Below are 115066 nucleotides of genomic sequence, written 5' to 3' on the forward strand. Positions count from 1 at the left end.
GGCCGGGGTGCGGGACATATCGGTGAGCCAGGGCGGCGTCAGCCCCCAACGGGCGCGGGCCAGAGTGAGCTGCTCGCCTTCCAGGCGCTGGATCAGTACCGAGTCATTCGGGGAGATATTCCACTGGGCCTGCTGGTCGGCCGGAAAGCCCGGCAAGGCAGCGAAGGCAGGATTCCAGCGAAACAGGGCATAACGTCCACACATGGGGCAACACGACTCTTGGGTAAACCGGCCGACAGCCTAACAGACCAGCACGTCGGGGAAGCTGTCGGGTTCATCGCCGGGCATCGGTTGCGCGCCGATATAGGCCGTGATCAGTTCGCGCGCCTGGAGCGCTTGGTCGTTATCCACTTCCAGTCCCAGCAGGCCGAAGATCGGCAATTCGCCGGTGCCGCCCAGTAAGTGTCGACCCACCAGGTGCGCCTCGATGCCCTCGCTGGCGAGCATCTGTTGCAGCAACTCGCCTTCCATCAGGTTTTCGGGTTCATAGATTCGCTGCATGGGCGTACCTGTTATTCGTTCTCGGCGCGGGTTTCGAGCATCCACTCTTCACCATGCACCTGCAGATTGAAACTGATCGGCCTGCAGCATACCTGGCAGTCTTCTATGTAGGTCTGGTCGCCGCCGGACAGATCCACCGACGTCTCGACCGACTCGCCACAATAAGGGCAATCGTACAGCGCAGATTCCAGCATGGCAGCCTCCAAGGTGACTTGTGCGTATAATCGCCGGTCTATTTACAGGGCTATTCTCGGCCGGACCCATTCCCCGGACCGCACCCTGGCATTTCCTTTACTTACCCTACCCGTTTCTAACAAGAGAGCATGATGGGCGAATTCGATACCATCCGACCTTACAACGACAGCGAAGTCCCGGCGGTGCTGGCGCGGCTGTTCAGTGACAAGGCCTTTCTGGACATCCTGACCCACTTCCGCTTTCCACGCTTTGCCGGCACCCTGGGCTGGCTGCTCAAGCCGATGATCGCCCGCAAACTGCGCCGTGAGTTCGCCGGCGTCACTACCGTGGCGACGCTGCAGGATAAAGTCGAGTATTACGTCGACCACACCATCGACCGGGCGACCGACGGCGTGACCTACACCGGCGTCGAGCAGCTCAAATCGGGCACCGCCTACCTGTTTCTGGCCAACCACCGCGATATTGTGATGGACCCGGCCTTCGTCAACTACGCCGTGTACCACGCCGGCCTGCCGACGCCGCGCATCGCCATCGGCGACAACCTGCTGCAAAAGCCGTTCGTCAGCGACCTGATGCGCTTGAACAAGAGCTTCATCGTGCACCGCTCCATCACCGGGCGAAAGGAAAAGATGGCGGCGTTCAACCTGCTGTCGGCTTACATCAATCATTCGATCCGCAACGACGGGCAGTCGATCTGGATTGCCCAGGCTGAAGGCCGTGCCAAGGATGGCGACGATCGCACCGAATCGGCGATCCTCAAGATGTTCCACGTCAGCCGCAAGGACGAGCCGTTCGCCGAAGTGATCCAGTCGCTGAACCTGACGCCGGTGTCCATCAGCTACGAATACGACCCCTGCGATGCGGCCAAGGCGCGCGAGTTGTATATCCGCGCCACCACCGGCACCTACTGCAAGGCGCCAGGCGAGGATGACGTGAGCATTGCGCTGGGCATCACCGGCTACAAGGGCCGGGTGCACATCAACTTCGCGCCGCCGATTACCGAGCGATTCGAAGACACCAAGGTACTGGCGGTGGAAATGGATCGGCAGATTCTCGGCGGCTATCGCCTGTTCCCGGTGCACTACCTGGCGTATTCGCAGTGGAGTGATGCCGACCCGCAGCTGGCGGTGCCGAGGGCCGAGGACCTGTTTCCTGCCGACGAACTGGCCAAGGCGAAGACCGAATGGGCGCGTCGCTTGAATGAGTGCCCCGCCGAACACCGGCCATTCCTGGTGGTGCAATATGCAACGCCGGTGCGCAATCAGTATCGGGTCAAGGCTGGGATCCCGCTCTAAACACTTACTTTGCGGTGTTCTAAAGGTGCGTGCTGATCCAGGAGGTCAGCAGTGCCAGCCCAAGGCAGGCGAGCCCGATGCGGTAGGCCTGCCGGTGCGCCCGCTCGGTGCGCACATCCAGAAACAGCATTGGCTGGTCGATTGCGCGTTCTTCGCTTTGCGCGGTCAGCTTGGCCATGGCGCGGCGCTCGCGCAGGCGGGTGACGAACAACAGCGCGGCGCCTGTGCAGGCGACAGCCAGCGCAACAGCGTTAATCAGTAGTGCGGGCAGTGCCATCGCAAACCTCGGTGAAACGTTGCCTGGGTAACCGTTTGGATACAACCTCACGCGCACCTCGCCGGCTGCGCCTGTAGGGTCGCGCCCCATGGACGGCTAATCTATCCAGTAATTCAGTGCGTCACCTGAACGTCACCTTAACAGTCCACTCTGTTGCCCTTCGAACGCTCAGGAGCTTGCCATGCTGCACGCACAAAACCAGGACCGGCTGTATCTGATCGCCCAAAGCGACGAACAGGAGGCGCTGATCGACAGCCTGGCGTTCAACGTTCAGGACCGTCATTGGCTGGTGTATTGCGCCCTCGGCGGACACCAACACGCGGACTTGCCGGAGACCGATCAGCTGACCGGCGTCAGCCTGCTGGACTTTTTTATCGACACGGCAGCCTGAAAGCGCAGGCGAAAAAAAACCGGGCCAGTTGAGCCTAATGCCAGTCAGTTAAGGAGGAACACTGTAACTGTGGTGAGCGGGCTTGCCCCGCGTTGGGCTGCGCAGCAGCCCCAATAGGAGCGTCGCAGTATGCCAGGCAGCTCCGGGACTATGTTTTGGGGCTGCTTCGCAGCCCAACGCGGGGCAAGCCCGCTCGCCACAGGTTACTGGTTGCCCGTTCCGTCTCTTAACTGACCGGCATTGGGCCAGTTGAGCCCGGTTTTTCGTGACGCGCTTATTGCGAGCTGAGCAACTGACCGATGCTTGGGTCCTTGAACAGACGAGTCAAGGCATCACTCAGGACGTCGCTGACCAGCTTGGTGTTGGTCTCCTGGTTGGGCGACATGCCAAAACGCTGGTTGAGCGAGGCCGCATAACGGCCGCTGTAGCGGCGGGTGCCGGCGTTGACGTCGGACTTGAAGGTGGCGCCGATGGAAGCCTCGGTCACATACAGGCCTTCCTTGGGCGACTGGTATTTCAACTCAGCCAGGGTAACGGTCAACTGCGGCACGCCCGGCGAGTTGGATGGGGTAAAGCCCAGCAGACGCACGGCCGCCTCGGCCTGGGCCTGCAGCTTGGGCAGCACATCCTGGGCATTGACCGAAATCAGCGCGGTCTCCGGGTACAGGCCACCACGAGAACCCAAGGTCGGCGACGGACGGCCGTCCACCACCCGCACCGACACCGGTTGGCCATGGCCCACCGGCGCCAACTGCGTGGTGAGTTTCGGTTGCGGACTGAGTTGTTGCGGGCTGTTGGCGCAGCCAACCAGGGCCAGCGTGGTCACAGTGATCAAACCGAACAACAGGCGTTGCAACATGCGCTTCTCTCCAGAAAAGTCAGGTACCGACAGGCCGCCAGTATAACGGGGGGTCATCGCAGGGAACCAGCGTCAGTTACAACCTATGACTCGCGGCATTATGCGCGGTTCGCTGTCACTCACGTGTCACAGCCGATACATCGCTCCGTCATCCCGCACCGGCATGCTTGGCCTCAATCACAGGAGGCTGATCGCCATGCAATTTCTCTGGTCGTTGTTTACCCGCAAGCCCGCGCTTCGTCAGTTTGCGCTGCTCGATCTGCAAGGTCGCTGCCAGGCGTTCAAAGAGTGCAGCCAGCCACCGGTGGGCGAAGGCTGGGTGGAAATCGAGGAAATTCGTCTGAGCTGGATGCATCGCCCCTTGCCGGCCCACGCCCGTGTCAGCCCACGCGTGGAGCGGGGGTCACGCCGGCCGGCGTTGGCCGCCTGACCAAATGTCTAATAAAAGTCATAAAACACGCCCATTTCCCTGACGTTCTTCGCTACAATCTCCCCCCGATTATAAGGACGTCTCCTGATCGGGCCTCGCAGCACCGTTAATGCCTCGGTATTAACCCCAGCAATCGCCCACAGAGAGCCGCCCACACAGATCCTGTGAAGCTGGCGCGCTTGCTGTTTGCTCTGCAAACCACCCGTCTTTACCGAATCTGCCAGAGCTGCCATTGCGCTCGGCCACTTGAGTTGTTTGCCCGTTCTGCCGCGTGTCGACGCAGAGCTGCGGGCCAGGTGCCAGGCTGGGGCAGCCCTTTTTTGAGGTTCACGTCTTCAAAAGAGCGTGAAAAAAACGGGTTTTCACAACTTCACAAGAGTGTGGCGAGCAAATGAATAGTTTGGCGTTTGTACAAGCACCATCAGCGTCTGGAACAGCCCAACCGCACAGGACCGAGTGCTCCTCGACAACCGGAGCTTGAGCCTGTCCGCTACGGATTGATTGCACGCATCGCACGCTTTGACCATAAGTCGAATTGCCACAGCCGCCCATGAATGCGTTCATAGGCAGATCAGGCCAGGCAGCAAGCGTGTGCTGACGTTGCAAAGAATTGCGAAACGGACATGGCGATCCTGGCCATGGGTAACCTGGGGCAACACGTGAACCGCCCCGTCACTCCTGGCAGCCATGCCGTCAATTTGGTGCTGCAGATTTTGGAGACGCGTTAAATGGCGCATAACGAAGCAGTCGACGTTGTATTGGTAGGGGCCGGCATCATGAGTGCCACCCTGGCCGTACTGCTCAAGGAGCTCGACCCCGGCCTCAAGCTGGAAGTCGTTGAGCTGATGGATTCGGGTGCCGCGGAAAGTTCCAACCCGTGGAACAACGCCGGTACCGGCCACGCCGGCCTGTGTGAATTGAACTACACACCCCAGGCCGCCGATGGCTCCATCGACATCAAGAAAGCCGTGCACATCAACACCCAGTTCGAGGTGTCGAAGCAGTTCTGGGCGTACCTGACCAAAAAGGGCACCTTCGGCTCATCCAAATCCTTTATCAGCCCGGTGCCGCACCTGAGCTTCGTGCAAGGCGAGAAAGGCGTCGAGTTCCTCAAGAAACGCTTTGAGACCCTGCGCCAGCACCATGCGTTTTCGGACATGCACTACACCGAAGACCGCAGCGAGATGGCCGAGTGGATGCCGCTGATGATGCCGGGCCGCCCGCTCGACGAAAAAATCGCCGCTACCCGCGTCATGAACGGCACCGACGTCAACTTCGGCGCCCTGACCAATCAGTTGCTCAACCACCTCACCAGCTCGGCCGATGCCCAGGTCAAGTACTGCAAGCGCGTCACCGGCCTCAAGCGCAACGGTGCCGGCTGGACCGTGAGCATCAAGGACGTCAACAGCGGCAACAGTCGTGAAGTGGACGCCAAGTTCGTGTTCCTCGGGGCCGGCGGTGCGGCCCTGCCGCTGCTGCAGGCCTCGGGTATCGAAGAAAGCAAAGGTTTTGGCGGTTTCCCGGTCAGTGGCCAGTGGCTGCGTTGCGACAACCCCGAAGTGGTCAAGCATCACCAGGCCAAGGTCTACAGCCAGGCCGCCGTGGGTTCGCCGCCGATGTCGGTGCCGCACCTGGACACCCGCGTGGTGGATGGCAAGAAGTCGCTGCTGTTCGGGCCTTACGCCGGGTTTACCACCAAGTTCCTCAAGCACGGTTCATTCCTCGATCTGCCGCTGTCGGTGCGCGCCGGCAACATCGGCCCGATGCTGGCCGTAGCCCGCGACAATATGGACCTGACCAAGTACCTGGTCAGCGAAGTGATGCAGTCCATGGAGCAGCGCCTGGAATCCTTGCGCCGTTTCTACCCGGAGGCGAAAGCCGAGGACTGGCGCCTGGAAGTGGCCGGCCAGCGTGTGCAAATCATCAAGAAAGACCCGAAAAAAGGCGGCGTGCTGCAATTCGGCACCGAGCTGGTCGCGGCCAAGGACGGTACGCTGGCAGCGCTGCTGGGCGCCTCCCCAGGCGCGTCGGTGACTGTGTCGATCATGCTGGAACTGATCGAGCGCTGCTTCCCGGCCAAGGCCAGCGGCGAATGGGCAGCCAAGCTGCACGAGATCTTCCCGGCGCGCGAAAAAGTGCTGGAGACCGACGCCGAGCTGTATCGCAGGATCAACGCGCAGAACAACATCAGCCTGGAACTGGTTGAGCAGAGCAACGAGGCCGAGAGCTTCGCCTAAGGCATTGCTGCAATAAAAAACGCCCCGCTCTCATGATGAGAACGGGGCGTTTTTTTTGCGCGACGCAATCAGCCGCGGGCTTTATCGATCAATTCGATGTACTCGGCGGCATTGCGCTGGTCCTTGATCAGGTCGACGAAGGTCTGGCCGTGCTCGTCTTTGCCATCCAGATCCAGGCCGGCTTCCTTGAAGAACCCCAGGAACCGCTCGAAGTCGTCGATACGCAGGCCACGGTAAGCCTTGATCAGTTTGTGCAGGGACGGTGAAGTGGCGTCGACCGGTTCGAAGTTCAGGAACAACTTGATCTGATCGTCGCCGATCTCATCACCAATCACCTGTTTCTTATCTTTACGCATTACCGACTCCAGCCTGCAGACATTTACACGGGGTTTGAAGTCTACCTGCGCAACGCAGGCTTCGAAAGCGCTGCTGGCCCCATGTGACAGGGCGGCCCGGCACTGCCGTTCAATCGAACTGGGCAAGCATCCAGCGTTGATACTCGGCGACGCCGGCATCGCCCTCCCGGGGCGCCCAGTGCGCGAGCTCACCCTCGCCGACCGGTCGATAGGGCCCGGCCTTGCATTCGAACATCACGGTGTCGGGCTGCAGCACCACCAGACCATGGAACACCCCCGGCTGCAGATCGACGCCGGCGCATTCGCTGCCGGCCTGCATCACGCGCCTGGCGATCACTTCGCCGTTGTCGTTGAACACCAGCAGGCCCAGACGGCCCTGGAGCACAAGCAGGGTTTCCGCCTTGTCCGCGCTGAGATGGCGGTGAGGTGGCACGTAGGTGCCGGGTTGCAGGCCCACCGCCATGCGATGGCAAGGCTCATCCATGTCATGGAAGTTATGATGATGCCGCCCACGGGGGCTGGCGGCCGCTTTCTCGGCCAGTTCGGTGAACAGTGTCTGATCCAGAAAGCGGGCCATGCGTTACATCCCTTTGACGGCGTAGATACCATTGGCGTTGCGCCAGTAGCCTTTGTAATCCATACCGTAACCGAAAATATAGCGGTCGATGCACGGCAGGCCGACGAAATCGGCTTTCAACTCGGGACGGGCCTTGCGGTCGTGGTCCTTGTCGATCAGTACGGCGGTGTGCACTTTACGTGCGCCGGCGTGTTTGCAGAAGTCGATAATCGCACCCAGGGTGTGACCTTCATCGAGGATATCGTCGATGATCAGCACGTCACGATCGATGAACGAGACTTCCGGCTTGGCCTTCCAGAACAGGTCGCCGCCGCTGGTTTCATTGCGATAGCGGGTAGCGTGCAGGTAAGACGCTTCCAGTGGGAAGTGCAGATGAGTCAGCAGCTTGCCGGCGAAGATCAGGCCGCCGTTCATCACACAGAACACCACCGGGTTGGTGTCGGCCATTTCGCGAGTGATGTGTGCGCCGACCTTGGCGATCGCTTCTTCGACTTGCGCTTCGGTGTACAGGCAGTCAGCCTCGCGCATGATTTGACGGATATGCTCGAGATCAGCGGACATGGCGCTCTCCAAGGGGTGCTGTGGCAAGAAAAGCGGGCGAAGGTACGCTTCTCATGCGCTGCGGGCAAGCCTTAATGGACTAACGTACTAGATGTCTATAGGACAACACCCTCGGATAGATTAATCTAGGCCGGTTTTTTTGCCCGCCGCCGGAGCCTTTCCCATGCCCACTCGCGAGATCCGCCACCCGCTGATCCGACACAAACTCGGCCTTATGCGCCGCGCCGACATCAGCACGAAGAATTTCCGTGAGCTTGCTCAGGAAGTCGGAGCGCTGCTCACTTACGAAGCCACCAAGGATTTGCCACTGGAGAGCTACGAGATCCCAGGTTGGGCCGGTCCCGTCCAGGTCGAGAAGATCGCCGGTAAGAAAATCACCGTGGTCCCGATCCTGCGCGCCGGTATCGGCATGCTTGAAGGCGTGCTCAGCCTGATTCCGGGCGCCAAGGTCAGCGCCGTGGGCGTGGCCCGCAATGAAGAGACGCTGCAGGCTCACACCTACCTGGAAAAACTCGTTCCGGAAATCAATGAGCGCCTGGCGATGATCATCGACCCGATGCTCGCCACCGGCAGTTCCATGGTCGCCACCATCGACCTGCTGAAAAAGGCCGGTTGCAAGGACATCCGCGCCATGGTGCTGGTGGCCGCGCCCGAAGGCATCGCGGCCGTCGAGAGTGCGCACCCGGACGTGCAGATCTATACCGCCTCCATCGATGAACGTTTGAACGAACACGGTTACATCATCCCCGGCCTGGGCGATGCCGGTGACAAGATCTTCGGCACCAAGCAGAAGGACGCGTGAGCATGCAGGATGAATTCAACGACCCGCTTTGGCGCCAGATCCTGTCTGGCGCACAAATGCTCTTCGTGGCATTTGGCGCGCTGGTGTTGATGCCACTGATCACAGGTCTTGATCCAAACGTCGCGCTGTTCACCGCCGGCCTGGGCACGTTGTTGTTCCAGGTGGTGACCGGGCGACAGGTGCCAGTGTTCCTGGCATCGAGTTTTGCCTTCATCACCCCGATCATCCTCGCCAAGGGCCAGTTCGGCCTCGCGGCGACCATGGGCGGCGTGATGGCGGCCGGCTTCGTGTATACGTTCCTGGGCCTGGCGGTGAAGATCAAAGGCACCGGCTTTATCGACCGGCTGCTGCCGCCGGTGGTAATCGGGCCGGTGATCATCTCCATCGGCCTGGCCATGGCGCCGATCGCCGCAAACATGGCCATGGGCAAGTCCGGCGACGGTGCCGAGCTGATTCATTACCAGACGGCGATGATGATCTCGATGCCGGCGCTGCTGACCACGCTGATCGTGGCGGTATTCGGCAAGGGCATTTTTCGCCTGGTGCCGATTATCTCCGGCGTGCTGGTGGGGTTTGCCATGTCGTTCTACTTTGGCGTGGTCGATACCGCGAAGATCGCCGCCGCACCCTGGTTCGCTCTACCCCACTTCACCGCGCCGGAATTCAACTGGCAGGCGATCCTGTTTATCGTCCCGGTGGCCCTGGCCCCGGCGATCGAACATATCGGCGGTGTGATTGCAGTAGGCAGCGTGACCGGACGCGACTACCTGAAAAAGCCTGGCCTGCATCGCACCTTGCTGGGTGACGGCATCGCAACCACGGCCGCCGGCCTGTTTGGCGGCCCGCCGAACACCACCTACGCCGAAGTGACCGGCGCGGTGATGCTGACCAAGAACTACAACCCGAAAATCATGACCTGGGCGGCTATCTTTGCCATCAGCCTGGCATTTATCGGCAAATTCGGCGCACTGCTGCAAAGCATCCCGGTGCCGGTGATGGGCGGGATTCTGTGCCTGTTGTTCGGTTCGATTGCCGCCGTGGGCATGAACACCCTGATCCGCCACAAGATCGACCTGGGTGAGGCGCGCAATCTGGTGATTGTGTCGGTAACCCTGGTGTTCGGGATTGGCGGCGTGTTGGTCGGTACCGGCACCGGCCCGGATGACTTCGGCTTGAAGGGCATTGCCCTGTGTGCCGTGGTAGCGATTGGCTTGAACCTGTTGCTGCCGGGCAATGATGGCTGGAAGAACAAGAAACCGGATGAGCCGTTGATCTAACTGCCGACGCACCCACCAATGTGGGAGGGGCTTGCCCCCCTCCCACATTTGATTTCAGTGGATGTTAGAGCTCACCCAACCCATCGATCAACGCCTGGTTCTGCTCCGGCGTACCGATGCTGATCCGCAGGAACTGGGCAATCCGCGCCTGCTTGAAGTGGCGCACGATCACCCCTTGCTCGCGCAACTTGGCTGCCAGTCCGGCTGCATCGTGGCGTGGGTGGCGGGCAAAGATGAAATTGGCCGCTGACGGCAGCACCTCAAACCCCTTAGCTTCCAGCTGCACGACCAATTGGTGGCGGCTGTCGATCACCTGCTGACAGGTTTTCTCGAAGTATTCACGATCGTCGAACGCCGCCGCCGCGCCGACAATTGCCAGGCGATCCAGCGGATAGGAATTGAAGCTGTTCTTGACCCGCTCCAGCGCTTCGATCAGGTCCGGGTGGCCCACCGCCAGGCCTACGCGCAAACCGGCGAGTGAGCGCGATTTGGACAGGGTCTGGGTCACCAACAGGTTCGGGTAGCGGTCCACCAGGCTGATGGCGGTTTCGCCGCCAAAGTCGATATAGGCTTCATCCACCACTACCACCGAATCCGGGCTGGCCTTGAGGATCTGCTCCACCGCGTCCAGAGCCATTACACAACCGGTTGGCGCATTCGGGTTGGGGAAGATGATCCCGCCATTGGGTCTGGCGTAGTCCGCCGTGCGGATCTGAAACTGCTCGTCCAATGGCACCGGCGCCGACTGGATGCCGTAGAGGCCGCAGTACACCGGATAAAAGCTGTAGCTGATGTCCGGGAACAGCAGCGGCAGCTCGTGCTGGAACAGGCCGTGGAAGATGTGCGCCAGCACTTCGTCGGAGCCGTTGCCGAGGAACACTTTGCCAGCATCGATCGCGTAATACCTGGCCACGGCCTGTTTGAGCAGGTCGCTGTTGGGGTCCGGGTACAAACGCAGGTCATCGTTCAACTCGGCCTGCATGGCGGCCAACGCCTTGGGCGATGGGCCGTACGGGTTCTCGTTGGTGTTGAGCTTGACCAACTTGGTCAGCTTCGGTTGCTCGCCGGGTACGTAAGGCACCAGATCCTTGACGAAGGGACTCCAGAATTTGCTCATGTGTTATTTCCCCTCATCCAGGATTCGATACTCGGCGCTACGGGCGTGAGCGCTCAGGGACTCACCACGGGCCAGCACCGACGCGGTCTTGCCCAGCTCGGATGCGCCTTGTGGCGAGCAGAAGATGATTGACGAGCGCTTCTGGAAGTCATAAACCCCCAGCGGCGACGAAAATCGCGCGGTGCCGGAAGTCGGCAGCACGTGATTGGGGCCGGCACAGTAGTCACCCAAGGCTTCGCTGGTATGACGCCCCATGAAGATCGCACCGGCATGACGAATCGACGGCAGCCAGGCCTGTGGGTCGGCCACCGACAATTCCAGATGCTCCGGCGCGATGCGGTTGGCCACTTCAATGGCCTGTTCCATGTCCTGCACCAGAATCAGCGCGCCACGACCATTGATTGATTTCTCGATGATTTCGGCACGTTCCATGGTCGGCAACAACTTATCGATGCTGGCGGCGACCTTGTCGAGGAACTCGGCATCCGGGCTGACCAGGATCGCCTGGGCGTCTTCGTCATGCTCGGCCTGGGAGAACAGGTCCATGGCGATCCAATCCGGGTCGGTCTGGCCATCGCACACCACCAGGATCTCCGAAGGACCGGCAATCATATCGATACCGACCTGGCCAAATACATGGCGCTTGGCAGTGGCGACGTAGATGTTGCCGGGACCAACGACCTTGTCGACCTTCGGCACACTTTCGGTGCCATAAGCCAGCGCCGCAACCGCTTGGGCACCGCCGATGGTGAATACACGGTCGACACCGGCAATACAGGCAGCGGCCAGCACCAGCTCGTTGATTTCACCGCGCGGGGTGGGCACCACCATGACGACTTCAGTCACGCCCGCCACCTTGGCAGGAATCGCATTCATCAAAACGGACGACGGGTACGACGCCTTGCCACCCGGCACGTACAGGCCGGCACGATCCAGTGGCGTGACCTTCTGGCCCAGCACCGTGCCGTCGGCTTCGGTGTAGCTCCAGGAGTCCTGTTTTTGTTGCTCGTGGTAGCTGCGCACTCGCGCCGCCGCCACTTCGAGGGCTTCGCGCTGCGGCACGGTAATGCGGGTCAGCGCCAGCTCCAGGCGTTCACGCGGCAGGATCAGGTCGGCCATGGACTGCACGTCGAGACCGTCGAACTGACGGGTGAAATCCACCAGCGCCGCGTCACCGCGCGCGCGCACCGCCTTGATGATGTCGAGCACCCGCTGGTTGACCGAGTCGTCGGACACGCTTTCCCAGCTCAGCAAATGATCCAGATGATGGGCGAAATCCGGGTCGGCAGCGTTGAGTCGGGCAATTGCAGTGGACGTGGTCATAGCGAGGGCCTCATAGGATTGGCAAAAACTCAGGCGCCCTAAACTACCGTTCGCTCCGCTTGGGCACCTGAGAATTCTGGCTATGAGGCGGATAGACGGGCGCAGCCTATGGCCGCGCGGGTGAGTCAACCGCGGTGTCGAGACTCCACTGCCTTGCGCAGGGTGTCGATCAACGCCTGGATTCGGGCGTGCTGCATCTTCATTGATGCCTTGTTGACGATCAGGCGGGAGCTGATGTCAGCGATGAAATCCTGTGGTTCGAGACCGTTGGCACGCAGGGTGTTGCCGGTATCGACCACGTCGATGATCTTGTCGGCCAGGCCGATCAGTGGCGCCAGCTCCATGGAGCCGTAGAGTTTGATGATGTCGACCTGACGGCCTTGCTCGGCGTAGTAGCGCTTGGCGACGTTGACGAACTTGGTGGCCACACGCAGGCGGCCCTTGGGTTCAACGTCACCGACGCGGCCGGCGGTCATCAACTTGCACAGGGCAATACGCAGGTCCAGCGGTTCGTACAAGCCCTGGCCACCATATTCCATCAGCACGTCCTTGCCGGCGACGCCAAGGTCGGCCGCGCCATGTTCAACATAGGTCGGCACGTCGGTGGCCCGCACGATCAACAGACGAACGTCGTCCTGGGTGGTGGGAATGATCAGCTTGCGGCTCTTGTCCGGATTCTCGGTCGGCACGATGCCCGCTTCAGCCAGAAGCGGCAAAGTGTCGTCAAGGATGCGGCCCTTGGACAGTGCGATGGTCAACATGGGAAACGTCAATCCTTCATCAGGCTATTGCTGCCTGGTCGCAAACGGCGCCAGACACAGATCGAGGCCATGACAGCCTCGATTTGGAACACATTCAGCATACCGCGAACTGACACCGTCTGTGGTGAGCGGGCTTGCGCGGTGCGGGGTTGAGTAGCGACCCCAAAGCGGGGACTGCTGCGCAGTCCAGCGCGGGGCAAGCCCGCTCACCACAGCAAGCTCGTTCACCACAGCAAGCCCGCTCACCACAGCAAGCTCGCTCACCACAGTGACGGTGTTTTCAGCTCCAGGACTAGCCCGGTACGCGGCGGATTTTCGCGCCGAGCATCTGCAGTTTTTCCTCGATGCACTCGTAACCACGGTCTATGTGGTAGATGCGATCGATCAAGGTGTCACCGTCCGCACACAACGCGGAGATCACCAGGCTGGCCGATGCGCGCAGGTCGGTGGCCATGACTGGCGCGCCCTTGAGCTTGTCGATACCGGTCACGATGGCAGTGTTGCCTTCAACCTGGATCTTCGCGCCCATGCGGTGCAGCTCGTAAACATGCATGAAACGGTTTTCGAAGATGGTCTCGATCACGGCACCGGTGCCTTCGGCAATCGCGTTCAAGGAAATGAACTGCGCCTGCATGTCGGTCGGGAACGCCGGGTACGGAGCGGTACGCACATTGACGGCTTTTGGCCGCTTGCCGTGCATGTCCAGTTCGATCCAGTCTTCGCCGCAGGTGATTTCGGCACCGGCTTCGCGGAGTTTTTCCAGGACCGCTTCCAGGATGGTCGGATCGGTATCCTTGACCTTGACGCGACCACCGGTGACGGCGGCGGCAACCAGGTAGGTGCCGGTCTCGATCCGGTCAGGCATGACCTTGTAGGTTGCGGTGTGCAGACGCTCTACGCCATCAATGGTGATGGTGTCGGTGCCGGCGCCGGAAACCTTCGCACCCATGGCGTTCAGGAAGTTGGCCAGGTCGACCACTTCCGGCTCGCGCGCGGCGTTTTGCAGGACGCTGCGACCGTTGGCCAGGGCAGCGGCCATCATGATGTTCTCGGTACCGGTCACGCTGACGGTATCGAAGAAGAAGCTCGCGCCACGCAGGCCGCCTTCCGGCGCCTTGGCCTTAATGTAGCCGCCTTCGACGTCGATGATCGCGCCCATGGCTTCCAGGCCACGAATGTGCAGGTCTACCGGACGCGAACCGATGGCGCAACCGCCAGGCAGTGCCACTTCGGCTTCGCCGAAACGGGCAACCATCGGGCCCAGTACCAGGATCGACGCACGCATGGTTTTCACCAGCTCGTACGGTGCGATCAGGGTCTTGATGGTACGCGGGTCGATTTCGACAGCGAGTTTCTCGTCGATCACCGGCTCGATGCCCATGCGACCGAACAGCTCGATCATGGTGGTGATGTCATGCAGGTGCGGCAGGTTGGCCACGGTGACCGGGCCATCGCACAGCAGGGTCGCTGCCAGGATCGGCAAGGCGGAGTTTTTCGCACCGGAAATGCGGATCTCGCCATCAAGGCGGGCACCGCCGGTAATAATCAATTTATCCATAAGAATCTCGACGCCTTGGGGGCTCAGGTGCGCTCGGCCCAGGCCGCGCGGCTGAAAAATTTCATAGTGACCGCATGGATGCTGCCATCGGTGATCCACGGGTTCAAATGGGCATAGATCTGCTGCTGACGCTTGACCGGGCTCAATGCCGCCAGTTCATCGCTAATCACGTTCAGCTGGAAATTGCAGCCTTCGCCTTCAACTGCAACCTCAGTATTCGGCAGCTTTCCTTCAAGGAAGCTCTTAACTTCTAGGGCCTGCATGCTCAACCTCTATCGGCGCCCAGTGCGCGCGGGTCGCACATCATACAAAAAAGCCCCGCGCCTGCGAACCCCGCATAGCAGGACTCTGACGGGGGGCTTGCTTGAAGACGTGTATTAAGGATGCGCCAACAGCTCGGTCAGACCGGAAACTTCGGCAATTTCGCGCATGTCTTCAGGTAACGCACGGATGCTGACGGTTTTTTGGGCCGCCTCGGCATCGCGCATGAAGCACAGCAGCAACGACAGGCCGACACTGCTGGATTTGGTCACCGCCGAACAGTCCAGTACCAGCGCGGGCGCGGTACTGGTCTTGATCAACGCCTGCCCCTGCTTGCGCAGGTCAGGCCCGGTGCGGTAATCCAGCACGCCGCTGAGGAATAACTCACCGGCGTCGCCAAGACGCACAGCCGACTCGGTCATTGTGCAGCCTTCCCGGCTTCTTTGTCGGACGTTTCCTTGGCCTTGGCGACTTCACCGGCCCAACCATTGATGGTCTTGTCCAGGTCGTTGCCATTGCGCTGCATGGCGTCGGCGAACTGATCACGGAACAGCTTGCCGATGTTGATGCCGTTGATGATCACGTTACGCAACTTCCATTCGCCCTTGACCTTCTCCAGGGTGTACTGGACAGGGTAGACGGCACCGTTGTTGCCTTTGACGCTCATGTTCACGCTGGTGCGATCACCCGACTCATCGCCGGCGGGTGCAACGGTAATGCCCTGGTTGTTGTACTCGAGCAACGCATTGCCATAGAACTGGAACAGGCCGCGCTTGAAGTTTTCCTGGAAGCGCTGCATCTGCTCAGGGGTCGCCTTGCGCGAATACTTGACCGTCATGATGCTGCGGGAAATGCCTTCGGCATCCACCACCGGTCCGACAATGCTGTTGAGCGCATCATAGAACTTACTCGGGTCTTGCTTGTACTGTTCTTTGTTGGCGGTCAGATCAGCCAACATTTTGTTGGTCGTGTCCTGCACCAGATCGTGCGCAGAACCCGCCGCGTTGGCCATCAATGGCAGCGCTGCAAGCAGTACCAGAAGGCCACGTCGCAAGGTAGAGATCATGTACAGAGTCCTCATTTGGCGTCTTTATTGACCGTATTGAGCAAAAATTTTCCGATCAGGTCTTCAAGCACCAGCGACGACTGCGTGTCGTGGATGGTCGAACCATCCTTGAGCAGGGCTGTTTCCCCGCCCACGCTGACACCGATGTATTTCTCGCCCAGCAGACCCGCAGTGAGGATAGACGCAGTGGAGTCGGTCGGCAGGTTGTCGACCTTCTTGTCCAGTTGCATCGTCACTCGACCGGTGAAACTGTCGCGATCCAGATCGATTGCCGTGACCTTGCCGATCGTCACGCCGGCCATGGTCACTTTAGCTCTGACAGTCAAACCGGCGATATTGTCGAAGTAGGCGTAAAGTTTATAAGTGTCGGCGGTGGGGCTGGCCGACAGGCCACTGACCCGCAGGGCCAGCAACAGTAAAGCCAGGATGCCAGCCAGCAAGAAAAGGCCGACACCGATTTCCACAGTGCGGTTTTGCATCAGAAATCTCCAAACATCAAGGCGGTCAAAATGAAGTCAAGGCCCAGTACCGCCAGCGAGGCGTACACAACGGTCTTGGTGGTGGCGCGACTGATCCCTTCTGAAGTGGGCTCACAGTCGTAGCCTTGGAATACGGCAATCCACGTCACGACAAAGGCAAAGACGATGCTCTTTATAATGCCGTTGAGTACATCACCGTTGAAGGTGACGCTGTTCTGCATGTTGGCCCAGTAGGAACCGTCGTAGACGCCCAGCCAGTCCACCGCCACCCAGGAACCGCCCCAGATACCGACCACGCTGAAGATCATCGCCAGCAGTGGCAGGGATATGAAGCCGGCCCACAGGCGCGGGGCAACAATGTATTTGAGCGGGTCGACGCCGATCATTTCCAGGCTGGACAACTGCTCGGTGGACTTCATATTGCCGATTTCGGCGGTCAGCGCGGAACCCGCGCGCCCGGCGAACAGCAACGCGGTGACCACCGGCCCCAGCTCGCGCAGCAGCGTCAGGGCAACCATCTGCCCCACCGCCTGCTCCGAGCCGTAGCTGGACAGGATATTGAAGCCCTGCAATGCCAGCACCATGCCGATGAACACCCCGGAGACCACAATGATCACCAGGGACATCACGCCGACGGCATGCAGTTGCTTGATCAACAGGCCAAAACCGCCGCCGATGCCGCCGCGGCCGAGCAAGGCGTGAAACAGAAAAATCGTCGAGCGGCCCAGCACTTCGACGATGTCGATGCCCGAGCGACCGAAAAGGCGAACCTTTTCGATAAGAGATGTTTTGCGCATCAGCGCTTCCCCAGAAGATCTGCGCGGTAATCCGCTGCCGGAAAGTGAAAAGGCACCGGGCCATCCGGATCGCCGGTCATGAATTGACGAATGCGCGGGTTGTCGGCATTCATCAGCTCTTCAGGCGTACCCTGCCCCAGTACCTGACCATCGCCCACGACGTAGAGGTAGTCGGCAATGCTCGCGGTTTCCGCCAGGTCGTGGGAGACCACGATACTGGTGATGCCCAGCGCATCATTGAGCAGCCGGATCAGGCGTACCAGCACGCCCATGGCGATAGGGTCCTGGCCGACAAAAGGCTCGTCGTACATGAGGATCTGCGGGTCGAGCGCAATAGCACGGGCCAGGGCGACACGACGCTTCATGCCCCCGGACAGCTCGTCGGGCATCAGGTCAATGGCGCCGCGAAGGCCCACGGCCTGCAGCTTGAGCAGCACAATGTCGCGAATCATTTCGTCCGAAAGCTGGGTGTGCACCCGCAGTGGAAATGCCACGTTCTCGAAAACATCAAGGTCAGTGAACAGTGCCCCACTCTGGAACAGCACGCCCATGTGCTTGCGCGCATCGAACAGATCACTGCGCGACAGGGTCGGCAGGTTCTGGCCATTGACCCACACTTCACCGGCACTGGGGCGCAATTGCATGCCCATCAAGCGCAGCAGGGTGGTCTTGCCGCAACCGGAAGGCCCCATGATGCCCGTGACCTTGCCGCGTGGAATGCGAATATCGACGTTATTGAAGATGCTGCGCGTCCCGCGCTTGAAGGTCAGTCCCTTCAGCTCGACCGCGTAGGCGTTATCGGCACTCATCTAAACTCCTTGGGATGCAGCTTCTCACTCAGACACCACCTCTGCGACAAACGTTTGCAACGGTTGCGCAATATATATAGCCACGTGGGCTGAGCGGACCGAACTGGCGGCGAACTATAGCACTGCTGGTACAACGCCCCCAAGGCCGGAACTGCGCCAGTTCAGATAAGAGACAGGGAAAAAACGTTGCCGGGCGTGAATCTCAGGCATCGGCAGAATAAAGCCTGACGAACTTGCGTGAGGGAATTGATCATTACCGCTATAATCGCCGACTTTTCGTCAGGCTATACGATTTCAGACATGAGCCAATCCAGCGACCTTATTCAATCCGCACAGCGCACTATTCGCCTCGAGCTTGAAGCCGTGGAAGGCTTGCTGGCCCATATCGACGCGGATTTTGTACGCGCCTGCGAGATGATTCTGGCCAGCAAGGGCCGCGTGGTGGTGGTTGGCATGGGCAAGTCGGGCCATGTCGGCAACAAGATTGCCGCCACCCTGGCCAGCACCGGCACCACCGCGTTTTTCGTGCACCCGGCCGAAGCCAGCCACGGCGACATGGGCATGATCACCAAGGATGACATCATCCTGGCGCTGTCCAACTCGGGGACCACCAACGAAATCGTCACCCTGTTGCCGCTGATCAAACGCCTGGGCATCCAGATGATCGGCATCACCGGCAACCCGGAGTCGACCCTGGCCAAGGCTGCCGAAGTGAACCTGAATGTGCATGTGGCCCACGAGGCCTGCCCGCTGAACCTGGCACCGACCTCCTCCACCACCGCCGCGCTGGTGATGGGGGATGCACTGGCCGTGGCATTGCTGGAAGCCCGCGGGTTCACCGCCGAAGATTTCGCGTTTTCCCACCCGGGCGGCGCGCTCGGCCGACGCCTGTTGCTGAAAGTCGAAAACGTCATGCATTCGGGCGATGAGTTACCCCATGTACCGCGTGGCACCCTGCTCAAGGATGCGCTGATGGAAATGACCCGCAAGGGTCTGGGCATGACCGTGATCCTCGAAACCGATGGGCGCCTGGCCGGGGTATTCACGGACGGTGACCTGCGGCGCACGCTGGACCGCACCATTGATATCCATACCGCAACCATCGACGCGGTGATGACGCCCCACGGCAGGACGGCGCGTCCCGAGATGCTGGCCGCAGAAGCCTTGAAAATCATGGAAGACCACAAGATCGGCGCACTGGTGGTGGTCGATAGCGACGACCACCCGATCGGCGCCCTGAACATGCACGACTTGCTGCGTGCGGGAGTGATGTAAATGAGCAGCGACCTGTTGCAACGCGGCAAGCACATCAAGCTGGCCATTTTTGACGTCGACGGCGTACTGACCGACGGTCGCCTGTACTTTCTCGAAGACGGCAGCGAGTTCAAGACCTTCAACACCCTCGATGGCCAGGGCATCAAGATGTTGATAGCGGCAGGGGTGCAAACCGCAATTATCAGCGGTCGAAAAACCCCGGTTGTGGAACGTCGCGCACAAAACCTGGGGATTGCTCACCTGTATCAGGGCCGCGAGGATAAACTGGTGGTTCTGGACGAGCTCCTGGGCCAACTCAATCTAAGCTATGAGCAGGTCGCTTACCTCGGTGATGACCTGCCCGACCTGCCGGTCATTCGTCGGGTCGGTCTGGGCATGGCAGTGGCCAATGCCGCGACATTCGTTCGCGAACATGCCCACGGCATAACCACGGCCCGTGGCGGCGAAGGTGCCGCACGCGAGTTCTGCGAATTGATCCTGCGCGCCCAGGGCCGCCTTGAAGCGGCTCACGCCGCCTACCTATAGAGCGTTATATGCTGAGCAAAAAGATTCGCAACTTCCTGTTATTCGGGGTGATCGCCGCGCTGTTCCTGGCGGTGGGCTACTGGAATATCAGCCCGGAGCGCTTTCTCGACCAGCCTGCCGCGCAGGTCGATGAGGGCGCTATCGACTATTACGCCACCAACGCCTACAGCGTGCAGTTCCTGCCGGACGGCAAGGTGCAGTACGAGATGACCTCGGACAAAGTCGAGCACCTGAAGGCCTCCGAAGTCACCCTGCTGACCAACCCGGACTTGAACCTGTACCGCGGCACGGAGTTTCCGTGGCATGTGACCAGCAAGCATGGCGAGGTCAACCCGGACGGTACCCAGGTCGAACTGATCGACTCGGTACGCGTCGCACGCACTGACGCCCAGAACCGCGACACGATTATTACCAGCAGTCGCATGACCGTATTCCCACAACAGCAATATGCGCAGACCGAGCAAGACGTTAGAATCGACGGCGCTGGCGGTGTATCGACTGGCAAGGGAATGAAAGCGTATTTGAAAGAAAGCAGGATACACCTGCTATCGAACGTAAGAGGACAGTATGAGGCTCGTTAAAACTCTCCCGATTTTGCTCGGTCTTGGCGCAGCACTGGGAAGCGTGAGCGCCTGGGCTCTGCCGAACGATAGCGAGCAGCCTATCCGTATCCAGGCTGACGATGCGCAGCTGGATGACAAGCAAGGCGTCGCCACCTATAAAGGTGACGTAATCATTATCCAGGGCTCGATGAAGATCACCGGTAACACGGTAACCCTGACGCGCACCCCGGCAGGCGACATCGACGTGGTGACGTCGGTGGGCAACCTTGCCTACTTCGAACAGAAGCAAAAGGCAGAAGATCCAGGCCCGATGAAGGGCTATGGCAAGACCATCCAGTATCATGCGCAGCAGAACCGCATTGTGCTGATCGATCAGGCCAAGGTGCTGAGCGCCGACGGTAACTCCACCGAAGGCGAGAAGATCGTCTACAACACCAAGACCCAGGTCGCCCAGGCGGGTCGTGCCAACGGCACCAAGGTCAGCGCGCCGCGCCCACGCATCGACATGGTTATCCAGCCGAAGAAGAAGGCCGAGTAATGGCAACCCTGAAAGCCCAGCATCTGGCCAAGGCCTATAAAAGCCGTCAGGTCGTGCGCGATGTCAGCCTGTCGATCGACAGCGGCCAAATCGTCGGTTTGCTCGGCCCCAACGGCGCCGGCAAGACGACCTGCTTCTATATGATCGTCGGCCTCGTCCAGGCCGACCAAGGGCGCGTACTGATCGACGACCTGGATGTCAGCCATCAACCGATGCACGGCCGTGCCCGTGCCGGTATCGGCTATCTTCCCCAGGAAGCTTCGATCTTCCGCAAACTCTCGGTAGCCGACAACATCATGGCGATCCTTGAGACCCGCAAGGAACTCGACCGCGACGGCCGTCGCGCAGAACTGGAAAGCCTGCTGCAGGAATTCCATATCAACCATATTCGCGACAACCTGGGCATGAGCCTGTCCGGTGGCGAGCGCCGCCGCGTGGAAATCGCTCGGGCATTGGCCACTGCGCCCAAGTTCATCCTGCTGGACGAGCCGTTTGCCGGCGTCGACCCGATTTCGGTCGGCGACATCAAGCAGATCATCCACCACCTCAAGGCCAAGGGCATTGGCGTGTTGATCACCGACCACAACGTCCGTGAAACACTCGATATCTGCGAAACGGCTTATATCGTCAACGATGGACAGCTGATTGCCGAAGGCGATTCAGCCACCATCCTGGCCAACGAGCTGGTCAAGGAAGTGTACCTGGGTCACGAATTCCGCCTGTAAACACCGTGGTGTCACGGCCGTTTGCCACGGTGCGCGGGAGTCAATGAAAACCCCGGTTTTTTATTGTTACCGCGCTCTAGGCAAAGCCCCCGATATCAGGCATATAATTTGCTTATGTTTGGCGCTCACGCGCCCTGTCGTGGATGGCGCATTGCGCCGGCGAATAAGGTGTTAAGCCCCTGCCATGAAACCATCGCTAGTCCTGAGAATGGGCCAGCAGCTGACGATGACACCGCAGCTGCAACAGGCCATCCGCCTGCTCCAATTGTCGACCTTGGATCTGCAACAGGAAATCCAGGAGGCCCTGGAGTCCAATCCGATGCTCGAACGCCAGGAAGAAGGCGACGACTTCGACAATGCAGACCCATTGGCCGACAACATCGAGCAAAAACCCAATTCCGACGTGCAGGAACCTTCCTATCAGGAAACCGCCCCCACGGTGGACAACCTGGAGGAAGGCGAATGGAACGAACGCATTCCCAACGAGCTTCCCGTGGACACCGCCTGGGAGGACGTCTATCAGACCAGCGCCAGCAGCCTGCCCAGCAGTGACGACGACGAGTGGGATTTCACCACCCGCACATCCGCCGGAGAGAGCCTGCAAAGCCATCTGTTGTGGCAGTTGAACCTGGCGCCGATGTCGGACACCGATCGCCTGATCGCCGTAACCCTGATCGACTGCATCAACAACCAGGGCTACCTGGACGAGAGTCTCGAGGAGATTCTCGAGGCGTTCGACCCGGAACTGGATATCGAGCTGGACGAAATCGAAGCCGTCCTGCACCGCATCCAGCAGTTCGAGCCTGCCGGTATTGGCGCGCGCACGCTCAGCGAATGCCTGCTGCTGCAATTGCGTCAACTGCCGGGCAAAACACCCTGGCTGGTCGAAGCCCAGCGCCTGGTCACCGACTACATCGACCTGCTGGGCAGCCGCGACTACAGCCAGTTGATGCGCCGCATGAAGCTCAAGGAAGACGAACTGCGCCAGGTCATCGAGCTGGTGCAAAGCCTCAACCCTCGTCCCGGCTCGCAGATCGAGTCGAGCGAAGCCGAATACGTGGTCCCCGATGTCATCGTGCGCAAGGACAACGAGCGCTGGTTGGTGGAGCTGAACCAGGAATCGGTGCCGCGTCTGCGGGTCAACCCGCAATATGCCGGGTTCGTGCGCCGCGCCGACACCAGCGCCGACAACACCTTCATGCGCAACCAGTTGCAGGAAGCGCGCTGGTTCATCAAGAGCCTGCAGAGCCGCAACGAAACCCTGATGAAAGTCGCGACCCAGATCGTCGAACATCAGCGCGGCTTCCTGGAGTATGGCGACGAAGCGATGAAGCCGCTGGTACTGCATGACATCGCCGAGGCGGTAGGCATGCACGAGTCAACGATTTCCCGGGTGACCACGCAGAAATTCATGCATACCCCACGGGGTATCTACGAGCTGAAATACTTTTTCTCCAGCCACGTGAGTACCTCTGAAGGCGGCGAATGCTCGTCCACGGCGATCCGCGCGATCATCAAAAAACTGGTTGCCGCGGAAAATCAGAAAAAGCCGTTGAGTGACAGCAAGATCGCTGGTTTACTGGAGGCACAAGGCATTCAGGTCGCCCGTCGAACCGTCGCCAAGTACCGCGAGTCCCTTGGGATCGCGCCTTCCAGCGAGCGTAAGCGTTTGATGTGACGGGCGGGCCATAGCGTTCCAGTGACGGGTATTTTTGCCCGTCGCTTTATGCACTGGCAACGAAGGAGAAGCTGTATGCAAGTCAATATCAGTGGACACCATGTAGAAGTCACCCCGCCACTGCGCGACTACGTCGAGCAGAAGCTGAGGAAGCTTGAAGGACATTTCGACAAGATCACCAACGTGCAGGTCATCATGAAGGTCGACAAGCTTCAGCAGAAAATCGAAGCGACCCTCCAGATACCCGGTGGCGAAGTGGTTGCCAACGCAGAGCATGAAGACATGTACGCCTCGATAGACTTGCTCACCGACAAGCTGGACCGCCAACTTAAAAAGCATAAGGAAAAGAATCTGAGCCTGCTCCAAGGCACAGGTCGCTAACTCTCCCCCCATGATCCGACTTGAATCCATCCTGACCCCCGGCCGTTCCCTTGTGAACGCGCCGGGCGGCAGCAAGAAAAAAGCCCTCGAACAAATTGCCAACCTGATCGCTCGCGAAGTGCCGGGCCTCGAAATGCAAGATGTCTTCGAGGCTCTCATCGCTCGTGAAAAGCTCGGTTCCACCGGCTTTGGTAACGGCATCGCGATACCCCACTGTCGCCTCAAAGGGTGCACGGATCCCATCAGTGCCCTGCTGCACCTGGAAGCCCCCATCGATTTCGACGCCATCGACGGCGCCCCGGTCGACCTGCTGTTTGTGCTGCTGGTCCCGGAAGCCGCTACCGATGCGCACCTGGAACTGCTTCGGCAGATCGCCAGCATGCTCGATCGCAAGGAAGTGCGTAACAAACTCCGCAGCGCCAGCAGCAATGACGCGCTGTATCAGGTTGTCCTGGATGAGCAAAACGGGCAGTAATCATGCGTTTGATCATCGTCAGCGGCCGCTCCGGCTCGGGTAAGAGCACCGCCCTCAATGTGCTTGAGGACAGCGGTTTCTACTGCATTGATAACCTGCCTGCGGGCCTGCTGCCCGAATTGGCGGAGCGCGCGCTGATTCACACCGAGCTGGCGCAGCCGCTGGTGGCCGTATCGATTGATGCCCGCAATCTGCCCAGCCACCTTTCACGGTTCCCGGAACTGTTGGAAGAAGTGCGGGCCAAGCATATACATTGCGATGTGCTGTATCTGGATGCGGATGAGGAAACCCTGCTCAAGCGTTTCTCCGAAACCCGCCGTCGCCACCCGCTCAGCAGCCCGCATCGTTCCCTGGCCGAGGCCATTGAGGACGAAACGAAGCTGTTGGGGCCGATCATCGATCTGGCCGACCTCAAGATCAATACCACCAGCCTCAACCTGTACCAGCTACGCGACGCTATCAAGCTGCGCCTGCTGAACCAGCCTGAGCCCGGCACGGCGTTTCTCGTCGAGTCCTTTGGATTCAAGCGTGGCATGCCGGTAGACGCCGACCTGGTGTTCGATGTGCGTTGCCTGCCCAATCCTTATTGGAAGCCTGAACTGCGTGACCAATCAGGCCTGGATCAGCCGGTGATCGATTATCTGGCGGCGCAGCCGGATGTGCAGGATATGTTTCAGGACATCTCCAGCTACCTGCTCAAGTGGCTGCCGCGCTTCGCTGCAAGCAACCGCGCCTATGTCACCATCGCCATCGGCTGCACCGGAGGCCATCACCGTTCCGTCTACCTGACCGAACGCCTGGGCCAGGTGCTGCAACAAACCCTCAAGAATGTCCAGGTACGCCACCGCGACCTCAGCTGAAAGGAACACCCCCGCGATGCCCGCACGTGAAATTGAAATCATCAACAAATTGGGCCTTCACGCCCGGGCCTCGGCCAAGTTCGTCGGTGTGGCCGGACAATTCCCTTGCAAGATCCGCGCAGGGCGTACCCGCGAGTCCATGGTCGACGGTAAAAGCATCATGGCCATGATGATGCTGGCAGCCGGCAAGGGCACCAAGATTCACCTTGAGACCGAAGGCGAGCAGGAAGAAGAGGCAATGAAGGCCTTGGAGGCGTTGATCAACAACTTCTTCGACGAAGGGGAATAATTCGCTGACGCTTCATCCCAACGCCGTATCCATCACCATCATCAAGCAAAACCCGATACACAGCCCCAGGCTCGCGAGCTTTTCGTGGCCATTGCGGCGCGACTCCGGGATAACTTCGTGAGTCACCACCAGCAGCATGGCCCCAGCCGCCAAGGCCAGGCCCAAGGGCAGCAGCACCTCGGCCAGGCTTACCAGCCAGGCGCAGAGCACGGCGAACACTGGCTCGACCAAGCCTGAGGCGGCACCCACCATGAACGCCTTGACCCGCGACATCCCGGCGCCGGCCAGCACCAACGCTATCACCAGGCCTTCGGGTACATCCTGCAAGGCGATGCCCATGGCCAGACTGTCGGCATCCGGCATGCCGCCCCCGGCGGAAACGCCCACGGCCATGCCCTCCGGAATGTTATGGGCAATGATCGCGAACACGAACAGCCAGATGCGCGGCGGGATCACCGGTTGCTCCGGCGTACCCACCAGCATTTCCGGGCTGGCGCTTGAGACCTTTCGGTCAACCAGATAAAGGCCGAAGGCGCCCAGGATGATGCCAGAACTGACCAGGCCACTGGCGGCCCAGGGGGACAGCCCCAGCCCTTCAGCTGCCGCAATCCCCGGCACGATCAACGAAAACGCAGTGGCTGCCAGCATCACGCCAGCGCCAAAGCCCAGCAAGGTATCGCTCAAGGCCATCGGCATGCGCCGAATCACTAATACCGGCACCGCGCCCAGCGCCGTGCCCAATGCGCAAATGGAACCACCCTGTAAGGCACGCAGGATGCGCGGCTCAAGATCGAGCCAAGCCAGCCCGTGGGCCACCAGCAAGGCAGTGCCTGCCAACAGCAGCAGCGAGCCAAACGCATAGCGAAACAATCGCACGCTGCCAATCGCCAGTGTTTCAGTGCCCATAATCGGCCTTAGTGCTTGTTATGAAGAAGGGTGTCAGGCCAGAGCAGCCTGATAGCGGGCGGCGACTTCCGGCCAGTTGATAACGCTGTAGAAAGCATTGATGTATTCCGGGCGGCGGTTCTGATAACGCAGGTAATAGGCATGCTCCCAGACATCCAGGCCAAGGATCGGGGTGTTACCGCTCATCAACGGGCTGTCCTGGTTGCCGCTGCTTTCCACCACCAGGGTCTTTTGCGCAGTGACGCTCAGCCAGGCCCAGCCGCTGCCGAAACGCGTCAGCGCAGCTTTGGTGAACGCCTCCTTGAAGTTGTCGAAGCCGCCCAGCTGCTCATCAATCGCTTTGCTCAGTGCGCCCTCGGGCTTGCCACCACCTTGAGGCGACATTACCGCCCAGAACAATGAGTGGTTGGCGTGGCCGCCGCCTTGGTTGATCACCGCCGCGCGCATTTTTTCCGGCAATTGCTGCACACTCGACACCAGTTTCTCTATTGGCCAAGCGGCGAACTCCGTGCCCTCTACCGCCGCGTTCAAGTTATTGATGTAGGTCTGGTGATGCTTGGTGTAGTGAATCTCCATGGTTTGCGCATCGATATGCGGTTCCAGGGCATCGTAGGCATAGGGCAAGGCAGGCAAGGTGTAGGTCATATCAATGTGCTCCGTATTGAGAAGGCGTGGGGTGCGCTGCAGTACCTCCCAGCAAGCGATGGGTACGCGGGTACTCGCCGTGGTCGCTGATGAAGTTCAACAGCTCAACGTAGGTTTTACTGCTCTGGCGCAGCGCCGCTTCACGCAGCTGCGGCGTAAGACGCGAGTCCTGCATGGCCTGCAGCAGGCGCTGGTGGATGGCGCACAAGTATTCCGCGCTTTCCTCCGGCTGGTTGAGGCGCAGGTGCAGGTCCGCCAGGTTGTGATGTGAAATAACGCAGGCCGCGACGGCCTCTTCGGCATCGGCCCAGCGCTCGAACAGCACTAAGGCCAGGGCCAGGGCTTGCAGATAGGCCTCGCGCGCGTCCACCCAATCACCCTGCACAAAGCAGCGGTTGGCCCGTTCGATCGTGCGTTTCCAGTGCTCCATGGTGAGTCTCCAAAGCAGGTTGGCGATTACACGCCGCCGGCGGTGAGTTTTTCCGGATCCAACAGGACTTCCAATTGGCTGCGCGGCAGGTCGGTGTGCTCAACAGCCACGTCAATCACCGGACGCCCCTGCTGATAAGCCTTTTTGGCAATTTCAGCCGCCTTCTGGTAGCCGATGATGGGGTTGAGCGCCGTCACCAGGATCGGATTGCGCGACAGCGCCTCTTTGAGTTTGTCCTCGTTCACCTTGAAGCTGGCGATGGCCTTGTCAGCCAGCAGGCGGCTGGAATTGGCCAGCAATTCCAGGCTGCTGAGCAGGTTCTGAGCGATGATCGGCAGCATCACGTTCAGCTCGAAATTGCCTGACTGCCCAGCGACGGTGATCACCGTGTCATTGCCGATCACCTGCGCAGCCACCATCGCTGTCGCCTCAGGGATCACCGGATTGACCTTGCCCGGCATGATCGACGAGCCCGGCTGCAACCCCTCCAATTCAATCTCGCCCAGGCCTGCCAGCGGGCCGGAGTTCATCCAACGCAGGTCGTTGGCGATTTTCATCAGCGACACTGCAGTGGCTTTCAACTGGCCGGACACGGCGACGGCGGTGTCCTGGGAACCGATCAACGCGAACAGATGTTTGCCGGGCGTGAACTGGACGCCGGTCAGGCTGCTGAGCTGCTGGCTGAAGCGCGCCGCGAATTGCGGGTGCGCGTTGATGCCCGTGCCCACCGCAGTCCCCCCTTGGGCCAAGGCTTGGAGACTCGGCAGCAAGTCCTGCAAGTGGCCGATATTGGCCTTGAGTTGTTGCGCCCAGCCAGTGAGCACCTGACTCATGCGTACCGGCATGGCGTCCATCAGGTGGGTACGGCCGGTCTTGATGAACGGATGAACCTGCTCGGCCTTGCGCTCGATCACTTGCACCAGATGCAGCAGGGCCGGCAGCGTTTGCTCATGCAGAACAAGCGCCGCACTCACGTGGATCGTGGTAGGAATGACGTCGTTGCTGCTCTGGCCGCAGTTCACATGGTCATTGGGGTTGACCACTTCCCCCAGCAAACGGCTGGCCAGCGTGGCGATCACTTCATTGGCATTCATGTTGGAGCTGGTGCCGGAGCCCGTCTGGAAGATATCCACCGGGAAGTGGCGCATGTATTCGCCTTCCAACAAGCCTTGAGCGGCATCGACGATGGCTTTGCCCTGCCCCTCGCCGATTTGCTTGAGGTCTACGTTGACCTTGGCGGCCGCGGCCTTGACCAGGATCAGCGCGCGAATGAACTGGGCGGGCATGGGACGGTGGCTGATCGGGAAGTTGTTCACCGCGCGCTGGGTTTGCGCACCATACAGGGCATCGGCGGGCACATGCAGTTCGCCCATGCTGTCGCGTTCGATACGGGTGTTACTCATCGGAGGATCCTTGCGCCAGGTCAGAAACGGGTATGGACGGCAGCAACTGGCAAGTCGCCAACTGCCAGGCAAAGGCCTGCCAGCGCTTGAGGCGGCAGGCACAATGAGAAAGCTTTTCCAGGTCGCGCAGTGGGCGCCAGGCCTGATCAAGGCACTGGGAACGCCAATGCCAGGGCAAGGCAATATCGTTGGCGGTGTCGATCAGCAGACGAAATGAAGTTTCGGCGACCGTCCACGGGTGGGTCGCGGTGCAGCACGCCAGGTACCGCCCTTCGCTCAGGTAATGCTCGATCAGGCGCGGCTCATCAGGGTCCAGCCCGCAGCGAATCTGGCGACTCATCCAACGCCAGCTCTCCAGATAAGGATCTTCATGCAGGACAGAACTCATGATCTCACTCGCTCGGTAATGAGATTTATTATTAGATGATATTGAGAATCAAAACAAGCACTGCACCGGAATCGACTTTTCAAACGCCAAAAAAAAGCGCGCCATCACTGGGATGGCGCGCCTTTCCATAAATCGCTCGGAGCGTCAGCTACCCGCGACAGTCATCCGCTCGATCAAGACCGAACCGGTGCGAATGTTGCTGCGCAGTTCCAAGTCATTCCCTACCGCGACGATCTGCTTGAACATATCGCGCATATTGCCGGCGATGGTGACCTCCTGGACGGCAAACTGAATTTCGCCGTTTTCCACCCAGAAACCCGCCGCGCCACGGGAGTAATCACCGGTAACCATGTTCAGGCCATGGCCCATCAATTCGGTTACCAGCAGGCCGCGCCCCATCCGCCGCAACAGCGCCGCCTGGTCTTCGTCGCCGTGGGTCACGAACAGGTTGTGTACGCCGCCCGCATTGGCGGTGCTGGGCAAGCCGAGTTTGCGCCCGGCATACGTGCCCAGCACATAGGACACCAACTCGCCTTTCTCGACAAAGGGCTTGGCATAGGTCGCCAGGCCATCACCGTCGAAGGAAGTACTGCCCATGGCACGCATCAAGTGTGGGCGTTCATCGATGGTCAGCCATTCTGGAAACAACGTCTGGCCGATCGCCCCTTCCAGGAACGAGGATTTTCGATACAAATTGCCACCGGAAATCGCCCCGAGAAAACTGCCGAACAAACCGCCGGCCAGCTCCGCCGAAAACAGCACCGGCACTTCACAGGTCGGCACCGGACGCGCGCCCAGGCGGCTCGCGGCACGCTGCGCGGCTTTCTGCCCAATGCTGGCTGGATCGGCGAGCAAATCGCCCTGACGGTTCACGTCATACCAGTAATCACGCTGCATCTGGCCATTGGCTTCGGCGATCATCACGCAGCTCAAACTATGGCGAGTGGACGCGTAACCACCGATAAAACCATGGCTGTTCCCATACACGCGGCACCCCTGGTGGGTGTTCAAGGTGGTGCCATCGGCATTTTTGATCCTGGGGTCGGCGTCAAAGGCCGCGGCCTCGCAGACCAGCGCCTGTTCGATGGCCTGCTCCGGGGTGATATCCCAGGCATGGAACAGATCGAAGTCCTTCACGTCCTTGGCCATCAGCGCCTGGTCGGCCAAGCCCGAACTTTCATCCTCGGAGGTATGCTTGGCGATTGCCAACGCTGCGGCAACCGTTTCGCGAATCGCCTCCGTACCACTGGCGGATGTACTGGCCGACCCCTTGCGCTGCCCCACGTACAGCGTGATGCCAAACCCCTGGTCGCGATTGAACTCAACGGTTTCCACTTCCCGCTGACGCACCGACGTCGACAGCCCCTGCTCCAGCGAAACGGCTACTTCACAGGCGCTGGCCCCCTGGCGCCTGGCCTCGGCAAGAATCTGCTCGACTTGTTCCTGCAGTGCCGGTAACGCTTGCGGACCGACGCTTTGGGCTGCACTCATGGTTTTCTCCACTCAAATTCTGCTTTCGGTTAAGGCCATCGAGCGACCGGGCCGGACAAGCGGCCCCCGACTGGTTATCATGGCGGCGTTTCTTTGCGGACTGCCACCATGGTTGATTCTTACGACGACTCCCTCGATGGGGAGAAAAGCAAAACCCAGGTCAAACGTGAGCTGCATGCTCTGGTTGACCTTGGCGAGCGCCTTACGACGCTCAAAAAAGACTTGATTGCCAAACTGCCACTGACCGACGAAATGCGTCGGGCGCTTGCGGATGCGCCCAAGCACACCGCGAACATCGCGCGTAAGCGGCACATTTCGTTTATCGGCAAGCTGATGCGCGATCAGGACATTGACGCCATTCTGGCCTTGCTCGATCAAACCGATGCCTCCACTCGCCAGTACAACGAACGCTTCCATAACCTGGAGCGCTGGCGTGACCGCCTGATCTCGGGCGATGACGCGGTGCTGGAGAAATTCGTGCTGGACTACCCGGATGCGGACCGCCAACAACTGCGCTCCCTGATCCGTCAGGCCCAGCACGAACTGGCGCATACCAAGGCGCCGGCCACCAGCCGTAAAATTTTCAAGTACATCCGTGAGCTGGACGAGACTCAACGCGGCCTGCGCTGATCCTCTTCCCCGGGTGGCGGCCTTCGCCACCCGAAGCTCCCTGCTTACGACCCCGTGCCACCCACGGTAATCGCATCAATCTTCAGCGTTGGCTGGCCGACACCCACCGGCACCGACTGCCCATCTTTTCCGCACGTACCCACGCCGCTGTCCAGGGACAGATCGTTACCCACCATGGACACCTTGCTCATGGCTTCCGGCCCGTTGCCGATCAATGTTGCGCCTTTGACCGGCGCGGTGATCTTGCCGTCCTCGATCAAGTACGCTTCGCTGGTAGAGAACACGAACTTGCCGCTGGTGATATCCACCTGGCCGCCGCCAAGGTTGGCGCAGTAGATACCGCGCTTGACCGAGGCGATGATTTCCGCCGGGTCGCTTTCACCGGCAAGCATGTAGGTATTGGTCATGCGCGGCATCGGCAGGTGCGCGTAGGATTCGCGACGACCGTTGCCGGTGCGCGCCACGCCCATCAGCCGCGCATTGAGTTTGTCCTGCATGTAGCCCTTGAGTACCCCGTTTTCGATCAGGGTGGTGCATTCGGTCGGGGTGCCTTCATCGTCCACGCTCAGCGACCCACGCCGGCCGGCCAGTGTGCCGTCATCAACGATGGTGCACAGCTTGGAGGCGACGCTCTCGCCCATGCGCCCGCTGTAGGCGGAACTGCCCTTGCGGTTGAAGTCGCCTTCCAGGCCATGGCCCACCGCTTCGTGGAGCAACACTCCGGACCAGCCCGAACCCAGCACCACCGGCAAGGTGCCCGCCGGCGCCGGAATGGCTTCCAGGTTCACCAGTGCCTGACGCAGCGCTTCCCGGGCATAGCCCATGGCGCGATCCTCGCTGAGGAAATAACGGTAGTCGGTTCGCCCGCCGCCGCCATGGCCGCCGCGCTCGCGACGGCCGTTCTGCTCGACGATCACACTGACATTGAAGCGCACCAGCGGCCGCACATCCGCCGCCAGGCTGCCATCGGTGGACGCTACCAGGATGCGCTCCCATACACCGGCGAGGCTGACGCTGACCTGCTGGATACGCGGGTCCAGGGCGCGGGTGGCGGCGTCGACACGCTTGAGCAGCTCGACCTTCTCGGCGCGGCTGATCACTTCCAGGGGGTTATCCGGAGCGTACAACTGGGCCACGTCCTGGCTGCTGAACGCCTGAACCGTGCCATGCTGGCCCGCACGGGAGATCGAGCGCGCCGCGCGAGCCGCCAGGCCCAGGGCCTCCAGCGTGATGGCATTGCTGTAGGCAAACCCGGTTTTTTCACCGGACTGCGCACGCACGCCCACGCCTTGGTCAAGGTTGAAACTGCCTTCCTTGACGATGCCGTCTTCGAGGGACCAGGACTCGGAAATCTGCCCCTGGAAATACAGGTCGGCCGCGTCGATGCCCGGCCCGGCCAGATCGCCCAACACCGTTTGCAAGTTTTCGATGGTCACGCCACCGGGTGCCAGGAGGTGTTCACTGACTGAGGACAACAACTCGCTCATAGATTTGGCCTTAAATTCATCGTTCCGAAGCAGGCCGCTGCGCGCCCTGCGAGAAAAAGCGCCGATGGCAGACCACCGGCATGCGCGCCCGTATCGACGCTTGTTCACTGCTGTCGCGCGCGGCCAACAGCACCGCCTCGCCCTTATCCTGTTGCGCCAGCACCTGCCCCCATGGGTCGACAATCGCTGCGTGACCGTAGGTTTCCCGTGGTCCCGGGTGCACGCCGCCCTGCGCCGCTGCGAGCAGGTAGCACTGGGTCTCGATGGCCCGCGCGCGAATCAGTACATCCCAATGCGCGGCGCCGGTCACCGCCGTAAACGCCGACGGCGCGGTAATCAGTTCGGCCCCTGCGGCGCGCAGCTCGCTGTACAGCTCCGGGAAGCGCAGGTCGTAACATACGGTGAGTCCCAGACGCCCAACCGGGGTATCCGCCACCACCACGTGGTTGCCGAAAGCATAGTCGTCAGACTCGCGATAGCGACCTCGCGCATCGGCGACGTCGACATCGAACAAATGCAGCTTGTCGTAGCGGGCGACGATTTCGCCGCGATCATCGATCAACAACGAGCAAGCGTTGGGCTTGGCATACGGTTGACCTTCAGGCGGCAACGGCAACGTGCCTGCCACTATCCATAAGGTGAGGTCGCGGGCGGTCTGTTTCAACCATGGCAGGATCGGGCCTTCGCCCAGCGCCTCGGCGCGGCCGATATCCGCCACGTCGCGCCGCCCCATCGCAGAGAAGTTTTCCGGCAATACCGCCAACTTGGCTCCGCCCGCAGCGGCGCGTTCCAGCAAGCGTCGGGCCTGGGCCAAGTTGGCCGGCACGTCGCTCTGGCTGACCATCTGAATTACCGCAAAGGACATGGGGCGACACTCCGTAATGGGCATGCACCAAACATAGAGGACACCATGCTACTGCACGCTCACTCAGTTTGGCTTTTCAAATGGCTTGTCAAAGGTGATCTTCGGATCTTTCCAAGGCCCTTCGACCTTGTATTGCACGCTGGCGAAACGCGAGACACGATCGCCAATCAGCTTGTCGATCAGGAACAACGCACCACCGACCGCCGGCGCCCCCACGATCAACGCAGCAATCGGCAGGTTGTTGGTCACCGGCAGCGTCACCAGTAACTTGGCGTCAACGCGATCGGCCACCAGGTCGAGCGTACCGTTGAGCTCCAGGTTACTCGAAGGTCCGGTCATGGTAATCGGCTCACGGGTCACGAACACGCCGTTACTCGCCGCCAGCAGGCCTTTGACCCGGTCATAGCTCAACCCTTTACCGAGCAGGTCCGAGAAATCCAGGCGCAGTCGACGCCCGATGGAGTTGAAGTTGAGCAGGCCAAATACCCGCAGGGCCTGGGCCCCGCCCTCGACTTCGACGAACTGGCCCTTGCGGAACGCTGCATCCAGGCTGCCGGAGAAACGCTTCGGCCCGACCCAGGCCGGCGAGCCCGGCCAACGCCCATCCACATCGAGATGGAAATCCTCGCTGGTCACAGTGGGCGCAAAGCCCCAGCCCTTGAGCACATCGGCGATATTCCTGCCGTCCAGCCGGCCCTTGTACCAACTGCTACTGTCGCCCGGTGCTCCCTCCCAACCCCCGGCGCCCTTGAGCTGCATGCCCTTCAGGCCCAGGTCCAGACTGTTGAAGGCCAGGCCCTTGGCGGTAGGCCGGATCTTCAATGACCAGGCCCCGATCAGGTCCGGCCCCTGGAACAGCTGATCAATGGCGATATCCAGCGCGGGTATATCCTTGGGGTCAATACTGGCCAATGGGTCCGGTGCGTTCTCGTCAGCCTGTACGGTCGGGTCCACCGCCGGCAGCTTGACGTATTGCAGGTTGATCGCAATCGGCGCGCCCTTGGCGTCCGGAAGGCTGACGCTGCCCTTGGCCTGCCGGCTATCGAGCTGCACGGCCCACGCGGCGGGTTTGCGGTCCAACTGCAGGCTGACCTGATCGAACTGAGTGCCCAGCCCCGTAAGCTTGCCGATTTTGAAATCGGCACTGCTGAGCAGTTGCTTGGCGCTGCCGCCGGGATCGTTGCCGGCGTATTGATTCAGCAGCTTTTTCCAAGGGTCGATATCCAGCTCCGAGAGCACACCCCGAATGCGCAAGCCTTTACCGCCGGGCAACACCGCGTCGCCATCACCGAGGAACAACTCACCGCGGCCCTCATTGAACTTGTCCGGGGGGGCGGCAAAGGTGAAGTTCGCCAACTCACCGTAGTCGAACCAGTAGCGCCGCTCGGCGCCTTGCAGGGTCATGCGAAACGTACTGTCGCGGCCCTGGCTGGCCGGCATGCCGAACGGTGCCGGCAGGTCCACCGCTACGCCTTTGAGATTGGAACTGACCATCAACTGACTGTCGGCCCCGTCCAGATCGAGCTGCAACTGGTAGGGAATATCACCGGACACCGGCAACGGCTGGGTAATTTTCAACCAGTCTGTCAGTCGCTTGACCGTGACCTGGCCTTTGGCGACGACCCGGGTACTGATATTGCCCGGCTTGCCATCGGCGAAGATCTGCGCGGTGATCGGCCGTTCAAACGCTTGGGCGGATATGTTCTGGCCACTGAGGCCCTTGGCGCTGTCGAAACGGAATTCACCCTTGAGCTGCGTCAGATCCAGGGTCGGCTCGGCCAGTTGCAGGCGTGCCTTGTCGGTCTGGAAGTCCACCACGATCTTGGGTTCGGTGCCCTTGGCCAGGGGGATATCCAGGTCCAGCCTGCCTTGCAGGTCGCCTTCACCTTTCCAGCCGGCGAAGGTCGACGCCGTGCCGATCGGCGCTTCCTGCAAGATCTTCAGGCCATCGCCCAGGCCGCCGGCGAAACCACCGGTAAGCAGCAAATGACTGTCCTTGCCCGCCGGAGCATGGGGAATATTGACGTAGATATCCTTGACCTGGGTATCGAGCAATTGGCCCTTGCTCGCCAGGATGCGCACGCCACTCTCCTCGACAAACACCTCGCCATCGACGTTGCTCACGTGGGGCCAGCCCGGTTGGAACGCCAGCTCGGCGTCATGCACCTTGAAAAACAGGCTGATATTACGCGCCGCGCGCACCGCATCATGGTTCAGCGAGCCCTGATACTGGAAGAAGCCTTCGTCCACCGCGCCCTTGACGATCGCCGTGCGCAGCCATTCATCCAGGGCCGGGCTCAGCACCGCCGGCAGGTACTTGGGCGTGAAGCGCCCGTCGCCGTCGACCAGGCCGACACGCAGGTCCATGTAGTCTTCCTGGCTGTGGTCGAAATGCAGGCGGATCAGGAAATCGGCGGCGATCTTGCCCTCCTCTCCCAGCACCTTGATATACGGTGCGATCAGGGTGAACCCTTGTTTGTCCAGGGTCCAGGTGAGGCGCGCGTTGGCCTGAATGTACTGCCAGGGCTTGGCGAAGATGGGGTCCAGGTGCAGGGAAAAATCCTTGCTGTCCATGCGCAGCTCGCCATGCCCCAGGTCGCCGCTGATGCTGCCGGATACGTTACGCGCGGCCGGCGCGCCGAAATAGGCATCAAAGCCCACACGTTCGAGGTTGGCGGCAAAACTGACTTTCTGATCGGAGCTGTCCTGGGGACGGAAATCCACCAGAACATTGCGCAGCAGCCCCGTGGCCTTGATGTGTTCAACCGCCTTGGCAAAGCCTTCCGGCAACGGAGCCAGTGCGTTGAGCAGCGGTGTGATGGGCGTCAAGTCCAGCCGGTCGGCCTGCAACTTCCAGACTTCAAGCGCCTTTTCGGTAGCCAGCGTCTGCTGCAACTGCATGCGCGATTCCCAGCGGGTTTCCCCCAGGCTCATCGCCAGCGAATCGACCAGGACGTTAAGGCCGGTATCACTGCGTTGCAGATAAGCGGTGAGAGCGAGGTTCTCGATATGTACCGGCTTGCGCTCGGCATAGCTGCCTTTGGCCTGAGGCGAGTTGAGACGCACCGCCGCGCTTTGCACGGCGCCATTGCCCCAATTCAACCACAGCTCGCCACCGGCCTTGAATTGCGTGAGCTTCCATTGCCCGGTCAGCCGAGCCGGAATCCATTTGGCCCAGTCGCTCTGAGGCAGGCTCGCATAGGCCTGGATCTCGGCGTCCTTCCATTGGCTGGCGCGGATGCGGCTGCGCAGGCTCAAGGCCAGCGGCTGGCCATCGGGCAGGGTCAGGCGCGCATCCAGGCGCTGGCGGGTCATGCCGGTGTGCAGGCTCAAGCCGACGTAGGTGAGGGTCGACGGCGGCTGGTCAAACGGCTGCAGGGTCACTTGGCTGTCGAGCAGCGATACACGCTTGACCTGCTGCATGCGTGTCAGCACCTGCTGCGGGTCCAGCGGCTGGTCGTCCTGCACCGGCAGGCCCTGCAAAGCCCAATGGCCGTCCTTGTCTTCCTTGACGCTCAACTGCAGGCCGCTGAGTTGCAGGTGAGCGATGCGCACTTCGCGCGCGGTCAGGCTGGCCCAGATATCCGGCACCACTTCGACCTGGTCCAGGCGCAGGGCGCTGCTGCCCTCGCCCACCATCACGTCATGCGCACGCAGCACGGGCGCAAAGCCACTCCAGCGCCCTTCAAGGCTCCCGATATGCATGGGCATGCCCAGCGCAGCCTCGGCCTTGGCTTCGACTTCAGCCCGGTACTCGGCCACCAGCGGGGTCAACTGGCGCCCCAGGCTCACATACACGGCCGCCAACACCAGCAGCAAAGCGCACAGGCCGAGGCCCCAACGGGTCAAAGCGGCAAAAAAGCGTATCAGACGCTCCATGTCGGGCGACCCTCAAGGCAGTAGTCGGACGGCGGCACAAAGGCCGCCGCTCGCGTAAAAGGAAAGCGAATGGGGATCAGAGCAGCACCACGTCGTATTGTTCCTGGGAATACATGGTTTCGACCTGGAAGCGAATCGTACGGCCGATAAACACCTCCAGCTCGGCGACGTTACCGGACTCTTCATCCAGCAATCGGTCAACCACTTTCTGGTTGGCAAGCACTCTATATCCTTCGGCCTGATACGCCCGCGCCTCTCGTAAGATTTCCCGGAAAATCTCATAGCAAACCGTTTCCGGAGTTTTCAATTTCCCCCGGCCCTGACAGCTGCTGCACGGCTCGCACAGCACTTGCTCCAGGCTTTCACGGGTACGCTTGCGGGTCATCTGCACCAGCCCCAGCTCGGTGATGCCGATGATATTGGTCTTGGCGTGATCGCGTTCCAGCTGCTTTTCGAGCGTGCGCAAGACCTGACGCTGATGCTCTTCATCTTCCATGTCGATGAAATCAATGATGATGATCCCGCCAAGGTTGCGCAGGCGCAGCTGGCGGGCAATCGCCGTGGCCGCTTCGAGGTTGGTCTTGAAGATGGTTTCCTCAAGGTTGCGATGGCCGACGAACGCTCCGGTGTTGACATCGATGGTGGTCATGGCTTCCGCCGGGTCCACCACCAGGTAGCCACCGGACTTGAGCGGCACTTTGCGCTCCAAGGCTTTCTGAATTTCGTCCTCGACGCCGTACAAGTCGAAGATCGGCCGCTCGCCGGGGTAGTGTTCCAGGCGGTCGGCAATTTCCGGCATCAACTCGGCGACAAACTGCGTGGTGCGCTGGAACGTTTCCCGCGAGTCGATGCGAATTTTCTCTATCTTGGGGCTGACCAGATCGCGCAGGGTACGCAGCGCCAGGCCCAGGTCTTCATAGATCACGCTGGGGGCGCCGATGGTCTTGATCTGTGCGCCGATCTGGTCCCATAAACGCCGCAGGTAGCGGATGTCCATAAGGATCTCATCGGCGCCGGCACCTTCGGCGGCAGTGCGCAGGATGAACCCGCCCGCCTCCTTGATACCTTCGGCGGCCACACAATCGCTGACCACTTTCTTAAGACGATCGCGCTCGGCTTCGTCTTCGATCTTCAGGGAAATGCCGACATGGGCCGTACGCGGCATATACACAAGGTAACGCGACGGAATCGACAGTTGAGTGGTCAGGCGTGCGCCCTTTGAGCCGATGGGGTCCTTGGTGACTTGCACCACCAGGCTCTGCCCTTCGTGCACCAGTGCGCTGATGCTCTCGACGGCCGGACCTTCACGCAGGGAAATCTCCGACGCATGGATGAACGCCGCGCGGTCCAGGCCGATGTCGACGAACGCCGCCTGCATGCCCGGCAATACCCGCACCACTTTGCCTTTGTAGATATTGCCTACGATCCCGCGTTTCTGGGTTCGCTCGACGTGCACTTCCTGCAGAACACCGTTCTCTACCACCGCCACGCGCGATTCCATCGGCGTGATATTGATCAGAATCTCTTCACTCATGGCTGGGTCTCGTTCAGGCGTTTTCACAATAGTGACCGATCGCTTAAGGCTGGGCGCTGGAGTAACGCATTCAGCGCACGGTAAGGTTTTGCCAACAGGGTATGTCGAATCGAGCGAGCAGTTGCGCGGTTTCGCACACCGGCAGGCCGACCACCGCGGAATAGCTGCCGTTGAGCCCTGTCACAAACACCGACCCCAGCCCTTGAATAGCATAGCCGCCGGCCTTATCCCGCGGTTCGCCGCTGCGCCAGTAGGCTGTCGCCTCCTCCAACGAGATGGCGCGAAAACGTACAAGGCTGCTGACACATAGGGCTTCACAACGCGTGCCATCCGTCAGGGCGACGGCAGTCAGGACTTCGTGTTCGCGCCCCGCCAACGCCATCAACATAGCCAGGGCATCGGCCTGATCCACGGGCTTGCCGAGGATCTTTGCGTCCACCACCACGGCCGTATCGGCGCCCAGCACACAACCGCCCAAGCTTTGCCCAAGCGCGGCAAAACCAGCCGCCGCCTTGCCGCGCGCCAGACGCTCGACATAGGCAACAGCGGATTCATTTGCGAGGGGAGTTTCATCAATTGCGGCGCTGACCACGGTGAAGGGCACACCGATCTGGGTCAGCAGTTCACGCCGCCGGGGGGAGCCGGAGGCCAGATACAACGTATTCATTGCAGACTCTCCCTGTAGGGTTCGATAACCAGGCAGAGCCTCGCAATCCATTCAATTGATCTTATAGCGGCGACGTAACCCGCGCAGGCCGAAACTGATCCACGGCCATAACAAAGCACTGACCAGTGCCGGCAATACCAGCGCCAGGGTCGGTTGACGATTGCCGGTCAGCGCACTGAGCCACAACTGTACCAACTGCGCCAGGCCGAAGATCACCAGGATCACCAGGCACTGCTGCCACATCGGAAACATGCGCAGACGCTGCTGCAACGACAACACCAGGAACGTAATCAGGGTCAGAATCAGGGCGTTCTGGCCCAGCAAGGTGCCATAGAGTACGTCTTGCGCCAAGCCCAGGAACATGGCGGTGACCATGCCGACTTTATGCGGCAGGTTCAACGACCAGAAGGCCAGCAGCAGCGCCAGCCACAGCGGGCGCAGGATTTCCATGAACTGGGGCAGTGGCGACACGCTGAGCAATAAACCGATGGCAAACGTCAGCCAGACGATCCAGCCATTTCGCGAATGGGTACTGGCCATTATTCCTCCCTCTGCCGCGTAGCCGCCGGGGCCGCAGCCGCGGGCGGCTTGGTGGCTGGCGCGGTGGCTGCAGGCGGCTTAGTGGCGGCGGGCTTGACCGGATGGGCGCCATGAGCCGCAGGCTTGGCCGGCGTGGCCACAGGCGCGGTCGCTGCCGGCGCTGTTGCCGGCGCCGCAGGAGTTGCCGGCGCGGGCTTGGGCACCGTCGCGGGGATGATCGGTGAGGTGCCGTTCTTTTTGTCTTCCGCTTCCTGAGCCTGCGCGGCTTCGTTGGCGCGCTCTTCTGGGGTGCGGTTGTCGCTGAATACCAGCAGCAGGTAACGGCTGCGGTTCAAGGCAGCAGTGGGCACGGCGCGCACAATAGCGAACGGCTGGCCGGAATCGTGGATCACTTCCTTGACCGTCGCCACCGGGTAACCGGCGGGGAAACGCTGCCCCAACCCGGAACTGACCAGCAGGTCGCCTTCCTTGATGTCGGCGGTATCGGCCACGTGGCGCAGCTCCAGACGCTCGGGATTGCCGGTACCGCTGGCAATCGCACGCAGCCCGTTACGGTTGACCTGCACAGGGATGCTGTGGGTGGTATCCGTCAGCAACAGTACCCGCGAGGTGTAGGGCATCAGCTCGACCACCTGGCCCATCAGGCCACGCGCATCCAGCACCGGCTGGCCCAGGACTACGCCGTCGCGCTCACCCTTGTTGATGATGATGCGATGGGTAAAGGGGTTGGGGTCCATGCCGATCAACTCGGCCACTTCGACCTTTTCGTTGACCAGTGCAGACGAATTGAGCAACTCGCGCAGCCGAACGTTCTGCTCGGTCAGGGCCGCGAGCTTTTGCATGCGCCCCTGCAGCAGCAGGTTTTCAGTCTTGAGTTTTTCGTTCTCGGCGACCAGCTCAGTGCGGCTGCCGAATTGGCTGGCCACGCCCTGATAGAGACGTTGCGGCAGGTCGGTGATCCAGTAAGTCTGCATCAACACCAGCGACATCTGGCTGCGCACCGGCTTGAGCAGTGCGAAGCGCGCGTCGACCACCATCAACGCGACCGAAAGCACGACCAGCACCAATAAGCGCACGCCCAATGAGGGGCCTTTGGCGAAAAGCGGTTTAATAGGCCGCTCCTCCCAGGCAAATGTTCTCTTTATTCATACGGCATCAAACCGGCCTGGATGCAGATTGAAGAAGATAAACGCCCACAGGCAGCACTGCAAAGTGCTGCCTGTGGGCGACGCATGGGCAAACCAGCAATGTCTTATTCGCTGGAGAGCAGGTCCATGGTGTGCTTATCCATCATTTCCAGTGCACGACCACCGCCACGGGCAACACAGGTCAACGGGTCTTCGGCGACGATCACCGGCAGGCCGGTTTCCTGGGCCAGCAACTTGTCGAGGTCGCGCAGCAAGGCGCCACCACCGGTCAGGACCAGGCCGCGCTCGGCGATGTCGGACGCCAATTCCGGCGGCGATTGCTCCAGGGCGCTTTTCACCGCCTGAACGATAGTGGCCAGCGACTCTTGCAGAGCTTCCAGCACTTCATTGGAGTTCAGGGTGAAGGCACGAGGGACGCCTTCGGCCAGGTTGCGACCGCGAACATCGACTTCGCGTACTTCGCCGCCCGGATAGGCCGTACCGATTTCCTGCTTGATGCGCTCGGCGGTGGATTCGCCGATCAGGCTGCCGTAGTTACGGCGCACGTAGGTAATGATCGCTTCGTCGAAACGGTCGCCGCCTACGCGGACGGATTCGGCATACACCACACCATTCAGGGAAATCAGGGCGATTTCGGTAGTACCACCACCGATATCCACCACCATCGAACCGCGCGCTTCCTCAACCGGCAGGCCGGCACCGATGGCGGCAGCCATTGGCTCTTCGATCAGGAACACTTCGCGAGCACCGGCGCCGAGGGCCGATTCACGGATGGCGCGACGCTCCACCTGGGTGGACTTGCAGGGAACGCAGATCAGCACACGAGGGCTGGGCTGCAGGAAACTGTTTTCGTGAACCTTGTTGATGAAATACTGCAGCATCTTTTCGCAGACGCTGAAGTCGGCGATCACGCCGTCCTTCATCGGACGAATGGCAGCAATATTGCCGGGTGTTCGGCCGAGCATGCGCTTGGCCTCGGTGCCGACGGCAACGACACTTTTCTGATTACCATGGGTCCGAATGGCCACAACCGATGGCTCATTCAGAACGATACCGCGCTCGCGCACGTAAATAAGGGTGTTGGCAGTGCCCAGGTCAATGGAAAGATCGCTGGAAAACATGCCACGCAGTTTCTTGAACATGGGAAAGGGACCCTAGGCAACGCGTGGGTAAAAAAGTGCGGCAAACTCTAACAACGACAGGGATTTTGGGCAAGGCGCCAATGTGCTAAATTGGCCGACTTTCTGTGCACCAACCCCCACAATCGCGGCCGTAAGACCGTAGAAATGCGGTAGTGTTCCGACAATCTAACACACGGACAGCCTCCGTTCTGTTTTCCACTGGAGATTCCCATGGCGCTTGAACGCTCCGACGTGGAAAAAATCGCGCATCTGGCCTCGCTTGGCCTTAATGATGCCGATCTTCCACAGACCACCGCAGCCCTGAACAGCATTCTCGGGCTGGTTGACCAAATGCAGGCCGTAGACACCGACGGCATCGAGCCCCTGGCTCACCCGCTGGAAGCCAGCCAGCGCCTGCGCGCAGACGTGGTGACCGAACGCAATAATCGCGAGGCCTACCAGTCCATCGCGCCAGCGGTCGAAAACGGCCTGTACCTGGTTCCGAAAGTCATCGACTAAAGGGAAAGAGCCTTTCATGCATCACATGACTCTGGCCGAGATCGCCCGCGGTCTCGCCGATAAAAAGTTTTCCTCCGAAGAGCTGACCAAAACCCTGCTGGCGCGCATCGCCGAGCTGGACCCCAAGGTCAACAGCTTCATCAGCCTCACCGAAGAACTGGCCCTGAGCCAGGCCAAGGCCGCCGACGCCCGTCGCGCCAACGGTGAGAACGGCGCACTGCTGGGCGCCCCGATCGCCCACAAAGACCTGTTCTGCACCCAGGGCATTCGCACCAGTTGCGGCTCGAAGATGCTCGACAACTTCAAGGCACCCTACGACGCCACCGTGGTGTCCAAGCTCGCGACGGCGGGGGCCGTGACTCTGGGCAAGACCAACATGGACGAATTCGCCATGGGTTCGGCCAACGAGTCGAGCTACTACGGCGCGGTAAAAAACCCATGGAACCTGGAACACGTGCCGGGTGGTTCGTCCGGGGGTTCGGCAGCCGCCGTTGCCGCGCGTTTCCTGCCGGCGGCCACCGCCACCGACACCGGCGGTTCGATCCGCCAGCCGGCGGCGTTCACTAACCTCACCGGTTTGAAGCCGACCTACGGTCGCGTCTCCCGTTGGGGCATGATCGCCTACGCCTCCAGCCTCGATCAGGGCGGCCCGCTGGCCCGCAGCGCCGAAGACTGCGCGCTGCTGCTGCAGGGCATGGCCGGCTTCGACCCGCAGGATTCCACCAGCATTGATGAACCGGTGCCGGACTACAGCGCCAGCCTCAACGCCTCGATCAAGGGCCTGCGCATCGGCGTGCCGAAGGAATACTTCAGCGCCGGCCTCGACCCGCGCATCGCCGAGTTGGTGCATAACAGCATCAAAGAGCTGGAAAAGCTCGGCGCCGTCATCAAGGAAATCAGCCTGCCGAACAACCAGCACGCGATTCCTGCCTACTACGTGATCGCGCCAGCGGAAGCCTCCTCCAACCTGTCGCGTTTCGACGGCGTGCGCTTCGGCTACCGCTGCGAGAACCCGAAGGACCTCACCGACCTGTACAAGCGCTCCCGTGGCGAAGGCTTCGGTGCCGAAGTGCAGCGCCGCATCATGGTCGGTGCGTATGCCCTGTCGGCCGGCTATTACGACGCTTACTACCTCAAGGCGCAGAAAATCCGACGCCTGATCAAGAACGACTTCATGGCCGCCTTCGAAGAAGTCGACGTGATCCTCGGCCCGACCACGCCGAACCCGGCCTGGAAGATCGGCGCCAAGACCGGCGACCCGATCGCCGAGTACCTGGAAGACCTCTACACCATCACCGCCAACCTCGCGGGCTTGCCAGGCTTGTCCATGCCGGCCGGTTTCGTCGATGGCCTGCCGGTGGGCGTGCAATTGCTGGCCCCGTATTTCCAGGAAGGCCGCCTGCTCAATGTGGCGCACCAGTACCAGTTGCACACTGACTGGCACACCCGCACCCCTACCGGCTTCTGAGGAGAACACTATGCAATGGGAAGTCGTGATCGGGCTGGAGATTCATACCCAGCTCGCCACCCAATCGAAGATTTTCTCCGGTAGCGCCACCACGTTCGGCTCCGAGCCCAACACCCAGGCCAGCCTGGTCGACCTGGGCATGCCCGGCGTACTGCCGGTGCTGAACCAGGAAGCGGTACGCATGGCGGTGATGTTCGGCCTGGCGATTGACGCCGAGATCGGCCAGCACAACGTGTTTGCACGCAAGAACTACTTTTACCCGGATCTGCCCAAGGGCTATCAGATCAGCCAGATGGAACTGCCGATCGTCGGCAAGGGCCACCTGGACATCCCGCTGGAAGACGGCACGATCAAACGTGTCGGCGTGACCCGCGCCCACCTGGAAGAGGATGCCGGTAAAAGCCTGCACGAAGAATTCCCGGGCGCTACCGGTATCGACCTGAACCGCGCCGGCACGCCACTGCTGGAGATCGTCTCCGAGCCGGACATGCGCAGCGCCAAGGAAGCCGTGGCCTATGTCAAGACCATCCACGCGCTGGTGCGCTACCTGGGTATCTGCGACGGCAACATGGCCGAAGGCTCGCTGCGTTGCGACTGCAACGTATCGATCCGTCCAAAGGGCCAGGTCGAATTCGGCACCCGCTGCGAGATCAAGAACGTCAACTCGTTCCGCTTTATCGAGAAAGCGATCAACAGCGAAGTGCGCCGCCAGATCGAACTGATCGAAGATGGCGGCAAGGTTATCCAGCAAACGCGCCTGTACGACCCGAACAAGGACGAAACCCGCGCCATGCGCAGCAAAGAGGAAGCCAACGACTACCGTTACTTCCCCGATCCGGACCTGTTGCCGGTGGTGCTGGAGGATTCGTTCCTCAATGACATCCGCGCCACCCTGCCGGAATTGCCACAGCAGAAACGCGAGCGCTTCCAGGCGCAGTTCGGCCTGTCGGTCTACGATGCCAGCGTTTTGGCCTCCAGCCGCGAACAAGCCAACTACTTCGAAAAAGTCGTGAGCATTGCCGGTGACGCCAAACTGGCGGCCAACTGGGTGATGGTCGAACTGGGCAGCCTGTTGAACAAACAGGGCCTGGAAATCGACGAAGCACCGGTCACCGCCGAGCAACTGGGCGGCATGCTGCTGCGCATCAAGGACAACACCATCTCCGGCAAGATCGCCAAGACCGTGTTCGAAGCCATGGCCAGCGGCGAAGGCAGTGCCGACGAGATCATCGAAAAGCGCGGCCTCAAGCAAGTCACCGACAGTGGCGCGATTTCGGCCGTACTCGATGAAATGCTCGCGGCCAACGCCGAGCAGGTCGAGCAGTATCGTGCGGCAGACGAGGCCAAGCGCGGCAAGATGTTCGGCTTCTTTGTGGGCCAGGCCATGAAAGCCTCCAAGGGCAAGGCCAACCCGCAACAGGTGAACGAGCTGCTCAAAAGCAAGCTTGAAGGCTGACAGCGATGAATGGTCCGAGTGAGACTTCACGCTTAACTCGGACTCCCTGTGCGAGGGGGCTTGCCCCCGATAGCGGTGATTCAGTCAACCCAGTGGCGGCTGACACTGCTATCGGGGCAAGCCCCTTCCCACATTTGTAACGGGGTAACCTTGGAATGAAGCGTCTACTTGGCCTCCTGGCCCTGTTCTCTCTTTTAGGCGGTTGCGCCAGCGGCATCATCGACCCCAATGGCTACGACGAAACCGGCACCGCTTCCTATTACGGCGCCAGACACCATGGCAAGAAGACTGCCAGCGGTGAACCCTTCAACCAGAACGCCCTGACCGCCGCCCATCGGCGCCTGCCCTTCGGCACTCAGGTCAGGGTCACCAACCTGAACAACGATCGAGCCGTGGTGGTGCGCATCAACGATCGCGGCCCACATGCCCGTGGGCGCTTGATTGATCTTTCCCGCAAGGCGGCCGAGCAACTGGGTATGCTCGGCAGCGGCACCGCCCGCGTTCGCGTGCAAGCCCTGAGCAACTGAACCACAGCGCAAAGGAGCCCTGGCCATTTTCGGATTAACCGCCCTCTCCCCCTGGAGCCTGCTCGAACTGACCAGCGGCCTGGTGTTGCTGATCCTTGGCGCCGAAATCCTGGTGCGCGCCGCCGTGCGCCTGGCGGCGAGCCTCAAGGTACGGCCATTGATCATCGGCTTGACCATCGTGGCCTTCGGCAGCAGCGCGCCGCAGATGACGGTCAGCCTGCAGGCCACCCTGGCCGGCAATACCGACATTGCCGTGGGCAGTGTGATCGGCAGCAGCATCTTCAACATCCTGGTGACCCTGGGCCTTTCTGCGCTGATCATCCCCCTGCGGGTGTCGCGCCAACTGGTACGCCTGGATATTCCGGTGATGATCCTCGCCGGGCTGCTGGTGTTCACCCTGGCCGCCAATGAAGAACTCACGCCGCTCGATGGCGTGTTGCTGCTGGTGGCCCTGAGCGCCTATCTCGGCGTGCTGCATTATCAGACCCGACACTCACGGCGCCCGCGCACGCTCGACACCGTGGCACGGGCGCCGTGGCTGAGCAGTGTGCTGCTGATGTTCGGCGGGCTGCTGATCCTGGTACTGGCCGGCCACCTGCTGCTGGGTGCGGCAGTGGATGTGGCGGGCGACCTGGGCCTGTCGGAACGCATTATCGGCCTGACACTGATCGGCGTCGGCACCTCGCTGCCGTGCATGGCCACCTCCCTGATCGCCGCCCTGCGCGGCCAGCGGGAAATTGCCGTAGGCAACGTGATCGGCAGCAACCTGTTCAACCTGCTGGGCGTGCTGGGCCTTACCGCCGTGCTCGCGCCGTCGCCGCTGTCGGTGTCGCCCAATGCGCTGGATTTTGATTTGCCGGTGATGCTGGGCGTGGTGGTGCTGTGCCTGCCGGTGTTCTATACCGGCTACCGCGTGACCCGTGCCGAAGGTTTGGTGCTGCTGGGCTTGTACCTGGCGTATGGGCTGCATGTGATGTCGTTCACCACCGGCATGCCCCTGGCCAACAAACTTGAACACTTGATGGTGTATTACATCCTGCCAGTGCTGGTGGCTTTCCTGTTGTTCAGCACGCTGCGAGCCTGGCGCCGCCAACACAAGAGGGAATCGTCATGACCGAGCAGAAAACACCCGGGGTTGAGATGCGTCGCCAGGTGATGGGCGACGCGTTTGTCGACCGCGCACTGGGCAATGCCACGGACTTCACCCAGCCGCTGCAGGACTTCGTCAACGAGCACGCCTGGGGCAGTGTGTGGAACCGCGACGGGCTGCCGCTCAAGACCCGCAGCCTGATCACTCTCGCCGCCCTGACCGCGCTCAAGTGCCCGCAGGAACTCAAGGGCCATGTGCGCGGCGCGCTGAACAATGGCTGTACCGTGGAAGAGATTCGCGAGGCGCTGCTGCATTGTGCGGTGTACGCCGGGGTACCGGCCGCCATCGATGCGTTTCGGGCAGCGCAGGAAGTGATCGACAGCTACCAGCAGGACGCCTAGATCCAGCCCCCGGCCTGCAACACAAAGATCCCGATATTCGTGGTCACCGCCGCCATCAGCGTGGTGATCACAATAATCGCCGCCGCCAGTTCATGATTGCCCTCGGCCGCGCGAGCCATCACAAAACTGGCAGCCGCCGTCGGCGCACCGAAGTACAAGAACAAAATCCCCAGTTCCGCCCCGCGAAAGCCCAGCAGCCAAGCGCCCAGGGTGGCGAGCAGCGGCAGCCAGATCATCTTCATCAGGCTCGCACTCAAGGCCATGCTGCCGCTTTTGCGCAGCGCCGCCAGGGACAAGGTACCGCCGATGCAGATCAGCGCCAGCGGCAAGGTCGTGTCGGCCAGATACTGGGCGGATTTTTCCAGCCAGCCCGGCAGACCGATCTGAAAGTACGCGAACGGCGCGGCGGCAATCACGCTGATGATCAGCGGGTTGGCGATCACGCTTTTGAAGATGCTCCACGGGTCGGACTTGATCACCGGGCTGTACACCGCCAGCACGATGGTCGACAGGGTGTTGTAGAACAGGATCACCAGCGCCGCGAGGATCGCACCGAGGGAGATGCCGTAGTCGCCATACATGCTGGCGGCCAACGCCAGACCGATCACCCCGTTATTACCGCGAAACGCGCCTTGGGTATAGATGCCACGGTCTTCTTTGCGGCAACGAAAGATGGCCCAGGCCCAGGCCAGCGCAAAGCTCACCAGCGTGGCCACGGAAAAGTAGATCAGCAGGCCCGGCTTGAGCGCCGAATGCAGGTCGGCGTGCAGGATGCCGAGGAACAGCAACGCCGGCATGGTGACGTTGAACACCAGGGACGATGCGGTGTGGATAAAGTTGTCGTTGATCCAGTTGATGCGCTTGAGCAGCACACCCAGAAACAGCATGGCAAACACCGGCGCGGTGATCGTGAGGGTAGTGAGAAAGATAGCCAGCATGCCGGGGAGAACCTTGGTGAGCGTCGTTAGGTGGCTAATGATAAGCCATGCAGCTCAGCGGTGCCTGTTAGACCGCAATCGGGGGCAAGCCCCCTCCCACAGTTTGAATTGTGAATACCTTCAAGTGTGGGAGGGGGCTTGCCCCGATGCAGACGCCTCGATCTCAGGTGATCGGCGCCGGGTTGAACAAGGTAATGTCGTTGTGCAGCTTGTGATGCTCCGCCCACGTTTTCTTCTTGCCGCTGGCCACGTCCAGGTAGAAGTGAAACAACTCCCAGCCCAACTCCTCGATACTCGCGCGCCCGGTGGCGATGCGCCCGGCGTCGATGTCGATGAGGTCCGGCCAGCGTTGCGCCAGTTCCGTACGGGTCGAGACCTTCACCACCGGCGCCATCGCCAGCCCATAAGGCGTGCCACGACCGGTGGTAAATACATGCAGGTTCATCCCCGCCGCCAGTTGCAACGTACCGCACACAAAATCGCTGGCCGGGGTGGCGCAGAAAATCAGGCCCTTGCCCTTGAAGCGCTCGCCAGGGCCCAGCACGCCGTTGATCGCGCTGCTGCCGGACTTGACGATGGAGCCCAACGACTTCTCGACAATGTTCGACAACCCGCCCTTCTTGTTGCCCGGCGTGGTGTTGGCACTGCGGTCCGCTTCGCCCTTGGCGAGGTAACGGTCGTACCAGTCCATTTCTCTGACCAACTCTTCGGCCACTTCCTTCGTCTGTGCGCGAGAGGTCAGCAGGTAGATGGCATCGCGCACTTCGGTGACTTCGGAAAACATTACCGTCGCGCCCGCCCGCAGCAGCAAATCCGAGGCGTAGCCCAGTGCCGGGTTGGCGGTGATGCCGGAAAACGCATCGCTGCCGCCGCATTGCATGCCCAGGATCAGCTCGGACGCCGGCACGGTTTCCCGGCGGCGCTGGTCGAGCTTCTTCAAGCGCACTTCGGCCAGTTCCATGATCTGCTCGATCATCTCGGTGAAGCCGTGGCTGGAGTCCTGCAGCCGATACAGCCACGGCTCGCTCAAATCGACGGAACTGTCGTTGTCGTGCATCACCTGGCCGGCCTGCAGTTTCTCGCAGCCCAGGCTGATCACCAGGGCTTCGCCCCCCAGGTTAGGGTTGCGCGCCAGGTTGCGCACGGTACGGATCGGAATGTAGGCATCCGTCGCGGTGATCGCCACCCCGCAGCCATAACTGTGAGTCAGCGCCACCACGTCATCGACGTTGGGGTACTTGGGCAGCAACTCCTCCTTGATGCGCTTGACCGCGTGGTCCAGCACCCCGGTTACACACTGCACCGTGGTGGTGATGCCCAGGATATTGCGCGTGCCGACAGTGCCGTCGGCATTGCGGTAGCCCTCGAACGTGTAGCCCTCCAGCGGCGCCTGGCCCTCGGGCACCTCGGTGGACAGCGGCAAGCTGTCCAGCGGTGGCGCGGTAGGCATGCGCAGTTGATCTTCCTGGACCCAACTGCCACGCGGAATCGGCGCCAGGGCGTAACCGATGGTCTGTCCGTAGCGAATAATCTGACCGCCTTCGGGGATATCCTCCAGGGTCACTTTATGGCTCTGGGGGATGAAATCCACGGTCACCAGGCCGTCCGGGAACTCGGTCCCGGCCGGTACACCCTGGTCGTTGACCACGATCACTACGTTGTCGCGCTCGTGCAGGCGAATGGAGCGCGGCGAGTCGGCATGTTCAATCAACTGCATCACAGGGCCTCTCAGGAATGCGCTTCGGTTAGGTTGGTCAACTCAGGCCCTTTGCTTGGCGGCTCTTTGAGTACGACACGCTTGATCGGGCCGACGATCACCAGGTAGCTGAACACCGCCACCAGCGCGTTAGCGCCGACAAACACCAGGGCCCACTTGAACGAACCGGTGGTACTGATGATGTAGCCGATGACAATCGGTGTGGTGATCGACGCCAGGTTACCGAAGGTGTTGAACAGGCCGCCACTGAGACCGGCGATTTGTTTCGGCGAGGTGTCAGACACCACCGCCCAGCCCAGTGCGCCAACACCCTTGCCGAAGAAGGCCAAGGCCATGAAGCCCACCACCATCCATTCAACGTCAACATAGTTGCACGCGATGATGCTGCTGGAGACCAGCAGGCCGGCAATGATCGGCGCCTTGCGGGCGAAGGTCAGCGAGTGGCCTTTGCGCAGCAGGTAATCGGAAATCACCCCGCCGAGCACGCCGCCGATAAAGCCGCAGATCGCCGGCAACGAGGCGATGAAACCGGCCTTGAGGATGGTCATGCCACGGTCCTGCACCAGGTACACGGGGAACCAGGTCAGGAAGAAGTAGGTGATGCCATTGATGCAGTACTGGCCGAGGTACACGCCAAGCATCATGCGGTTGGTGAGCAACTGACGGATGTAATCCCACTTCGGCCCGTCGGTTTTCTTACCCTTGGCTTTGTCCTGGTCCATATCGACCATCGCGCCATTGGCGGCGATGTGATTGAGCTCGGCCTCATTGATCATCGGGTGCTGACGCGGGCTGTGGATCACTTTCAGCCAGATCAGCGAGAACACGATACCGATCGCGCCCATTACGATGAACACGTGCTGCCAGCCGAAGCGGTAGACGATCCATCCCATCAGCGGCGCGAACAGCACCGTGGCGAAGTACTGCGCCGAGTTGAAGATCGCCGAAGCCGTGCCGCGCTCTGCGGTCGGGAACCAGGCGGCCACGATCCGCGCGTTCCCCGGAAAGGACGGCGCTTCGGCCAGGCCTACCAGGAAGCGCAGCATAAACAGCGCGACCACGGCGGTGGAGACACCGAACTCACCGACATAGCCTTGCAGCACGGTGAACAGAGACCAGGTGAAGATGCTCAGGGCATAGACTTTTTTCGAGCCGAACCGGTCCAGCAGCCAGCCACCGGGGATTTGCCCGGCCACATAGGCCCAACCGAATGCAGAGAAGATATAACCGAGGGTGACCGCGTCGATGCCGAGGTCTTTTTGCAGGCTGGAGCCCGCGATGGCGATGGTGGCCCGGTCGGCGTAGTTGATCGTGGTCACCACAAACAGCATGAGCAGGATCAAATAGCGGACGTGGGTCGGCTTGGTCGCATGCATGTAGAAGTACTCCCACTAATTATTTTTTTTGCGGGTAATGGTTTTCTGTTTTTGTCGTGGGGTCCGGCACGCATCCGGCACCCACTGGGTGTTGCGTATTACGAACCGATGTAGCTGGTTTTCACCACGGTGTAGAACTCTTGCGCATAGCGACCCTGCTCACGCGAACCATAGGATGAGCCCTTACGGCCACCGAACGGCACGTGGTAATCCACGCCGGCGGTCGGCAGATTGACCATCACCATCCCGGCCTGGGAGTGACGCTTGAAGTGGTTGGCATACTTGAGCGACGTGGTGGCGATACCGGCCGACAAGCCGAACTCGGTGTCGTTGGCCATGGCCAGCGCCGCCTCGTAGTCGGCTACGCGCACCACGTTGGCCACCGGGCCGAAGATTTCTTCGCGGCTGATGCGCATGGACGCTTCGCTGTCGGCAAACAACGTCGGCGCCAGGAAGTAGCCCTCGGTGTCGCACGTCACCAGGGCGCCACCGCTGACCAGCCGCGCGCCTTCGCTCTGGCCGATATCGATGTACTTCATGTCCTGGTCCAGTTGGGCCTGGGACACGACGGGGCCGATATCGGTGCCGCTCTTGAGGGCGTGGCCGACCTTGATCGACTTCATGCGCTCGGCCATGGCCGCGACAAACTGGTCGTGGATGCCGGCGGTCACGATCAAACGGCTGGACGCCGTGCAACGCTGGCCCGTGGAATAGAACGCGCTCTGCACCGCCAGCTCCACCGCTTGCTTGAGGTCGGCGTCGTCGAGAATGATCTGCGGGTTCTTGCCGCCCATTTCCAGCTGCACTTTGGCCTGGCGCGACACACAGCTGACCGCGATCTGGCGACCCACACCGACGGAACCGGTGAAGCTGATACCGTCGACTTTCGGGCTGTTGACCAGCACATCACCGACCACACGGCCGCTGCCCATCACCAGGTTGAACACACCGTCCGGGAAACCGGCGCGAGAGATGATTTCCGCCAATGCCCAGGCACAACCCGGCACCAGCTCGGCGGGCTTGATCACCACGCAATTGCCGTAGGCCAGGGCCGGCGCGATTTTCCACGCAGGAATGGCAATCGGGAAGTTCCACGGCGTAATCAGGCCAACCACACCGAGGGCTTCGCGGGTGACTTCGACGTTGACGCCCGGACGCACCGACGGCACGTAGTCGCCGGACAAGCGCAGGCATTCGCCAGCGAAAAACTTGAAGATATTACCGGCGCGGGTCACTTCACCGATGGCTTCGGGCAAGGTCTTGCCTTCTTCACGGGCCAGCAACGTGCCGAGCTCTTCACGGCGAGCGAGGATTTCGCTGCCGACTTTATCCAGTGCATCGTGACGTGCCTGGATACCCGAGGTGGACCAGGCCGGGAACGCGGCGCGGGCGGCGTCGATAGCGGCGTTGACTTGAGCGACATCAGCCTTGGCGTATTCGCCGATGACATCGGACAACTCCGACGGGTTGATGTTGGTGCAGTAGTCAGCACCGGCCACCCACTGACCATTGATGTAGTTTTCAAAACGCTTGGATTGGGACACGAATCTTCTCCTGACGCAAAAGGCCGCTGATTGCTCAGCGGCCTTGTAAATGTCTTATTGCGGGCCTTGCTTATCGATCAGCGCGGCCAGGGCTTCGTATTCTTCCGGCAACAGATCGGTCAGCGGCGTGCGCACCGGGCCTGCGTCGTAACCGGCGATTTTTGCACCGGCCTTGACGATGCTCACGGCATAACCGGCTTTGCGGTTACGAATGTCCAGGTAAGGCAGGAAGAAGTTGTCGATGATCTTGCCGACGGTGGCGTGATCATCCCTGGCAATCGCGTGGTAGAAGTCCATCGCGGTTTTCGGGATGAAGTTGAACACCGCCGAGGAGTACACCGGCACGCCCAGGGCCTTGTAGGCCGCGGCGTAGACTTCTGCAGTCGGCAGGCCGCCAAGGTAGCTGAAACGATCACCGAGGCGGCGACGGATCGACACCATCAGCTCGATGTCGCCCAGACCGTCCTTGTAGCCAATGAGGTTCGGGCAGCGCTCAGCCAGGCGTTCCAGCAGCGGCGCCGTCAGGCGGCAGACGTTGCGGTTATAGACCACCACGCCGATCTTGACCGATTTGCACACCGCTTCAACGTGGGCGGCAACCCCGTCCTGGCTGGCTTCGGTGAGGTAGTGCGGCAGCAGCAGCAGGCCTTTGGCGCCCAGACGTTCGGCTTCCTGCGCATATTCGATAGCCTGGCGCGTCGAACCGCCGACACCCGCGAGGATCGGCACGCTGGTGGCGCAGGTATCAACGGCAGTCTTGATCACTTGAGAATATTCGCTGGCGGCCAGGGAGAAAAACTCACCGGTGCCGCCTGCGGCGAACAAGGCTGTAGCGCCGTAAGGGGCCAGCCATTCCAGGCGTTTGATGTAACCCGCCTGGTGGAAATCGCCCTGGGCGTTGAAATCGGTCACGGGGAAAGACAGCAGACCGTGAGAGAGGATGGACTTCAGTTCTTGTGGATTCATTATTCGAACACCCTGGGTAAAGACTTTCTGTCGAAAGATTGTTGTTGGTTTTGATGATGTCGTACGTCATCGTACAACTATAAAAGTATTCGTCAACTGCAATTCATCGACCGTTGCGTTGCGCCATGTTTATACGAGGCTCCTTGACGTAGGACATTTATCCTCTAAGCTCGCATTTGCTGTATATGCATACAGCATAAAGGGAAGATTCCTACGACATAGCAAGGAGCTAACATGTCCGGTTCTACACTCGCGGCACCCGAAAAAAAATCACCCCTGCTGCGCTTCGAAGGTGGGGAACACACCGCCATCGGCGATGACACACTGTTGCGCTTCGCCAAAGACGCGGCGGCAATTCCCGCACGCCAAGTCCTGCTGCACCTGCCCAACGGGCTCGCCCTGACCTACGGCCAAGTGATCGCCCTGGGTGGCGATTTCTATGGCATCCCCGGCCATCCCATCAGCGATGGCGCCTCCCCCGCCGAACGGGTGCAACGATTTACGGCCGCCTTCAATTCCCTGGCAGTGCTGCCGGCCTCACGGGAAGAAGCCGGCAAGATCCTCGCGGTGATGCAAAAGGAGATCAACGCGGTCAACCAGGCCATCAAGGACGGCAAACAGCCCCATGACGCGTATGACGCCCTGGGGGATAGCTTGTCCGAGGAATGGAACCGCATCACCGGTGGCGGCAGCGCGGTGTCGGCGCTGATTCCGCTGGGTCGCTACCTCAAGCTGGCGGCGGACAATGCCGACCATTTCGGCGAATGGGCACTGTCGGCCTACCTCGCCGGGCATACCGCAGCGCTGCAACAAGCCGTGGTGGCCCATCAAACCGGCACCGATCAGGCGCTGGAACTGGCCTACGCCATGAACAGTTTTGCCGATCACTTTTTGACCGATCTGTTTTCCGCCGGCCACCTGCGCGTCCCGCGCAAGCAACTGGCCGCCGTGGTCACACCTGGCGATCTCGGTTCGCTGATCAGCCGTTTCATGCATGACGAAGACAGTAAATTCGGACTCAAGGTGCGCAACGCCATGGGCGACGAATGGCACGCCTACGGGGACAAACGCTACTTCGATGACATCGACGCGGCCAATCGGGTCCAGGTCAAGCGCGCGGTGCAAGCCTCGGCGGACGAGATCTTCGAGACGTTTATCAGCGGCACCGCGCCCTCCCCGGCCACTTTCAAGGCGCCGCTGTACGTGCCGGACCTGAACGCCGCGCAGAATCCGGCGAACAACTTTTCACCGTTGTTCAAGATGGAAGGCGACAAGGTGGCGAGGCGCAAGGACGTGAATGACCTGAACGACAAGCATTGGACGAATGACTGGTGGGGATGGAGTACGTATTTGTTGCTCAAGGACTACACGCCGAATGCTCCGGCTTGAAGAATGCCGTTTGTCGAAACTGTGATTTTTAACAGTTACGTGGGATCAAGACGAGGGGGATAACACGCCTCAAGGGCAGTGCAAGCAGCTCTTGAGGCAAATTTTTACAACCACCCCGATACCAAGGAGAACCCAACATGACTCTAGCCCCTCCTATCCTCAAGCCACAAGCCGACAAAGGTAGAATCAGGCTGGCAGAGCTTCCAGAGGCATTGAGCCTGAGCATCACTGATAAGTTAGCGCTTAATTCGCAGGTTTACGCGTTCATCCTGACCGACCCAATACAAGACCCTGAATTTCCAACGTGGTCCGGTTATGACATGCGTCGGCTCAACACCAGTGAATGGCGCGTTTCGCCCGATGATCCGGAAGATGGGGACTTCTTCCCTCTCAGCGATCTTAAAGTAACCATTCCCAAGGAGACACTCGCGAACTACCTTGGCAAAACCATTCACGTGGGTTACTCGACCCGAGGTGAATCCGGCGTAGAGAGCTCATCGACTATTCCACTGACTATCACATCGCGCAGGACCGGAATGCGCACGATATGTCACATCAACTCCATGACTAAGCTGCCGGGCAATGTCGACAATCCCCAGTATTTTGAGCTCGAAGCAGCCGCGAATGTCGGAGATTTCATTTATTTCAGCCTGGCAAACCTATGGGTTCTCGTCAAAGGCAGGTATTTTTTCATGGGAGAGGACATCGACGACCAGACGCTGATACTAGAGACCTTGGTCACCGAGCCCCCCACTGATATTCGGCCACCGGCGTGATCAGACAGCCCTTTCAGCCTCTTCATGAGCATGGCGCAGCCGCTCGCGACTGTTGGTCAGGTGCAAACGCATGGCCGCTCGTGCCGCGTCCGAATCCTGGCGGGCAATCGCCTCGTAGATTTCTTCGTGTTCGCGGCTCAGGCGGTCCATGTAGTGTTGCTGATCATCATGGGCCAGGCGCGCGGAGTTCAGGCGGGTACGCGGAATGATGCTGGTGCCCAGGTGGGTCATGATGTCGGTGAAGTAGCGGTTGCCGGTGGACAAGGCAATTTCCAGGTGAAAAGCAAAGTCCGATGCAACCGCATCGCCCGCGTGCGCGGCGCTCTCGTTCAGCGCATCGAGTGCCGCGCGCATGGCCGCCAGTTGCTCATCGTTGCGACGTAACGCGGCGAGGCCGGCGGATTCCACTTCCAGGCTGATACGCAACTCCAGAATGGCCAGTACATCGCGCAACGTCACCACGGTGGCAGGATCAATGCGAAAACCACTGGGGCTGGGCGTATCGAGTACAAAGGTGCCGATGCCATGGCGCGTCTCGACCTGCCCTGCCGCCTGCAGGCGCGAGATGGCTTCGCGCACCACCGTGCGGCTGACCCCATGGGCTTCCATGATGGCCGACTCGGTAGGCAGTTTATCGCCACGCTTGAGTTGGCCATCGCGGATTTGCTCGGACAACACCGTGACCAATTCCTGGGCAAGGCTGCGGCGCTTGCGGGGAAGACGAGGGGCGGTGTTGGCGTTTTCCATGATGGATCATCTTTCTCGGCGAACTTGAGCACGCATCATAGCCCATGGCGGTTGTACGATCACCGTCCAGTCACGACTTTCATCCCTATCCAGCGCGCAAAAAAATGCCCCGACACAGATCGAGGCATTTTCTTCAGACACGTCCCGGGACGTAACGGCTTACTTGACCACCTTCAGGCTTGGCCGGCCGCTGGGACGCGGTGGCTCGGTACCCGGCGGTGGCAGATCATCACCGTCTTCACTGTCGATCGTTTCGTCATCCTCGAAAGGCGACTCCAGATCGAACACCATGCCTTGCCCATTCTCACGGGCATAGATCCCGAGAATGGCGCCAATCGGCACATAGAGCGTGTGCGGCACACCACCGAAACGCCCTTCGAAACTAACGGCTTCGTTGTCCATATGCAGATGACGCACCGCACTGGGCGACACGTTCAGTACAATCTGTCCGTCACTGGCAAAACCCTGCGGTACCTGAACCGCAGGAAATTCGGAATTGACCAGCATGTGCGGGGTGCAATCGTTGTCCACAATCCACTCATAGAGCGCGCGGACCAGGTAGGGTCGACTGGAGTTCATCAGCGGCTCCTTAAGCCTTAGCGCATATCGCGTTCGACACCAGACAGACTCGCCTGGAAAGCCTCACGCGCAAACTGGCGCTCCATGTAATCAAGCAACGGCTTGGCCGGCCGTGGCAGTTCAATGCCCAGAATCGGCAAGCGCCAGAGTATGGGTAATAGGCAGCAATCGACCAGGCTTTGTTCCTCGCTGAGGAAAAAAGGCTTGTCGGCGAACAGTGGCGAAACGCCGGTCAGGCTTTCGCGCAATTCCTTGCGCGCCACAACACGGGCCGCCTCTTTGCTGCGCGAATCCAGGATCACATCCACCAGCCCGCACCAGTCACGTTGGATCCGATGGATCAGCAGGCGGCTGTTGGCACGCGCCACCGGGTACACCGGCAACAAAGGCGGATGAGGGTAACGCTCATCCAGATATTCCATCACCACGGTTGACTCCCACAACGCCAGGTCACGATCGACCAGGGTGGGCAAGCTGCCGTAAGGGTTCACTTCGATCAGTTTCGGTGGATGGCGTCCTGCCTCCACACTGATGATCTCGGCGCTGACACCCTTCTCTGCGAGCACGATGCGTACTCGGTGGGAATAGTGGTCGGCGGGGTCGGAGTAACAGGCCAACCGATTGGTCACGCCCATGGCGGTCCTCCTCGCTTGTTGAAATTATCGAAAGCTCAAAAACGAGCGCGCCCAGAGAGCCTCTCTGCAGGACCTGATGACAGATCGCTACGGTTCAGAGAGGCCGCTGGGCGCGCAAGATTAACAGCAATTGCTTACGGTTGGATCAATGCACATCCTTCCAGTATTCGCGTTTGAGCAGATAGGCGAATACAAAGAAGAAAGCCAGGTACAACAATACATAGGTACCGATGCGCTGATGCTGCAGTTTAACCGGGTTGGCCGAGTAAGCCAGGAAGGTCACGAGGTTCTTGACCTTCTCGTCAAACTGCTCCTCGTTAAGCGCGCCGGTCTTCGGCACGATGGTCAGTTGATCGCAGGCCTCATGGGTCAGAGGCGTTCCGGTCAACGGATCATATTGCTTCTTGCCGTTCTCAACGACCTGAACCTGCTTGCATCCTACCACTTGGCGACCCTGCAGGCCGACCAGAACGTTAGGCATGCCCACGTTCGGGAAGACTTTGTTGTTCACACCCCAGGGGCGCGTCGGATCTTCGTAGAATGATTTGAGGTAGCCGTAGAGCCAATCGGTACCGCGCACACGAGCGACCAGTGTCAGGTCGGGCGGTGCGGCGCCGAACCAGGCCTTGGCATCGGCGGGTTTCATCCCGATATTCATGTGGTCGCCGATCTTGGCCCCTGTGAACACCAATTTCTCCAGCATCATCTCGTGAGGGATGCCCAGGTCATCGGCGACTCGCTCATAGCGCTGGAACTTGGCGCTGTGGCAGCCCATGCAGTAGTTGGCGAACGTCCGCGCACCGTCCTGCATGGCGGCTTTGTCGGACACGTCAATGTCGACCTTTTCCAGTTCCGGGCCGCCATGTTCGGCAGCGAAGGACAGCAGCGGCAGTGCCGCAAGCATTAATGCAACGAATAATTTTTTCATCAGCCAGTCACCCTTTCCGGAACCGGTTTGGTCTTCTCGAGCCGGGTATAGAACGGCATCAGAATGAAGTAGGCGAAGTACAGGAAGGTGCAGACCTGCGACAGCAACGTCCGTTCAGGCGTTGGCGCCAGCACACCCAGGACACCCAGGATCACGAAGGCGATACAGAACACCCACAGCCAGATCTTGCTCAGCCAACCCTTGTAGCGCATGGACTTGACCGGGCTTCGGTCGAGCCAGGGCAGCACGAACAGCACCGCGATGGCCGCACCCATGGCGATTACGCCCATGAGTTTGTCGGGGATCGCCCGCAGGATCGCGTAGAACGGCGTGAAGTACCAGACAGGCGCGATATGCTCAGGTGTCTTGAAGGCGTTCGCCTGTTCGAAGTTAGGCTTCTCCAGGAAATAACCGCCCATCTCCGGGAAAAAGAACACGATCGAGCAGAATACGAACAGGAACACGACCACGCCGACAATGTCTTTGACGGTGTAGTAAGGGTGGAACGGAATGCCATCCAGCGGGATGCCGTTCTCGTCCTTGTGCTTCTTGATATCCACGCCATCGGGGTTGTTGGACCCCACTTCGTGCAGCGCCAGGATGTGCAGCACCACCAGGCCCAGGATCACAATCGGCAGGGCCACTACGTGCAAGGCGAAGAAGCGGTTCAGGGTGATGCCGGAGATCAGGTAGTCACCGCGGATCCACTGGGTCAGGTCGTTGCCGATCACAGGGATCGCGCCAAACAGCGAGATAATCACCTGAGCGCCCCAGTACGACATCTGGCCCCACGGCAGCAGATACCCCATGAAGGCTTCGGCCATCAGCGCCAGGTAAATCAGCATGCCGAAGACCCATACCAGCTCGCGGGGCTTCTGGTAGGAACCGTAGAGCAGGCCACGGAACATGTGCAGGTAGACCACGATGAAAAACGCCGAAGCGCCGGTGGAGTGCAACAGACGCAGGATCGAGCCGTACTCGACGTCGCGCATGATGTATTCGACCGAGGCAAACGCCTCTTCCGCCGACGGGTTATAGCTCATCGTCAACCACACGCCGGTGACGATCTGGTTGACCAGCACCAGCAGCGCCAGGGACCCGAAGAAGTAGAAGAAATTGAAGTTTTTTGGGGCGTAGTATTTGCTGAGATGGTCTTCCCACATTTTAGTGGCGGGGAAACGCGCATCCACCCAATCCATGAACTTGCTCATCACGCGTTCTCCTTATCGAGGCCAATGACAATAAGGTCGTCAGTTTCGTAGGTGTGCGGTGGCACGGGCAGGTTCAATGGAGCAGGCTGAGACTTGTAGACACGACCGGCAAGGTCATAGTGAGAACCGTGGCACGGGCAGAAATACCCGCCGACCCAGTCCTTGCCCAGATCGACAGGGGCTACTTCCGGGCGGAAAGTAGGCGAGCAACCCAAGTGGGTACACAGTCCGACCAGCAGCAGAATCTCTGGCTTGATCGAACGGGCTTCGTTTTTGGCGTAGGCGGGTTGGTCGGATTTCTCGGATTTCGGGTCAGACAGCTGGCCTTCGATCTTTTTCAGATTTCCCAGGATTTCCTCGGTACGACGAACAATGAATACCGGCTGGCCGCGCCATTCAGCAATCATCTGCTGGCCTGGCTCGATCTTGCTGACATTCACTTTCACCGGTGCACCTGCGGCTTTCGCCTTGGCACTGGGAAACCATGACCCCACGAACGGGACCGCAGCCCCCACCGCTCCTGCAGCACCCACCACGGATGTGGCTGCTACCAAGAAGCGACGCCGGCCTGCATTCACGCCGTCATTGCTCATTCAGTCCTCTCCCATCAGCTTTTTGGCCTGTTAAATCAGGCGTCTACTAAGTATTAAATCTGAACTTATAAAAATTTTGCCGAATGGTAATGAAAAGCCCCACCTCTGACAAGGGAATTACCCGGAGCTCCGGCTCCAGGCCTTGTAGTATAGGGGGTCTACGGATGTGGCAAGTTGTCACGGCGATTTTTATGCACAAATCGCGGGCAATAAAAAACGCCCAGCTCCGTAAGGAGGCTGGGCGTTCTTGTGGAACGTAAAGCGAATTAACGCTTCGAGTACTGCGGACGCTTACGCGCTTTACGCAGACCGACTTTCTTACGTTCTACTTCACGGGCATCACGAGTCACGAAGCCAGCTTTGCGCAGAGCGCCACGCAGGGTTTCGTCGTACTGCATCAGAGCGCGAGTGATACCGTGGCGGATTGCGCCAGCTTGACCACTTACACCGCCACCGATAACGGTGACGTAGATGTCGAACTTTTCAACGGTCTCGGTCAGTTCCAGCGGCTGACGAACTACCATGCGGGCAGTTTCGCGGCCGAAGAAGTTGTCCAGGGAGCGGTTGTTGATCGAGATGTTACCAGTGCCCGGACGCAGGAAAACGCGTGCGGTTGCGGTTTTGCGACGGCCAGTGCCGTAATTTTGAGTCGCCGACATAATGAACTATTCCGTTAAAACTTCAGTTCTTGGGGCTGCTGAGCAGCATGAGGGTGGACAGCGCCCGCATAGACTTTCAGCTTGCGAAACATATCGCGACCCAGTGGGCCCTTCGGCAGCATGCCTTTGACCGCGATTTCGATCGGGGCTTCAGGCTTCTTGGAAATCAGGCCTTCAAAGTTGGAAGACTTGATACCGCCTGGGAAACCGGAGTGACGGTAGTACATTTTGTCTTGCGCTTTGTTGCCGGTAACACGTACCTGCTCAGCGTTGATGATCACGATGTAGTCACCGGTGTCAACGTGAGGGGTGTACTCAGGCTTGTGCTTGCCACGCAGACGGCTGGCGACTTCAGTGGCCAGACGACCCAGGGTCTGACCAGCGGCGTCGACGACAAACCAGTCGCGCTGAACTGTTTCCGGTTTTGCAGTAAAAGTTGTCATTCTTTAATAGCCTCAGGGGCCGCCCTGTAAATTAGACGGCGGATCTTACTGAATAGTGCGTACTTTGACAAGTCAAAGGCAGCCGGATACAGACGCTATCGGGGGCTCGGGTCAGCGCGTCCGTTCAACGGCAAGATTCTTCGGCAGGCGGCGCATCACTTCCACTGCAGAAAGAGGTGGGCAATTATGCAGATTGCGAAAAAAAATTCAACCTGCTTTTATGATTGTTTTCCCCGACAGGAGTACCCGATGGATTATCGACAGCTGGGCCGTACGGATCTGAACGTGAGCGCGATAGCCTTGGGCACCATGACCTGGGGCGAGCAGAACAGCGAGGCAGAGGCCTTCGCGCAGATTGAGCGAGCCAAGGCCGCGGGGATCAACTTCCTCGACACCGCGGAAATGTACCCGGTGCCTCCCAAGGCCGATACCTATGCCACCACCGAACGCTACATCGGTCGTTACTTCAAGAGCCGTGGCGACCGCGCCGACTGGATCCTGGCCAGCAAGATCGCCGGCCCCGGCAACACCATCGACTACATCCGCGACGGCTACCTGCGCCATAACCGCAAACACATCGTCGACGCACTGGACGCCAGCCTCAAACGCCTGCAGACCGACTGGATCGACCTGTACCAGTTGCACTGGCCGGAGCGCAGCACCAACTTCTTCGGCCAATTGAGCTACAAGCACAAGGACGAAGACGACCTCACGCCGCTTGAGGAAACCCTCGAAGCGCTGGACGAACAGGTCAAGGCCGGCAAGATCCGTCACATCGGTCTGTCCAATGAAACCCCGTGGGGCACCATGAAATTCCTGGCCCTGGCCGAAGCCCGGGGCTGGACGCGCGCGGTGTCGATCCAGAACCCGTACAACCTGCTCAACCGCAGCTTTGAAGTGGGCCTGGCGGAAGTCGCGATTCGCGAACAATGCGGCCTGCTGGCCTACTCGCCCCTGGCGTTCGGCATGCTCAGCGGCAAATATGAAAACGGTGCCCGCCCGGCTAAGGCCCGCCTGACCGAATACAGCCGTTTCAGCCGCTACTTCAACCCGCAGTCGGAGGCGGCGTGCAGCCGTTATGTGGCACTGGCGCGTGAGCATGGCCTGGACCCGGCGCAGATGGCATTGGCATTTGTGACCCAGCAACCGTTCGTGACCAGCAACATTATTGGCGCAACGTCGCTGGAGCAACTGGACAGCAACATCGCCAGTGCAGATCTGAAGCTGTCGAAGGAAGTACTGGAAGGGATTGAGGCAATTCAGAAGGATCATCCGAATCCGGCGCCTTGATCGATCTGTAGACCGCTATCGGGGGCAAGTCGAATCGTCGCACCGCCCCTCCCACACTTGGAATGCATTCCAATGTGGGAGGGGGCTTGCCCCCGATGACGCATTCAAGACCAGCAAAAATCAAAGCGACCGCGCAATGATCTCCTTCATGATCTCGTTGGTCCCCGCATAAATCCGCTGCACCCGCGCATCCGCCCAGGCGCGGGCAATCGGGTACTCCCACATGAACCCGTAGCCGCCGTGCAACTGCACGCACTCGTCGAGCACCTTGCATTGCAGGTCCGTGGCCCAGTACTTGGCCATCGCCGCCGTAGGCACATCCAGCTTGCCTTCCAGGTGTAACGCCATGCACTGGTCGACGAATACACGGCCGATCTGAATCTCCGTAGCCATTTCGGCCAGTTTGAAACGGGTGTTCTGGAAGTCGGCGATCGCCTTGCCGAATGCCTTGCGCTCACGGGTGTATTGCAGGGTCCACGCCAACGCCGCCTCGGCGGACGACAACGCGCCAATCGCCACGGTCAGGCGCTCCTGGGGCAATTCCTGCATCAGGTAGGCGAAGCCCATGCCGGCCTGGCCCAACAGGTTTTCCTTGGGCACCCGCACATCCTGGAAAAACAGCTCCGAGGTGTCCTGGGCCTTCATGCCCACCTTCTCCAGGCGCTTGCCCTTGGCGAAGCCCGGCGTATCGGCCTCTACCAGAAACAGGCTGGTGCCCTTGGCGCCGGCCTTGGGGTCGGTCTTGGCCACCACGATCACCAGGTCGGCGAGATAGCCGTTGGTAATAAACGTCTTGGAGCCGTTGATCACATACTCATCGCCATCAAGCACGGCGCTGGTCTTGACCCCTTGCAGGTCGGACCCGGCGCCGGGTTCGGTCATCGCAATGGCGGTGACCATCTCGCCGCTGATCAATTTGGGCAGGTATTTATGCTTCAGCGCCTCACTGCCGTAATGCAGGATGTACGGCGCAACAATGTCCGAATGCAGGGAGAACCCGATCCCGGTCAGGCCCAGCCGGCCGATCTCCTCGATCACCACGGCGCTGTAGAGAAAGTCAGCGTCGAGGCCGCCGTAGGCTTGCGGCAGATGAGAGCACAGCAAGCCCGCCTCACCCGCCTTTCTCCACAGGCTGCGGTCGATATAGCCCTGCTTTTCCCATTGGCCATGGAAAGGCACGGCGTCTTTTTCGAGAAAAGTGCGCACGCTCTCGCGAAACAGTTCGTGGTCTGGACTGAACAAGGTTCTCGGGATCATGGGGCACCTGTGTGGATTGTCGGACAAGAACGAACCCACAGAGCCTATGCCGCCCAAGCGTCACGGGACACTGGACACATGCGACAAAAAATAAGACGATCCAGCCGTCTGGTGACCACTTTCCCCTATAAGAATAAATGAAATTATGTCTAATCAAATCTCCACGCCGTTGCGGCGCGTCAGCATTCTGGCCATTGATCGGGTATTCGCGTCCACCCTCATGCAAGCCAAGGATTTCTTTCACCTGGCCAGCCTGCGCTATGGCAAGCAGCAAGGCCTGGGTCTGACCCCGGCGTTCGAAACGCGTCTTGTCAGCCCCGATGCAAAATCGGTGTGCAGCTTCAGTGATGTGATCATGCCGGTGGATGGCGGCCTGGAAGACGCCGACATCATCGTTCTACCGGCCTTCTGGGATGACTTCGACGCCCTGTGCGCCCGCTACCCCCAAGTGTTGCCCTGGCTGCGCGAACAACACGCACGCGGTGCCGTGTTGTGCGGCGAAGCCACCGGGGTGTTCTGGCTCGCCGAAGCCGGCCTGCTCGATGGCAAGGAGGCGACCACCTACTGGCGCTTCTTCAACGCCTTCAGCGAACGCTTCCCCAAGGTCCAGCTCAATCAGGACAAACATCTCACCGACGCCGACAACCTCTACTGCGCCGGCGGCACAACCTCGGCCTGCGATCTCTATATTTATCTGATCGAACGCTTCTGCGGCGCCAATATCGCCCAGGCCGTGGCACGCGACATTCTCTACGAAGTGCAGCGCAGCTATTCACCTGGCCGCATTGGCTTTGGCGGGCAGAAACTGCACCAGGATGTGATCATCCTGCAGATCCAGCACTGGCTGGAAGAGCACTTCGCCGACAAATTCCGCTTCGAAGATGTCGCCCGGGAACACGGTATGAGCATCCGCAACTTCATGCGTCGCTTCCAGACCGCCACCGGGGACAAGCCGCTGCATTACCTGCAGCGTCTGCGCATCGAAACGGCCAAGGGCCTGCTCTCGGGCAGTCGCAAGAGCATCAAGACCATCAGCTATGAGGTGGGTTACGACGATGCGAGTTTCTTTGCGCGGTTGTTTCGCCAACACACCGAGCTATCGCCGAACCAATACCGCCAGCAATTCCAGCAGGCTGCGTAAGCCAATGTGGGAGGGGCTTGCCCCCTCTCACACTTAGGGTTTGTGCCCGCGCGAGAGGAACTCGTGGGACTGCATCTCCAGCAAACGGCTGAGGGTGCGCTGGAATTCGAAGTTCAAGCGACCGCCGGTGTAGAGGTCCTTGAGTTCCACTTCCGCCGAGATGATCAGCTTGACGTTGCGGTCGTAGAACTCGTCGACCATGTTGATAAACCGGCGCGCGATGTCGTCGGTGGTGACGCTCATCTGCTCCACGCCGCTGAGGATCACCGCGTGGAAGATCTTGCCCAGTTCGATGTAGTCGTTCTGGCTGCGCGGGCCGTCGCAGAGTTGGCGGAACTCGAACCAGGCCACGTCATCGCAGGTGCGCAGGGCGATGATTTCGCGATTTTCGATCACCAACTTATCGTTTTCCACCGCCTGGGTGCATTCCGGCGTCAGGGCACGGAAGCTCTTTCGCAAGCTTTCGTGAGCCGCTTCGTTCAGCGGAAAATGGTACAGCTCCGCCTGCTCGAGGTGACGCAGGCGATAGTCGACGCCGCTGTCCACATTGACGATTTCAGTGTGCTGCTTGATCAGCGCGATTGCCGGCAGGAAGCGCGCGCGCTGCAGACCATCCTTGTACAGACCGTCAGGCACGATGTTCGAGGTGGCGACCAGGGTCACGCCATTCTTGAACAGCTCTTCCATCAAGGTGCCAAGAATCATGGCATCGGTGATGTCGGAGACGAAGAACTCATCGAAACAGATCACCCGGGCTTCCTGGGCAAAGCGCTTGGCGATGATAGTCAGCGGGTTTTTCTCGCCCGGCAGCGTCTTCATCTCTTCGTGCACGCGTTTCATGAAGCGGTGGAAGTGGGTGCGGACTTTTTCCTTGAACGGCAGCGCTTCAAAGAAGGTGTCGACCAGATAAGTCTTGCCACGGCCCACGCCGCCCCAGAAATACAGGCCTTTGACCGGCGTATGGTCTTTCTTGCCGAACAGCTTGCTGAGCATCCCGGGCTTGCTTTGCGAAGCTGCAAGCAGGTCCTCGTACAGGCGCTGCAAATGACGCACCGCATTTTCCTGAGCCGCGTCGTGGAAGAACTCAGGGCGTTTCAGATCAGCTTGATATCGTTCTAGGGGCGTCATAATTTCGTTAGCAAGGCAACAAAAACGGGCCGTCACTGTAACGACGGCCCTGGATAATGGCAATCAACCCTTGGTCGGGTTAATCCTCGAGGGGGGCCAACGCGATGCGCAGGGCCTCAATGGCCGCGTCAAGCGACGTAGGGTCGGCAAACTCGGCACTGTCGGCTACCGCGGCGCCGTCCAGCCATACGCTGAAGCGCAGGCCATCGGTGCGCACGTCAAGGGCGTCACCGCTTTGCAGTTGTTTGGTCACCGCACCTGCCGCCTTGCCGTCGGCAAAATGGCGCGACAACAGCAGTTGTTCGCCATCGGCGGCCAGCAGGCGGAAACGGAAACTGCCGTCATCTTCGCGAAAGCTCACGAAACGCGCGGTCTTGGTGGTTTTCTTTTTGGCGCTGACCGGCGCCGCAGCCTGGTTCACGAACGAACGCAGGCCCACCGCCTCACGCAGCTCGGCAAGAAACGGTGCCGCGACGGCGCGGGCTTTCTTCGCCCCGACCAGCAACAGATCTTCCATGTCCGACGGGCGCGACATCAGTTGGTGATAGCGCTCGCGGGCCTCGCCCAACTGGCCGTCCAGCAATTGGAACAGACGGTTCTTCGCCTCGCCCCAACCCAGGCCTTGCAGCAGTTCGTCACGGAACGCCTGCTCCTGGGCCTGCGTGGCAAAGGCCTGGTACAGGGTGAACAGGTGCGAATTGTCCGGATCCTTGGCTTCGCCCGGCGCGCGGGAGTCGGTGACGATGCGCGAGATCGCGTCCTTCATATCCTTGGCGCTGGTGAACAACGGGATGGTGTTATCGTAGCTCTTGGACATCTTGCGGCCATCCAGGCCCGGCAAAGTGGCAACGCTTTCTTCGATCAACGCCTCGGGCATCGTGAAGAATTCCTTACCGTTGCCAAACAGGTGGTTGAAACGCTGGCCGATGTCGCGGGCCATCTCCACATGTTGGATCTGGTCGCGGCCCACCGGCACCTTGTGCGCGTTGAACATCAGGATGTCCGCCGCCATCAGCACCGGGTAGCTGTACAGGCCCATGGTGATACCCGCATCCGGGTCCTCGCCGGTCTCCACGTTCTTATCCACCGAGGCCTTGTAGGCATGGGCGCGGTTGAGCAGGCCCTTGGCGGCGACGCAGGTCAGCAGCCAGGTCAGCTCGGGGATTTCCGGGATGTCAGACTGGCGATAGAAGGTCACCCGGTTCACATCCAGGCCACCGGCCAGCCAGGTCGCGGCGATTTCCATGCGCGAGCGCTGGATGCGCTGCGGGTCATCGCATTTGATCAGGGCGTGGTAGTCGGCCAGGAAGTAAAAGGAATCGGCATTGGCGTCCTGGCTGGCAAGGATGGCCGGGCGAATCGCACCGGCGTAGTTGCCCAGGTGCGGCGTGCCGGTGGTGGTGATGCCGGTGAGGATACGGGTACGAGTCGTCATGGGTAATCGCTTATCAGACTGCTATCAATTCGAGAGACGCGGCAGCACCAGATCTTTGAGATCGGTGAGCTTGCCGTGAAAAAAGTGCCCGCATTCTGCCACTTTCAGCAGCTCATGGGGGCGTTTCAAGGCGGCGGACCAGTCGTAGACCAACTGCGGGTCGACCACTTCGTCGGTTTCCGGTTGGATCAAGGTCAACGGGCAGTCCTGGGGCAGCACATCGTTATCGCTCAGGCGCATCACAGCAGCGGCGACCATGAACAGGTGCGCGAGTTTTTCGCCTTTGGCCTCCAGGCGCCCGCCCAGGCTCGCCGCCACGTAGCCGCCAAAGGAAAACCCGAGCAAGGTGATCGGCAGGCCAGGATGCTTTTCCCGCAGCCAGGTGACGGCCGCTTCGGCATCGTCCACTTCGCCGCTGCTCATGTCGTGGCTGCCGGCACTGGCGCCGACGCCGCGGTAATTGAAACGCAGCGTGATCAAACCGGCATCGCGCGCGGTGCGTTGCAGGGTCGACACGACTTTATTGAGCATGGTCCCGCCCTGCACCGGGTTAGGGTGGCAGATCAGCGCGAGGCCACGTGGTTCGGGCTGATCCAGGTACAGGGCTTCCAATTGGCCTACCGGGCCATCGATCAAAACGGGGGTTTCGCGCATGAGCAAGGAATGAACTCCGTGACCTCTCAATGGGTCGACTCGTCTAGCTAAAAATCTGTGCATGACATCATTGCGAGCTTAATCGCGGTATACAGCGCAGGTCCGAGCCGTTAACGTAAAGCAAAGCCGTTTATAGAGGAAGGACTCGTGGAACACTCGCTCTTAGTTTGGTTGTTGCCGACTCTTGCCCTGGTTGCCGGTGTCGCCATTGGATTCCTGGTTGCTCGCCTGCTGCCGAATGCCGCGCCTAACCGCACGCAGCGTCAGCTCGATGACATCCAGGAACGTTTTGACAGTTATCAGAACGAGGTTGTTACCCACTTCAATAGCACCGCGACCCTGGTCAAGAAGCTCACCCAGAGCTACCAGGAAGTACAGGATCATCTCGCCGATGGCGCTAACCGCCTGGCCCTCGACGACATCACTCGCCAGCGCCTGCTGGCCGCGCTGCACTCCGATGCACCGCAGACACCACGGGAACGCCTGACCCCACCCCGGGAAAACCAGGAACCGCCACGGGACTACGCGCCGAAAACGGCGGATGCTCCAGGCATGCTGGATGAGCATTACGGTTTGAAGAAGTAAGTCATTTTCAAGCAATAGAAAAGCCCGGCTGATCGATGATCAACCGGGCTTTTTGTTGGCCCCCACATTGGGTCTCAGGAGATGGATTGCTCTTGAAGCCACCCGCCTTCGATGCACACATGCCGACCATGAAAGCGTTTGAGGCTGCTGCGATGGCCGACGCTGACGATACTCAGCCCCGGCAACGCATCGATCAGCGCCTGGTACAACGTCGCCTCATCTTCCTCATCCATTGCCGAGGTGGCTTCGTCCATGTACAGCCATTGCGGCGCGAACAGCAAGGCGCGGGCAAACGCCAGGCGCTGTTGTTCGCCCGGCGAGAGCACGCGTTGCCAGTGGTTGGCCTCATCCAGCTGCCCTACCAGATGCGGCAGGCGGCACGTTTCAAGGACCTGTGCATAACGTTGCGCCGAGTAGACGCCGGCGTCCTGTGGATAACTCAACACCGCCTTCAGCGTGCCGATCGGCAGGTAAGGCTTCTGCGGCAGGAACAGGTAACGCCTGGCCGGCAAACGAATGCTGCCGTGACCTGCGGGCCAGAGCTGCCCCATGGCACGCAGCAGGGTACTTTTGCCACTGCCGGAACGGCCACTGAGCATGACGCGCTGACCCGGCTCAACGATCAGGTTGGCATCGGTGAGCAGGTGGCGACCATCCATAAGATTCATGCCCAGCCCCTGCACGACAAGACGCTCGCCCTGCGCGCTCACATCAATGGCCGCCGGGCGTTGTTCGTTTTCCGTCATAGCCTGTTGAAAGCTCAATAGACGGTCGCTGGTGGCGCGCCAGCTGGCCAGGTCGGCGTACGCGCTGATAAACCAGCTGAAATTGCCCTGTACGTTGCCGAAGGCCGAGTTGATTTGCATCAGCTCACCCAACTCGATCTTGCCGGAAAAATAGCGCGGGGCAGCCACGATAAACGCAAAGACGGTAGCAATCTGTTCGTAGCCGGCGGTAAAGAACGTCAGGCGTTTGGACACCTTCATGATGTCCCAGTAGTTATGCCAGACCTTGCCGAACCGTGCGCTCAAGCGTTGGTTTTCGTTGGGCTCGCCGTTGTACAGGGCAATGCTTTCAGCATTCTCGCGCACCCGCACCATGGAGAAACGCAGGTCCGCTTCGAAGCGCTGCTGCTGGTTGCTCAAGCCGATCAGACGACGACCGATCAGGTGGGTCAGCCAACTGCCGACACCGGCGTAGACCAACGCACACCAGAACATGTAGCCGGGGATGGTGATGCCGAAGACTTCGATGCTGCCCGACACGCCCCACAGAATGACCGAGAACGACACGAGGCTGACCACATTGCGCAGCAACCCAAGGCCAAGGCTCAGGGTGTTCTGGGTAAAACTATTGAGGTCTTCGGAAATCCGCTGGTCCGGGTTATCGGTATAACCCCCCTGCTCCAGCTGGTAGTAGTTTTTGTGGCCAAGCCAGCGGGCGAAGTGCTTTTCGGTCAGCCATGCACGCCAGCGAATCGTCAGCATCTGAGTGAGGTAAAGACGGTAGACCGCGCCGAGAATCGCCACGGCGGCGATCCCGCAGAAATACAGGATTTGTTGCCAGAAGGCCGCGGTGTCCTTGTTTTCCAGAGCGTTATAGAAGTCTTTGTACCAGTGGTTGAGCCACACGGAAATTGCCACGCTGAACAGCGACAGGCCAATCACCACTGCCAGCAACAACCAGGCCTTGCCCTTCTCTTCGCTGCGCCAATAAGGCGTGATCATCGCCCACGTTCGGCGAAAGAAATGCCCACGCAGCGCATCGTTGACCGCGGAATATTCAGCGTTCTGATTCATCGTTCAGGCTCGGTAGGAAAGATATGACAGGCGTTCGAACCGATCTTAGGTGATCGGTTCGGGGCTCCGTGCGGCCTGAAGCGGGTTGTTCAGCTTAGGTTCAGCGTCGGACCGGCCGCTTCTGCAGCTTGCGTTGCAGGGTGCGACGGTGCATGCCCAGGGCACGGGCGGTGGCGGAGATATTGCCTTCGTGCTCGGTCAGCACGCGCTGGATGTGTTCCCACTGCAGGCGGTCCACCGACATCGGGTTTTCCGGCACCAGGGTATCGAGGTCGGCGTGCTCGGACAGCAACGCGGCCAGCACGTCGTCGGCATCCGCCGGTTTGCACAGATAGTTGCAGGCGCCGCGCTTGATGGCTTCGACAGCGGTGGCAATGCTGGAGTAGCCGGTGAGGATCACCACGCGCATTTCCGGGTCCAGCTCCAGCAGCTTGGGCAGCAGCACCAGGCCGGAGTCACCGTCCATTTTCAGGTCGAGCGCGGCGTAGTCCGGCAGGTCGGCCTGGGCGATGGTCAGGCCCTCTTCGGCGGACCCGGCGGTGCTCACGCGAAATCCGCGACGACTCATGGCACGTGCCATCACGCGGGTAAACGTAGCGTCGTCATCTACCAGCAGCAGGTGCGGCAGTTCTTCGCCTTCGACTTGGATCTCATCACTCATCGATATCTCCTCGTGCGACACGGGGCAGGCGCAGCTCGGTGAGCGTGCCACCTTCCTCATGACTATAGAGCTTCACTGAGCCGCCGGCGCGGGTCACGCTGGCCTTGCTCAAAAACAGGCCGAGGCCGAAGCCCTTGCCCTTGGTGGTAAAAAATGGTTTTCCGATCTGCTCGGCAATCGCCAGCGGCACGCCCGCGCCGTGGTCGCGAATGCTGATGGTGAGATCTTCGGTGTTCCAGTCCAACTGCACTTCAAGCCCTTCGGGGCAGGCGTCGGCGGCATTGTTCAACAGGTTGAGCAACGCCTGGGTCAGGTCCGGTGGCGGCGCCATGCGCGGTACCGTGCCCTGCCCCAGCAGGTGGAAGCGATAGCTGGCCTCGGGGCGCATCAGGTGCCAGCGGTTCAGGGCTTCATCGAGCCACTGCGTCACGTCCTGCATCTCCACGGCCAGGCGGCGATTGGCTTCGGCGGCGCGCACCAGTTGCTGCAGGGTCAGCTTGCACTGCTTGACCTGTTCCTGCAGCACGCTCAAATCGTCCTGCAGGGCCGGGTCGTGGTGGTCCTGGGTCATTTCCTTGAGCAGTACGCTCATGGTCGCCAGCGGCGTGCCCAATTCATGGGCCGCGCCGGCGGCCTGGGTGGCGACGGCGAGCAATTGTTGATCGCGCAAGCCCTCTTCACGGCGAATGGCGCGCAGTTCTTCCTGGCGACGCAATTCCTCGGCCATGCGCGCGGCAAAAAAGGTGATGACGGCGGCGGACAGCGCAAAGCTCAGCCACATCCCATAGATCTGCAGGTTTTCCCGGGCGATGGGGAAGGTCTGCAGCGGGTAGAACTGGGCCAGCAGCAGGGTATAAAGGGTCAGGGCGATCCCCGACAGCACCACGGAATAGCGCCATGGCAACGTCACTGCCGCGATCGTCAGGGGCACCAGATAATAAGAAACGAAGGGGTTGGTAGAGCCACCCGAGAAATACAGCAACACACTGTGGATAAACAGGTCGCAGGCCAGTTGCAGGGCATATTCCAGCTCGGTCACCGGCCAGGTGGTGCGCAGCCGGATCGCGGTAAACACGCAGAGCACGGTGGAAAACCCAAGGGTCACGCCCAGTGGCAGCCAGGGCAGCGGCAGCAGGTCGAACCAATAGGCAAGCCCCACCGAACCGGCCTGGGCGGCCAGTACCAGAGTACGGATGAACGTCAGGCGCCAAAGGTTCTGGCGGGTGGCGGAAGTCAGTTTTACGGCGGCGAGCATGAGCTCTCCCGGTGAGCGCTGCAGGCGGATCGGCAGGAGTATAAACGAAGCGTCGCCTCGGGCATTGGGTGTGTGGCTCTTTGACGCACCGGGCGCCGTAGCTGCAAGCCGCGAGGTAAAAGCGGCAAGAACTCGCCTCGCCCTTCGCTTGCTTGCGGCTTTAAACTTTTTCCAATTCATAAACCCGAAGAACCCGTTACCACCGTCTACAGTCATACCGATACGACCCCCCTAAGGAGCTTCCATGTCTCGTTTCACTCGCAGCGCAGCCATCCTCACCCTCAGCGCCGGCGCCCTGGCCAGCTTTTCGGCCATGGCGGCCGATGAACTGCACTACAACCAGATCTCCCTGCGCGCCGAGGCCAGCCAGGAAGTGGCCCGCGACAAGATGATCGTCACGCTCTATACCGAATCCCAGAACACCGATCCGGCCAAGCTCGCCGCCGACATCACCACCACCGTGAATCAGGCGCTGGGCCAGGCCCGCGAAGTCAAAGCCGTGACCCTGCGCCAGGGCAGCCGCAACAGTTACCCGATCTATGACAACAAAACCCAGAAGATCACCGGCTGGCGCGAACGCGCCGAACTGCGCCTGGAAAGCGCGGACTTCCCGGCGCTCTCCAAACTGACAGGTGAATTACTGAACACCCTGAAAATGGGCGGCATGGATTTCGCCATCGCCGACGCCACCCGCAAAGCCAGCGAAGATGCGCTGCTCAAGGACGCGGTCGCTGCGTTCAAGGCCCGCGCTCAACTGGCCACCGACGCACTGGGGGGCAAGGGTTACAAGATCGTCAACCTGAATTTCAACACCAACGGTTATCCACAGCCGTATGAGCGCGGCGCGATGATGATGAAGGGGGCCTTGATGGATTCGGCGCCGACTCCGGAAGTGGAAGCCGGCACCAGCAAGGTCAGCATGAGCGCCGACGGAACCATCGAAGTACTGCAGTAAGCGCACGGCTGAGGCGAACGGGCTTGTTACCGCGCAATGCGTGCCCGTTTCGCCGCTTTATGCACTCGTTCATGGCTGCGCCCCCTTGGAGTAAATGTAACCGCCTTGATCAGGGCACATCGCACGTTACACACCTCCACGCCCCGCCGACGCCCGGCGGCACGGTTGGCACGCGCCCTCAGTCACGGCGGCCGCGCACTCCCGCCATTTGATCTATGTCCATAGATGTCCCTTGCAACATTCCTGTGAACACGCACAACGCCCACGCCGGAACGTCCGCGCGCTCATTTCCCACGCACCTATCGAACACCTGAACGCCAGGGAGGCTCATTTACGGAGATCGATACAGAATGATTACCCCTGCCACCACCACTATTCCGACAACCGTATCCGATTCGTCGCACATGTCAGCGCCCCCATACCTGCAGGCGGACACGGTGGGCGCTGAACATCAACCTCGCCGCAAAAGTGCCAAACGGCGCAATCATCACCAAACACTGATACCGGGCCTGCCGTATAACCCGGGGGTAGAGAAATACATCTGGAAAGCCAAAGACGGGTTCAAAACCCCCAGTCAGAGTACCGCCGAGATTATCAGGTCAGAGCTGAAGACCCGCTGGGGCAAGGACATCGATCCCGACAATACGTTTATCGTGACCTTGAACTACGACCCCAAGCAGCCACAGCCCAGGGGCGGCAAAGTTCTGAATAAGATTTCCCTGACCCAGGCCGCACTGCATAACGTACAGCGCGCCAATAAAAACGATGAGCACCAGACACCGCTCGAAAAGCAGCGGTCCACCCTGCACACCTGGCTTGGTCGGCTGGCGCCTTTGCTGCCTCTCCCGGCGGTCGTGGATGAAATTGACACGCTGGCGCGGCGACAGAGGACTTATGAAGGCATATTTGTCGGGGCAGAACCTGGCGGCAGGGAGGTCTATAACAGTCGCAACCTGCTGAGGCAGACGCCAGCGGCGTTTCGAGACATCGTGTGGAACACCGAACTGAGCAAACCGTACACCCAATTCCTGAACGAGTTCTGGCCCGCCCATGAGGGCAAATACGCACAACTGAGCAAGGCATCCCTGGTGGGCGCGGCCCTCAGTCAATTTGAAAACGACAGCTTGAGCGCCAGTGACACCAACCTGGTGATGCGCGCCGCCGGCCTGCCGCCGAATACGACCTGGGAAAACCTCAAGCTGGACGACCTGGCCCCGGCCACCACCCAGGACCCAAGCGTGGAAGTCGGGCTGCTGAGCATCAATGGCTTCAAGTCCACGGACCTGCTCTGCATCACCGACAAAACCCCTCGATTCGATGCCGACGGCAAACCCGCTACCCGTACCTTGCTGTACATCCCCGGTAATTCTTCGCCGCTGCATACCTTCGACAGCCAGGCGCAGATGAAGCGCTGGCTGGCTGAACAGGCCGCTGACCCGGTCAAGCGCGAAGCCCTGTCGATGCATTTCCCCTTGCGTGACCAGGCTGATCGACATTTCTCCGACGGGGTCAATCAAACACTGGTCGGGCTCGGCGGCTGGTCGAAAAAAGACGCTCCCGATGCCGGGTTTCTCGAACGCCTGAACGAATTCGACCCGCAAACGTTTATCACCATTGAAACGCTGTCCGATGACCCGTTCGATGTCATGACCCAGCGTCAGAAAGCGCGCTCCTACGCCGATGCCGAAACCGAAATCACCACCGACGGCGATGTCACCAAAGCCACGATCCTGGAAGTGTTGGAGACCACCACTAAAGTCGCCTTAATGATGACCCCGCTCGCCATGGTCATGCCCGAAGTGGCGGTGGGCCTGGAGCTGTACTACGTCGCCGCCGGCGCGGTGGAAGTCGGGGTGGGCGCCGATGACCTCAGGCATGGCAAGCCAGGTGGGGCCGACCATATCGTGTTCGGTGTGCTGAATGCGCTGCCCGTCATCGCCGGCGGTGCCACCCGCCTGGCCAAGGGCGAGGTCGCTGCGGGAAAAACCCTGGGAGAAGCGCTGCCACCCCGCGAGCCGACTGTGACCGAGCGCGGCATCGAACAGAGCCCGGCCAATCGCTTGCGCCCGTCCCAGGCCGCCGATATCAGCGCATATGCCGTACCAGATGGCGAAGGGCTTATTGAAGGCATGCAGCCAAATTCCAAAGGCATGTATCAAGTCAAAGACAGCGCCGGAGCAGACCATTGGTATATCCGTTATACCGACGCAACAAGAACGCCCAAGGTGTACGAGATTAAAGGCAACTTCAAACTCAGCAACGACTACGCGCAGATCATTGATTCTGCCAACGGCAAGCCTGTGATGATAGTGCACTCAGACGGCAAGGGCGGATGGGCTCGCGCTGCCGCCGATGGCGGCGTTGTGTGGCCATGGCAACGCCGGGCTTCGCCAACGCCCAGTGATGATCCAAAGACTCCTGCCACCTTCGCCGATGAATTCCTCGAAATTGATGGTAAAAAAATGGCCGGAGCCGAAAAACTCGATGAAGTCTTGAGAGCAAGAGCGGGAACCAACTTCGAACTCTCCAGCAGGAACTTCGAGGAAAACGGGCTCGTTAAAAGAAGGTTTAACACCTCTTGGAACATCGACGAAACCGGGTTCGCTGTCGAGCCTGGAGAGAAAGCACAAATGACGGAACTCAGTTCCAGCGAGTACTCACCCAACTTTGTCCTCGATATCAATCGTTGTCCTTACACCGTTACCACTACAGAAAACGGTCTGTCAGTGACCACGAAACTGGACGCCGTAGCCGGCACGTCAGAGGGTATCCAGCGAGCAAGGTTGGCGCAGTTCGAGGCGGTGATTCCCGATGCTCAATTGCGGGCCCGCATCTCCGAGGTGGCCCATCAAGGCTCTACCTTCCCTGCCATCGCTGATTTGCATGGGGGGGCGGGACTGCAGGAAGGCTACTACTACGGTGCTGACAATACCCATTTTCAGATTGATTATGACTCCTCCCGCAACCTGGCGAAGGTCCATGTCACCTCTGAAGGGCACCTCTCTATGCCGGAGCAAGACATCAACCGCGTTCCCGGCGTACAGGTAACCATCAAGAGAAGCTTCACGATTGGCGAGGGTAATCAGTCGAACAGCTTATATGAGATCGGCAAAGCGGCCCCCACCACAATCGATGTCAGCGTCACAGCCAATCCATAAAACCGGCGAATAACTTCTTACTTGACTCCCCTGAACGGCGGTAACCTCGGTGACCGCCGTTTTCGTTCGGGCAGCTTTTATACGCCTGCCACTTCAGGAGTCTCCATGGAAAGAACCGTCTTGAAACCGCTGATCCTGGCTGCAAGCCTTCTGGCTTTCATGCCTCTCGCCCACGCTGCCAGCACCCTGGTCTATTGCTCCGAAGCCAGCCCCGCCGGCTTCGACCCCAGCCAGTACACCAGCGGCACCGATTTCGATGCCTCCGCCGAAACCGTATTTAACCGCCTGACCCAGTTCAAGCGCGGCGGTACCGAAGTCGAACCTGGCCTGGCGACAAGCTGGGAGGTGTCCAACGACGGGCTGACCTACACCTTTCATCTGCGCGAAGGGGTGAAATTCCACACCACCGACTTCTTTACGCCGACCCGCGACTTCAATGCCGACGACGTGCTGTTTACCTTCAATCGCCTGTTGGATGCGCAAAGCCCGTTCCGCAAGGCTTACCCGTCCGAGTCGCCGTATTTCACCGATATGGGCCTGAACACCACGATCAAGCACATCGACAAACTCGACGATCACACCGTGCGTTTCAGCCTGAACAACGTCGACGCCTCGTTCGTGCAAAACCTGGCCATGAGCTTCGCCTCGGTGCAGTCCGCCGAATACGCCACGCAGCTGTTGAAGGAAGGCAAGGCGGCCGACATCAACCAGAAACCTGTGGGCACCGGGCCGTTCGTATTCAAGCGTTATCAGAAAGACTCGCAGATTCGCTACGTCGCCAATAAACAGTATTGGAAACCCGAGGACGTAAAACTCGACAACCTGGTGTTCGCTATCACCCCCGACGCCGCCTCGCGCCTGCAAAAACTCAAGGCCGGCGAATGCCAGGTCAGCGGGTACCCGCGCCCGGCCGACATCGAAATAATGAAACAGGACCCCAACCTGCGCGTACTGCAACAGGCCGGTTTCAACCTGGGGTTCCTGGCCTACAACGTGACGCACCCGCCGCTGGACCAGCTCAAGGTGCGCCAGGCGCTGGACATGGCCATCGACAAACCCGCCATCATCAAGGCGGTGTATCAGGGCGCCGGACAATTGGCGCAGAACGCGCTGCCACCGGCCCAGTGGTCTTATGACCCATCGGTGAAGGACGCGCCCTACGACCCGACCAAGGCCAAGGCGCTACTAAAAGAAGCAGGGGTTGCACCAGGTACCACCATCGATCTGTGGGCGATGACCGTGCAACGCGCTTCCAATCCAAACGCGCGCATGTCGGCGCAAATGATCCAACAGGATTGGGCCAAAGTAGGCATCAAGGCCAACATCGTCAGCTATGAGTGGGGCGAATACATCAAGCGCGCCAAAAATGGCGAGCATGACGCGATGATTTATGGCTGGACCGGCGACAACGGCGACCCGGATAACTGGCTGGGCGTGCTCTACAGTTGTGCCGCGGTCAAGGGCAGCAACTACGCCAAATGGTGTAACCCGACATACGACAAACTGGTGCAGCAGGCCAAAGTCAGCAACGACCGCGAGCAGCGCATCAAGTGGTATCAACAGGCGCAAAAAATCCTTAAGGAACAAGTACCTATAACGCCTATTGCGAACTCGACGGTTTTCCAACCCCTGCGCAAGGAGGTCCAGGACTTCAAGATCAGCCCGTTTGGGCTGACGCCGTTCTACGGGGTGAGTCTGGAGAAGTAACAACCGCGCCCCAACCGAGTGCGCTAGACGCCTCGGTGGGGCTTTTTTGGTGCGGCCGCTGCACCGAAAAAACCCTCAAAAGACGTGCAATTATGTCGAAACTTTCATAATTGCGACATTCCTGTACGTTCGTACCACTCTTTCCGCCTTGCAACTGTTCAACATCTTGCAATGGGTATGGCGCCTGCATAAGTATCCGCAGGCCGACTCACGAGGTCGCCCTCACCACCAAAAATGACAACAAATCATGAGGCCAACATGCTTAAACACGCAGTCCTTCCGCTATTAGTCAGCGCTGGCCTTATGGCCGCGGCCCCTTTCGCCCACGCGGCGGCTAACCTGGTGTTCTGCTCCGAGGGGAGCCCGGCCGGTTTCGATCCAGGCCAGTACACCACCGGAACAGACTTCGATGCTTCGGCCGAAACCATGTTCAACCGCCTCAGTCAGTTCGAGCGCGGCGGCACCGCCGTGGTACCTGGCCTGGCCACCAGCTGGGATGTGTCCCCGGATGGCCTGACCTACACCTTCCACCTGCGTGAAGGCGTCAAGTTCCATACCACCCCGTACTTCAAGCCCACTCGTGAATTCTCGGCCGACGACGTACTGTTCACCTTTAACCGGATGATCAATAAAGACGATCCATTCCGTAAGGCCTACCCTACCGAGTTCCCGTACTTCACGGACATGGGGATGGACACCAATATCAAGAACATCGAGAAAATCGATGACCACACCGTCAAGTTCACCCTTGGCACCGTGGATGCGGCATTTATCCAGAACCTGGCCATGAGCTTCGCGTCGATCCAATCGGCCGAATACGCAGCCCAGCTGTTGAAAGAAGGCAAGCCTGCGGACATCAACCAGAAGCCTGTCGGCACTGGCCCGTTCGTGTTCAAGAGCTACCAGAAAGACTCCAACATTCGTTACACCGGCAACAAGGATTACTGGAAGCCCGAAGACGTGAAGATCGACAACCTGATCTTCGCCATCACCACCGACCCGTCGGTGCGCATCCAGAAGCTCAAGAAAAACGAATGCCAGATCACCCTTTTCCCGCGTCCGGCCGACCTCAAGGCACTGGGCGAAGACAAGGACCTGAAACTGCCGCACCAGGCCGGTTTCAACCTGGGCTACGTGGCCTACAACGTCATGGACAAGGTCAAGGGCAGCGACCAGCCCAACCCGCTGGCTGACCTGCGTGTGCGCCAGGCGCTGGACATGGCGGTGAACAAGCAGCAGATCATCGACTCCGTCTACCAGGGCGCGGGGCAACTGGCCGTCAACGCCATGCCGCCGACCCAGTGGTCCTATGACACCACCATCAAAGATGCCAAGTACGACCCTGAGAAAGCCAAGGCGCTGCTCAAGGAAGCCGGCGTCAAGGAAGGCACCGAGATCGTGCTGTGGGCCATGCCGGTTCAGCGTCCGTACAACCCGAACGCCAAGCTGATGGCAGAGATGCTGCAGAACGACTGGTCCAAGATCGGCCTGAAGGTCAAGATCACCAGCTACGAGTGGGGCGAGTACATCAAGCGCTCCAAAGGCGGCGAGAACCAGGCCATGATCATTGGCTGGAGCGGCGACAATGGTGACCCGGACAACTGGCTGAACGTGCTGTTCGGCTGCGACTCGCTGTCCGGCAACAACTTCTCCAAGTGGTGTGACAAGAAATTCGACGGCATCGTGAAGGAGGCCAAGGCCACTTCCGACGTCGCTAAACGCACCGAGCTGTACAAGCAGGCGCAACATATCCTCAAAGATGCAGTCCCGATGACACCTATCGCGCACTCGACGGTGTATCAACCCATGCGTAACACCGTGCAGGACTTCAAGATCAGCCCATTCGGCCTGAACTCGTTCTATGGCGTTAGCGTAAGCGGCAAGTAAGGATCAATAACGGCGACGCTTCATAACGTCGCCGTTATTGCATCTGCCAGGCCGGTAGGAAACAGACCACGTTCACATCCGTTGCGTCCTACAGCAACGAACTGCGATGCGTGACTCCGTTGCCTACAAGGTCAATCCGATTTGGCGCATTTACTGCGAAGTCCGCGACCCATAACGTCGTAGGACAGCAGAGATACCCATTTGGGAAAGTCACTTGCTGTGCGTGGGATCAGTGATGTTTCCCTGCCCGAAAGGCAGGGCGATTGCTCGCTGATGACAACTACAAACAAGGATCGGGATCGTCATGCGCCATACCACCGTTCTATCCGCAATTTTTGGCACCAGCCTGCTGGCCGTGGCCACGATGGGCCAAGCCGCCGACAGAAAGAGCCTGGTGTTCTGCTCCGAAGGCAGCCCGGCAGGGTTCGACACCGCGCAATACACCACCGCCACCGATAACGACGCGGCCGAGCCGCTGTATAACCGCCTGGTCGAGTTTGAAAAAGGCGAGACCAACGTGGTGCCCGGCCTGGCGACCAAATGGGATATTTCCGACGACGGCCTGACCTACACCTTCCACCTGCGTGAAGGGGTGAAGTTCCACAGCAGCAAGGAATTCAAGCCGACGCGCGACTTCAATGCCGACGACGTGCTGTTCACCTTCAACCGCATGCTTGACCCTGAACATCCCTTCCGCAAGGCCTACCCCACTGAGTTTCCGTACTTCAACGGGATGAGCCTGAACAAGAACATCGCCAAGGTCGAGAAAACCGACCCGTACACCGTGGTGATGACCCTGAACACGGTGGACGCCGCGTTCGTGCAAAACATCGCCATGAGCTTCGCCGCAATCCTGTCGGCCGAATACGCCGAGCAACTGCTCAAAGAAGGCAAGCCCAGCGACATCAACCAGAAGCCGATCGGTACCGGGCCGTTTGTATTCCAGCGCTACCAGAAAGACTCGCAGATCCGTTACGTGGCCAACAAACAGTACTGGGACCCGAGCCGCGTGAAGCTCGACCAACTGATTTTCGCCATCAACACCGACGCATCGGTGCGTGTGCAAAAGCTCAAGGCCGGCGAATGCCAGGTGACCCTGCATCCGCGTCCCGCCGACGTCGATGCGCTCAAGGCCGACCCGAACCTGCAATTGCTGACCAAACCCGGCTTCAACCTGGGCTACATCGCTTACAACGTGCGCCACAAGCCCTTCGACCAGCTTGAAGTGCGCCAGGCGCTGGACATGGCGGTGAACAAGCCGAGCATTCTGAACGCCGTGTACCAGGGCGCCGGGCAATTGGCGGTCAATGCCATGCCGCCGACCCAGTGGTCCTACGACGACACTATCAAAGACGCCGCCTACAACCCGGAAAAAGCCAAGGAACTGCTCAAGGCCGCCGGCGTGAAGGAAGGCACCGAGATCACCCTGTGGGCGATGCCGGTGCAGCGTCCGTACAACCCCAACGCCAAGCTGATGGCCGAGATGCTGCAAAGCGACTGGGCCAAGATCGGCCTCAAGGTCAAGATCGTCAGCTACGAGTGGGGTGAATACATCAAGCGCACCAAGAACGGTGAGCACGATGTCAGCCTGATCGGCTGGACCGGCGACAACGGTGACCCGGACAACTGGCTGGGCACTCTGTACAGCTGCGACGCCATCGGCGGGAACAACTACTCGATGTGGTGTGACCCGGCGTACGACAAGCTGATCAAGCAAGCCAAGGTCGTAACCGACCGTGAACAAAGGACTGTTCTATACAAACAGGCGCAGCAACTGCTCAAGCAGCAGGTGCCGATCACGCCAGTCGCCCACTCGACGGTCAACCAGCCGTTAAGCGTCAAAGTCGAAGGGTTCAAAGTCAGCCCCTTCGGCCGCAACGTGTTCTCGGGCGTCAGTATTACCCCATAAGAAAATAACCGGATTGCGCAGGGCGAATGCCGCCCTGCTGCAAACGTGCAGCCTTTGATTGGGATTTTTCCTACGGCAAACGTTTGCAATGGCTTGAACGAGTTACACACCAATAGCCGGTTCACCTAAAAAGACCGGCATAAAAAAAGAGAACCAAAGGAGCTTCACCCATGAAACTGAGCAGCAAAGCGCTTCTGGCCCTGGCCATCAGCAGCATCACGGCCACCGCCTACGCAGAACCGGCCAGCCAGGACTTCGTTCCGACGACATTGGCAGGCACCAGTGCGCAAAGCGAAGCCAAGGGTTTTATCGAAGATTTCACTCTGGGCGGCACCACGCGTAACTGGTATTCCCACGAAAGCAAATACCGTGGCGGCACCTTTTCCTACCAGAAGCACGGCGAAACCCGCACCGACCGTAACCGTACCAACTGGGTGCAGGGCACTATCCTTAACGCCAGCTCGGGGTTCACCCAGGGCACTGTCGGTGTCAAGACTGAAGTAGCGGTTTACAACGCGCTGGTCCTGGACCGCAGCAAGCGTGACATCAAAGGCGGCTCCAACCGCACCCTGGCCGACTCCAACGGCGACGCCGTCGACCAATGGAGCAAACTGGGCCTGGCCAACGTGCAGTTCCGCGTATCCAACACCACGTTGACCGCCGGTCGCCAGAATTTCAGCAGCGGCATCGTCGACACCATCGGCAACCGTGCACTGCCTTCAAGCTTTGAAGGTGTGAGCTTCAACAGCGAAGAATTCAGCAACCTGTCGTTCCAGGGCGGCGTGTTTGACCGCGTTTCGCCACGTACCGAGCAGAGCCTGTCGAAATTCCGCAGCGAATACGGCAATGGCGTTGAGACCGACAAAGTCTCCACTCTGGGCGTGAACTATCAGCCGCTGAAAAGCCTGAAAACCAGCTTCTTTGCCGCCAACGTGAAGGACTTCTGGAACCAGTACTACTTCGGCGCTACCCACGAACTGGGCGACGCTCAACAACTGGGGCTGACCACCGGTTTCAACTACTACAAGACGGTCGATGAAGGCAAAAAAGAGATGGGGGAAATCGACAACGATACCTTCTCCCTGTCCCTGGGACTGACTCACCAGGCACACAGCCTGACCTTCGCTTACCAGCAAGTGAACGGTAACGAGTACTTCGACTACCTGCACGAAACCAACGGCATCTACCTGGCCAACTCCCTGACCTCGGACTTCAACGGCCCGAACGAGAAGTCCTTCCAGATCGCCTACGCCATCAACATGGCCGAATACGGCGTGCCAGGCTTGAAGTTCAACGCCTACTCGGCCCGCGGCTGGGACATCGACGGCACCCACTACACCGGCAACAATGGCCGGGCCAAGTTCGCCTACGACGGCATCCAGTCTCAAGACGGCGAGAAGCATCAGGAATACGGTGTAGGCGCCTCTTACGCCCTGCAAAGCGGTCCGCTCAAAGCCACGACCGTGCGCGCGACGTATGTTGAGCACCGTGGCAGCGAGTTCCAGTCCGACGGCAGCATCAAAGAATTCCGTCTGGTCACCACCATCCCATTCAACATTCTTTAATCAGCACCAGGTAGACGGCAGGCTCAGGACGAGCCTGCCGTCCACGTTGTCTGGTCCCATCGATTGCAGAGGGCTCTTAATGAAAATGCTCCCGCTACAAGCTGCCGTTGCCGCCGCGCTGTTAAGCGTGGCCATCGGTGTATCGGCCAAACCCCTGGTGGTCTGCACCGAAGCCAGCCCGGAGGGTTTTGACCCGGTCCTGTACACCACCGCCGTCACCGCTGACGCTGCGGCCGAAACCATGTTCAACCGTCTGGTGGACTTCAAGCCCGGTACTACCGAAGTGGTGCCTGCACTGGCCAAATCCTGGGAAATCAGTGACGACGGCCTGACCTACACCTTCCACTTGCGCGACGACATCAAGTTCCATACCACCGACTACTTCAAACCCACGCGCAACCTGAATGCCGACGACGTACTGTGGAGCTTCCATCGCCAGATGGACCCGAAACACCCTTGGCATAACAAGTCCGCCACCGGGTTCCCCTATTTTGAAAGCATGGGCTTCAAGGAACTGCTCAAAAGCGTCGAGAAGACGGACGACCACACTGTGGTCTTCACGCTGACTCGTCCTGAAGCGCCGTTCCTGGCCGATGTCGCAATGCCCTTTACCGCTATCCACTCCGCCGAATACGCCGACAAACTGCTGGCCGCCGGCAAGACCGATGAGCTGAACAGCAAGCCGATCGGCACCGGCCCGTTCATCTTCAACCGCTACGCCAAGGACGCCCAGGTGCGCTTCAAGGCCAACCCGGAATACTTCCGTGGCAAACCACCGGCCGATCCGCTGATCCTGGCGATTACCACCGACAACAACGTGCGCCTGCAAAAACTCAAGGCCAATGAGTGTCAGATCGCGCTGTATCCCAAGCCCGATGACGTGCCGAGCGTGAAGGCCGACCCGAACCTGAAAGTGGCGGAACTGGCGGCGATGACCACCGCGTACACCGCCCTGAACACCACCCACAAGTACATGAGCGACGCGCGGGTGCGCCAAGCGATCAACATCGCGTTCGACAAGAAAGGCTACAACGAATCCCTGTATGGCAAAGGCAACGCCATCGACGCCACCGGCCCGTACCCGCCGACCCTGCTGGGCTTCAACGATAAGCTGAAGAACCCTGAGCGCGACCTGGACAAGGCCCGCGCCCTGCTCAAGGAAGCCGGCGTGCCGGAAGGCACCGAGTTCACCTTGTTCACCCGTAACGGCGGCGGCCCGACCAACCCCAACCCGATGCTCGGCGCCCAGCGCATGCAGGCGGACCTGGCGCAGATCGGCCTGAAAGTGAACATTAAAGTCATGGAATGGGGCGAGATGCTCAAGCGCGCCAAGGCCGGCGAGCACGATATGGTGTCCGCGGGCTGGGCCGGCGATAACGGTGACCCGGATAACTTCCTCACGCCAAACCTGAGTTGCGATGCAGCGAAAAACGGCGAAAACTACGCCCGCTGGTGTAACAAAGAGTTTCAGGCTTTGATCGACAAGGCCCGCGCTGACGCTGAACCCACTGAGCGCGCCGCACTCTATGAACAAGCCCTGGATGTTTTCGAGAAAGACCAGCCGTGGATTCCAATGGCCTATCCGAAAATGTTTACCGCCATGCGTAAAAACGTCGAAGGCTTTACCCAAAGCCCTCTGACCACTAATAACTTCGCCACCACCCAGGTGAAGTAAATAAGAAAAACGCTCGGCACCGTCGACATGGGCGGTGCCGAACCTGCCTAACCGGCTGATTGAGGTACACAACAAGATGTTTAGTTTTATTGCCCGCCGACTGGGGTTATTGATCCCCACGTTCTTCGGCATCACGTTGCTGACGTTTGCGTTGATACGCATGATTCCCGGCGACCCCGTAGAAGTCATGATGGGCGAACGCCGCGTCGACCCCGAGATGCACGCACAGGCAATGGAACGCCTTGGTCTTAACAAGCCGTTGTATGCGCAATACCTGGACTATGTCGGCAAGCTCGCCCAGGGCGACCTTGGCGAATCCCTGCGCACCCGTACCAGCGTGTGGACCGAGTTCACCGCCCTCTTCCCCGCGACCCTGGAACTGTCCATGGCCGCCCTGTTGTTCGCCGGTATCCTGGGCCTGTTGGCCGGGGTGATCGCGGCACTCAAGCGAGGATCCCTGTTCGACCATGGGGTGATGGGCATCTCCCTGGCGGGGTATTCGATGCCGATCTTCTGGTGGGGCCTGATCCTGATCATGTTCTTCTCGGTGAGCCTGGGCTGGACCCCGGTTTCCGGGCGCATCGACCTGCTCTACGACATCGAGCCGCGCACCGGCTTCATGCTGATCGACACCCTGCTGGCCGACGAGCCGGACGCGTTCTTCGACGCCCTGCACCACCTGATCCTGCCGGCCATCGTGCTCGGCACCATTCCGCTGGCGGTGATCGCGCGGATGACCCGTTCGTCGATGCTCGAAGTGCTGCGCGAAGACTACATCCGCACCGCCAAGGCCAAGGGCCTGTCGCCGACGCGCGTGGTGTTCGTACACGGCCTGCGCAACGCGCTGATCCCGGTATTGACCGTGGTCGGCCTGCAAGTCGGCACCCTGCTGGCCGGCGCGGTCCTGACCGAAACCATCTTCTCGTGGCCCGGCATCGGCAAATGGCTGATCGAAGCCATTGGCGCGCGGGACTACCCGGTGGTGCAGAACGGCATCCTGCTGATCGCCTGCCTGGTGATCCTGGTGAACTTCGTGGTGGATATCCTCTACGGCTTCGCCAACCCACGCATCCGTCACCAGCGCTGAGATCATGACCATGACCACACCTACTCAAGTGTCAGCAGTCGATCAAAGCCTGCTGTACCCGTCCCCGTACAAAGAATTCTGGCAAGCCTTTTCCAAGAACAAAGGCGCGGTGGCCGGCCTGCTGTTCATGTTGCTGATTGTGTTCTGCGCGATCTTCGCCCCGTGGGTTGCGCCGCATAACCCCAGCGAGCAATACCGCGACTTCCTGCTCACCCCGCCGGCGTGGCTGGAAGGCGGGCAGATGCAGTTTCTGCTGGGCACCGACGAACTGGGCCGTGACCTGCTCTCGCGTCTGATCCAGGGTTCGCGCCTGTCATTGCTGATCGGTTTGTCGTCAGTGGTGATGTCGCTGATCCCGGGCATCCTCCTGGGTCTGTTCGCCGGGTTCTTCCCGCGCCTGCTGGGCCCGACCATCATGCGCCTGATGGACATCATGCTGGCGCTGCCGTCGCTGCTGCTGGCCGTGGCTATCGTCGCCATCCTCGGCCCTGGCCTGATCAACACCGTGATCGCTATCGCCATCGTGTCGCTGCCGTCCTACGTGCGTCTGACCCGCGCTGCCGTGATGGGCGAACTGAACCGTGACTACGTGACCGCCGCGCGCCTGGCCGGTGCCGGCCTGCCGCGCCTGATGTTCATCACCGTGCTACCCAACTGCATGGCGCCGCTGATCGTACAGGCCACCCTGAGTTTCTCCTCGGCGATCCTCGATGCCGCGGCCCTGGGCTTCCTCGGCCTTGGCGTACAACCGCCGACCCCGGAGTGGGGCACCATGCTGGCTTCGGCCCGTGACTACATCGAACGCGCCTGGTGGGTGGTGAGCCTGCCTGGTTTGACCATTTTGCTCAGCGTGCTGGCAATCAACTTGATGGGCGACGGCCTGCGCGATGCGCTGGACCCGAAACTCAAGAACGCCGCCTGAGGAGATTCCCATGTCACTGTTAGAAATCAAGAATCTCAACGTACGCTTCGGCGACGCAACCGCCGTGCCGGTGGTCGACGGCCTCGACCTGTCCGTGGACAAAGGCGAAGTACTGGCCATCGTGGGCGAGTCGGGTTCGGGTAAATCCGTGACCATGATGGCGCTGATGGGCCTGATCGAGCACCCCGGTATCGTCACCGCCGATGCGCTGACCTTCGACGGCAAGGACATGCTCAAGCTGAGCAACCGTCAACGTCGCCAGATCGTCGGCAAAGACCTGGCGATGGTGTTCCAGGACCCGATGACCGCGCTCAACCCCAGCTACACCGTGGGTTTCCAGATCGAAGAAGTGCTGCGCCTGCACCTGAAAATGTCCGGCAAACAGGCACGCAAACGCGCGATCGAATTGTTGGAAAAAGTTGAGATCCCAGGCGCCGCCAGCCGTATGGACGCCTATCCGCACCAACTGTCCGGCGGTATGAGCCAGCGCGTGGCCATCGCCATGGCAATTGCCGGCGAGCCGAAACTGCTGATCGCCGACGAACCGACCACCGCGTTGGACGTGACCATCCAGGCGCAGATCATGGACCTGCTGCTGGCCCTGCAAAAAGAGCAGAACATGGGCCTGGTGCTGATCACCCACGACCTCGCCGTGGTGGCCGAAACCGCCCAGCGCGTGTGCGTGATGTACGCCGGCCAGGCCGTGGAAGTCGGCCAGGTGCCGCAACTATTCGACATCCCCGCTCATCCTTACAGCGAAGCGCTGCTCAAGGCGATCCCCGAGCACAGCCTGGGCGCCACGCGCCTGGCAACATTGCCCGGCATCGTGCCTGGCCGCTACGACCGTCCGCAGGGTTGCCTGCTGTCGCCGCGCTGCCCATACGTGCAGGAAACCTGCCGCGCCCAGCGTCCGGGCCTCGATCCAAAAACCAACAGCCTCGCGCGTTGCTTCTACCCCTTGAACCAGGAGGTGGCGTAATGGCCGTCGTTCTTACTGCCCGCGACCTGACCCGTCACTACGAAGTGTCCCGTGGCCTGTTCAAGGGCCACGCCACCGTGCGGGCCCTCAATGGTGTGTCGTTCGAACTGGAAGCCGGCAAGACCCTCGCCGTGGTCGGCGAGTCGGGTTGCGGCAAGTCCACCCTCGCCCGCGCACTCACGCTGATTGAAGAGCCGTCGTCGGGCTCGCTGAAAATCGCCGGCCAGGAAGTCGCCGGTGCCGACAAGGCCCAACGCAAGCAATTGCGCAAAGACGTGCAGATGGTGTTCCAGAGCCCGTATGCCTCGCTGAACCCACGGCAGAAAGTCGGCGACCAACTGGGCGAGCCGCTGCTGATCAACACCAACCTGTCCGCCGCTGAACGCCGCGAGAAAGTGCAGGCGATGATGAAGCAAGTGGGCCTGCGCCCCGAGCATTATCAGCGCTACCCGCACATGTTCTCCGGTGGCCAGCGCCAGCGCATCGCCCTGGCCCGCGCCATGATGCTGCAACCCAAAGTGCTGGTGGCGGATGAACCTACCTCCGCACTGGACGTATCGATCCAGGCCCAGGTGCTCAACCTGTTCATGGACCTGCAGCAGGAGTTCAACACCGCCTACGTGTTCATCTCCCACAACCTGGCGGTGGTGCAGCACGTCGCCGATGACGTGATGGTGATGTACCTCGGTCGCCCGGTGGAAGTCGGCCCCAAGGAAGACATCTACGCACGTCCCCTGCACCCGTACACTCAGGCGCTGCTGTCGGCCACGCCGACCATTCATCCGGATCCGAACAAACCGAAGATCAAAATCGTCGGCGAGTTGCCCAACCCCTTGAACCCGCCGCCGGGTTGCGCGTTCCACAAGCGCTGCCCGTACGCCACCGAGCGCTGCAGCACCGAGGAGCCGCAATTGCGGCCGTTGGATAACCGTCAGGTGGCTTGCCACTATGCGGAGCAGTTCGTCGCCTGAGCGCGCCGGACCGATCAGTAGCAGAGTTTCACAGCCCTTCCCATCAGGTTGCGCATCAGCCTGGCGGGAGGGGCTTTCTTTTTGCGGCGGCTATTTGTTGCCATCGTCATAGGTTTCGCTGTCTTCCCCTTCGTTGTAGGGATTTTCTGCGTCCTCTTTGGGAGCCGGTTGGGCCTGGGGTTGCCAGCTGCCGGAATTGACCTCGTTCTGCTTTTTCTTGGTGACCGGGCCGGTGTCTTTCCACTGAGGCATGCCTGCGTCAGCCAGTGCCGGCAGGGTCGTCAGCCACAGGCAGGCCAGCAACAGCAGGGATATGGCGCGTTGAGCCTTTCGCACGGTGGTCTCCTTTACAGTCGGTGGTTAAACGCTAGACCGGATGCCGGGTTCTCGCCAATTTAACGCCTGGTGGAGAAAAAATGTGGGAGAGTTCTTGCCCCCGATGACTGTGTGTCAGCCAGTACATCCAGGGCTGACACACTGCTATCGGGGGCAAGCCCCCTCCCACATTTGGGCCAAGATGTACTGGCAAATTCGCTACAATTTGGCCCGCTAGCTAATAGCCAATTTCCGCCTGACCAAGTTCCGGTTAGACACAACGCGGTAAAAAAAGTGGGAGGGGGCTTGCCCCCGATGGCTGTGTGTCAGCCAGTACATTCAGGGCTGACACACTGCTATCGGGGGCAAGCCCCCTCCCACATGTTGTTTAGTGGTGCTCACGGGTCGCACGGAATTTCACATCCGGCCAGCGCTCTTCCATCAACGCCAGGTTCACCCGGGTCGGCGCCAGGTAGGTCAGGTGACCACCGCCATCGAGCGCGAGGTTTTCCACGGCCTTGTTGGAGAACTCTTCCAGCTTCTTCTTATCGGCGCATTCGATCCAGCGCGCGGAGTACACGGTGATCGGCTCGTAGGAGCATTCGACCTTGTATTCCTCTTTCAAGCGGCTGGCGACCACATCGAACTGCAGCACACCGACGGCGCCGAGGATGATGTCGTTGCTGCGCTCGGGGAAGAACACCTGGGTGGCGCCCTCTTCCGCCAGTTGCTGCAAGCCTTGGCGCAGTTGCTTGGATTTGAGCGGGTCGCGCAGGCGCACGCGGCGGAACAGTTCCGGGGCGAAGTGCGGGATACCGGTAAAGCCCAGCGCTTCGCCTTCGGTGAAGGTGTCGCCGATCTGGATGGTGCCGTGGTTATGCAGGCCGATGATGTCGCCGGCGTAGGCTTCTTCGAGCTGTTCACGCTCGGAGGAGAAGAACGTCAGGGCGTCGCCGATGCGCACGTCCTTGCCGGTGCGCACGTGGCGCATCTTCATGCCTTTTTCGTATTTGCCGGAGCAGATGCGCATGAACGCGATACGGTCGCGGTGCTTGGGGTCCATGTTCGCCTGGATCTTGAACACGAAGCCGGTGAATTTCTCTTCCACCGGTTCCACGGTACGTTCGTTGGCCACCCGTGGCAGCGGGCGCGGGGCCCAGTCCACCACGGCGTCGAGCACATGGTCGACGCCGAAGTTGCCCAGGGCGGTCCCGAAGAACACTGGGGTCAGCTGGCCGTCGAGGAATTCCTGTTGGTTGAATTCATGGCAGGCGCCCTGCACCAGCTCCAACTGATCGACGAAGCGGTCGTACTCGTCACCCAGGTGGGCGCGGGCTTCGTCGGAGTCGAGCTTCTCGATGATTTTCACATCGGTGCGTTCGTGACCATGGCCGGCGGTGTAGACGATGATGTAATCGTCGGCCAGGTGATACACGCCTTTGAAGTCGCGGTAGCAACCAATCGGCCAGGTGATCGGCGCGGCCTTGATCTTCAATACGGCTTCGATTTCGTCGAGCAGCTCGATCGGGTCGCGGATATCGCGGTCGAGTTTGTTGATAAAGCTGACGATCGGCGTATCGCGCAGCCGGCACACGTCCATCAGCGCGATGGTGCGCGGCTCGACGCCCTTACCGCCGTCCAGCACCATCAGCGCCGAGTCCACCGCGGTGAGGGTGCGGTAGGTGTCTTCGGAGAAGTCTTCGTGGCCCGGGGTGTCGAGCAGGTTGACCATGTGGTCGCGATACGGGAATTGCATGACCGACGTGGTAATGGAGATACCCCGTTGCTTTTCCATTTCCATCCAGTCGGAGGTGGCATGGCGGTCGGATTTGCGCGATTTCACCGTGCCGGCCACTGCGATTGCCTTGCCCATCAGCAAGAGCTTCTCGGTGATGGTGGTTTTACCGGCATCGGGGTGGGAAATAATGGCGAAAGTGCGGCGTTTCGCGACTTCGGCGGCCTGGTGGGTCATGGGAAATCGCCTGGCAGGTGAGTCAAAAAAGGGCGGCGAGTATAGCGCAAACCCAAGGTGACGGACCACCGTTCACCCGATCAGGGGTGGCTAAATGGTGCCAAGTGTGGAACCTTTTAAAAGGTGCAGACGTCCACTCCCCTGCTATCGCACTCGTAACAGGGGCTGAAAAATCAGCAAGTTAGCCTGACGAGGCTGCGCTTATGGCTCGAACTCATACCGCTTTTGACGGTATTGGCGAGCTGCATTTCGCGTTCACTTTCCGCTGACAGCCAGCCATGGCATGCCACGCAGGAATGTGTTCGTCGACAGAAGAAAAAAGGAGTCCGCCTGTGGCTATTCGCTATGGCAAAGGGCTGATAGGAGGTGCGGTTGTCGTCGCGCTCCTGGCCCTGCTGATCCACTGGATCGGCATCAACACGATCGAGTTGTACCGCGACGATTTGTTGTTTTACCTGCAAGCTCACTTAGTTCTCGTTCTAGTCTCCATGCTGGCGGCCCTCGTTGTGGGCATCCCCGCCGGTATCCTGCTCAGTCGACCGCATATGGTCGGGCGCGCAGAACGCTTCATGCAGATCTTCAACATCGGCAACACCGTCCCTCCCCTGGCCGTACTGGCCATCGCCCTCGGCGTCCTCGGCATCGGCAGCGGCCCGGCTATCTTCGCGCTGTTCCTCGCCTCCCTCCTGCCCATCGTGCGCAACACTTACGAAGGCCTGAAAAACGTTCAAGGCTCGCTCAAGGAAGCCGCCACCGGCATCGGCATGACCCCGCGCCAGGTGTTGTTTCGCGTGGAGTTGCCCAACGCCGTGCCGATCATCATCGGCGGCGTGCGCGTCGCGCTGGCGATCAATGTGGGCACCGCGCCCCTGGCGTTTCTGATCGGCGCCAACAGCCTGGGCAGCCTGATCTTTCCCGGCATCGCCCTGAACAACCAGCCGCAACTGCTGCTCGGCGCTGCGTGCACCGCGTTGCTGGCCTTGTTGCTGGACGGTCTGGTGACCATGGCCAGCCGCCTCTGGCTGGAACGCGGGTTGCGTCCGTCTTGAGGCTTGGCAAAGGAATTCACATGAAAAAGCTGACACTGATACTGAGCTGCATCCTGCTGTGCGCAGGGTTTGCGCAAGCCGCCGAAAAACCGGTGATCCGTATCGGCGCGCGGGTGTTCACCGAACAGACCCTGCTCGCCGAAATCACCTCCCAATACCTCAACACCAAAGGCTATGACGCCCGCGTCACCGGCGGCCTGGGCAGCAATCTGGCGCGCAGCGCCCAGGAAAGCGGGCAGTTGGACCTGATCTGGGAATACACCGGTGTGTCGCTGGTGGCCTACAACCATATCGACGAGAAACTCGACAGCGAACAGTCCTACGCTCGGGTCAAGGAACTCGACGCGAAAAAAGGCCTGGTCTGGCTGTCGCCTTCGCGCTTCAGCAATACCTACGCCCTGGCGCTGCCGCAGAAGGTCGCGCAGGAACATCCCGAGATCAACAGCATCAGCGACCTCACCAAGGCGATGGCGGAAAACACCCGGGAACATCGCCTGGTCGCGCTGGACACCGAGTTCGCCAACCGCTCCGACGGTCTGGCCGGCATGGTCAAACTGTATGAGATGAACCTGACCCGCAAGAACACCCGGCAGATGGACGCAGGCCTGGTCTACACCGCGCTGCGTAATGGCCAGGTGTTCGCCGGCCTGGTCTACACCACCGACGGGCGCCTGAACGCCTTCAAATTAAAACTGCTGGCGGACGACAAGCACTACTTCCCGGACTACACCGCCGCACCGGTGGTACGCCAAGCCTACCTGGACGCGCACCCGCAACTGGCCGCCGACCTCAAGCCGCTGGCCGCGCTGTTCGACGACGAAACCATGCGTCAACTCAATGCTCGCGTCGACGTCGACCACGAAAGCCCGTCCGCCGTGGCCGCCGACTTCCTGCGCCAGCATCCGATCAACTAACGAGGAGAAGACATGGAATTCCTGAACGCCTTTTCCCATCTTGATTGGGCCCAAGTCCTGCACCTGACCTGGCAGCACATCACCCTGGTTGGCATCGCAGTCGTTCTGGCAATCGTCGTCGGCGTGCCCCTGGGCGTGCTGATGACGCGCTTCCCGACGCTTGCCGGCCCGCTGCAGGCCAGCGCCACGGTGTTGCTGACCGTGCCGTCCATCGCCCTGTTCGGCCTGCTGCTGCCGTTCTACTCCAAGTTCGGTCAGGGCCTGGGGCCGATGCCGGCAATCACCGCCGTGTTCCTCTACTCCTTGTTGCCGATCATGCGTAACACCTACCTGGCCCTTACCGGCGTGGAACCGGGCATTCGCGAAGCCGCCAAAGGCATCGGCATGACCTTCGGCCAGCGCCTGCGCATGGTCGAGTTGCCGATCGCGGTGCCGGTGATTCTGGCCGGGGTGCGCACCGCGGTGGTGATGAACATCGGTGTGATGACCATCGCCGCCACCATCGGCGCCGGTGGCCTGGGTGTACTGATTCTGGCCTCCATCAGCCGCAGCGACATGTCGATGCTGATCGTCGGCGCCGTGCTGGTCAGCCTGCTGGCCATCTTCGCCGACCTGCTTCTGCAATGGCTGCAACGCTCGCTGACTCCAAAAGGACTACTCAAATGATCGAACTTCAAAACCTGACCAAGACTTTTCAAAGCAACGGCAAAACTGTTTCGGCCGTGAACGATGTGAGCCTGACCGTCAACGAAGGTGAGATTTGCGTATTCCTCGGCCCTTCGGGCTGCGGCAAAAGCACCACGCTGAAGATGATCAATCGCCTGATCAAACCCACCTCGGGCAAGATCCTGATCAACGGCGAAGACACCACCGACCTGGACGAAGTGACCCTGCGCCGTAACATCGGCTACGTGATCCAGCAGATCGGCCTGTTCCCCAACATGACCATCGAAGAAAACATCGTGGTTGTGCCCAAGTTGCTCGGCTGGGACAAGCAGAAATGCCACGACCGCGCCCGCGAGTTGATGAGCATGATCAAGCTCGAACCCAAGCAGTACCTGCACCGCTACCCGCGTGAACTGTCCGGCGGCCAGCAGCAGCGCATCGGGGTGATCCGCGCGCTGGCGGCGGATGCGCCGTTGCTGCTGATGGACGAGCCCTTCGGCGCGGTCGACCCGATCAACCGCGAGATGATCCAGAACGAGTTTTTCGAGATGCAACGGGCGCTGAACAAGACGGTGATCATGGTCAGCCACGACATCGACGAAGCCATCAAGCTGGGCGACAAGATTGCGATTTTCCGCGCCGGCAAGCTGTTGCAGATCGACCACCCGGACACGTTGCTGGCACATCCGGCCGACGAGTTCGTCAGCAACTTCGTGGGCCAGGACAGCACCCTCAAGCGCCTGCTGCTGGTCAAGGCCGAAGACGCGGCGGACAACGCTCCGTCGGTAAGCCCGGAAACCCCGGTGGCCGAAGCCCTGGAGTTGATGGACGAACTGGACCGTCGCTATGTGGTGGTGACCTGCGCCGAGAACAAGGCACTGGGCTATGTGCGCCGTCGCGACCTGCATCGTCAGACCGGCACCTGCGGCCAATACCTGCGCGAGTTCAACGCTACCGCAGCGTACGACGAGCACTTGCGCATCCTGTTGTCGCGCATGTACGAGTTCAACCGCTCGTGGTTGCCGGTGATGGATGCCGAGCGGGTGTTCCTGGGTGAAGTGACCCAGGAGTCGATTGCCGAGTACCTGAGTTCCGGTAAGTCCCGTGGGGGCAAGACCAGCATCGTCTCCCCCGCCGAGACCGCCCTGGCCTGATCTTATGTGGGAGGGGGCTTGCTCCCTCCCACATTGGGTCCGTGATCTGTCAGGGAAATACCTTCAATTACTCCCATCCGGGGAACATCAATCCGTCACACCGGTCGGTTACATAAGTAGCTGCACAACGCAGCGCGACGAACGCGTGCAGAAACGCGACATTTTTAGTTGATCTATGGCCCCTCACGCCCTAAAGTTCGCGCCGAACGTCCATGCTGGAAACGATCCATCCGGCTCAAGTACTGACGACGAGACAGCAAGGCCAAGGGCAGCTTATCCCATGGCCTTTTTGCTTTCGGCGACATGCCTTGGGAAGTAGGCGAACCAAAGTGGGGATACGGAGGACGTTCAGTTGTACCCATTGATCAATACAGTTTGCCCTTAGGAGTTCCCAGCATGTCGATCAACGTCGAAGATTATTTCGCGCGCGCCACTTTTGACAAAATGAAGGCGTTCGCCGACAAGCAAGAAACCCCGTTCGTGGTGATCGACACCGCGATGATCAGCCAGGCCTACGATGACCTGCGCGCCGGTTTCGAATTCGCCAAGGTTTATTACGCGGTCAAGGCCAACCCGGCCGTCGAGATCATCGACCTGTTGAAAGACAAAGGCTCGAGTTTCGATATCGCGTCGATCTACGAGTTGGACAAGGTCATGGACCGCGGCGTCAGCGCCGACCGCATCAGCTACGGCAACACCATCAAGAAATCCAAGGACATCCGCTACTTCTATGAGAAGGGCGTGCGTCTGTTCTCCACCGACTCCGAAGCCGACCTGCGCAACATCGCCAAGGCCGCGCCGGGTTCGAAAGTGTATGTGCGCATTCTCACCGAAGGCTCGACCACCGCCGACTGGCCGCTGTCGCGCAAATTCGGTTGCCAGACCGACATGGCCATGGACCTGCTGATCCTGGCCCGCGACCTTGGCCTGGTGCCGTACGGGATCTCGTTCCACGTCGGCTCGCAGCAACGCGATATCAGCGTGTGGGACGCGGCCATCGCCAAGGTCAAAGTGATCTTCGAGCGCCTGAAGGAAGAAGACGGCATCCACCTCAAGCTAATCAACATGGGCGGCGGCTTCCCGGCCAACTACATCACCCGCACCAACAGCCTGGAAACCTACGCCGAGGAAATCATCCGCTTCCTCAAGGAAGATTTCGGTGATGACCTGCCGGAAATCATCCTGGAACCCGGCCGTTCGTTGATTGCCAACGCCGGCATCCTGGTCAGCGAAGTGGTGCTGGTGGCGCGTAAATCCCGCACCGCCGTCGAGCGTTGGGTATACACGGACGTGGGCAAGTTCTCGGGCCTGATCGAAACCATGGACGAAGCCATCAAGTTCCCGATCTGGACCGAAAAGAAAGGCGAGATGGAAGAAGTGGTCATCGCCGGCCCGACCTGCGACAGCGCCGATATCATGTATGAAAACTACAAGTACGGCTTGCCGCTGAACCTGGCGATCGGTGATCGTTTGTACTGGTTGTCCACCGGTGCGTACACCACCAGCTACAGCGCGGTTGAGTTCAATGGGTTTCCGCCGTTGAAGTCGTTCTACGTCTGATCCGCCCCTTCTGATCGTTCCCAAGGCGGGAACGATCAGAGCGTCGCGGCACGCTGTCGATACGCCTCGGCCATCGCTCGAACCTGCGGATCACTCGCCGCAGCCAAGGCCTTATGGGCCGTTCGCAGGAACTTGAGATTTCCGCCCGCCAACGCCTTGCGCAACCACTGCAGCGCTGTCTCGACCTGGCCCCTGTCGGCCAGCACCGCCGCATAACTGAACTGCCCGCGAAAATCCCCACCTTCGGCCGAGCGCCGATACCAGTCGACGGCGGCCTCCAGGTCCCTCGCACAATACTGGCCGTCTTCCAGATAGCGCCCCAGCAGGTTCATCGACTTGGCGTGGCCTTGCTCCGCCGCCCGACGATAAAAGGCCAGTGCCTGCGCCTGATCCTCAACCACACCGCGGCCGGTCGCCAGCAGATTCGCGTAGTTGTATTGCCCCCAATCCAGCCCCGCCTCGGCGGCCAGACGGTAGTGCTGCGCCGCTGCCACCGCATCGGCCGCGCAACCCCAGCCGTGCTCCAGGCAACGGCCGACCATATTGCGCGCCATGCGGTGACCGCCCTGCGCCGCGATGCGGAACCAGCGCAGCGCCAGCGCTTCATCGCGGGCAATGCCACGGCCTTCCAGCAGGATCTGCCCGAGCAAGGCCTGGGCATCGACCACGCCCTCCTTCGCCGCGATCAGAATCGCCTGGGCAGCCCGCACCGGGGAGCCGTCGAGCATGTTCTGCAATTGCTCGACCGTGAGCACTTCCTGGCGACGCAACAGGAAACTCATCTCAGACCTCGACCCAGCGGCGCAACAGGTTGTGGTAGGTGCCGGTGAGCTGAATCAGCGCCGGATGATCGGGCACATCGCGGGTCAGTTGCTGGATCGCGCCGTCCATCTCGAACAGCAGCGTGCGCTGGCTGTCTTCACGCACCAGGCTCTGGGTCCAGAAGAATGAGGCGTATCGCGCGCCCCGGGTCACAGGGTTGACTTTGTGCAGGCTGGAACCGGGGTACAGCACCATATCGCCGGCCGGCAACTTGACTCGCTGCAGGCCGAAGGTGTCCTGGATCTCCAGTTCACCGCCGTCGTAGTCGTCGGGGTCGCTGAAAAACACGGTGGACGACAAATCGGTGCGCACGCGCTCAGGGCTGCCCTTGGGTTGGCGCACGGCGTTATCGATATGAAAGTCGAAACTGCCGCCGGCGGTGTAGCAGTTGAGCAACGGTGGAAAGACTTTGTGCGGTAACGCCGCCGACATGAACAACGGGTTTTGCCACAGACGTTCGAGCATCGCCGCGCCGATTTCCTTGGCTAAGGGATGGCCTTCGGGCAATTGCAGGTTGTGCTTGGCCTTGGCGGACTGGTGCCCGGCGGTGATTTTACCGTCGGCCCAATCGGCGTTTTCCAGGGCCAGGCGAATGCGTTGCACCTCCTCGCGGGAGAACAGGCCGGGAATGTGCAGCAGCATGGGGTGGTACCTGGGTGCGGAGGGGCGCCAATGATATTGATTCTTATCAACACTGTAAAACCCGGAGACGGATGAACGCGTAAAAACCGTAAGGTAAAAGTGTAAAGAATGTAAATTCAATGCAATTAGCAATGTATCGCAATTGATAGAAAGTCGTGTTCACCCTATATTCCGCCGCCTTACATCCTTGGGGAAAGGACACGACATGTCGCGCACTGCACAAAAAATTCCGGCCAGTTCACCACGTTTGCTGGCCTCGGCCATCGGCGTTGCCCTTGGCGCCACGACGGTGACCCACTTGGCACAGGCGGCCGAGGACACTGAGCAAAAAAGCCAGCGCAACAGCATCTCCCTGGGCGCCACCAGCATCACCGGCGAAGAGCAGGACACTACCTCGTACCAGGTAGAAAAAGCCGCGTCACAGAAATACACCGCGCCGCTGGTGGATACGCCGCGCTCGGTCACGGTAGTGCCGCAACAAGTGCTCAAGGACACCGCCGCCACCTCGTTGCAGGATGCCTTGCGCACCGTACCCGGCATCACTTTCGGCGCCGGTGAAGGCGGCAACCCTCAGGGCGATCGTCCCTTCATCCGCGGTTTCGATGCACAGGGCGACACCTACCTCGATGGCGTGCGCGACACCGGCGGCCAGAGCCGTGAGATTTTCGACATCGAGTCCATCGAAGTCAGCAAAGGCCCGAACTCTTCCTTCGGCGGACGCGGCTCGGCCGGTGGCAGCCTCAACCTGGTGAGCAAAACCCCTCAGGCACGGGACTTCACCAACGGCGGTTTCACCTACGGTTCCGACCAGACCCGCCGCTACGTGCTCGACGTGAACCGCCAGTTCCTCGACGACAGCGCCGCATTCCGCCTGAACCTGATGAGCCACGAACAGAACGTGGCCGGGCGCGACGCGGTCAATTACGACCGCTGGGGCGTGGCGCCCTCGCTGACCTTCGGCCTGGGCACCCCCACCCGCGTCAACCTCAGCTACTACCACCTGGAAAGCGACGACCTGCCGGACTCGGGGATTCCCTACGGCTACGGTTCGGCCACCGCCACCGCCCACGTCCACGACAAACCCAACGACGGCGGCGACAGCAATAACTTCTACGGCCTCAAAGACCGCGATTTCCGCAAGACCCGCGCCGACATCAGCACGTTCTCCATCGAGCACGACCTGAACGACAACATGACGCTGAAAAACACCCTGCGCCACGGCAGTACCGGCCAGGACTACGTGCTGACCCAGCCCGACGACAGCAAACTCAACGTGAACAAGTTCGGCACCGTGTGGCGCCGGGCCAATTCGCGTGTATCCACCACCACCACGACCACCAACCAGACCGACCTGTTCGGCAGCTTCCAAGCCCTGGGCTTCAAAAACACCTACTCCACCGGCCTGGAATTCACCGGTGAAGAAACCCGCGTCAGCAGCTACACCGTGAGCCCGAACGCGAATCCGGTGTGCACGCCGGCCAAAGGCGGCCTGGGCGGCCAATGCACCTCATTGAGCAACCCGAACCCGGACGACGCCTGGACCGGTTCCGTCGCGCGCAACTACAACGGCACCAACACCAAAGCCACCAGCCGCGCCGCGTACGTGTTCGACACTATCGAACTGGACCCGAAATGGCTGCTTAACGTCGGCCTGCGCTACGATACTTTCGACACCGAAGCCAACACCAATGCGGTGCCTAGTGCGACGGTCAAGGCACGCAGCAAAATCAAGGACGACAGCCAATTCTTCAACTGGCAGGCCGGTCTGGTCTGGAAACCGCTGGAAAACGGCAGCATCTATGCCTCCTACGCCACCTCGGCCACCCCGCCCGGCGGCCTGGTCGGCGAAGGCTCGGACGGCAACCCGCTGTCTGCCGGCGCGGCCACCAGCGATCTGCAACCGGAAGAAACCGTCAACTATGAGCTGGGCACCAAGTGGGATCTGTTCCACGACCGCCTTTCGCTGACCGCCGCCGTATTCCGCACCGAGAAGAAAAACACCCGCATTCTGGTGGACGCCCTCACCTACCAGAACGCCGGCGAGTCGCGGGTCGACGGCGTGGAATTGTCCGCCAGCGGCAAAATCACCGAGCAATGGCAAGTGTTCGCCGGCTACAGCTACCTGGACAGCGAACTGGTCAAGGCTGGCCGTAACGGTCGCAACGGGGTAATCAGCGCCGGCTCCAACGAAGGCAACCAGATGCCCAACACGCCGAAGAACACCTTCAGCCTGTGGACCACCTATGCCCTTACACCCAAGTTCACCGTTGGCGGCGGCGCGTTCTATGTCGACCAGGTTTACGGCGACGTGGGCAACACCGTGTATGTGCCGTCCTATACCCGCTACGACGCCATGGCCAGCTACAAGCTGACCAAGAACGTCGACTTGCAACTGAACGTGCAGAACCTGACCGATAAGGTCTACTACGATAAGGCTTACTCCGCGCACTTCGCCAACCAGGCCGCCGGTCGCACGGCGCTGCTGACCACCAGCTTCCATTTCTAAACGCTCGGCCCTGAGCCCCACGCATCGGATGCGTGGGGCTTTTGCGTGTTAAACAACAAAGTTTCTCGACAACCCACGGCATAATGCGCGCCGTGGCACTTATATCCCGATGAACGAGGCGGTCCGACGTGTTGAAGAAAACCCTGTTTCAGTTGCACTGGTTTTTCGGCATTACTGCCGGGCTGGTGCTGGCCTTGATGGGGATCACCGGAGCGGCCGTGTCGTTCCAGGATGAAATACTGCGGGCTCTCAACCCCAGCGTCCTGCACGTACAAAAACGCGAAGCCGGCGTGCTGCCGCCGGCCGAACTGGTGCGCAAGCTCGAAGCCGTCGAAGGCAAGACCGTCGCCATGCTGTGGGTAGAGCGCGACAGCGGCAATGCCGCGCGCGTGGCCTTCACCCCGCCGCCGGGTGAACGGCGTGGCCCGATGCGCTACTTCGACCCGTACACCGGCGAGTACCTGGGCGACGCCGTCGGCCAGGATGTGTTGGGTTTTATCCTGCAACTGCACCGCTTCCTCGCCATCGGCGAAACCGGCCGGCAGATCACCGGCGCCTGCACCCTGATCCTGGTGTTCTTCTGCCTCTCCGGCCTGTACCTGCGCTGGCCGCGCCAGGTCGCGAACTGGCGCGCCTGGCTGACCCTGGACTGGCGCAAAAAGGGCCGCAGCTTCAATTGGGACCTGCACTCAGTGTTCGGCACCTGGTGCCTGCTGTTTTATCTGTTGGCGGCGCTCACCGGGTTGTTCTGGTCCTACGACTGGTACAGCCGAGGGCTGACCCAACTGCTGTCCGACGCCCCGCAGAACGAACGGGTACGCACGCGCGGCCCAGCGCCCGCAGGTCCGGCACCGGTGGCCAACTACGACGCAATCTGGAGCAGCCTCTACAGCAACGCCGGTCCTGACCTGAGCGCCTACAACATCCGCATGCCTGGCGCTGCCGGGCAACCGGCTACCGTGTATTACCTGCTGAGCGACTCGCCCCATGACCGCGCGCTCAACCAGATCAACCTGGACCCGGCCACCGGCGAGGTCCAATCCCATGATCGCTACGCCGGCAAGAGCCTCAAGGCTCAGTTACTGACCAGCATTTATGCACTGCACACCGGCAGCTACTTTGGCTTGATCGGGCGGATCGTGCTGACCGTCAGTTCACTGTTGATGCCGTTGTTCTTCATCACCGGCTGGTTGCTGTACCTGGATCGCCGTCGCAAAAAACGCCAGGTGCGCGACGCTCGCCAGCGCCTCGGCGCCAACCCCAGCGATGCCTCGGCGTGGCTGATCGGCTTTGCCAGCCAGAGCGGTTTCGCCGAACAACTGGCCTGGCAGACCGCCGGGCAACTGCAGGCTGCCGGCCTGCCGGTGAAAGTGCAGGCGCTGGGCAGCGTCAGCGCGGATGAGCTGCGCCAGGCGCACAACGCGCTGTTCGTGGTCAGCACCTTCGGCGACGGTGAAGCGCCCGACAATGCCCGTGGCTTCGAGCGCAGCGTGCTCGGCCAGGGCCTGTCGCTCAAGGGCTTGAACTACTCGGTGCTGGCCCTCGGCGATCGCCAATACCCGCACTTTTGCGGCTTCGCCCGGCGTCTGCATTTCTGGCTGACCAACCAGGGCGGCACAGCGTTATTCGCCCCGGTGGAAGTGGACAGCGGCGACACCCACGCATTGCTGCACTGGCAGCAACAGTTGGGCGAACTGACCGGCCACGCCCCGGCCGCCGCCTGGCCAAGCACCCAGTACGAACACTGGACACTGAGCCAGCGCACCCTGCTCAACCCCGGCAGCGTCGGCGCGGGCGTGTACCTGCTGGGCCTCACGTCGACGTCGTCGCAGCACTGGGACGCCGGCGACCTGGTGGAAATCCTGCCGCGCAACGCCCCGTCGGCAGTCGAGCACTTTCTGGCGGGCCTGGGCCTGCAAGGCAGCGACGGCGTACTGATCGAAGGGCTGGCACAAACCCTCGACCGGGCCCTGGCCACTCGCCAGTTGCCGGACAACCGCGCGCACCTGGTCGGCCTGCACGCCCAGGCGCTGGTGGACGCCTTGGTGCCGCTGGGCATGCGCGAATACTCCATCGCCTCGATTGCCGGCGACGGTGTGCTCGAATTGATCGTACGTCAGGAACGCCACGCCGACGGCCGCCTGGGCCTGGGCTCGGGCTGGCTCACCGAACACGCGCCCCTCGGCGGCGCGATCAGCCTGCGTCTGCGACGCAACAGTGGCTTCCACCTGCCGGACGCGCCGGTGCCGCTGATCCTGCTGGGCAACGGCACCGGGCTGGCCGGCCTGCGCAGCTTGCTTAAAGCGCGCATTGCCCAAGGCCAGCAGCGCAACTGGCTGGTGTTCGGCGAACGCAATATCGCCCACGACTACCTGTGCCGGGACGAGCTGCAAGGCTGGCTGGCCAGCGGCGATCTGGCGCTGTTGGACCTGGCGTTCTCCCGCGATCAGGCAGAGAAAATCTACGTGCAGGATCGCCTGCGCGAGTCGGCGGATGTACTGCGCAGATGGCTGGCCGATGGCGCGGCGATTTATGTGTGCGGCAGCTTGCAGGGGATGGCTGCCGGGGTGGATCAGGCGCTGGTGGATATCCTCGGCCGTGAGGCGGTGGAGCGCTTGATCGAACAAGGCCGCTATCGCCGCGACGTCTACTGAGGTCACCCAATGTGGGATTGCATTTCAAGTCAGTGTTCTGTGCCAGTGGCGCTTTTTCAAACACCACTTCAGGCCCGGCGACAAACTCCCAGAACGGCTCGAAATCCTGGAGCGCCGCGCGATCCACTGTGGGAGGGGGCTTGCCCCCGATAGCGGTGGATCGCTCGTCTGATAAATGACTGTCACACCGTCATCGGGGGCAAGCCCCCTCCCACATTGGAATTGCATTTCAAGTCAGTGTTCTGTGCCGGTGGCGCTTATTCGAACACCACTTCAGGCCCGGCGACAAACTCCCGGAACGGCTCGAAATCCTGGAACGCCGCGCAATCCACTGTGGGAGGGGGCTTGCCCCCGATAGCGGTGGATCGCTCGTCTGATAAATGACTGTCACACCGTCATCGGGGGCAAGCCCCCTCCCACATTGGGATTGCATTTCAAGTCAGTGTTCTGTGCCGGTGGCGCTTTTTCGAACACCACTTCAGGCCCGGCGACAAACTCCCCGGAACGGCTCGAAATCCTGGAACGCCGCGCGATCCACTGTGGGAGGGGGCTTGCCCCCGATAGCGGTGGATCGCTCGTCTGATAAATGACTGTCACACCGTCATCGGGGGCAAGCCCCCTCCCACATTGGGATTGCATTTCAAGTCAGTGTTCTGTGCCGGTGGCGCTTTTTCGAACACCACTTCAGGCCCGGCGACAAACTCCCGGAACGGCTCGAAATCCTGGAGCGCCGCGCGATCCACTGTGGGAGGGGGCTTGCCCCCGATAGCGGTGGATCGCTCGTCTGATAAACGACTGTCACACCGTCATCGGGGGCAAGCCCCCTCCCACATTGGGATTGCATTTCAAGTCAGTGTTCTGTGCCGGTGGCGCTTTTTCGAACACCACTTCAGGCCCGGCGACAAACTCCCGGAGCGGCTCGAAATCCTGGAACGCCGCGCGATCCACTGTGGGAGGGGGCTTGCCCCCGATAGCGGTGGATCGCTCGTCTGATAAATGACTGTCACACCGTCATCGGGGGCAAGCCCCCTCCCACATTGGGATTGCATTTCAAGTCAGTGTTCTGTGCCGGTGGCGCTTTTTCGAACACCACTTCAGGCCCGGCGACAAACTCCCAGAACGGCTCGAAATCCTGGAACGCTGCGCAATCCACTGTGGGAGGGGGCTTGCCCCCGATAGCGGTGGATCGCTCGTCTGATAAACGACTGTCACACCGTCATCGGGGGCAAGCCCCCTCTCACATTGGAATTGCATTTCAAGTCAGGTGGGTTGCAACTTCTGTTCGAATACCGAGACTCCATCCAAGTCGCGCAGGATCACCGTCAACTCCCCCGTCTGGCCATCGATATTCACCTCGCCAAAAAACTGAAACCCTGCAAACGGCGAGGTGTTCTGCGCCGGTGGCGCTTTTTCGAACACCACTTCAGGCCCAAACGTTTTATCCAGCGGATTGGGCCCGAAGCTGCCGGCGTTCAACGGCCCGGCGACGAACTCCCAGAACGGTTCAAAATCCTGGAACGCGGCGCGATCGGGATGGTAGTGGTGCGCGGCGCAGTAGTGCACATCGGCTGTCAGCCACACATGGTTACGCACCTGCTGTGCGCGCAGAAAACCCAGTAACTCAGCGATTTCCAGCTCGCGCCCCTGGGCCGGGCCTGGATCATTGTTGGCAATGGCCTCCCAGCGCGGCACGCCGGGGCTGACTTCGCCGTCGGGCACGCCCAGGCCGATAGGCATGTCGGCGGCGATGACTTTCCATTGCGCCGTTGAACCCTTGAGTTCGCCCTTGAGCCAGTCCAATTGTTCACGACCGAGAAACGGTTTGGCCGCCCCCAGGTTGTCATCATTCGGGCCACGGTAGCTGCGCATGTCGAGCACAAATACATCCAGCAGCGGGCCATAACTGAGCTTGCGATAGATGCGCCCGCCGCCGTCGGCGCTTTGGCGGCGCATCGGCGAATACTCCAGCCAGGCCTGGCGTGCACGGCCTACGAGCGTGTTGATATCGCGGGTCTGGTAGCGCTCGTCCAACTGCTTGCTCGACGACCAGTTGTTGATTACCTCGTGGTCGTCCCACTGCCAGATCTGCGGCACCTCGGCGTTGAAACGGCGCACGTTTTCATCCATGAGGTTGTAGCGATAGTTGCCGCGGTATTCGTCCAGGGTTTCGGCGACTTTGCTCTTGGCTTGGGTGGTGATATTGCGCCAGATGCGCCCGCTTTCGGTCGCCAGTTGTGCCGGCACCGGGCCGTCGGCGTAGATGGTGTCGCCGCTGTGGATAAAGAAGTCCGGCAGACGCAGGCGCATGGCTTCGTAGATGCGCATGCCGCCGATATCCGGGTTGATGCCGAAGCCCTGGCCGACGGTGTCGCCGCTCCACACGAAGCGAATATCGCGGCGCTGTTGCGGCACGCTGCGCAGATGGCCGAACCACGGTTCGCTGGCAACGCCGCTCTGGGCGTCTTCGAAGTGCACACGGTAGAAAATCGCCTGGTCGGCGGGCAACCCGGTGAGTTCGACGCGGGCGGTGAAGTCCGTGCGGCTGTCGGCCAGCGGCGAGACGAAACGGCGCGGGTTGCTGAACACACTGCGGGTGTCCCATTCCACCACCATCCGCGCCGGGCGGTCGCTGCGGCTCCAGATCATCGCGCGGTCGCCCAGCAGATCGCCGGACTGCACGCCATCGGTGAGTTGCGGCCGGTCCTTGACCGACGCAATCACCGCCGGCGCCAGGCCCGGCAGTAACAGACCGGCGCCGACGGCTTGCATCACGCGGCGACGGCCCAGATCGAAGTGGCTCATGCAGGTGCCCTCTTGAGTCTCAAAAGAGGCACTTAACCATACGGGAATGAAGCGGATATGACACTCACCCTGCGCTGAGCCGAGATCCAAATGTGGAGGGGCTTGCCCCCTTCCACATGTTCAGGCCCTGCCGGACCGTGTCAGGCGTTGGCCGGCGCGACGCTCAGCTCCACCACTTCCGCCCGCTTGATCAGCGCATACACCACCCCGGTCAGCAGGCTGCCCGCAACGATCGCCAGCAGATACAGCAACGCATGGTTGATCGCATTCGGGATCACCAGCACAAACAAACCACCGTGGGGCGCAGCCAGTACGCAGCCGAAGTACATCGACAGCGCGCCGGTCAACGCACCGCCGGCGATGCTCGCCGGGATCACGCGCAGCGGGTCCTTGGCGGCGAAAGGGATCGCACCTTCGGAGATAAAGCACATACCGAGGATCATCGCGGCCTTGCCGGCTTCGCGTTCGGTCTGGGCGAATTTGCGCCGCGCCAGCAGCGTGGCGATGCCCATGCCGATGGGCGGCACCATGCCGGCGGCCATGGTCGCGGCCATCGGCGCGCCGCTATGGGCGGCCAGCAGGCCGACCGAAAATGCATACGCAGCCTTGTTGATCGGCCCCCCCAGGTCCACGCACATCATGCCGCCCAGCAGAATGCCCAGCAGCACGGCATTGGTGGTGCCCATGGTGCTGAGGAACTCAGTCAGGCCGCTGAGCATGCGCGCCACCGGCGGGCCCACCAGGTAGATCATCGCCAGGCCGGTGAACAGGCTCGCCAGCAACGGGATGATCAGAATCGGCTTGAGGGCTTCCATGCTCTGCGGCAGGCGCACCACGCGCGTGACCCCTTTGACGCAGTAACCGGCCAGGAAACCGGCAAAAATGCCGCCGATAAAGCCCGCGCCCAAAGTACCGGCGAGCAGGCCGCCAATCATGCCCGGCGCGATCCCCGGACGGTCGGCAATCGAATAGGCGATATAACCGGCCAGCAGCGGCACCATCAAGGTAAACGCGCTGTTGCCGACGGTTTTCAACGCCGCCGCCAGGGTGCCTTCCTGTTCGAACGCATGGATGCCGAACGCAAACGACAGGGCGATCAGCAAGCCGCCCGCCACCACCATCGGCAACATGAACGACACACCAGTAAGCAGGTGCTTATAGACCCCGGTTTTTTCCGGCTTGGCTACCGCTGCACCGGCCGCGCTCTCCACCGTGCCTTCGGCCAGGGCTTTGTTCAGGGTCGCTTCCGATTGTTTGAGGGCAATACCGGTGCCGCAACGGTAAATCTTCTTGCCGGCAAAGCGTTCGGTGGCCACTTCGATATCCGCCGCCAGCAGCACTACGTCGGCCTTGGCAATGGCTTCGGCGCTCAGCGGCGTACGCGCGCCCACCGAGCCCTGGGTCTCGACCTGCAAATCGTAACCCAGGCGCTTGGCCGTCTGCTGCAAGGCTTCGGCGGCCATAAAGGTATGGGCCACGCCGGTCGGGCACGCGGTGATGGCGACGATGCGCGGGGCGTTTTTCGCCGCCACGGGTGCCTGGCTGGCGACATACACCTGGGCCTCTTCAGCGCCGCGACGCAACACCGCCTCCACATCCGCCAACGCCTGGGCCGGTGTGCTCTGGAACACGCGCTTGCCGACGAAGCGCTGCATATCCACCGGCGTGCTGCTGACCAGCAACACCCACTCGGCGGCGGCCAGGGTCGCTTCGGATAACGCACGCTCGGGGTGTTGCACATCCACTACTTCGACACTGGTGCTCCAGCCCTGGCGTTGCGCGGCGGCGTCCAGCAAGCGGGCGCACAGCACACTGGTGACCATGCCGTTGGGGCAGGCAGTAACAATGGCTAACTTCATGACTAACCCTCTTATTGTTCTGTGAGCGGGCGTACATCGACGCCGCTTTGCAGATGCGCCAACTGCGCGTCATCGCTGATGCCGAAACCGATCTGCGTCACGGCCATCGCGGCAATCGCCGTGGCGCGACGCAGGGTCTGCTCGGGCGCCTCGTCACTGAGCAGACCGTGCAACATGCCGGCCAGCAACGAGTCGCCGGCGCCCACGGTGCTGGCCACGCTGACCTTGGGTGGCGTGGCATGCAGCGCCACCGTCGGGCTGAACCAGTTCACACCGTCGGCGCCATGGGACACCACTACATGCTCCACGCCCTGAGCGTGCAGGCGCTGCGCGGCCTGGCGTTGCTGTTCGAGGGAGCCAGTCGAGCAGTCGAGGGCATCGGCCAGTTCTTCGGTGTTCGGTTTGACCAACCACGGTCCGGCGCGCAGGCCGGCACGCAGCGCCTCGCCGCTGGTGTCCAGGGCGACTTTCAAACCGAGGCCCTTCAACTGCACCAACACATCGTGCAACCACTGCGCACTGACGCCACGCGGCAAGCTGCCGGCGACCACCACCGCATCGTGAACGGGAGCGATCAGAGTGAGCTGGTTGAGTAAGGCCTGTTGCGCCTGCTCGCTCACCAGCGGCCCCGGTGCATTGATGTCGGTGACGCGACCGTCCTGCTCGGCGATCTTGATATTGCTGCGGGTTTCCCCCGGCACGCGGATAAACGCGTCGGCAAAACCACGACGGGCGATCAGCGCTTCAAAGGCCTGCGGGTTATCCGCACCGAGAAAACCGCCCACGGTCAGCTGATGCCCCAGGTCGGCCAGTACCTGCGCCACATTCACGCCCTTGCCGGCAGCGTGGGTCAGCAGGGTTTCGCTGCGGTTGACTTCACCCGGTTCCAGGCGGGCCAGGCGCACCGTGAGATCCAACGCCGGGTTCAGCGTCAGGGTCAGAATCCTTGCCATTTACACCGCCTCCACGAGGGCTCGCACATCGGCGGGGGAACCTGCCGCCAGTGCTTGTTGTGCCAGGCGCTGGGCCTGGCTCAGACTGAATTCGCGCACACGCGCCTTCACTTCGGGAATGCTGCGCGCCGACACGCTCAGCTCGTCCACCCCCAGGCCCACCAGCACCGGCACCGCCAACGGGTCCGCCGCCAGTTCGCCGCACACGCCAACCCATTTGCCATGGGCATGGGCGGCGCGCACGGTGATATCGATCAATTGCAACACCGCCGGGTGCAAGCCATCGGCCTGGGCCGACAAGGTCGGGTGGCCACGGTCGATGGCCAGGGTGTATTGGGTCAGGTCGTTGGTGCCGACACTGAAAAAGTCCACTTCCTTGGCCAGCACCGGCGCCAGCAAGGCCGCCGACGGCACTTCGATCATGATCCCCAGTTGCAGGTCGGCCACCGGGATTTCCAGGCGCAGGCGCTCGGTCATATCACGGGCGGCGCGCCACTCGTCGACGCTGCCGACCATGGGAAACATGATGCGCAGCGGGCGGTTGTCCGCCGAGCGCAACAGCGCGCGCAATTGCGCTTCCATGATCTGCGGGCGCTGCAAGGTCAGGCGGATGCCGCGCACACCCAGGAAAGGGTTTTCTTCCTCGGCAATCGGCCAGTAAGGCAAGGGCTTGTCGCCGCCCACATCAAGGGTGCGCACCACCAGTGGGCGTCCGCCGAGGCCGTCGAGCACGCGGCGGTATTCGGCCTCCTGGGTGGCTTCATCCGGGGCTTGCGGATGGGCCATGAAAATCAGCTCGGTGCGCAACAGGCCGATGCCTTCGGCGCCCTGCTCCACCGCAGCAGCAACGCCGGCGCTCTCGCCGATGTTGGCGAACACTTCCACCGCATGCCCGTCACGGGTCAGCGCCGGTTCGTGGCGCTGGGCCGAGGCCGCCTGCAAGCGTTGTTCACGGGTATCGCGCTCGACGGTGGCGCGTTGCAGGGTGGCTGTGTCGGGGTCCACATGCAGGCGCCCGCGCTGGCCATCCAGCAGCAGCGGCGTACCGGCGGCAAGCAGCAGCACCGCCGAGCCGGCGCCGACCAGCGCGGGGATGCCGAGCGCGCGGGCGACGATGGCGCTGTGGGCCGTGGCGCCGCCGCGAGCGGTGAGGATACCGGCGACGCGGGCCGGGTCCAGGCGCGCCACGTCGGAGGGGCCGACCTCGTCCATTACCAGGATGTAAGGTTCGTTCGGTTCCTGCGCGGTTTCGACGCCGCACAGTTGCGCCAGCACTCGGCGGCCGACATCGCGCAGGTCGGCGGCACGCTCGGCGAGCAGCGCATCCTGCAACGATTCCTGCTGTTTGGCGGCGGCCTCAATTACGCTCATCCACGCGGCTTCGGCGCTTTCGCCTTGCTTGAGGCGCGTGTCGACTTCGTCGGTGAGTTCCGGGTCGTCGAGCATTTCCTGGTGGGTGATGAAAATCTCGCGGATCGCCTTGGACGGGCTGCGCTCGATCAGGCCGTGGATATCACCACGCACGTCGGCAAGGGCGGCCTGCAGACGCTGACGCTCAATCGCGCACGACTCGCCGCGCAACGGGTAGTCGAACACCTGCTGGGCCTGGACATGGGCCGGGCCGATAGCAATTCCCGGCGCAGCGGCGATCGCCTGGAGCTGGCTGCCTGACGCTGGCGCGCTGATCACCGGTTCTATGTCCACGGTTGCGGGTTGCGCGCTGACGGTCGGCAGCGGCTCGATCGCCTCACCGAGCCCCTCTTCTACCGCCGCCAACAGTGCCGGCAACGCATCACCAGCAATGCCGGGTTCGGCGACAAACTCCAACACCTGACCGCGGCGAGCGCCGAGGCTGAGCAGCTTGCTCAGGCTCTTGACCGACACCGCGGTGGCCGGGCCGTCGATGACGCGCACGCGGATATCGCCGTCAAAACTTTTGGCCAACTGCGCGAGGATCTTCGCCGGCCGCGCATGCAGGCCGTGGGCGTTGGCCAGGGTGATGCGCGCGCTCGGCCAGTCCGCCGGCAGTTCGCCGCCCAGTACTTCAAGCACCGCGCGACTGCTGGTGGCGCGGCCCAGTTCCTGGCCACGGCCTTCGATCAGCAGCGCACACAAACGCTCAAGCAGGGCCTGGTGCGCTTCGCCCAGGCTGGCCAGGCAAAACAGGCCGTTGAGCGGCTGGCCAAGGTAACGCATGGGTTTGTCCGGGGTGACGAACGCCAGGCCCGGACGTTTGACGGTTTGCTCGCTGTGCAGCCACCACAGGCCATCGCCCAATGGCAGTGCATCGACCTGTTGCAATACGGCGGCGAAGCCGTTGCTGACGCAATCGGCCTGGCGCAGCAGGCGTGCCCCTCTCCAGACCAGCTCTTCGAAATCATCGGCGGACACGCCCAGGCTGATCATCTGCGCATCCAGCGCCAGCTCCTGCGGTGCACCCTGCAGCAATTTCAGCAGAGCTTGCGCGGAGGCGGCGCGACGCAGCGCCTCACCCAGGTCGGTCTCGCCGAGGGCGCGGGTGAGCAGTTGCAGCAGGCGCAGGTGTTCGTCGGACTGGGCGGCGATGCCGATGGCCAGGTACACGACCTGGCCGTCGCCCCAGTCGACCCCTTCGGGGAACTGCAGCAGGCGCACGCCGGTAGAGAACACCTGATCGCGGGTTTCGGGGGTGCCGTGGGGGATCGCAATACCTTGGCCGAGAAACGTCGAGCCCTGGGCTTCACGGGCTTGCAGGCCGCTTAAATAGCCTTCGGCGACCAGGCCGTCGGCCACCAGTGTGTCAGCGAGCAGGTGCAAGGCAGCAGATTTATCCACAGCCACCTGGCCCATGGATATCTGCTCTACAGTGAGCTCAAGCATGCCGTTCTCCTAGTGAGTGCGCTGGGCGCACTAGGTATTGTTTTGAATAAAACAGTGTAGGGGTGTTTGAAAATCACTGACTGAGCGGTCAGTTGGCAGGAGCCGCTCGGTCGCGAACGTCGTAAAAATACGCTGGCTGAAACGTTTAATCTAGAATTTAAGGCAGATTACGCGTTAATTGTGCATCCTTGAAGGACCACTCGGCGATTGAGCTGGGACATTGGTCGTGCGCCGGAATCGGTTACGATTGGACAAAATGTCGGGGCGAGCTCCAAAAAACAAGGAAATCCCGGTTTGAAACTCAGTGATATCGCACGTCTGGCCGGTGTGTCCGTGACCACCGCCAGTTATGTCATCAACGGCAAAGCCGCCCAGCAACGCATCAGCCACGCGACCGTCGAGCGGGTGCGAGCGGTCGTCGACGCCCACGGCTTTACGCCGAACCCCCAGGCCGCCGGGCTACGCAGCCGGCACACGCGCACGCTGGGCTTTATTCTGCCTGACCTGGAAAACCCCAGTTACGCACGCATCGCCAAATTGCTGGAGCAAGGCGCGCGTGCGCGGGGCTATCAGCTGCTGATCGCCAGCTCCGACGACGACCCCGACAGCGAGCGCCAATTACTGCAGTTGTTCCGCGCCCGACGTTGCGATGCGTTATTCGTGGCCAGTTGCCTGCCCACCAGCGATGACAGTTACCGTGAATTGCAAGCCAAGGGCCTGCCGGTGATCGCGATTGACCGGGTGATGGAGTCGACGCAGTTCTGCTCGGTGGTCAGCGACGACCGTCAGGCCTGCCATCAGTTAACCAGCAGCCTGCTGCAACCGCTGCCCAAGCAAATCGTACTGATCGGCGCACGCCCCGAGCTGAGCATCAGCCAGGAGCGCGCCGCCGGTTTTCAGCAAGCCCTGCAGGGTTTTACCGGTGAGATGCTCATCGAGCACGGTGAAGCGTTCAGTCGCGACTGTGGTCGACAATTGATGGAGCAATTGCTACAGCGGCTGGGCCACTTGCCTGACGCGCTGGTGACCACGTCCTATGTCCTGCTGCAAGGCGTGTTCGATGCACTGCACGACTATCCGCTCAAATCGCGCCCCCTGCGCCTGGGCACGTTCGGCGACACTCAACTGCTGGACTTCCTGCCGCTGCCGGTCAACGCCATGGCCCAGCAGCATCAGTTGATCGCCGACACCGCGCTGCGCCTGGCCTTGGCCGCCATCGAAGAAGAGCAGTACCAACCGGGCGTGCACGCCATCGGCCGCACCTTCAAGCAGCGTATTCACGAGGCGTGAACGTGACGCTGATCGACACCCACACCCACCTGGACTTCCCGGAGTTCGACAGCGACCGCCGGGAAGTCCTCGCCCATAGCCGCGAGCTGGGCGTACAGCGCATGGTGGTGCTGGGGGTGTATCGGCAGAATTGGCAGCGCCTGTGGGACTTGGTGCAAACCGATGACGGCCTGTTCGCTGCGTTCGGCCTTCACCCGGTGTATCTGGACGATCACCGCCCCGCCGACCTGTCCGAACTGGGCGACTGGCTGACTCGCCTGCGCGGCCATCGGCAGCTGTGTGCGGTGGGCGAGATCGGCCTGGATTATTTCCTCGAAGACCTGGACCGCGAGCGTCAGCAACACCTGTTCGAGGCGCAACTGCGGCTGGCCGTGGATTTTCAGCTGCCCGCCCTGCTGCACGTGCGTCGCAGCCATGCGGCGGCGATTGCCACCCTCAAGCGCCTACGCGTGCCACGTGGCGGCATCATCCATGCGTTTGCCGGCAGCCGTGAGGAAGCCCGCGAATACATCAAGCTCGGTTTCAAACTGGGCCTGGGCGGTGCCGCGACCTGGCCCCAGGCGCTGCGTATGCACAAGGTGCTGGCGCACCTGCCGCTGGACGCGGTGGTGCTGGAAACCGACTCGCCCGACATGCCGCCCGCCATGTATCCCGGCCAGCGCAACAGCCCCGAGCACCTGCCGGACATCTGCCGC

General features: G+C 60.8%; 108 protein-coding genes and 1 pseudogene (2 of these 109 running past the window's edge). 48 read left to right on the forward strand and 61 right to left on the reverse strand.

Features of this window, described 5'->3' with window-relative positions:
* The 3 genes in view from OSC50_RS19795 to OSC50_RS19805 are tightly spaced (at most 36 nt apart) and all read right to left on the reverse strand, a layout consistent with a single transcriptional unit that may run on beyond the window.
* Positions 1 to 204, reverse strand: partial view of an SOS response-associated peptidase gene (locus OSC50_RS19795; RefSeq protein ID WP_266247946.1) — the start only. 417 nt of this gene lie to the left of the window's left edge; 204 of the gene's 621 nt are visible here — the first part of the coding sequence; the start codon lies at positions 202 to 204; its stop codon lies off the left edge, out of view.
* A 36-nt stretch (positions 205 to 240) separates the two neighbouring features.
* Positions 241 to 501 (reverse strand): putative signal transducing protein, encoded by a 261-nt coding sequence (locus OSC50_RS19800; protein WP_253510501.1) that lies wholly within the window; start codon positions 499 to 501, stop codon positions 241 to 243.
* An 11-nt stretch (positions 502 to 512) separates the two neighbouring features.
* Positions 513 to 695: a CPXCG motif-containing cysteine-rich protein gene (locus OSC50_RS19805; protein ID WP_253510499.1), complete on the reverse strand. Its 183-nt coding sequence runs from the start codon at positions 693 to 695 to the stop codon at positions 513 to 515.
* 132 nt (positions 696 to 827) lie between these two features.
* Between OSC50_RS19805 and OSC50_RS19810 the strand changes: the two genes are divergently transcribed.
* The gene (locus OSC50_RS19810; RefSeq protein ID WP_181078600.1) at positions 828 to 1991 is read left to right on the forward strand and encodes a 1-acyl-sn-glycerol-3-phosphate acyltransferase; all 1164 of its coding nucleotides are present in this window, start codon (positions 828 to 830) and stop codon (positions 1989 to 1991) included.
* 19 nt (positions 1992 to 2010) lie between these two features.
* On the opposite strand, the gene OSC50_RS19815 is transcribed toward OSC50_RS19810, so the two are convergent.
* Complete coding sequence (locus OSC50_RS19815; RefSeq protein ID WP_253510495.1) at positions 2011 to 2268, reverse strand: hypothetical protein; 258 nt, start codon at positions 2266 to 2268, stop codon at positions 2011 to 2013.
* A 181-nt stretch (positions 2269 to 2449) separates the two neighbouring features.
* Here OSC50_RS19815 and OSC50_RS19820 point away from each other — a divergent pair, with 181 nt between their 5' ends.
* Positions 2450 to 2659, forward strand: a complete 210-nt coding sequence (locus OSC50_RS19820; RefSeq protein WP_181078604.1) for a hypothetical protein — start codon at positions 2450 to 2452, stop codon at positions 2657 to 2659.
* Between the two features lie 274 nt (positions 2660 to 2933).
* Here OSC50_RS19820 and OSC50_RS19825 read toward each other — a convergent pair whose 3' ends face one another.
* A complete protein-coding gene (locus tag OSC50_RS19825) occupies positions 2934 to 3518 on the reverse strand; it encodes a YajG family lipoprotein (RefSeq protein WP_181080650.1) in 585 nt (194 codons plus the stop codon).
* A gap of 196 nt (positions 3519 to 3714) precedes the next feature.
* Here OSC50_RS19825 and OSC50_RS19830 point away from each other — a divergent pair, with 196 nt between their 5' ends.
* Positions 3715 to 3948, forward strand: coding sequence for a hypothetical protein (locus OSC50_RS19830; protein ID WP_266246001.1), 234 nt, complete (start codon positions 3715 to 3717; stop codon positions 3946 to 3948).
* A gap of 728 nt (positions 3949 to 4676) precedes the next feature.
* Positions 4677 to 6185 (forward strand): malate dehydrogenase (quinone), encoded by a 1509-nt coding sequence (mqo, locus tag OSC50_RS19835; RefSeq protein ID WP_181080648.1) that lies wholly within the window; start codon positions 4677 to 4679, stop codon positions 6183 to 6185.
* A gap of 68 nt (positions 6186 to 6253) precedes the next feature.
* On the opposite strand, the gene OSC50_RS19840 is transcribed toward mqo, so the two are convergent.
* From OSC50_RS19840 to OSC50_RS19850, 3 genes are all read right to left on the reverse strand, one after another.
* Positions 6254 to 6541, reverse strand: a complete 288-nt coding sequence (locus tag OSC50_RS19840; protein WP_124403101.1) for a PA4642 family protein — start codon at positions 6539 to 6541, stop codon at positions 6254 to 6256.
* A 109-nt stretch (positions 6542 to 6650) separates the two neighbouring features.
* The gene (locus OSC50_RS19845) at positions 6651 to 7118 is read right to left on the reverse strand and encodes a WbuC family cupin fold metalloprotein (protein WP_181080646.1); all 468 of its coding nucleotides are present in this window, start codon (positions 7116 to 7118) and stop codon (positions 6651 to 6653) included.
* A 3-nt stretch (positions 7119 to 7121) separates the two neighbouring features.
* Positions 7122 to 7679 carry a hypoxanthine-guanine phosphoribosyltransferase gene (locus OSC50_RS19850; RefSeq protein WP_181080645.1) on the reverse strand — a complete coding sequence of 186 codons (558 nt, stop codon included), beginning with the start codon at positions 7677 to 7679 and terminating at the stop codon, positions 7122 to 7124.
* 163 nt (positions 7680 to 7842) lie between these two features.
* Here OSC50_RS19850 and upp point away from each other — a divergent pair, with 163 nt between their 5' ends.
* Both upp and OSC50_RS19860 read left to right on the forward strand, forming a co-directional pair.
* Positions 7843 to 8481 (forward strand): uracil phosphoribosyltransferase, encoded by a 639-nt coding sequence (gene upp / locus OSC50_RS19855; protein WP_181080644.1) that lies wholly within the window; start codon positions 7843 to 7845, stop codon positions 8479 to 8481.
* A gap of 2 nt (positions 8482 to 8483) precedes the next feature.
* Positions 8484 to 9758, forward strand: coding sequence for a uracil-xanthine permease family protein (locus tag OSC50_RS19860; RefSeq protein ID WP_034095928.1), 1275 nt, complete (start codon positions 8484 to 8486; stop codon positions 9756 to 9758).
* A 64-nt stretch (positions 9759 to 9822) separates the two neighbouring features.
* Here the strand turns inward: OSC50_RS19860 and hisC are convergent, their stop codons facing one another.
* From hisC to OSC50_RS19910, 10 genes are all read right to left on the reverse strand, one after another.
* Positions 9823 to 10875 (reverse strand): histidinol-phosphate transaminase, encoded by a 1053-nt coding sequence (gene hisC / locus OSC50_RS19865; RefSeq protein WP_253510489.1) that lies wholly within the window; start codon positions 10873 to 10875, stop codon positions 9823 to 9825.
* A 3-nt stretch (positions 10876 to 10878) separates the two neighbouring features.
* A complete protein-coding gene (gene hisD, locus OSC50_RS19870) occupies positions 10879 to 12198 on the reverse strand; it encodes a histidinol dehydrogenase (protein WP_181080642.1) in 1320 nt (439 codons plus the stop codon).
* Between the two features lie 125 nt (positions 12199 to 12323).
* Positions 12324 to 12959, reverse strand: coding sequence for an ATP phosphoribosyltransferase (gene hisG / locus OSC50_RS19875; protein WP_003188599.1), 636 nt, complete (start codon positions 12957 to 12959; stop codon positions 12324 to 12326).
* Positions 12960 to 13251: 292 nt separating this feature from the next.
* Positions 13252 to 14517 carry a UDP-N-acetylglucosamine 1-carboxyvinyltransferase gene (murA, locus tag OSC50_RS19880; protein WP_181080641.1) on the reverse strand — a complete coding sequence of 422 codons (1266 nt, stop codon included), beginning with the start codon at positions 14515 to 14517 and terminating at the stop codon, positions 13252 to 13254.
* Positions 14518 to 14540: 23 nt separating this feature from the next.
* The gene (locus OSC50_RS19885) at positions 14541 to 14780 is read right to left on the reverse strand and encodes a BolA family protein (protein ID WP_010567702.1); all 240 of its coding nucleotides are present in this window, start codon (positions 14778 to 14780) and stop codon (positions 14541 to 14543) included.
* Positions 14781 to 14894: 114 nt separating this feature from the next.
* Positions 14895 to 15200 (reverse strand): STAS domain-containing protein, encoded by a 306-nt coding sequence (locus tag OSC50_RS19890; RefSeq protein ID WP_181080640.1) that lies wholly within the window; start codon positions 15198 to 15200, stop codon positions 14895 to 14897.
* Positions 15197 to 15844, reverse strand: coding sequence for an MlaC/ttg2D family ABC transporter substrate-binding protein (locus OSC50_RS19895; protein ID WP_181080639.1), 648 nt, complete (start codon positions 15842 to 15844; stop codon positions 15197 to 15199). The genes OSC50_RS19890 and OSC50_RS19895 overlap by 4 nt, the downstream gene beginning before the upstream one ends.
* 11 nt (positions 15845 to 15855) lie before the next feature.
* On the reverse strand, positions 15856 to 16323 hold the full coding sequence (gene mlaD / locus OSC50_RS19900; protein ID WP_003171814.1) for an outer membrane lipid asymmetry maintenance protein MlaD: 468 nt from the start codon (positions 16321 to 16323) through the stop codon (positions 15856 to 15858).
* The gene (mlaE, locus tag OSC50_RS19905) at positions 16323 to 17120 is read right to left on the reverse strand and encodes a lipid asymmetry maintenance ABC transporter permease subunit MlaE (protein ID WP_167417298.1); all 798 of its coding nucleotides are present in this window, start codon (positions 17118 to 17120) and stop codon (positions 16323 to 16325) included. Before mlaE ends, mlaD begins: the two co-directional genes overlap by 1 nt.
* Positions 17120 to 17929 carry an ATP-binding cassette domain-containing protein gene (locus OSC50_RS19910; RefSeq protein WP_105520876.1) on the reverse strand — a complete coding sequence of 270 codons (810 nt, stop codon included), beginning with the start codon at positions 17927 to 17929 and terminating at the stop codon, positions 17120 to 17122. The genes mlaE and OSC50_RS19910 overlap by 1 nt, the downstream gene beginning before the upstream one ends.
* A gap of 300 nt (positions 17930 to 18229) precedes the next feature.
* On the opposite strand from OSC50_RS19910, the gene OSC50_RS19915 reads away from it, so the two are divergent.
* The 10 genes from OSC50_RS19915 to OSC50_RS19960 all read left to right on the forward strand — a co-directional run bounded on the left by OSC50_RS19915 (position 18230) and on the right by OSC50_RS19960 (position 25238).
* Positions 18230 to 19204: a KpsF/GutQ family sugar-phosphate isomerase gene (locus OSC50_RS19915; protein WP_266245994.1), complete on the forward strand. Its 975-nt coding sequence runs from the start codon at positions 18230 to 18232 to the stop codon at positions 19202 to 19204.
* Positions 19205 to 19729: a KdsC family phosphatase gene (locus OSC50_RS19920; protein ID WP_181080635.1), complete on the forward strand. Its 525-nt coding sequence runs from the start codon at positions 19205 to 19207 to the stop codon at positions 19727 to 19729.
* A gap of 8 nt (positions 19730 to 19737) precedes the next feature.
* Positions 19738 to 20310: an LPS export ABC transporter periplasmic protein LptC gene (gene lptC / locus OSC50_RS19925; RefSeq protein WP_181080634.1), complete on the forward strand. Its 573-nt coding sequence runs from the start codon at positions 19738 to 19740 to the stop codon at positions 20308 to 20310.
* The gene (lptA, locus tag OSC50_RS19930; RefSeq protein ID WP_034095915.1) at positions 20297 to 20830 is read left to right on the forward strand and encodes a lipopolysaccharide transport periplasmic protein LptA; all 534 of its coding nucleotides are present in this window, start codon (positions 20297 to 20299) and stop codon (positions 20828 to 20830) included. Before lptC ends, lptA begins: the two co-directional genes overlap by 14 nt.
* Positions 20830 to 21555, forward strand: a complete 726-nt coding sequence (gene lptB / locus OSC50_RS19935; protein WP_048723959.1) for an LPS export ABC transporter ATP-binding protein — start codon at positions 20830 to 20832, stop codon at positions 21553 to 21555. The genes lptA and lptB overlap by 1 nt, the downstream gene beginning before the upstream one ends.
* A gap of 184 nt (positions 21556 to 21739) precedes the next feature.
* A complete protein-coding gene (locus OSC50_RS19940) occupies positions 21740 to 23233 on the forward strand; it encodes an RNA polymerase factor sigma-54 (protein ID WP_181080633.1) in 1494 nt (497 codons plus the stop codon).
* A 75-nt stretch (positions 23234 to 23308) separates the two neighbouring features.
* Entirely contained in the window at positions 23309 to 23614 is a 306-nt protein-coding gene (gene hpf, locus OSC50_RS19945; protein ID WP_027604812.1) for a ribosome hibernation-promoting factor, HPF/YfiA family, read from the forward strand.
* Between the two features lie 10 nt (positions 23615 to 23624).
* The gene (gene ptsN / locus OSC50_RS19950; RefSeq protein ID WP_181080632.1) at positions 23625 to 24089 is read left to right on the forward strand and encodes a PTS IIA-like nitrogen regulatory protein PtsN; all 465 of its coding nucleotides are present in this window, start codon (positions 23625 to 23627) and stop codon (positions 24087 to 24089) included.
* Between the two features lie 2 nt (positions 24090 to 24091).
* Positions 24092 to 24949, forward strand: coding sequence for an RNase adapter RapZ (gene rapZ, locus OSC50_RS19955; RefSeq protein WP_181080631.1), 858 nt, complete (start codon positions 24092 to 24094; stop codon positions 24947 to 24949).
* A gap of 16 nt (positions 24950 to 24965) precedes the next feature.
* Positions 24966 to 25238, forward strand: coding sequence for an HPr family phosphocarrier protein (locus OSC50_RS19960; protein WP_181080630.1), 273 nt, complete (start codon positions 24966 to 24968; stop codon positions 25236 to 25238).
* A gap of 12 nt (positions 25239 to 25250) precedes the next feature.
* On the opposite strand, the gene OSC50_RS19965 is transcribed toward OSC50_RS19960, so the two are convergent.
* From OSC50_RS19965 to pmbA, 6 genes are all read right to left on the reverse strand, one after another.
* Positions 25251 to 26144, reverse strand: a complete 894-nt coding sequence (locus OSC50_RS19965) for a ZIP family metal transporter (RefSeq protein WP_181080629.1) — start codon at positions 26142 to 26144, stop codon at positions 25251 to 25253.
* 33 nt (positions 26145 to 26177) lie between these two features.
* Complete coding sequence (locus tag OSC50_RS19970; RefSeq protein ID WP_253510480.1) at positions 26178 to 26789, reverse strand: superoxide dismutase; 612 nt, start codon at positions 26787 to 26789, stop codon at positions 26178 to 26180.
* A 1-nt stretch (position 26790) separates the two neighbouring features.
* Positions 26791 to 27219: a DUF2753 family protein gene (locus OSC50_RS19975; protein WP_253510479.1), complete on the reverse strand. Its 429-nt coding sequence runs from the start codon at positions 27217 to 27219 to the stop codon at positions 26791 to 26793.
* A 26-nt stretch (positions 27220 to 27245) separates the two neighbouring features.
* Positions 27246 to 28622 (reverse strand): class II fumarate hydratase, encoded by a 1377-nt coding sequence (locus tag OSC50_RS19980; protein ID WP_181080626.1) that lies wholly within the window; start codon positions 28620 to 28622, stop codon positions 27246 to 27248.
* A complete protein-coding gene (locus tag OSC50_RS19985; protein ID WP_181080625.1) occupies positions 28615 to 29010 on the reverse strand; it encodes a FagA protein in 396 nt (131 codons plus the stop codon). Before OSC50_RS19985 ends, OSC50_RS19980 begins: the two co-directional genes overlap by 8 nt.
* Positions 29011 to 29154: 144 nt before the next feature.
* A complete protein-coding gene (gene pmbA, locus OSC50_RS19990; protein WP_181080624.1) occupies positions 29155 to 30501 on the reverse strand; it encodes a metalloprotease PmbA in 1347 nt (448 codons plus the stop codon).
* Positions 30502 to 30609: 108 nt separating this feature from the next.
* On the opposite strand from pmbA, the gene yjgA reads away from it, so the two are divergent.
* Entirely contained in the window at positions 30610 to 31131 is a 522-nt protein-coding gene (gene yjgA / locus OSC50_RS19995) for a ribosome biogenesis factor YjgA (protein ID WP_266245993.1), read from the forward strand.
* Positions 31132 to 31175: 44 nt separating this feature from the next.
* Here yjgA and tldD read toward each other — a convergent pair whose 3' ends face one another.
* From tldD to mreB, 8 genes are all read right to left on the reverse strand, one after another.
* Positions 31176 to 32618 carry a metalloprotease TldD gene (tldD, locus tag OSC50_RS20000; RefSeq protein ID WP_253510477.1) on the reverse strand — a complete coding sequence of 481 codons (1443 nt, stop codon included), beginning with the start codon at positions 32616 to 32618 and terminating at the stop codon, positions 31176 to 31178.
* 16 nt (positions 32619 to 32634) lie between these two features.
* Complete coding sequence (locus OSC50_RS20005) at positions 32635 to 33483, reverse strand: carbon-nitrogen hydrolase family protein (RefSeq protein WP_266245992.1); 849 nt, start codon at positions 33481 to 33483, stop codon at positions 32635 to 32637.
* Positions 33484 to 33546: 63 nt separating this feature from the next.
* On the reverse strand, positions 33547 to 37362 hold the full coding sequence (locus tag OSC50_RS20010) for a YhdP family protein (RefSeq protein ID WP_266245991.1): 3816 nt from the start codon (positions 37360 to 37362) through the stop codon (positions 33547 to 33549).
* Positions 37363 to 37438: 76 nt separating this feature from the next.
* Positions 37439 to 38896, reverse strand: coding sequence for a ribonuclease G (gene rng, locus OSC50_RS20015; protein ID WP_181080619.1), 1458 nt, complete (start codon positions 38894 to 38896; stop codon positions 37439 to 37441).
* Positions 38897 to 38966: 70 nt separating this feature from the next.
* Entirely contained in the window at positions 38967 to 39563 is a 597-nt protein-coding gene (locus OSC50_RS20020) for a Maf family protein (RefSeq protein ID WP_266245990.1), read from the reverse strand.
* A 51-nt stretch (positions 39564 to 39614) separates the two neighbouring features.
* Positions 39615 to 40103: a rod shape-determining protein MreD gene (mreD, locus tag OSC50_RS20025; RefSeq protein WP_181080617.1), complete on the reverse strand. Its 489-nt coding sequence runs from the start codon at positions 40101 to 40103 to the stop codon at positions 39615 to 39617.
* Entirely contained in the window at positions 40103 to 41215 is a 1113-nt protein-coding gene (gene mreC / locus OSC50_RS20030; protein WP_266247470.1) for a rod shape-determining protein MreC, read from the reverse strand. The genes mreD and mreC overlap by 1 nt, the downstream gene beginning before the upstream one ends.
* Positions 41216 to 41355: 140 nt before the next feature.
* A complete protein-coding gene (gene mreB / locus OSC50_RS20035) occupies positions 41356 to 42393 on the reverse strand; it encodes a rod shape-determining protein MreB (protein WP_002555108.1) in 1038 nt (345 codons plus the stop codon).
* A gap of 210 nt (positions 42394 to 42603) precedes the next feature.
* On the opposite strand from mreB, the gene gatC reads away from it, so the two are divergent.
* From gatC to OSC50_RS20065, 6 genes are all read left to right on the forward strand, one after another.
* A complete protein-coding gene (gene gatC / locus OSC50_RS20040) occupies positions 42604 to 42891 on the forward strand; it encodes an Asp-tRNA(Asn)/Glu-tRNA(Gln) amidotransferase subunit GatC (RefSeq protein ID WP_005784804.1) in 288 nt (95 codons plus the stop codon).
* 16 nt (positions 42892 to 42907) lie between these two features.
* Positions 42908 to 44359 (forward strand): Asp-tRNA(Asn)/Glu-tRNA(Gln) amidotransferase subunit GatA, encoded by a 1452-nt coding sequence (gatA, locus tag OSC50_RS20045; RefSeq protein WP_181080616.1) that lies wholly within the window; start codon positions 42908 to 42910, stop codon positions 44357 to 44359.
* Positions 44360 to 44369: 10 nt separating this feature from the next.
* The gene (gene gatB, locus OSC50_RS20050) at positions 44370 to 45815 is read left to right on the forward strand and encodes an Asp-tRNA(Asn)/Glu-tRNA(Gln) amidotransferase subunit GatB (protein WP_181080615.1); all 1446 of its coding nucleotides are present in this window, start codon (positions 44370 to 44372) and stop codon (positions 45813 to 45815) included.
* Between the two features lie 155 nt (positions 45816 to 45970).
* Positions 45971 to 46342, forward strand: a complete 372-nt coding sequence (locus tag OSC50_RS20055; RefSeq protein ID WP_181080614.1) for a septal ring lytic transglycosylase RlpA family protein — start codon at positions 45971 to 45973, stop codon at positions 46340 to 46342.
* 67 nt (positions 46343 to 46409) lie between these two features.
* Entirely contained in the window at positions 46410 to 47456 is a 1047-nt protein-coding gene (locus OSC50_RS20060; protein ID WP_266247468.1) for a calcium/sodium antiporter, read from the forward strand.
* A complete protein-coding gene (locus tag OSC50_RS20065; protein ID WP_181080613.1) occupies positions 47453 to 47833 on the forward strand; it encodes a carboxymuconolactone decarboxylase family protein in 381 nt (126 codons plus the stop codon). The genes OSC50_RS20060 and OSC50_RS20065 overlap by 4 nt, the downstream gene beginning before the upstream one ends.
* Here OSC50_RS20065 and OSC50_RS20070 read toward each other — a convergent pair.
* From OSC50_RS20070 to kdgD, 5 genes are all read right to left on the reverse strand, one after another.
* Positions 47830 to 48771, reverse strand: coding sequence for an AEC family transporter (locus OSC50_RS20070; protein ID WP_181080612.1), 942 nt, complete (start codon positions 48769 to 48771; stop codon positions 47830 to 47832). The genes OSC50_RS20065 and OSC50_RS20070 overlap by 4 nt on opposite strands.
* A 163-nt stretch (positions 48772 to 48934) precedes the next feature.
* The gene (garD, locus tag OSC50_RS20075; protein ID WP_034111764.1) at positions 48935 to 50488 is read right to left on the reverse strand and encodes a galactarate dehydratase; all 1554 of its coding nucleotides are present in this window, start codon (positions 50486 to 50488) and stop codon (positions 48935 to 48937) included.
* Between the two features lie 11 nt (positions 50489 to 50499).
* On the reverse strand, positions 50500 to 51864 hold the full coding sequence (locus OSC50_RS20080) for an MFS transporter (protein ID WP_266245984.1): 1365 nt from the start codon (positions 51862 to 51864) through the stop codon (positions 50500 to 50502).
* 98 nt (positions 51865 to 51962) lie between these two features.
* Positions 51963 to 53408 (reverse strand): aldehyde dehydrogenase family protein, encoded by a 1446-nt coding sequence (locus OSC50_RS20085; protein ID WP_266245983.1) that lies wholly within the window; start codon positions 53406 to 53408, stop codon positions 51963 to 51965.
* Between the two features lie 54 nt (positions 53409 to 53462).
* The gene (gene kdgD / locus OSC50_RS20090) at positions 53463 to 54374 is read right to left on the reverse strand and encodes a 5-dehydro-4-deoxyglucarate dehydratase (protein ID WP_253510464.1); all 912 of its coding nucleotides are present in this window, start codon (positions 54372 to 54374) and stop codon (positions 53463 to 53465) included.
* A 234-nt stretch (positions 54375 to 54608) separates the two neighbouring features.
* On the opposite strand from kdgD, the gene OSC50_RS20095 reads away from it, so the two are divergent.
* Together OSC50_RS20095 and OSC50_RS20100 are read left to right on the forward strand one after the other, a co-directional pair.
* Entirely contained in the window at positions 54609 to 55763 is a 1155-nt protein-coding gene (locus tag OSC50_RS20095) for a phospholipase (protein WP_181080608.1), read from the forward strand.
* 137 nt (positions 55764 to 55900) lie between these two features.
* On the forward strand, positions 55901 to 56539 hold the full coding sequence (locus OSC50_RS20100; protein ID WP_181080607.1) for a hypothetical protein: 639 nt from the start codon (positions 55901 to 55903) through the stop codon (positions 56537 to 56539).
* On the opposite strand, the gene OSC50_RS20105 is transcribed toward OSC50_RS20100, so the two are convergent.
* The 8 genes from OSC50_RS20105 to rplM all read right to left on the reverse strand — a co-directional run bounded on the left by OSC50_RS20105 (position 56540) and on the right by rplM (position 62334).
* Entirely contained in the window at positions 56540 to 57286 is a 747-nt protein-coding gene (locus OSC50_RS20105; RefSeq protein WP_181080606.1) for a FadR/GntR family transcriptional regulator, read from the reverse strand.
* Positions 57287 to 57445: 159 nt separating this feature from the next.
* Positions 57446 to 57865 carry a ClpXP protease specificity-enhancing factor gene (locus tag OSC50_RS20110; RefSeq protein ID WP_181080605.1) on the reverse strand — a complete coding sequence of 140 codons (420 nt, stop codon included), beginning with the start codon at positions 57863 to 57865 and terminating at the stop codon, positions 57446 to 57448.
* Positions 57866 to 57882: 17 nt separating this feature from the next.
* Positions 57883 to 58500: a glutathione S-transferase N-terminal domain-containing protein gene (locus OSC50_RS20115; protein WP_032886246.1), complete on the reverse strand. Its 618-nt coding sequence runs from the start codon at positions 58498 to 58500 to the stop codon at positions 57883 to 57885.
* Between the two features lie 145 nt (positions 58501 to 58645).
* The gene (locus tag OSC50_RS20120; RefSeq protein WP_181080604.1) at positions 58646 to 59428 is read right to left on the reverse strand and encodes a cytochrome c1; all 783 of its coding nucleotides are present in this window, start codon (positions 59426 to 59428) and stop codon (positions 58646 to 58648) included.
* A complete protein-coding gene (locus OSC50_RS20125; RefSeq protein WP_034095878.1) occupies positions 59428 to 60639 on the reverse strand; it encodes a cytochrome b in 1212 nt (403 codons plus the stop codon). Before OSC50_RS20125 ends, OSC50_RS20120 begins: the two co-directional genes overlap by 1 nt.
* Complete coding sequence (gene petA / locus OSC50_RS20130; RefSeq protein WP_034095877.1) at positions 60639 to 61232, reverse strand: ubiquinol-cytochrome c reductase iron-sulfur subunit; 594 nt, start codon at positions 61230 to 61232, stop codon at positions 60639 to 60641. The genes OSC50_RS20125 and petA overlap by 1 nt, the downstream gene beginning before the upstream one ends.
* A 266-nt stretch (positions 61233 to 61498) precedes the next feature.
* The gene (gene rpsI / locus OSC50_RS20135; RefSeq protein ID WP_002555064.1) at positions 61499 to 61891 is read right to left on the reverse strand and encodes a 30S ribosomal protein S9; all 393 of its coding nucleotides are present in this window, start codon (positions 61889 to 61891) and stop codon (positions 61499 to 61501) included.
* Between the two features lie 14 nt (positions 61892 to 61905).
* On the reverse strand, positions 61906 to 62334 hold the full coding sequence (gene rplM, locus OSC50_RS20140) for a 50S ribosomal protein L13 (protein ID WP_003171742.1): 429 nt from the start codon (positions 62332 to 62334) through the stop codon (positions 61906 to 61908).
* A 249-nt stretch (positions 62335 to 62583) separates the two neighbouring features.
* Between rplM and OSC50_RS20145 the strand changes: the two genes are divergently transcribed.
* On the forward strand, positions 62584 to 63624 hold the full coding sequence (locus tag OSC50_RS20145) for an NADP(H)-dependent aldo-keto reductase (protein ID WP_266245977.1): 1041 nt from the start codon (positions 62584 to 62586) through the stop codon (positions 63622 to 63624).
* 120 nt (positions 63625 to 63744) lie between these two features.
* Here OSC50_RS20145 and OSC50_RS20150 read toward each other — a convergent pair whose 3' ends face one another.
* Positions 63745 to 64881 (reverse strand): acyl-CoA dehydrogenase family protein, encoded by a 1137-nt coding sequence (locus OSC50_RS20150; protein WP_266245975.1) that lies wholly within the window; start codon positions 64879 to 64881, stop codon positions 63745 to 63747.
* Positions 64882 to 65125: 244 nt separating this feature from the next.
* On the opposite strand from OSC50_RS20150, the gene OSC50_RS20155 reads away from it, so the two are divergent.
* Positions 65126 to 66022: a GlxA family transcriptional regulator gene (locus OSC50_RS20155; protein WP_181080651.1), complete on the forward strand. Its 897-nt coding sequence runs from the start codon at positions 65126 to 65128 to the stop codon at positions 66020 to 66022.
* A 33-nt stretch (positions 66023 to 66055) separates the two neighbouring features.
* Here the strand turns inward: OSC50_RS20155 and zapE are convergent, their stop codons facing one another.
* The 3 genes from zapE to OSC50_RS20170 all read right to left on the reverse strand — a co-directional run bounded on the left by zapE (position 66056) and on the right by OSC50_RS20170 (position 69239).
* Positions 66056 to 67150, reverse strand: a complete 1095-nt coding sequence (gene zapE, locus OSC50_RS20160; protein ID WP_181080601.1) for a cell division protein ZapE — start codon at positions 67148 to 67150, stop codon at positions 66056 to 66058.
* 79 nt (positions 67151 to 67229) lie between these two features.
* Positions 67230 to 68585: a tryptophan--tRNA ligase gene (locus tag OSC50_RS20165; RefSeq protein ID WP_253510460.1), complete on the reverse strand. Its 1356-nt coding sequence runs from the start codon at positions 68583 to 68585 to the stop codon at positions 67230 to 67232.
* A 24-nt stretch (positions 68586 to 68609) separates the two neighbouring features.
* Positions 68610 to 69239 carry an alpha/beta hydrolase gene (locus OSC50_RS20170; RefSeq protein WP_181080599.1) on the reverse strand — a complete coding sequence of 210 codons (630 nt, stop codon included), beginning with the start codon at positions 69237 to 69239 and terminating at the stop codon, positions 68610 to 68612.
* 147 nt (positions 69240 to 69386) lie between these two features.
* Here OSC50_RS20170 and OSC50_RS20175 point away from each other — a divergent pair, with 147 nt between their 5' ends.
* Positions 69387 to 69824, forward strand: coding sequence for a Z-ring associated ZapG family protein (locus tag OSC50_RS20175; RefSeq protein WP_034095870.1), 438 nt, complete (start codon positions 69387 to 69389; stop codon positions 69822 to 69824).
* Between the two features lie 74 nt (positions 69825 to 69898).
* Here OSC50_RS20175 and OSC50_RS20180 read toward each other — a convergent pair whose 3' ends face one another.
* The 3 genes from OSC50_RS20180 to OSC50_RS20190 form a co-directional block, all read right to left on the reverse strand.
* Complete coding sequence (locus OSC50_RS20180; protein WP_266245973.1) at positions 69899 to 71623, reverse strand: ABC transporter ATP-binding protein/permease; 1725 nt, start codon at positions 71621 to 71623, stop codon at positions 69899 to 69901.
* A 100-nt stretch (positions 71624 to 71723) separates the two neighbouring features.
* Positions 71724 to 72284, reverse strand: coding sequence for a response regulator transcription factor (locus OSC50_RS20185; RefSeq protein WP_003171731.1), 561 nt, complete (start codon positions 72282 to 72284; stop codon positions 71724 to 71726).
* A complete protein-coding gene (locus OSC50_RS20190; protein ID WP_181080597.1) occupies positions 72277 to 73539 on the reverse strand; it encodes an ATP-binding protein in 1263 nt (420 codons plus the stop codon). The genes OSC50_RS20185 and OSC50_RS20190 overlap by 8 nt, the downstream gene beginning before the upstream one ends.
* A gap of 244 nt (positions 73540 to 73783) precedes the next feature.
* Here OSC50_RS20190 and OSC50_RS20195 point away from each other — a divergent pair, with 244 nt between their 5' ends.
* The 11 genes from OSC50_RS20195 (at position 73784) to OSC50_RS20245 (ending at position 90354) form a co-directional block, all read left to right on the forward strand.
* Positions 73784 to 74494, forward strand: coding sequence for an SIMPL domain-containing protein (locus OSC50_RS20195; protein ID WP_181080596.1), 711 nt, complete (start codon positions 73784 to 73786; stop codon positions 74492 to 74494).
* Positions 74495 to 74844: 350 nt separating this feature from the next.
* Positions 74845 to 77652, forward strand: coding sequence for a dermonecrotic toxin domain-containing protein (locus tag OSC50_RS20200; protein WP_266245972.1), 2808 nt, complete (start codon positions 74845 to 74847; stop codon positions 77650 to 77652).
* Between the two features lie 105 nt (positions 77653 to 77757).
* Positions 77758 to 79359, forward strand: coding sequence for an ABC transporter substrate-binding protein (locus OSC50_RS20205; protein ID WP_266245971.1), 1602 nt, complete (start codon positions 77758 to 77760; stop codon positions 79357 to 79359).
* A gap of 258 nt (positions 79360 to 79617) precedes the next feature.
* Positions 79618 to 81246 (forward strand): ABC transporter substrate-binding protein, encoded by a 1629-nt coding sequence (locus OSC50_RS20210; RefSeq protein WP_181080593.1) that lies wholly within the window; start codon positions 79618 to 79620, stop codon positions 81244 to 81246.
* A 364-nt stretch (positions 81247 to 81610) separates the two neighbouring features.
* Positions 81611 to 83155: an ABC transporter substrate-binding protein gene (locus tag OSC50_RS20215; RefSeq protein ID WP_414704475.1), complete on the forward strand. Its 1545-nt coding sequence runs from the start codon at positions 81611 to 81613 to the stop codon at positions 83153 to 83155.
* A 170-nt stretch (positions 83156 to 83325) separates the two neighbouring features.
* Positions 83326 to 84720, forward strand: a complete 1395-nt coding sequence (locus OSC50_RS20220) for an OprD family outer membrane porin (protein ID WP_181080591.1) — start codon at positions 83326 to 83328, stop codon at positions 84718 to 84720.
* 79 nt (positions 84721 to 84799) lie between these two features.
* Entirely contained in the window at positions 84800 to 86395 is a 1596-nt protein-coding gene (locus OSC50_RS20225; protein ID WP_266245969.1) for an ABC transporter substrate-binding protein, read from the forward strand.
* A 76-nt stretch (positions 86396 to 86471) separates the two neighbouring features.
* A complete protein-coding gene (locus OSC50_RS20230) occupies positions 86472 to 87482 on the forward strand; it encodes an ABC transporter permease subunit (RefSeq protein ID WP_025856266.1) in 1011 nt (336 codons plus the stop codon).
* A 10-nt stretch (positions 87483 to 87492) separates the two neighbouring features.
* On the forward strand, positions 87493 to 88404 hold the full coding sequence (locus OSC50_RS20235; RefSeq protein ID WP_003188486.1) for an ABC transporter permease subunit: 912 nt from the start codon (positions 87493 to 87495) through the stop codon (positions 88402 to 88404).
* A 10-nt stretch (positions 88405 to 88414) separates the two neighbouring features.
* Positions 88415 to 89383: an ABC transporter ATP-binding protein gene (locus OSC50_RS20240; protein WP_181080589.1), complete on the forward strand. Its 969-nt coding sequence runs from the start codon at positions 88415 to 88417 to the stop codon at positions 89381 to 89383.
* A complete protein-coding gene (locus OSC50_RS20245) occupies positions 89383 to 90354 on the forward strand; it encodes a peptide ABC transporter ATP-binding protein (protein WP_266245968.1) in 972 nt (323 codons plus the stop codon). The genes OSC50_RS20240 and OSC50_RS20245 overlap by 1 nt, the downstream gene beginning before the upstream one ends.
* Positions 90355 to 90444: 90 nt before the next feature.
* Here OSC50_RS20245 and OSC50_RS20250 read toward each other — a convergent pair whose 3' ends face one another.
* Together OSC50_RS20250 and OSC50_RS20255 are read right to left on the reverse strand one after the other, a co-directional pair.
* Entirely contained in the window at positions 90445 to 90690 is a 246-nt protein-coding gene (locus OSC50_RS20250) for a hypothetical protein (RefSeq protein ID WP_266245967.1), read from the reverse strand.
* A 367-nt stretch (positions 90691 to 91057) separates the two neighbouring features.
* Entirely contained in the window at positions 91058 to 92641 is a 1584-nt protein-coding gene (locus OSC50_RS20255) for a peptide chain release factor 3 (protein WP_266245966.1), read from the reverse strand.
* A gap of 296 nt (positions 92642 to 92937) precedes the next feature.
* On the opposite strand from OSC50_RS20255, the gene OSC50_RS20260 reads away from it, so the two are divergent.
* The 5 genes from OSC50_RS20260 to OSC50_RS20280 all read left to right on the forward strand — a co-directional run bounded on the left by OSC50_RS20260 (position 92938) and on the right by OSC50_RS20280 (position 97984).
* Positions 92938 to 93690, forward strand: a complete 753-nt coding sequence (locus tag OSC50_RS20260; RefSeq protein WP_232925194.1) for an ABC transporter permease — start codon at positions 92938 to 92940, stop codon at positions 93688 to 93690.
* Between the two features lie 20 nt (positions 93691 to 93710).
* On the forward strand, positions 93711 to 94604 hold the full coding sequence (locus OSC50_RS20265) for a glycine betaine ABC transporter substrate-binding protein (protein WP_266245965.1): 894 nt from the start codon (positions 93711 to 93713) through the stop codon (positions 94602 to 94604).
* A 12-nt stretch (positions 94605 to 94616) separates the two neighbouring features.
* Positions 94617 to 95270 carry an ABC transporter permease gene (locus OSC50_RS20270; RefSeq protein WP_115129013.1) on the forward strand — a complete coding sequence of 218 codons (654 nt, stop codon included), beginning with the start codon at positions 94617 to 94619 and terminating at the stop codon, positions 95268 to 95270.
* Entirely contained in the window at positions 95267 to 96424 is a 1158-nt protein-coding gene (locus OSC50_RS20275) for an osmoprotectant ABC transporter ATP-binding protein OsmV (protein WP_181080583.1), read from the forward strand. Before OSC50_RS20270 ends, OSC50_RS20275 begins: the two co-directional genes overlap by 4 nt.
* Positions 96425 to 96820: 396 nt before the next feature.
* On the forward strand, positions 96821 to 97984 hold the full coding sequence (locus OSC50_RS20280; protein ID WP_014716890.1) for a type III PLP-dependent enzyme: 1164 nt from the start codon (positions 96821 to 96823) through the stop codon (positions 97982 to 97984).
* Positions 97985 to 98019: 35 nt separating this feature from the next.
* On the opposite strand, the gene OSC50_RS20285 is transcribed toward OSC50_RS20280, so the two are convergent.
* Both OSC50_RS20285 and OSC50_RS20290 read right to left on the reverse strand, forming a co-directional pair.
* A complete protein-coding gene (locus OSC50_RS20285; protein WP_181080582.1) occupies positions 98020 to 98766 on the reverse strand; it encodes a tetratricopeptide repeat protein in 747 nt (248 codons plus the stop codon).
* A 1-nt stretch (position 98767) separates the two neighbouring features.
* On the reverse strand, positions 98768 to 99448 hold the full coding sequence (locus OSC50_RS20290) for a Fe2+-dependent dioxygenase (protein WP_253510447.1): 681 nt from the start codon (positions 99446 to 99448) through the stop codon (positions 98768 to 98770).
* 205 nt (positions 99449 to 99653) lie between these two features.
* Between OSC50_RS20290 and OSC50_RS20295 the strand changes: the two genes are divergently transcribed.
* Complete coding sequence (locus OSC50_RS20295; RefSeq protein WP_181080580.1) at positions 99654 to 101954, forward strand: TonB-dependent receptor; 2301 nt, start codon at positions 99654 to 99656, stop codon at positions 101952 to 101954.
* Positions 101955 to 102082: 128 nt separating this feature from the next.
* Entirely contained in the window at positions 102083 to 104608 is a 2526-nt protein-coding gene (locus OSC50_RS20300; protein ID WP_266245964.1) for a sulfite reductase flavoprotein subunit alpha, read from the forward strand.
* 31 nt (positions 104609 to 104639) lie between these two features.
* On the opposite strand, the pseudogene OSC50_RS26280 reads toward OSC50_RS20300, so the two are convergent.
* The 5 genes and pseudogenes from OSC50_RS26280 to ptsP form a co-directional block, all read right to left on the reverse strand.
* A pseudogene (locus OSC50_RS26280) lies at positions 104640 to 104732 on the reverse strand (hypothetical protein); the annotation flags it as partial.
* Between the two features lie 1136 nt (positions 104733 to 105868).
* The gene (locus tag OSC50_RS20305) at positions 105869 to 107410 is read right to left on the reverse strand and encodes an alkaline phosphatase D family protein (RefSeq protein WP_181079655.1); all 1542 of its coding nucleotides are present in this window, start codon (positions 107408 to 107410) and stop codon (positions 105869 to 105871) included.
* 140 nt (positions 107411 to 107550) lie between these two features.
* Positions 107551 to 109269 (reverse strand): PTS fructose-like transporter subunit IIB, encoded by a 1719-nt coding sequence (locus OSC50_RS20310; RefSeq protein WP_266245963.1) that lies wholly within the window; start codon positions 109267 to 109269, stop codon positions 107551 to 107553.
* Between the two features lie 11 nt (positions 109270 to 109280).
* Complete coding sequence (pfkB, locus tag OSC50_RS20315; RefSeq protein ID WP_266245962.1) at positions 109281 to 110222, reverse strand: 1-phosphofructokinase; 942 nt, start codon at positions 110220 to 110222, stop codon at positions 109281 to 109283.
* Positions 110223 to 113081: a phosphoenolpyruvate--protein phosphotransferase gene (gene ptsP / locus OSC50_RS20320; protein ID WP_266245961.1), complete on the reverse strand. Its 2859-nt coding sequence runs from the start codon at positions 113079 to 113081 to the stop codon at positions 110223 to 110225.
* Positions 113082 to 113375: 294 nt separating this feature from the next.
* On the opposite strand from ptsP, the gene cra reads away from it, so the two are divergent.
* Together cra and OSC50_RS20330 are read left to right on the forward strand one after the other, a co-directional pair.
* Positions 113376 to 114371, forward strand: a complete 996-nt coding sequence (cra, locus tag OSC50_RS20325; protein ID WP_253510437.1) for a catabolite repressor/activator — start codon at positions 113376 to 113378, stop codon at positions 114369 to 114371.
* A 2-nt stretch (positions 114372 to 114373) separates the two neighbouring features.
* On the forward strand, positions 114374 to 115066 hold the 5' portion of the coding sequence (locus OSC50_RS20330; RefSeq protein ID WP_266245960.1) for a TatD family hydrolase. The gene runs 84 nt beyond the window's last position; only the first 693 of its 777 coding nucleotides appear in the window; the start codon lies at positions 114374 to 114376; its stop codon lies off the right edge, out of view.

It is taken from the genome of Pseudomonas quebecensis, assembly GCF_026410085.1.
GTDB lineage: Bacteria > Pseudomonadota > Gammaproteobacteria > Pseudomonadales > Pseudomonadaceae > Aquipseudomonas > Aquipseudomonas quebecensis.

Coding starts and splice junctions, on each gene's coding strand:
- OSC50_RS19965 (WP_181080629.1), bottom strand. CDS start 26,144: ATGGGCACTGAAACACTGGCGATTGGCAGCGTGCGATTGTTTCGCTAT.
- OSC50_RS20065 (WP_181080613.1), top strand. CDS start 47,453: ATGACCGAGCAGAAAACACCCGGGGTTGAGATGCGTCGCCAGGTGATG.
- mlaE (WP_167417298.1), bottom strand. CDS start 17,120: ATGCGCAAAACATCTCTTATCGAAAAGGTTCGCCTTTTCGGTCGCTCG.
- OSC50_RS20260 (WP_232925194.1), top strand. CDS start 92,938: ATGTGTTCGTCGACAGAAGAAAAAAGGAGTCCGCCTGTGGCTATTCGC.
- hisG (WP_003188599.1), bottom strand. CDS start 12,959: ATGTTGACCATCGCACTGTCCAAGGGCCGCATCCTTGACGACACTTTG.
- OSC50_RS20290 (WP_253510447.1), bottom strand. CDS start 99,448: ATGCTGCTGCACATTCCCGGCCTGTTCTCCCGCGAGGAGGTGCAACGC.
- zapE (WP_181080601.1), bottom strand. CDS start 67,150: ATGACGCCCCTAGAACGATATCAAGCTGATCTGAAACGCCCTGAGTTC.
- mlaD (WP_003171814.1), bottom strand. CDS start 16,323: ATGCAAAACCGCACTGTGGAAATCGGTGTCGGCCTTTTCTTGCTGGCT.
- OSC50_RS19895 (WP_181080639.1), bottom strand. CDS start 15,844: ATGATCTCTACCTTGCGACGTGGCCTTCTGGTACTGCTTGCAGCGCTG.
- hisD (WP_181080642.1), bottom strand. CDS start 12,198: ATGACCACGTCCACTGCAATTGCCCGACTCAACGCTGCCGACCCGGAT.
- upp (WP_181080644.1), top strand. CDS start 7,843: ATGCCCACTCGCGAGATCCGCCACCCGCTGATCCGACACAAACTCGGC.
- OSC50_RS20105 (WP_181080606.1), bottom strand. CDS start 57,286: ATGGAAAACGCCAACACCGCCCCTCGTCTTCCCCGCAAGCGCCGCAGC.
- OSC50_RS20150 (WP_266245975.1), bottom strand. CDS start 64,881: ATGATCCCGAGAACCTTGTTCAGTCCAGACCACGAACTGTTTCGCGAG.
- OSC50_RS20285 (WP_181080582.1), bottom strand. CDS start 98,766: ATGAGTTTCCTGTTGCGTCGCCAGGAAGTGCTCACGGTCGAGCAATTG.
- OSC50_RS20265 (WP_266245965.1), top strand. CDS start 93,711: ATGAAAAAGCTGACACTGATACTGAGCTGCATCCTGCTGTGCGCAGGG.
- pmbA (WP_181080624.1), bottom strand. CDS start 30,501: ATGAGTGCAGCCCAAAGCGTCGGTCCGCAAGCGTTACCGGCACTGCAG.
- OSC50_RS20185 (WP_003171731.1), bottom strand. CDS start 72,284: ATGAGTGATGAGATCCAAGTCGAAGGCGAAGAACTGCCGCACCTGCTG.
- OSC50_RS20100 (WP_181080607.1), top strand. CDS start 55,901: ATGACTCTAGCCCCTCCTATCCTCAAGCCACAAGCCGACAAAGGTAGA.
- garD (WP_034111764.1), bottom strand. CDS start 50,488: ATGCAGTTGATTGAACATGCCGACTCGCCGCGCTCCATTCGCCTGCAC.
- OSC50_RS20005 (WP_266245992.1), bottom strand. CDS start 33,483: ATGTCCTTTGCGGTAATTCAGATGGTCAGCCAGAGCGACGTGCCGGCC.
- kdgD (WP_253510464.1), bottom strand. CDS start 54,374: ATGAATCCACAAGAACTGAAGTCCATCCTCTCTCACGGTCTGCTGTCT.
- OSC50_RS19825 (WP_181080650.1), bottom strand. CDS start 3,518: ATGTTGCAACGCCTGTTGTTCGGTTTGATCACTGTGACCACGCTGGCC.
- OSC50_RS20095 (WP_181080608.1), top strand. CDS start 54,609: ATGTCCGGTTCTACACTCGCGGCACCCGAAAAAAAATCACCCCTGCTG.
- petA (WP_034095877.1), bottom strand. CDS start 61,232: ATGAGCAATGACGGCGTGAATGCAGGCCGGCGTCGCTTCTTGGTAGCA.
- OSC50_RS19820 (WP_181078604.1), top strand. CDS start 2,450: ATGCTGCACGCACAAAACCAGGACCGGCTGTATCTGATCGCCCAAAGC.
- OSC50_RS19800 (WP_253510501.1), bottom strand. CDS start 501: ATGCAGCGAATCTATGAACCCGAAAACCTGATGGAAGGCGAGTTGCTG.
- OSC50_RS20280 (WP_014716890.1), top strand. CDS start 96,821: ATGTCGATCAACGTCGAAGATTATTTCGCGCGCGCCACTTTTGACAAA.
- OSC50_RS19850 (WP_181080645.1), bottom strand. CDS start 7,679: ATGTCCGCTGATCTCGAGCATATCCGTCAAATCATGCGCGAGGCTGAC.
- OSC50_RS20230 (WP_025856266.1), top strand. CDS start 86,472: ATGTTTAGTTTTATTGCCCGCCGACTGGGGTTATTGATCCCCACGTTC.
- OSC50_RS19980 (WP_181080626.1), bottom strand. CDS start 28,622: ATGAGTAACACCCGTATCGAACGCGACAGCATGGGCGAACTGCATGTG.
- murA (WP_181080641.1), bottom strand. CDS start 14,517: ATGGATAAATTGATTATTACCGGCGGTGCCCGCCTTGATGGCGAGATC.
- OSC50_RS20115 (WP_032886246.1), bottom strand. CDS start 58,500: ATGGGCGTGACCAATCGGTTGGCCTGTTACTCCGACCCCGCCGACCAC.
- OSC50_RS20165 (WP_253510460.1), bottom strand. CDS start 68,585: ATGACGACTCGTACCCGTATCCTCACCGGCATCACCACCACCGGCACG.
- rapZ (WP_181080631.1), top strand. CDS start 24,092: ATGCGTTTGATCATCGTCAGCGGCCGCTCCGGCTCGGGTAAGAGCACC.
- OSC50_RS20275 (WP_181080583.1), top strand. CDS start 95,267: ATGATCGAACTTCAAAACCTGACCAAGACTTTTCAAAGCAACGGCAAA.
- lptA (WP_034095915.1), top strand. CDS start 20,297: ATGAGGCTCGTTAAAACTCTCCCGATTTTGCTCGGTCTTGGCGCAGCA.
- rplM (WP_003171742.1), bottom strand. CDS start 62,334: ATGACAACTTTTACTGCAAAACCGGAAACAGTTCAGCGCGACTGGTTT.
- OSC50_RS19975 (WP_253510479.1), bottom strand. CDS start 27,219: ATGGAGCACTGGAAACGCACGATCGAACGGGCCAACCGCTGCTTTGTG.
- OSC50_RS19915 (WP_266245994.1), top strand. CDS start 18,230: ATGAGCCAATCCAGCGACCTTATTCAATCCGCACAGCGCACTATTCGC.
- gatA (WP_181080616.1), top strand. CDS start 42,908: ATGCATCACATGACTCTGGCCGAGATCGCCCGCGGTCTCGCCGATAAA.
- OSC50_RS20110 (WP_181080605.1), bottom strand. CDS start 57,865: ATGAACTCCAGTCGACCCTACCTGGTCCGCGCGCTCTATGAGTGGATT.
- OSC50_RS20200 (WP_266245972.1), top strand. CDS start 74,845: ATGATTACCCCTGCCACCACCACTATTCCGACAACCGTATCCGATTCG.
- OSC50_RS20080 (WP_266245984.1), bottom strand. CDS start 51,864: ATGCATGCGACCAAGCCGACCCACGTCCGCTATTTGATCCTGCTCATG.
- rpsI (WP_002555064.1), bottom strand. CDS start 61,891: ATGTCGGCGACTCAAAATTACGGCACTGGCCGTCGCAAAACCGCAACC.
- lptC (WP_181080634.1), top strand. CDS start 19,738: ATGCTGAGCAAAAAGATTCGCAACTTCCTGTTATTCGGGGTGATCGCC.
- hpf (WP_027604812.1), top strand. CDS start 23,309: ATGCAAGTCAATATCAGTGGACACCATGTAGAAGTCACCCCGCCACTG.
- OSC50_RS19810 (WP_181078600.1), top strand. CDS start 828: ATGGGCGAATTCGATACCATCCGACCTTACAACGACAGCGAAGTCCCG.
- mqo (WP_181080648.1), top strand. CDS start 4,677: ATGGCGCATAACGAAGCAGTCGACGTTGTATTGGTAGGGGCCGGCATC.
- yjgA (WP_266245993.1), top strand. CDS start 30,610: ATGGTTGATTCTTACGACGACTCCCTCGATGGGGAGAAAAGCAAAACC.
- OSC50_RS20020 (WP_266245990.1), bottom strand. CDS start 39,563: ATGAATACGTTGTATCTGGCCTCCGGCTCCCCCCGGCGGCGTGAACTG.
- OSC50_RS20245 (WP_266245968.1), top strand. CDS start 89,383: ATGGCCGTCGTTCTTACTGCCCGCGACCTGACCCGTCACTACGAAGTG.
- OSC50_RS19970 (WP_253510480.1), bottom strand. CDS start 26,789: ATGACCTACACCTTGCCTGCCTTGCCCTATGCCTACGATGCCCTGGAA.
- OSC50_RS19860 (WP_034095928.1), top strand. CDS start 8,484: ATGCAGGATGAATTCAACGACCCGCTTTGGCGCCAGATCCTGTCTGGC.
- OSC50_RS20170 (WP_181080599.1), bottom strand. CDS start 69,239: ATGCGCGAAACCCCCGTTTTGATCGATGGCCCGGTAGGCCAATTGGAA.
- OSC50_RS20195 (WP_181080596.1), top strand. CDS start 73,784: ATGTCTCGTTTCACTCGCAGCGCAGCCATCCTCACCCTCAGCGCCGGC.
- OSC50_RS20220 (WP_181080591.1), top strand. CDS start 83,326: ATGAAACTGAGCAGCAAAGCGCTTCTGGCCCTGGCCATCAGCAGCATC.
- OSC50_RS19815 (WP_253510495.1), bottom strand. CDS start 2,268: ATGGCACTGCCCGCACTACTGATTAACGCTGTTGCGCTGGCTGTCGCC.
- OSC50_RS20070 (WP_181080612.1), bottom strand. CDS start 48,771: ATGCTGGCTATCTTTCTCACTACCCTCACGATCACCGCGCCGGTGTTT.
- gatB (WP_181080615.1), top strand. CDS start 44,370: ATGCAATGGGAAGTCGTGATCGGGCTGGAGATTCATACCCAGCTCGCC.
- gatC (WP_005784804.1), top strand. CDS start 42,604: ATGGCGCTTGAACGCTCCGACGTGGAAAAAATCGCGCATCTGGCCTCG.
- hisC (WP_253510489.1), bottom strand. CDS start 10,875: ATGAGCAAATTCTGGAGTCCCTTCGTCAAGGATCTGGTGCCTTACGTA.
- OSC50_RS20180 (WP_266245973.1), bottom strand. CDS start 71,623: ATGAATCAGAACGCTGAATATTCCGCGGTCAACGATGCGCTGCGTGGG.
- rng (WP_181080619.1), bottom strand. CDS start 38,896: ATGAGTGAAGAGATTCTGATCAATATCACGCCGATGGAATCGCGCGTG.
- OSC50_RS19890 (WP_181080640.1), bottom strand. CDS start 15,200: ATGACCGAGTCGGCTGTGCGTCTTGGCGACGCCGGTGAGTTATTCCTC.
- OSC50_RS19830 (WP_266246001.1), top strand. CDS start 3,715: ATGCAATTTCTCTGGTCGTTGTTTACCCGCAAGCCCGCGCTTCGTCAG.
- OSC50_RS20120 (WP_181080604.1), bottom strand. CDS start 59,428: ATGAAAAAATTATTCGTTGCATTAATGCTTGCGGCACTGCCGCTGCTG.
- OSC50_RS20215 (WP_414704475.1), top strand. CDS start 81,611: ATGGGCCAAGCCGCCGACAGAAAGAGCCTGGTGTTCTGCTCCGAAGGC.
- OSC50_RS20235 (WP_003188486.1), top strand. CDS start 87,493: ATGACCACACCTACTCAAGTGTCAGCAGTCGATCAAAGCCTGCTGTAC.
- ptsP (WP_266245961.1), bottom strand. CDS start 113,081: ATGCTTGAGCTCACTGTAGAGCAGATATCCATGGGCCAGGTGGCTGTG.
- OSC50_RS20310 (WP_266245963.1), bottom strand. CDS start 109,269: ATGAAGTTAGCCATTGTTACTGCCTGCCCCAACGGCATGGTCACCAGT.
- OSC50_RS20190 (WP_181080597.1), bottom strand. CDS start 73,539: ATGCTCGCCGCCGTAAAACTGACTTCCGCCACCCGCCAGAACCTTTGG.
- OSC50_RS19840 (WP_124403101.1), bottom strand. CDS start 6,541: ATGCGTAAAGATAAGAAACAGGTGATTGGTGATGAGATCGGCGACGAT.
- pfkB (WP_266245962.1), bottom strand. CDS start 110,222: ATGGCAAGGATTCTGACCCTGACGCTGAACCCGGCGTTGGATCTCACG.
- OSC50_RS20270 (WP_115129013.1), top strand. CDS start 94,617: ATGGAATTCCTGAACGCCTTTTCCCATCTTGATTGGGCCCAAGTCCTG.
- OSC50_RS20145 (WP_266245977.1), top strand. CDS start 62,584: ATGGATTATCGACAGCTGGGCCGTACGGATCTGAACGTGAGCGCGATA.
- OSC50_RS20305 (WP_181079655.1), bottom strand. CDS start 107,410: ATGAGCCACTTCGATCTGGGCCGTCGCCGCGTGATGCAAGCCGTCGGC.
- OSC50_RS19805 (WP_253510499.1), bottom strand. CDS start 695: ATGCTGGAATCTGCGCTGTACGATTGCCCTTATTGTGGCGAGTCGGTC.
- OSC50_RS20240 (WP_181080589.1), top strand. CDS start 88,415: ATGTCACTGTTAGAAATCAAGAATCTCAACGTACGCTTCGGCGACGCA.
- OSC50_RS20225 (WP_266245969.1), top strand. CDS start 84,800: ATGAAAATGCTCCCGCTACAAGCTGCCGTTGCCGCCGCGCTGTTAAGC.
- tldD (WP_253510477.1), bottom strand. CDS start 32,618: ATGAGCGAGTTGTTGTCCTCAGTCAGTGAACACCTCCTGGCACCCGGT.
- OSC50_RS20125 (WP_034095878.1), bottom strand. CDS start 60,639: ATGAGCAAGTTCATGGATTGGGTGGATGCGCGTTTCCCCGCCACTAAA.
- ptsN (WP_181080632.1), top strand. CDS start 23,625: ATGATCCGACTTGAATCCATCCTGACCCCCGGCCGTTCCCTTGTGAAC.
- OSC50_RS20055 (WP_181080614.1), top strand. CDS start 45,971: ATGAAGCGTCTACTTGGCCTCCTGGCCCTGTTCTCTCTTTTAGGCGGT.
- OSC50_RS19910 (WP_105520876.1), bottom strand. CDS start 17,929: ATGAGTGCCGATAACGCCTACGCGGTCGAGCTGAAGGGACTGACCTTC.
- lptB (WP_048723959.1), top strand. CDS start 20,830: ATGGCAACCCTGAAAGCCCAGCATCTGGCCAAGGCCTATAAAAGCCGT.
- mreB (WP_002555108.1), bottom strand. CDS start 42,393: ATGTTCAAGAAACTGCGTGGCATGTTTTCCAGCGATCTTTCCATTGAC.
- OSC50_RS20205 (WP_266245971.1), top strand. CDS start 77,758: ATGGAAAGAACCGTCTTGAAACCGCTGATCCTGGCTGCAAGCCTTCTG.
- OSC50_RS19940 (WP_181080633.1), top strand. CDS start 21,740: ATGAAACCATCGCTAGTCCTGAGAATGGGCCAGCAGCTGACGATGACA.
- OSC50_RS20010 (WP_266245991.1), bottom strand. CDS start 37,362: ATGGAGCGTCTGATACGCTTTTTTGCCGCTTTGACCCGTTGGGGCCTC.
- OSC50_RS19985 (WP_181080625.1), bottom strand. CDS start 29,010: ATGAGTTCTGTCCTGCATGAAGATCCTTATCTGGAGAGCTGGCGTTGG.
- OSC50_RS19920 (WP_181080635.1), top strand. CDS start 19,205: ATGAGCAGCGACCTGTTGCAACGCGGCAAGCACATCAAGCTGGCCATT.
- mreD (WP_181080617.1), bottom strand. CDS start 40,103: ATGGCCAGTACCCATTCGCGAAATGGCTGGATCGTCTGGCTGACGTTT.
- OSC50_RS20255 (WP_266245966.1), bottom strand. CDS start 92,641: ATGACCCACCAGGCCGCCGAAGTCGCGAAACGCCGCACTTTCGCCATT.
- OSC50_RS20210 (WP_181080593.1), top strand. CDS start 79,618: ATGCTTAAACACGCAGTCCTTCCGCTATTAGTCAGCGCTGGCCTTATG.
- OSC50_RS19885 (WP_010567702.1), bottom strand. CDS start 14,780: ATGCAGGCCCTAGAAGTTAAGAGCTTCCTTGAAGGAAAGCTGCCGAAT.
- OSC50_RS19845 (WP_181080646.1), bottom strand. CDS start 7,118: ATGGCCCGCTTTCTGGATCAGACACTGTTCACCGAACTGGCCGAGAAA.
- OSC50_RS19960 (WP_181080630.1), top strand. CDS start 24,966: ATGCCCGCACGTGAAATTGAAATCATCAACAAATTGGGCCTTCACGCC.
- OSC50_RS20295 (WP_181080580.1), top strand. CDS start 99,654: ATGTCGCGCACTGCACAAAAAATTCCGGCCAGTTCACCACGTTTGCTG.